A 115,343-nucleotide genomic window follows, 5' to 3' on the forward strand; every position below is an offset into this window, starting at 1 on the left:
TACATCTTTATAAAACAGAGCGCAGATCTGCACACCTCGTCATTTTCCCAGAGAATTATTTCAAAAATGCTTGAAAATTACGATTTTGACGAAAGAGTGTCAAAATTAAAAGAATTGTATAAGGGAAGAAGAGATTTAATGATTAAAACAATTTCAGAAGAATTTCCAGAGGGGCTTAAATATACAAATCCTGAAGGCGGACTTTTTACATGGGTTGAACTTCCTGAAAAATATAATGCGCGCGAATTTTTAGATGAATGCCTGAAAAATAACGTTGCAATCGTTCCAGGAGGATCGTTCTTCCCAAACGGCGGTCATGAAAATTCTTTCAGGTTAAATTACTCAAATATGCCTGACGAAAAAATAGTTGAAGGAATTAAAAGGCTTTCAAAAGTTTTAAAAGAATATTTAAATTAAATTTTAATTTCTACTTTTTTATTATTTTACCCATGAATCGAGGGTTAATTTTGGTTTGAACCACTTAACACTTACTGGAACCTTTGAAATATGGCCGTATTCTCCGCCCCCTCCAGGATAAATGTATATTTTACCGGTTCTGAAAAGGTCTATGATATGTCCTACTTTTTCATTTATTTTTTTGAGTTCAGATATATCTTCATTTATCAAAACATCAATTTCATTTCCATACTTTTCAATATACTGCTCCCAAATCGTATCTACAGACTTAGTTCCAATATTTTTTCCGATTGCAAGTGAAATTATTTCTGCAAGAGGGATTATTTTGTGATATTCTGGCCTGAAATCTGGGTGAACTACTTTTTTATCCTTTGAAAGTTCCAGAGTTTTATCATGAACTCCTTTTTTTATTGTTCCCTTACATTCGGGACATTTAAAATTGTTTTCTGTGGCGTCTTCTAATGTAAATCTAGTGTAGCATCTCGTACATGCAGTTAAGTGATATTTTCCAAGATTTGGATCAAGTCCATAGTTTGCAGTTATTTTATTGTGTTTTAAAACTTTTCTTACTTCTTCAAAGTTTGTTTCAAGTCCGCCAAGTTCATCTACATCCATCTGGTTAAATTCCCTTCCAAGCCGATGAGAATAAAATGAGTGGGCATCAGAATTACTTAAAAAAGGCAGATCTCGAAGTTCTTCAACCATGTCTGCCATATCAGTATCAGCAGAAAGTCCTAACTCGATAAAATCTGGTTTTCTCGCATAACAATTATAAATTGAAGTAAATGATTTGTAAATACTTGTCCAGGGGGTAAATGCATGAGCTGGGCCGATAAGTCCGCCAATATCCCTTACTGCATCGATAATTTCCATTCCATTTAATGAAACTCTTGGTCTTCCATCAGCATCGATATTTTTTGAATATTTTGAAAATTTATCTCTTAAATCATGAGCCTGGGAAGTATGCGGCAGATATATTAGGTGATGGACCCGATTTCTATCCTCGACCTCTGTTGAAAGAAGAAGCGGTTTATTGACATTTTTTTCGATTTCTTCGAGCCATTTTGAGTGTAAACAGTCTCCTGTCGCAATTAAATCGAGACCTTTTACTGGACCATATTTTAATATATGCTCGATATCCATATACTTAGAAGTTCCCATAGAATATTTTGAGTGAATATGTAGATCCGCATTTATTATCATGAAATCACCTGGTGAGATTATATGAATATAGATTATTCTGTTTTAAAAAAATACCCATTGTGCGACAGATGTTTTGGAAGACTTTACGGAAAACTTATTAGGTCGAGTAATTTTGAGAGAGGGCATGCTTTAAAACTTGCAAAAGCAATCGAACTTGAAGAAGATTTAAGAACCGCTCTTGAAAAAATGAACGAAACTTCTGAAAATCCAGAATTAAAACCAATAGAACCTGAAAAATTAGAAGAAATTAAAGAATTGATGTATTGCATTTATAAATCAGGAATTTCCGGAATAAAACTTGATTTAATTGACAATATTGAAAAATACGAAACAAAATTTAAAAATGAAGCCGAATACGAAAAAAACGAAGATTGTGACGAACTCTGCCCCTGGTGTAAAGGAATTTTTGAACCTGAAAATATTGAAACAGTTGCTGAAAATGTAGTTAATGCACTTTCTGAATACGAGTTTGACAGTTTTTTAATCGGTACAAAACTTCCAAAAAGGTTTAAAGAACTTGAAAAAGAGATTGAAACCCCATTCATAGAAAGTATAAGACAGGAATTTGGAAGAGAACTTGGAAAAGTTGTAGTACCATTAGTTAAAAGACGGGTTGACAAGGAAAATCCGGACATCGTTGTAATGGTGAACCCATACAATCAAAAAGTTACGCTTCAGGTAAACCCCGTATTTATCAAAGGACGGTATAAAAAGCTCGTTAGAGGAATTCCCCAAAGCCACTGGCACTGTAGATCGTGTAAAGGAAAAGGCTGTGAAAAATGCAACTTTACAGGAAAACAGTACATGACATCAGTTGAAGAAATTATTGCAGAACCATTCATGGAAGTTATGAAAGGAAGTTCAGAAGCACTTCACGGTGCGGGGCGAGAAGACATCGACGTTAGAATGCTTGGAAATGGAAGGCCGTTTGTAATTGAAATAAAAGAGCCAAAGATTAGAAAAGTTAATTTAGAAGAGCTTGCTTCAAAAGTTAATGAATCTGGAAATGTTGAAATAATAAATGTTGAATACGGGGTTAAAAAGGACGTTCACTTCTTCAAAAACGAACCGCATAAAAAAACATACCTTGCTCACGTTGAGTGCGAAGAAAAAGTATCAAATGAAGAAGTAGCCGAATTAGTAAAAAAACTCGAAGATTTGACGATTGATCAAAGAACGCCCGATAGAGTCTCGCATCGAAGGGCAGACCTCGTGCGTGTACGGAAAGTATATAAAGCTTGGCCCCATATGATTGATGATCATAACTTTGAACTTAAAATATTCTGCGATGGCGGATTATACATCAAAGAGCTTATTAACAGTGATGAAGGAAGAACAACCCCTTCCGTTTCGGAATTGTTAAATAAAAAATGTATCTGTAAATTTTTAGATGTTCTGGATGTTCACGACTATGAAGATGCAGAAAATATCTAAAATAGAAATGGTTATATATTGGTAGTGAAAAAAAGGATAGACACTATGCCAATTATGTTCATGAAACACATTAGGAGGAATAACTATGCAAAAAAGTGAAGGATTTAGAAGCAAAACAAGATATAAACTTCAGAAACACCCAAGACAGAAAGGAATGGCTCCTTTAACAAGAGCTTTAAAATGCTACACTGAAGGAGACCTTGTTCACGTAGTACTCGACCCTTCAGTACAGAAAGGAATGCCTCACCCAAAATTCCACGGTAAAACGGGAGTTGTTGTTGCTCAAAGAGGAAGTTCATTCTTAGTTAGAGTAAAAGATGGCGGAAAATACAAAGATATTATTGCTAGACCGCAACACTTAAGAGAATCTAAATTATAATTATTTTAGATATCTTTTTTTTAGACTAATCTGTTTTTGAGGGAGATTATGATTGGAAAAGAAATTATTTCCGAAAAATACACAACAATTGCTCATGCAACCGAAATTATGGATGAAAGAGCAGATTTTGACGAATTATCGTATGAACACGGTTGTTCACTTGATTATTTAAGAAAATTTTCAACAATAAGTAAAGAAGATGCTGACGCTATGTTTGAACAGCTCGTAAATTTAGGTTTAACTGAAAAAATGGCAGTTAAAATTATTGACTTACTTCCTGAAACAGAAGAAGACTTAAAAATCATATTCTATAGAGTTGACGTCCCTGAAAACAAGGACGAAATTTTAGAAGTAGTTAGTAAATTCAAATAACGCTTTTCTACCATTTTATTATTGAACCAATTAGTTTTTTATTGAATTAACTCGATATTAAGTAATGTTATTTTAATTTTCAACATTGATAGGTGTAAGTATGAGAGAGGGGCATGAACAAAATAAACGAGAGTTTGAAGATTACGCATACGTTTTAGACTTCTTAGAATATGGTTACCCTGAAGATACTAGGCCACTTCATCAAAAAAAACCAATTGCACAAGCTTTTGGCGAAAAACAGTTTGTAATGATGGAATTAACTTTTAAGGATAATCAGGTTGCAGATCTTGCAGAAAAACTCTACATAGGGAAAGGTAAACGGGAAAAAGTAGAATTCGTATCAAAAATGCTAAAATACGAACAATTAACACCTACTGCAAAAACAGAACTTCTTCACGTTATAAAAGAAGCTGTTAAAGCACAGGAAGAAAGATTTATCGAATTTTTAAACAATTGCGGGCCAATTACAAACAGGATGCATACATTACAACTGCTTCCGGGAATTGGTAAAACTTCAATGTGGAAAGTAATTGAAGAAAGGGAAATAAAAAAATTTGAAAGCTTTAAGGATTTTGAAGACAGGGTTAGAAAAAATATAGTTGATCCGTTAGCAAAAAGAATAGAAGAGGAATTAAAAGAGCCTCAAAAACACTATGTCCTTGTAAAGTGGAAAACTACCCACTAATCTCTTTTTTTTTGGTGTTATTTTGAAAATATTACTTCCCTCCATATATTATCCATTTATTGGAGGAGTTTCAATACATGTTGAAAATTTAATAAAAAATTTAAACAAACTAGACGATTTTGAATTCCATATTTTAAACTACAATTTTGATGAAACCATTAATAATTCTTTTGAAAACGTTACAATCCATAAAGTTCCGTACTTTTCAAAATTAAGGGGCCCTAGCTACATTTTAAATGGGTATAAAATCGGGAAAAAAATAATTAAAGACGAAAAAATAGATTTAATTCACAGCCACTATGCAGCACCCCAAGGATTTTTAGGGGCAACTTTAGGAAAAAAATGCAGTATTCCAACAGTTTTAACACTTCATGGAAGCGATGTATTGAATTTATCAAAAAATACTTTTGGAAAATACTTTTTTAATTATGCAGTTTATAATTCTGAAAAAATAATCTGCGTTAGCGAATTTTTAAAAAATAATTTAAAAACAAATTTTAATCTTGATTCAGACGTCATATACAACGGATTTGATGAAGAATTGTTTAATCCATCGGATAACGATAAAAATTATGGATTATTTGTCGGATCATTGGTTGAACAAAAAGGAATCTTTTATTTTTTAGAAAGTATCAAAAATATTGATTTTAATTTTAAAATCATTGGTAATGGCCCACTTTATACTAAAATAATGGATTTTATAAAAGTAAACGACATTAAAAACGTTGAATTGCTTGGTACAAAAACGCAAAGCCAAGTTTCAGAATATTTAAAAAATTGCAGTTTTTTGGTGCTTCCTTCGATTTCAGAAGGTCTTGGAATGACCATCATAGAAGCTTTTGCATGCAAAAAAGCAGTTATTGGATCTAATGTTGGCGGAATTCCTGAATTGATTAAAGATGAAATAAATGGGTACATTGTTCCTCCAAAAAATACAAAAATCCTCGAAGATAAAATAAATATGCTTGTTAATGATAAAAATTTAAGAAAATCTCTTGGAAATGAAGGTTTGAATTATTCAAAAAACTTTTCCTGGAGATTATCTTCAAAAAAAACTTATGATATATATGATTCACTATTGAATAGATAAATTGCTTGTGAAAATATGATTCCTGTTTTTTTAGATTTGAGCGGATTTAATGTTTTGATTTTTGGATTTGGAAGCGTTGGAAAAAGAAGATTTGAAAAATTCCTAAATAGCAATGCAAAAATTACCATTTATTCCAAAAATATTGATAAACTTGATATTTCAAAATACGAAAATGCGAGATTTTTTGAATCCGATGTAACTAATTTAAGTGATGAAGAACTATATTCAATAATAAAAAGTCACGATATTATAATAACCGCGATCGACGAAAAAAACAATAAACGGATTGTTTCGATTGCAAAAAGTATAAAAAAATTCATAAATTCTTCAACTTTTGAAAAAGAATCTAATTTGATAGTTCCTGCATGCTGTGAGGTTGATGGTGTCTCATTTGCAGTATATACTGGCGGAAAAAGTCCGATTATTGCAAGGGAAATTCGAAAGAATGTTGAAGGATATTTAAAAAATTCTGAATTTGAACTTGATTTCCAAAATAAACTTCGTGATTTTTTAAAAAGTGAAATTGAAGATCAGAACGAAAGAAAAAAAGTTCTTGAAACCGTATTTAATGATGAAAAATTTAAAAAAGAACTTTTAGAACTTATTGAAAAACATAGGTGAATCTATGTTGGTTGTTAGAGCAGATTACAAAAAATATCCGATACCAGTTCTTGAAAAAATGAGAATTGACGAGGATGAATTTTATAAAAAATATGATGCATGTGTTGTAGTTCAAACTTGTAACAGGATTGAAGCTTACTTTGATACTGAAGTAAATTCTGATGTAGATTGTATTTTGAGCGATTTTTCAGGATTTGACATTTTAAAAGGAAAAAATGCAACTTTTCATTTTTTAAAAGTGTCTTGTGGAATGGACTCGATGATACTTGGGGAAAACCAGATTTTGGGCCAGATTAAAACAAGTTTTCAAAAAGCGCGAGAACTTAAAAAAACAAGCCGTTATTTGGACAGCGTTTTTTTAAAAGCAATACACGTTGGACAGCGTGCAAGAACTGAAACCAAAATTAACGAAGGCAGTGTTTCAATTGGAAGTGCAGCAGTCGAACTTGCGGAAAAAAACTTCGGACTTGCAAACAAAAATGTATTACTAATCGGTGCAGGAGAAATTGGAACTTTGGTTGCAAAAGCACTCATGGAAAAACATATAAAAGCTGTAATTGTTGCAAATAGAACTTACGAACGTGCGGAAACACTCGCAAAAGAATTAAAAGGAATGGCAGTTCATTTTGACAAATTAAAAGAAGCAATTAACTTTAGTGATGTTATAATCTGTGCTACATCTTCACCCCACTACATTTTAAAAAAAGAAGATTTAATTGACGTTGGAAACAAGATTATAATTGATATAGCAAACCCTAGAGACGTTGACGATGCGGTAAGGGAATTTGAAAATATAAATCTATATACTATTGACGATTTAAGAAATATATCTGATAAAAATCTTCAAAAACGAATTGGAGAAGTTCCCACCGTTGAAAAAATTATTAATGAAGAATACAATGTTCTTATGAAACAGATTGAAAAAATCAATGTTGAAGAAGTTTTAAAAGATTTTAATAATTATATTGAAGAAATTCGAGTAAAAGAGCTTGAAAAAGCAATTAAACTTTCTAAAACCAAAAATCCCGAAGAAATTATGGAAAACTTCTCTAAAGCGTTTGCAAAAAGAATAACCCATGATTTTGTATCCTACTCAATTAATACTTCAAAAGAAGACCTTATGAACTCGGCATGGTGGAAAAATGGAAAATAACGTTAATATCGATGAAATCGTTGAAAAACTACTTAAAAAAGAAATAAAAGTTTACCAGCTTGATTCAGAATTTGGAGAAAGAAATGCAGTTATTGCAAGGCGAAAATACGTTGAAAAACTATCAAACGTTGAAACAAGGCATATTCAGGAATACACGCTTGACGAAAAACTTGCAATGCAAAAAAACATTGAAAACATGATTGGTGCAGTCCAGATTCCACTCGGGTTTGCAGGCCCAATTTCAATCAATGGAAAATATGCACAAGGTGAGTTTAACGTGCCTCTCGCAACTACAGAGGGTGCTCTCGTTGCATCAATTAATCGAGGGTGCAGTATTATTACAAAATGTGGTGGTGCAACAGTACGCGTGATCGACGACAAGATGACGCGTGCGCCAATAATTAAAACGAACTCTGTAGTTGATGCTTTAAAATTAAAAGAGTGGATATTAGACAACTTCGCAAAGATAAAAGAAATTGCGGAATCCACAACAAGACATGGTAAGCTAATTCAGATAAGTCCGATTTTGATAGTTGGAAAAAACGTGTACCCGAGGTTTACTTTTAAAACAGGGGATGCAATGGGAATGAACATGGTAACAATTGCAACCGAAAAAGCCTGCTCATTTATCGAATCAGAACTTAAAAAAGAAGGAATAATTATAGATACGGTTGCATTAAGCGGTAATGTCTGTGTTGATAAAAAACCTGCTGCAATAAACCTGATCGAAGGACGGGGAAAAAGTGTTGTTGCAGAAGTATTTTTAAAAGAAGAATACGTTGAAAAATATCTAAAAACCACTTCAAAAGCAATTGAACAGGTAAACACTTACAAAAATTTAATTGGTTCAGCAATAAGTTCATCATTAGGGTTTAACGCACAGTACGCAAATATTGTTGGTGCATTATTCTTAGCAACCGGGCAGGACGAAGCACATATTGTTGAAGGAAGTATGGGAATTACAACTGCAGAATGTACTGGTGATGGCCTTTATTTCTCAGTTACACTTCCAGATTTGCCTGTTGCAACAATTGGCGGTGGAACAAGAGTTGAAACTCAGAGGGAATGTCTCGAAATACTCGGATGTGCAGGTGCTGAAAAAGCAGTTAAATTTGCAGAAATTGCAGGTGCCGCTGTTTTAGCAGGTGAATTATCACTTATTGGCGCCCTTGCTGCAGGACATCTTGCAAAAGCGCATTCTGAACTTGGAAGATAATTTTTCATTTCTAAAAACTTTTTTTGAATTTTTAAAGAATAAATCATTTCACAAACTAAAAAAACATTTAAATCATTTATTTTATATACCAATTTTAAGATAATATATGATAATTACTTATGAAAAGTGGAACTATGGAATCGTTTTTGACAGAAATTCAGATAAATGTGCTAAACCTCAGGAAAAGAGGCCACACTCAAGATGAAATTGCCAATATTATGGGGACAAGTAGGGCAAACATCAGCATGATCGAGAAAAGAGCTCGCGAAAACATTGAAAAAGCGCGGAATACATTGAGTATCTATAACGATATAATCGCACCTTCTAAGATTAAAATAGATAAGGGAACTGACGTATTTAGTATCCCAAAAATTATTTTTTCAAAGTCCGATCAGGAAGAAATACATGTAAACTACTCTTCACTTCAAATCATGGAGTTTGTAAACCAGAATGCTCAAAGGTACATCAAAAACAGAATGGTAGTAGAACCATTTGTTGTGACCATACTTCAAAACGGAGATATATTCGTTCACGATTACGAAGAAAGTGAAGAAAACGAGAAAATGCCTAAAAAAGAGATATAATGAAGATCATTCAAGAGATACCTGAAAAAAACATAATAAAATTAATTCCAGAAAATTTAGATGATTTATGGCATTTGTCACATATAATACAGCCATACAATGCAATTTACGCGGTAACCGAGCGAAGAACGGAAGATAAAGGTGACAAACTACGTGCCGACAGAGGGACTAAAAGAAGAGTTTTTTTAGGAATAAAAGCTGAAAAAATTAATTTTCACGAAGATTTCAACAGGCTTAGAGTCAGTGGAAAAATTATCCATGCACCTGACGACATTCCAATTGGATCATACCATACAATTGATATTGAACCACTTTTACAGGTTTCAGTTCAAAAAAATTGGAAAAAATGGGATATTGAAAGATTAAAAGAGGCAGAAGACTCTTCTAAAAAGCCAAAAGTAGTAGTCGTTATTATGGATGATAGCGAAGCTGACATCTTTTTAGTTCGTGAATTTGGAATTAAGGAACTTGCAAGCATTAAATCGGGCGTTTCTAAAAAATTGGATTACAAACAAAATGAACAGGCTAAATTTAGCTATTATTCGGATATTATCAATTCGATTTCGGAATTTGAAGGAAAAATACTCTTTGCAGGCCCAGGATTTGGAAAAAACAATATTCAAAATTACATTTCTGAAAAATATAAAAGTTTGGCTCCAAATGTAGTTGTAGAATCTGCAAACCATACTGGAAAATCAGGGCTTTCTGAAATTTTAAAATCAGGAATTATTGATAAAATTTACGGCGAAGCAAGAATCAGCAAAGAAACGCAAGTAGTGGAAAAATTACTCGAAGAAATATCTAAAAAAGGTCTTGCGGCGTATGGAATTGAAAGTGTTAACAATGCAATGAACTTCTCTGCAATTGATACACTTTTATTAACTGACGAATATTTAAGAAGAAACAGGCGAAGTGTTGAAAATTTAATGAACAGTGTTGAAAATATTAATGGAAATATAATTATTGTTTCAACGGAACACGATGCAGGAAAACAGTTAAAAGCACTCGGTGGAATTTCAGCATTATTAAGGTTTCCAATAGAATAGGTGATATTTTGAGCGATACTAAATGGGAAATAGGAATTGCAGTGACTTTGGTTGCACTATCAACTGTGTTATACTACATTCATTTTTTAATATTCCACGATATTCACCATATTTCAATATATCTCTTAGGAGACATCGCATTTACACCAATAGAAGTTTTACTTGTAACTTTGATTCTTCACAGGTTGCTTGAACACAGGGATAAAAAACAGACTCTTGAAAAATTAAATATGGTTATTGGTTCATTTTTTTCAGAAGTTGGAGAAGAGCTTTTAACTTACTTTTCTGATAATGACCCGGATTTAAAAGAAATTCGAAAAAATTTAATAGTAAACAATAACTGGGATGACAGGGAATTTAAAAATGCCCATAAAATTTTAAAAAATTATAATTACCATGTAAAAATAAATTCAGACAATATTAAAGAATTAAAAGAGTTTTTAAACAGTGAATCACCATTTATACTTAGATTAATGGAAAATCCGGCACTTTTAGAACATGAAAAATTTACGGGACTCTTAAGAGCAATTTCACACCTTTCTGAAGAACTCATGAAAAGAAAAGATATCGATAATTTACCGCAATCAGATATTGACCATATTTCTGGAGACATTGTAAGAGTGTACGAAAGACTCGTATCAGAATGGTTAGACTACATGATGTATTTAAAAAATAACTATCCATATTTATTTTCACTTGCAATGCGGTCAAATCCTTTCGATTTAACGTCAGAAATAATTGTAAAATAAATCTTTTAAAGGTACATGGGGTTTATCCCATGTACTTAAAGAGTGCCAATTTATTTTTGAGTAAACTATTTTTACGAGAGTGTCTTTGTGCCAAGTTACGAAGTACGGCAACTATGGACAAATATTTCAAACACCGTTAACACGATATTTAACAGTATATTTCGCTTATCATACGATAAGCAACAAATATACCTTTTTTTAATATATATTGTTTTTGGCAGGACTTTTTATGTAAATCGTCTTTTTAACATTTTATAAGGTTAAATTTTAGTTAATCAAATTTATTTCTAAAAAAGTAAGTTTATTAAAAATTAAAAGGAATTAAAATTCAATATCTTCTCTTTCCATTTTCTTTTTTGAAAGTGATATTACTGGGTTTATTGATGCTTCTCCTTCAACTGAAACGTATCCGTTGATTACAGTTCTATCGAAGAATCCTTTACCCCATTTGTTTCTTACTAAAACTGTGGAGTATCCTTCAGGAGTTCCAACGTTTCCAACTGAAATATCCGAAGAAATTCCTGTAAAGTCCCTACAGACTTTGCATCCTTTTCTGACATATTCATCCATTTCATCAATTTTAAAATTGAATACGTTGCCATGTATTGTTGAAACTATGAGTTTTCCCTTGTCAATTTCCATTTTTTTAATATCCCAAGGGTTTACTTCAACTTCTTTTAGCTTTTTGAGCATTTTATCATAGTCAAAGGTTTCAAAACAGAACAGTGATATTTTTAACCTTATTGCCTTTTTGAAAGGTTCAACTAAATCGTTGTTTGTTGCCATCATCTGGTAAACTGCATTAATAACACAAGGTGTTCCAACAACTGCAATTTTGTTTAATTTTTTTACCATTACAGCTTCTTTTAAAACTTCGAGTATTGGGACGTTCCAGTTGTATCTACTTCCAGCAGTTTTTAAAACGTCTTCTTTCGATGTTGCAAGGTATGATTTTGGATCCATTGTCCATTTATCTTCCATCATAACAATTGCGCCGTCAATTAAGTCTTCATCGAAGGCATTTGCTAAAATTGCGGTTACAACACCACCACTTTGAATATTTTTAGTTTCGAGTGTTGATTTTGCTTTATAATTTTCAATAACTCTTCCTGGAACTTTTTCTAAATTAAAGATGTGTCTTTCTTTTGTTCTTGGACATGCATTGTAACATGCACCGCAATTTACATCGTAGAGAGTTACTTTACAGAATTCCGCTGAAATTGGAGACTCCCCATTTTCAGTTGGCACAATAATACATGCGCATTCGTCACAGTCAAACTGCACGGGACTTTGCTGTTTAAAGTATATATTTTCAGTAGGACATACAGAAACGCACGCTCCGCAACCAGAGCATGTTTCTCTATCCCATACTTCTTCTTTTAAGTTCAAGTATGACTTCATAATTTCCACCTAAATCTCTTAAAGTATTTTAATTATCTCAAATCAGGTGTGTACAGTTTCTGGAATGGCCTGCTTGAAATTGGAGCGATTTTTGTATATTTTGAATTGATAAGTTTTTCTTTGATTTCGTTAGAATAACCAAATTCTGCACAGAATTCTTCGATGTATGGAGTAATTTTTTCAATGTCTTCTTCAGTAAAGTCCTTGATGTCTGCTGCAATTCCAAGTTGGGAACTTTCGACAATTCCCCTGATGTAAATTACACCGCCGTGAATTCCTGTTGCAATCATTCTTCCTTCGATATTTTCAGTATCTTCTTTATCCATGTTGAAGTTTAAAATAATTCCTCCAGCCATGTATTCCCCAAGGAAGTCTTTTGCAGCTCCACCGATAACTAAAACAGGGAATTTGTATTTGTATTCTTTCATGTGGATTCCGCTTCTGTATCCAACATTTCCTTGAACGTAAACTTTTCCGCCTCTCATCGAGTGGCCGGTTACATCCCCACTACTTCCGTGAATTACGACAAATCCTTCATCCATTGTATTTCCCGGAGCATGGTCCGCATTTCCATTTACAACTACTTTAGGGCCTTTCATAAACATTCCGAGGTCTCCACCAGGAACTCCGTTTACGATTATCGTTAAATCTTTTCTTGAAACTCCGTTTCCAATAAATCTCTGGCCTAAAACATTTTCAAGTACTAATTTTTCCAAGTCTTTGTTTTCGTCCAAAACTTCGTGGATTTTCTCGTTTAATTCCCTGTAGTCCATGTCCTTGGCGTCAATTTTAAGTTCTTTCATTCTTTCACCTAGACTGGCCATTACATTCCTGCCTGTTTTATTCCTAATGTATTTAATTCAATCTCGCTGAGTCCTACGCCCCTCAATCTGTCTCTGTTTCCTCTGAGACTTTCTATAGAGTTAATTCCTGCAGCTCCGAGTAATTCTTGGATTTCGTGAGTCCATGCGTGTATTAAATTAGCGACTCTTCTTGCAGCGTCATCTACTTCCAATCTTTTTACGAGTTCAGGTTTTTGAGTTGCAATACCCCATGCACACTGTCCCGTGTAGCATCTTCCACATACTGTACAGCCCATTGCAACCATTGCAGCGGTTCCAATGTACACTGCATCAGCACCAAGTGCAATTGACTTGAATACATCAGCGGAGTTTCTAATACCTCCACTTGCAATGATGCTTATTTTATGCCTGTTTCCTTGCTCTCTTAATCTATCATCTACTGCTGCGATTGCAACTTCGATTGGAATACCAACGTTATCCCTAAATACTTTAGGTGCAGCACCAGTTCCACCCTTAAATCCATCGATAACAACTGCATCTGCATCTGATGTTGCAATACCGTTTGCAATTGCTGATACATTGTGCACTGCAGAAATTTTAACAAATACTGGCATTTTCCATCTTGTAGCTTCTTTCAAACTTCTGATGAGTTGTGCAAGATCTTCAATTGAGTAGATATCGTGGTGAGGTGCTGGCGAAATTGCATCTGAACCTTGAGGAATCATTCTCGTCATTGAAACTTCTGCTGACACTTTTTCTCCAGGTAAGTGCCCTCCGATTCCAGGTTTTGCACCTTGACCGATTTTGATTTCAATTGCAGCCCCTTTGTTTAAATATTCACTGTTTACACCAAATCTACCACTTGCAACTTGTGTGATGATGTTATCTGAATATCCATACAAATCCCTGTGAAGTCCGCCTTCACCTGTTCCCATGAACGTTCCACATTCTTTTACAGCTTTTGCCATTGCTTTGTGGGAATTTAATGAAAGTGCACCGTATGACATGTGTCCGATCATTATTGGAGTATCTAACTTAAGATTTGGAGCAATTTTTGTTTTTAATTTTGCTTTTTTGACTTTTTTACCGTCGATTTCTTCTTCAACGTAGTCAAATTCTAATTTTTCTGGTTTTTTACCAACGTATGTTCTAAGTTCCATAGGTTCTCTTAATGGATCTATTGAAGGGTTCGTTACCTGACATGCATCAAGAACAATTTTATCGAAGTATATCGGGTACTCTTTTGCATTGCCCATACCGCTTAATAGAATACATCCTGATTTCGCCTGTGTTACAACATCCTGTTTTACTTCAGGTGTCCATACGGGGTGTTCCCTACCGCATGATTGATTTAATGTAACGGTAATAGCATCTCTAGGGCACAGTGAAGCACATCTTAAACATGCCCCACATCTGTTAGGGTACGTTAAAATTTTATTTCCCTGTCTTCTGTAAACGCCCCATGAACACTCAGTAGTACATCGTTCACAAAGCATGCATCTTTCCGGATCCACAAAAACTTTGTATTTTGGCGGAACTGTTGAAGGTATCATCTTTTCTCACCTAATTATTAACTTAAATTAAATTTTTTTCTCTAATTTTGCAATAACCATTCTTCCTGCGTCTGGCATCCATACTCGATCCAATTCAGGGCATATTTTCCTAATTGCTGATTCTTCACTTGATACAAATAACAAGTCATCTTTTTCTGCAGCAACTAATGGTCTTAATTTAATTCTGTCAGTTAAACCAACCATTGTATTTCCTTCTTCGACTTCACCATTCATGAAAGCCATTCCTTCTTGTGTTCCAACAACAATTCCGAAAGGACCGTTCATTGTTGCACCGCCATAGGTCATACGGATTGCTTCGTGTATTTTTTTATCTTCTTTGGACATACTCTCGATTTCATCCCAGAATCTTGGAGCTAATGCACTCATTGCATATTCTACAGGGATTTTGTGTTTCCTGATGAGTAAATCGAAGAGATATGCAACAACTTCTGTGTCGGTTAAAAGTTTACATTTGTATCCAAAACTTTCAACGTATCTTTTGTTTGCACCGTAGCTTGTAATTTCTCCGTTGTGAACTACAGACCATCCTAACAGGTTGAATGGGTGCGCACCTCCCCACCATCCTTTCGTGTTTGTAGGGTATCTTGCATGTGAAAGCCATTGGAAACCTTTGTACTGGTCAATTTTAAAGTATTCTGCAACTTCTAAAGGCCATGCAGCGGCTTTAAATACGCCCATATTTTTACCGCTTGAAAATACAAATGCTCCGTCGATTTTAGCGTTGATATCCATTACGATATCCACCATCATGTCTTCTTCGACTGATTTGTATTTTTCATCAAACCTGTAGAAAAATCTCCACGAAACCTGTTCTTTTTTGATAATTCCTTCTTCTGTTGGAATTTCTTCATCTTTTAAGATGTATCCGTATTTTACAAGAACTTCTTCGACTTCGTGTCTAATTTTATCGTAATCTTTGGTTGCATCTAAAAAAACGTGTATTGCATAGTCATCTTTATAGTCTGGGTAGATTCCATATCCTACATAACCTGAACCTTCACCATTTCCTCTTTCCTTTAAACAATTCAAGGCTGTAGCAATCCTGTCTCCACTGATAAGTCTTCCAGTTCTACTCATAAATCCGATAATTCCGCACATGATAAGCCTCCAACTTTAGGTTATCCTATTATGAAAAAAGTCATTTATATACATTATTGAATATAAAAGAGCCAATATACTCTGAAAAATTATTTTTTATAGGTTAATCCAAGTATTTATTCAATTATTTTAAAAAATATAAAAAATTATTTTTTAATATCAACAACACCAGTTCTAAACAAGTGTTCTATACTAACGCCTTCGATTTCATCGATTCCACTTTTATCCATTACCACGAATACTTTTTTAGGGTTAGCAATACCTTTTAAGTATTTTATTGTTTCTTTTACAGAATTTCCAGATGTCATTACATCATCAACAATAATAACGTCCTTTCCAACAATACTGGACATGTTTTGACCGATAAATCCTGTTGTTTTCTCTTTTTCAGTATGGATGTGTTTTTTTGGAACATATATAGAGAAATTTTTATCAAGTTCATCCGAAATCAGCGTTGCAAGAGGAACCCCGCCTGAAGAAATTCCGACAACACCGTCAAATTCAACATCTGAAAGCATGTCGCAGATTATTTTTGAAATATTTCTAAGCCTTCTTGATGAAGCCCGAACGTTGTCCCATTCTAAAAAGATATCCAACTTTTCAGAATCCTCTTTAGGACTTTCTTCAGCCTTTAAAAGTTCTTCACCATTTAGTGTAAGATATAATGCCGTTTTAACTGATATGTTTAGTTCTTCTGCAATATCCCCACTTGGAAAACCCATATCCCTTAATTTTAAAGCCTTAAGTATGAGTTCTTTTTTCATGATATCACCACGTTACCAGATAATACTCTTTTATATTATTTTTATATTTCGCTAGATTTTGATTGATGCCAAAGAATGACATATATTCTCAGAAATTCATGAAATATTTTTATCAGATAGATTTATAAAATGCCGTTTTAGATTATAAAACAATATTCAGTTTATTAAACCCAAATACTAATTTAGATGGTAATATGAACAAAAATGAAATAGCTAATCTGAAAATGCAAGGTTTTATCCTTCAAAACGATGGAAAACATTTTGCATTAAGAATAAAAACCGATGCAGGATGCATGGATTCAGAAAAAATTGACAAATTGTCAGAAATATCAAAAAAATACGGTAGAAATTATATTAGTTTCACCGTCAGGCTTTGTGTAGAAATTCCTTGGATAAACTACGAAGATATACCTAAAATAAAAGAAGAACTTAAAAATTCAAGCCTGATATCCGGTGGAACTGGAAACACTGTAAGGCCCCTTGTCGCTTGTAAGGGAACTGTTTGCACTCACGGACTTATTGACAGTCAAAAGATTTGTAACGAACTTGATTCATTATTTTTTGGAAAAAAATTACCGCATAAATTTAAGATAGGAATTTCAGGATGTCCAAATAACTGTGCAAAAGCGCAGTTAAACGATGTAGGAATTATTGGACAGAGAATACCAAAAATAAATGAAGAAAACTGTAATGGATGCACACTGTGCTTAAAATCCTGCAGTGTCGATGCAATCACAATCGTTGATAAAAAAGCAGTTATAGATTATGAAAAGTGCGTTAACTGCGGAAAATGCGGGGAATCGTGCAAAAGAAAATGTATTTCTTTAAAAGATGGTGTATTGATATCCGTTGGCGGAAAATTCGGTAAAAAATATAAAATTGGCGAAAATATAGGAATATACGATGCTCCAAATCTTGAAAAGATAGTTTCTGAGATTATGGATTATTTCGAGGAAAATGCAGATTCTCATGAAAGATTTGGCGATACAATCGATAGAACGGGAATTAGTTCTTTAAAAGAAAAATTAAAAGGTTATTAATAAATATTAACCAGTTATTATAACATTCCCATCCATTTGTGGATTTGTGGCGTGCACATTACATCCACATACTTGCCACAAATGGCCATTAATTCAAATATCTTTTTTTTCGAAGTAGTTGTTTTTATTTTATCAGTTGGTGATACCGGCTGAATACATAGCGTTATATTTCCAATTTTTGATAAATCTATTGCAATTCTTTCAATTAATTCTTCAGAAGTTTCTTCAAACACGACAATTTTTGCATAAACGTCAGTTCCTGCCAGATAGAGTCTTTCAATCGTTTCAAGTTCTTTTTTATACAATCCATACCAGAAATCGTCGTCTTTATTTTCAAAGTGTTCTGGCAACTTTATATCTATTGAAGCATAATCGTAGCTACCCAATCGTTCTGGAAACATTCCATTGCTCTCTAAAAACGTCTTATAACCTTTATGTTTTAAAATCTCAGAATATTCTTTTATTTTATTTGAATATACCAGAGGTTCTCCTCCAGTAAAAGAAACTGCAAAAAGGTCAGGAGTCCTCAATTTTTCAATAATTTCGATAAGTTCATGTTCAATTTCTAGATATTCCATAAATTCGCCTGATCCGGAAATTTCTTCGACTCTTGCAGTTCCCCCTGGAGCATTTGGCTCGTCACAATATATGCAGTCAAGGGGGCATTCTTTAAATCTCACAAAAATAAATCTTTTACCAATAAACTTCCCCTCCCCCATAATTGAGGAAAACACTTCTCTAATCATTTAACCACCGATAAATCGTTTTTAAAATTTAAAACGTATTTAATATTAAGTTCTCAAATAATGAACTCAGATACTTATATATACTATCAAAAGCAGTGTAATATTGCATCAATATAAGAGATGTATATAATACTAGGTGAATAAATATGGCTTTCGGTAAACCCGCAATGAAAAATGTTCCTGTTGAAGCAGGAAAAGAATATGAAGTAACAATTGAAGACATGGGTAAAGGTGGAGACGGAATCGCTAGAATCGATGGATTCGTTGTTTTCGTACCTAACGCAGAAAAAGGTAGCGTTATTAACGTTAAAGTTACCGCTGTAAAAGAAAAATTCGCTTTCGCAGAAAGAGTATAAGTGTTTCACGTCTTCCCTTAATACCTGTGGGCTTTTATCGGAAACCCCAGTAGTTAAGCAGTGATAAAGATGATCGAATCACTCATTCGATTCTTTTATTTTTTTATTAGTCTAGTTATATACTGGATCAATTTAATCCGTGCATTTAATCTGGAACTTATTGAAAAACGTACTCTTGACATTATTTTTGTTTTCAACTTATCAGTACTTTTCTTTTCGATATATTTTATGTCTGATGTAAATTATGTTTTTGGACTTTCTGTTTATGCTGCTTCTTTTTTGAGCGTTTTACTGATTAGAAATCAGGTCTTTTTTGAAAAATTTACAAAACTTTTAAAAATGGATCTTTCGTTTGACAATCCGATTCATAAGATTTCACTTTCGCTTTCTACATACATTTTATTAAATCCAATAATCGCTTTTGCATCGGGAGCAGGTCTTATAATCATCCTTTCTGACTTTTTAGAAATATTAGATATTGCCGCATTTCAGCTTATAATTTTAGTCTACGCATTTGTTGGAATAGGCTTTGGAACGAGAAAAAACTTAAAACAGTCTATTAAAAGGCTTGATATAAAACGTCCATCCTTAAAATACGCAATTTTTGGAGTAATCCTTCTATTAATGGTTGATAAATTTATATGGGGACTTTTTGACTTTTTTATATATGTCTTCCAGTCAATGGATCCGGCAATTTCAGAACATATTGCAGAACAGGCTGTTGTTGAAAATTCAAATGTCAATGAAGTTGTAAGTACAATAAAAACTTCAGCATCTACGCCATTAAAAATAGTATTTTTATCAATAATAGTTGGAATAAGCGAAGAAGTAATGTTTAGAGGGGCGTTACAGCCGAGATTTGGAAACATTTATACAAGCTTACTTTTTGCAAGTCTTCACGCCCAGTATCTATCATCAATGGTACTTTTAGATGTATTTATAATAAGCTATATCCTTGGAATGATAAAAGAGAGGAAATCTACATCCACTACAATATTAATTCATATATTTTACGATATTTTATCATTAATCTTTTGATTCTGACCTTAAACAGTCGTAAAACCACGGTTCTTCATAAGATTCATAATTTTTAACATAAGGGCAGTCTTTTGGAAGTGCAGAAACCATTATAGCTTCGAGCATTGAAAGGCACTTTTTTTCTTTTTTAAACCGGTTTTTATAAATTTTACAGCGTTTTGTTTCAGTATCAAGGTGGTTGCAGTATACAACTTCAGGTTCACTGCATTCGGTTGAATTAAAAACGTGGATTATACAGCACCTTCCGCACTGCTCGCAGAGATCGTCGGGAAACATTTCCGAACTTAATTTTATTATTTTTTCTTTTTCATACTTTATTGTACCTTTTGAAGTAAAAATGTTCATAATATCACGTGGAAATTTAAAATAAATTTTTAAAAGGGGAAATATTAAAAAAAATAATTAAAAAAGTAATTATTTTCTTGTTAATCCTTCATAGATTGCTGCTTGGAGACCGTGGAATTTAACCATTCCAACAATTTCTCTCTGGTCCATTTCTTTGTTTTCGAATGAAACCATTTCTTCGTTGTAGATTGCATCTTTGCTTTCTCTTCCAGCGATTCTCATTGAACCTTTGTAGAGTTTTAAAACTACTTTTCCGTTCATTCTTGTTTGTGTTTTATCAATAAAAGCATCCAAATCGAGTCTTAATGGTTCGTGCCAGAGTCCTTTGTATACCAAATCTGCGTATTTTGCGTCAACCATTTCTTTGAATACGAGTTCTTCTCTTGTTAAAACGAGCTGTTCAAGAGCTTTGTGTGCAGTTATTAAAAGCATTGCACCGGGGCATTCATAGTTTTCTCTTGATTTTAGACCTAAAACTCTATCCTCAACAATATCTACTCTTCCAACCCCATTTCTTCCTGCAATTTCGTTTGCTTTTCTTATTAATGAAACTGCTTCCAATGAATCCCCGTTGATTGCTACAGGAACTCCTTCTTCAAATTCGATTTCTACGTATTCTTCTTTGTCTTGCGCATCTGTTGGGTCAACAGTCCATGCAAAACATTCTTTTGGAGTTTCGGTCATAGGGTCTTCTAAAATTCCGCCCTCAATACTTCTTCCCCATAAGTTTTCATCGATACTGAATGGTTTTTCTAAGTCTACTGGAACTGGAATACCTTTTTCTTTTGCATATGCTATTTCTTCAGTTCTTGTAAGGTTTAAATCTCTGATTGGTGCTACAATTTCAATTTCAGGTGTTTTTGCCCTCATTACTGATTCAAATCTGAACTGGTCGTTTCCTTTTCCAGTGCATCCGTGTGAAATTGCGCTTGCTCCAACTTCTTGTGCAAGTTCTGCAATTTTTATAGCAATTAAAGGTCTTGCAAGAGCGGTTGATAATGGGTATCCTTCGTAAAGTGCATTTGCTTTAATAGCTCTGAAAATGTAATCTTTTGCAAATTCTTCTTTTGCATCGATTGTGTAGTGTTTTAATACGCCGAATTTTTTTGCTTTTTCTTCTGGTTCTTTTAAATCGTCTTCAGGCTGGCCTACATCAACTGCTACTGAAATTACTTTGTAGTCGTATTTGTCTTCGAGTAATTTTAAACAGCAGCTCGTGTCAAGCCCTCCAGAATATGCCAAAACTGCAATTTTTTCTTGCATGATTATCACCTGTGTTTTATTTTTCCGTTCTATTTTTGATGTAAATAAATTGTAATCTAAAATTTATTCAATATATTATCTAAATAGTTATAAACTTTATTGTAAAAAAATGTGAAAATAAAATTTGAGTTATTAAAGTTCATTTTTAAGAAGTTCTGCAACTGCAAAACTAGGTGTTGCAAGGGAAACGTCTTTTCCATACCTTTCTGCAACAGAAATTACTTCAAAATCCGCTAATGCATCTTTTAAAATATTTTCTCCAAGTCCTGTTATTACAACTTTTTTGGAACCGTATTTTTCTGCCACATTTTCCACGTTTTCTAAAATTAACTCTTTCCATAATTCATAATAATTTTTTGCGATATTTTCTGCATCAATTTCTGAAATCTGATTCAAATCTGAGCATAAAACTTTTGAAATTCTAACTAAACTGCTTCTTTTATCTGTTCCTTTGCCGTCAGGTGTATCGCATGTGTATTCTTCAGTTGTTACTTTTTCCAAAACTACCGAAATATCCGCAGTTATTGCAAAATATTCTGAAGAAACGTTTGTATCTACGCCTTTAAACGATATCGTGTTTCCAAGATGTGAAATTGGGGTTCTGAGCGTTCCAACATACAACAATTCATGATTCATGAGTCTTTCAAGGTCTGTTTTTTCTGCAACCACTTTTCCCTCCACGATAGGGATAATGTCAGTTGTTGTTGAACCCATATCTACTAAAATACAGTTTTCTTCGATATTTTTTGAAACCCATTTTGCAGTTCCGCACCAGTTTGATGCAGAAACTTTCATGTAATTTGTTTTTGCGCTCTCAAGAGAAATAAAATTTCCATTACTATCAAAAACGGATATATTACTACCAAAAGCAGATTCTGCGGCATTTAATATATTATCTACGCCTTCTTTTTTTGTTTCATAAGAATCTGCAAGTTCTGCGGTCGTAACAAGTGCTACATGCGATACATCGTTTGAATACGTCTTTAAAACTTCTGCTAATTTATCGTTATTCTTCCACATTGGAAAATAAAGGTGGTGAACCTTAAATTCACCGTTTTCGTGAAGTTCTGTTATTTTTGTATTTGCTCCGCCAATATCTATTCCCAAAATCATTTTCACACCATAGTTAAATAAAAATAAAAAATCATTTTTAAAAGATAAGTTTAATTATAGATAATCACAATATTATTTAAAGTTAATTTGGTTAATTAAGCGTTATGTGAAATTATGAACGACAATCCTGCCACAAATAAGGTTTTTAAAGAAGTTTCGAGCCTATATAAACAATACTTTGAATATGCCATACTTGTTCGAAAATGGCTTGAAATTCCTGATGATTTAAGTCATAGGGAAATTGGCTACGGGATGTTAAAAAAAGTAGACAATAGAAATATGTCTTTTAACACAGAAAGAGACTATTTAGCTTGGGTTTTAAAAGAATCCCCATTTCACTTGTATAAATCACTTTCTTACATGGAATACCCAGATATTGTTGGGGGCGCTGCAAAAAAAGGTCTGTTTAAAAGAGAAGTTGCATTTGATATTGATACGCATAAAACAGAAAAGTGTACTCATGACGATTCATGGATATGCGAAGAGTGTTTGGGTGAAGCTAGAAATCAGGTTTTAATTTTAATTGAAGATTTTTTATTTCCTGATTTTGGACTCGACAAAAAAGATTTAAAAATAGTATTTACTGGAAACCGAGGCTACCACATATATCTAAAACCCGAAGACCCCGAATTGCTTAAAAGAATAGAAAAATGGGGAAAAAACGAAAGAAGATACTTTATTGAATATATTTTGGGAAAAAATCTAAATTTAAGGAATATGGGAAGTCGGTGGAAAAATATACTGATAAGAGAATTTAATAAAAACAAGATTGCAACAAAAAAGTTTGAAAAAACTTCAGACTGGAAAACTGAAATCGATAATAGGAAAGACAATACAAGGCGGAAAATATACGAAACGATCGATAAAGTAAAAAGCAGGCTTGAACTCGACGAAAAAGTTATGGATGATGATATCCGGCTTCTTAGAACCATTGGATCACTTCACGGGTACACTGGACTTATGGTAAAAGAAATAACTTATAATTCATTGAAAAATAACCAGTTCGATCCATTAAATCATGGCGTATTTGCCAAATTCCATAAAAAAATGTACAATGTAAAAATAAAACAGGAACTTGATCCTTTAACACTAAAAGGAGATACTTTTGACCACAATTCAACAGAAATTCCTGCAAGCTATTTATTATTCCTCTTTGGACACGGTATCGACTTTGAAATCTTAGAATAATTTTTATTTTTTTAAAAAATTAAAATAGTATATCTAAATTTATAAATTAATTTGCCTAAAATAAAAATGGTAGCCCAGCGCGGATTCGAACCGCGGTCCCATGCTCCAAAGGCACGGATGATTGGCCACTACACTACTGGGCTTCTTTAATAGTTGCACTAATTAGATTGGAATTACGGTATATAAAGTTTTCGGTAAAATTCATTCTTTTAAAAGCGTTTGAAATATTGATTAAATAGAGATATTCGGATTAATTCTAAAAATAGACTTTATTAATGAGTTAAATAATTTCAAAAAATTGGATTTAATTTTATAAAAAAATTAATAAAAAATATGAACAATACCAAAAAGTTTATATATTGTTTTTGAGTTAGTTGATATGCAAATTGTAGGTTTAAGTGTGCTTCAGTGGCTCAGCCTGGTAGAGCGCCTGCTTGGTAAGCAGGAGGCCGCGGGTTCAAACCCCGCCTGAAGCTCGTTTTTTATTTTGGGAAAATATATTTATACATTCAAATATATTTTAAAATTTTACAAACTCCCCGAAAAATCCATTTTTAGAAAGTAGTTCTTTATCTTTTGAATTTAACGACTGTTTTTTTAAAGGAGGGATTGCCGAACCATCCTTCGCATAAATTACCCCTTTTTTCTTTTTTGAGCCTAAAAATTTACCTGCATTTCCATCAATAATTATTGTTCCAGATATCATGTCAGAAGCAGTGAAATCTCCTGTGTTTCCAGTTATAATTACAGTTCCACCTCTTAACACTGATCCAGTATTTTTTCCAGCATTTCCATTAACCAAAACAGTTCCATTCTTCATTAAAATTCCTGTGCTCAAATCCACATTTCCATTTACAGTGATTTTTGATCCATTTTCAAGTCTGGCACCAATCGTGTCTCTAATTACATTATCATTTAAAATTAATTCGTTGTTCTTAAAAACGTTTGGTTTTAAAACTTTTTCTTGTGAATTAGATTCCATTAATTCAGTGATTGAAATATATTTTTTATATCCTGAAATATCGCTTTCAACTTCAATTATATTTCCAATGGGCTCTTTTAAGCTAAATTTTTCGTTTAAATAAACAGTTCCAGAAACCATGCTTATCCCAAATCTCGTGTCAATGTTTCCATCAACAATAACAGTACCGGTTTGAATTTTACCTCCCGATCCTCCAAAATACTTTAAATCGGCACCCATCGAACTGCAAAACCGGTGTCCCACATCCCCCTTAATATAAACTACATTTTCAGGATTTTTTATGTGGTTTACTAATTTTTCGTAAGATATTCCACCAGATACATCACCTTTGATGTCAAAATTACTCTGCCATATAAAGTTGTAAGTAAAATCAAGAATACAATCTTTAGAATCATTTAATATAAGTTCCAGTACATTTTTATCGTTTAAATAGTCCTCGACTGCCTTTTTTTTCTTTTTAAATATTCCAAAGACCATGAAACCACCCTGGACAAAATTATACTTATAAATCTTTAATTAAAAGTATTAAAATTAGGCTTTTTTGATTTTAAAAAATAATATTTATTAAATTCCCCATTAAGCAACTTTATATATTATGAAAATATAGTAAACTGTGTGGACAATACCCCACAATGAATATTAAACCCCTCAAAAAAATATTTGCTGAAAACAGTTAAAATCATTATTGTCGACAGTTAAATGACCCAATAAAGATCCAACGATAATAGACCTAAAACACGAATAAATATTTCTTTAAATCGGTTATTTTACCCCCAGAAATAACCAACCCCTCGTTTTTTAAAATTTCTATCTTTTTTTCAACCCCGTTGACATATCCTCCAACGTAGCCGTTAGAATTTACAACCCTGTGGCACGGCACTGTTAAAATTTTTGGATTATTTTTCATCGCATTTCCTACAGCCCTATAAGCTTTAGTATTTAGAGCTTCTGCTATTATCTTGTACGTGGTGACTTTTCCTCTTGGAATCTGCATTATAAGGTCGTAGCACTGTTCATTGAATGTTTTCATGAAAAATACTCTGATTTTAACATATAAAAATAAATTTCTAAAAAAGTAAAAGTAAATATTTAGTTTTCTTTAGGGTATGCAGGAAGTTTGTGGATTGAAATATCAAGCCCTGCTTTTTCTTCAGATTCTTTAACTCTTAAACCGCCAGTAACTGCTCCAACAAGTTTTCCGAGAATAAATCCTGCACCAGTTCCATAAACTGCACAAATTAATGTTGCAATTATCTGTTCGGTAAGGCTGACCCCACCAACACCGCCAAATGCAGTCATTCCAAATATCCCTGCCAAAATTGCACCAAGTGCTCCAGATGTTGCGTGTACAGGAATTACACCACATACATCGTCCAATCCCAATTTTTCAACAATTTTAAATATTAATGGTACCTGGGATCCTGCGATAAATCCAATTATTAAAGCTCCAAGCGGGCTTACAATATCAGTTCCTGCACAAATTGCAACAGTTCCTGCTAAAAGACCGTTTGCAGTATATAACACATCGTTTTTAGAGAATAAACATCCTCCAAGACCCCCACCTGCCATTGCAAGCGTTGTTGTTGCACATACTAATCCTGAAATATCACTCAATGCAAGTGAACTTCCAACGTTAAATCCGTACCATCCAAATGCAAGAATGTATGCACCTAGAATCGACATTGGGATGTTGTGTCCCGGAATTGTTATTGCTTTTTTATTTACGAATCTACCAACTCTTGGACCGATTGCTGCAATTAAACCAAGTGCTAAAAATCCGCCAACACCGTGAACCATTAAACTTCCTGCATAGTCGTGGAATGGAATTACTCCTGCACCCCACGGCCCAAGATAACTAAAGAATGGGTACAACAAAGCCGTTATAACGATTGAAATTAAAATATATGATTTAAATTTAATTCTCTCTGCAATTCCTCCTGCAACAATAGTTGCCGCAGTTGCCGCAAATACGAGTCCTAAAAACCAGTTTGCAAGTTCCAGCCCATTGTTTGAAAGGAATGGAGTTGCACTTGCAATTTTTCCCCACCAAATAAAGAAATCTGCAGGGTTTAATGTTCTAGCAATTACTGAACCGACTAAAAGCCAAGAAATACATCCAATGATCCAGTCGCCCATGTTCTTCATCATTGCATTGTTTACGTTCTTTTCTCGAACCTGACCGCCTTCAAGCATTGCAAATCCAAGGTGCATTATGAAGATAAAAGCACCAGTAAAAATTAAAAACATTACATCGCTTGAGTTTGCAAGCGTATTTAACGCATCCATAATATTTGTAGGGTTATTGAATAAATCTGCCGTCACCATATTTACGCACCATTAAAATTTAATAATATTATATAGCTGCTGGACCCATTTCACCAGTTCTTACACGACATACGTCTTCGACCGGAATTACGAAGATTTTTCCGTCTCCAGGTTTTCCAGTATATGCATTTTCTGCAATTATTTTTATTACAGAGTCTACGTCTTTTTCATTGACTACGAGCTCTATTTTGACTTTTGGAAGTAGGTCTACCACATGTTCTGTTCCGCGATATCTTTCAACAATTCCGCCCTGAACTCCTCTTCCCTTTACTTCTGTTAACGTTAAACTAGCATGCCCGCGTTTGTAAAGGGCATTTTTAACGAGTCCTACTCTTTCCATTCTTATTATTGCTTCTAGTTTCTTCATTATTGCACCATTAACTAAACCAGCTAAAATGAAATTTAGGATTAAAATCGAAATTTAAGGAAAACCCATACCTTGAAAAATGTATGATATAGGAACCGGAATTCTTATTCTTACTTAAAAATAAAACTGATATAAATATTCCTATCAAAATAGATAAATTTGAATATTTGAAAAAAAGAATAAAAAATATTTTTAGAAGTTAAATAGCGTCTTTTCCTGTTTCGTTAGTTCTGATTCTAATTACATCCTCAACAGGGATTACGAAGATTTTTCCGTCTCCAGGTTTTCCAGTAACTGCGTTTTCAGAAATAAGTTTAACTATTTTTTCAACATCGCTGTCATTAGAAACAATCTCAATTTTAACTTTAGGAAGTAAATCTACCAAATACTCGTTTCCACGGTATCTTTCAACAATTCCGCCCTGAACTCCTCTTCCTTTTACTTCTGTAAGCGTTAAACTGATAAATCCTTCTTCAAAAAGAGCATTTTTAACTGCTAAAAGTCTTTCAGGTCTGAATATCGCTTCTATTTTTCTCATACTAACACCGCCAAAATAGTAAATATATTCAACATTTTGAAAAATATATTTTGAAAAATATATAATAGTATCTATTTTTCAATAAAAAAAAGTAAAAAATTAATTATTCGTCAGGGTAAGCTGGCAATTTGTGTTCTGCAAGATCGAGACCCATTTTTTCTTCTTCTTCAGTAACTCTGAGTCCACCTGTGAATCCACCAACTAATTTTCCAAGACCGAATCCTAATCCTGTACCGTATACTACTGTTAATCCTGCTGCAATAAGCTGGTTTACCAAACTTACTCCACCAGCACCACCAAGAGCAACCATTCCAAAGACACCTGTTAAGACACCTCCTAAAATACCTGCTGTACCGTGTACTGGAATTACACCACATACGTCATCCAATCCCATTTTTTCAACGATTTTGTAGACGATTGGTACCTGAATTCCTGCAACAAGCCCGATAATTAATGCTCCTATTGGGCTTACAACATCCGTTCCTGAACAGATTGCAACTAAACCTGCCACAATACCGTTTGCTGTGAATAATACATCATCTTTTGACGCTAGGAGTGCTCCAATACCTCCACCTGCCATTGCAAGTGTTGTTGTTGCACATACTAATCCAGAAATATCTGCAACTGCAAATGAACTTCCTACGTTAAATCCGTACCATCCGATTGCAAGAACAAATGCCCCGAATACTGACATTGGGATATTGTGTCCTGGAATTGAAATTGCTTTTTTGTTAACGAATTTTCCAATCCTAGGTCCAAGAGCCGCAATTGCTCCAAGTGCTAAGAAACCACCTAGACCGTGTACAACGAAACTTCCAGCGTAATCGTTGAATGGAATCATTCCTGAACCCCAAGGTCCAAGGTACACAAACAGCGGGTATAGTATCGCAGTTATGATTATTGACATTAATAAGTATGATTTAAATTTAATCCTTTCTGCAACACCACCTGATACAATTGTAGCTGCAGTTGCTGCGAATACCAGTCCAAAGAACCAGTTTGCTAAGTCTATTCCATTATTTGCAAAGTTTGTTGTAAATATTTGTCCCCACCAGCTGAAGAAGTCCGCAGGAACAAGTGAAACTGAAAGAACACCACCTATGAAAAGCCATGAAACTGCTCCAATTAACCAGTCTGCCATGTTTTTCATCATTACGTTGTTAACATTTTTCTTTCTGACCTGACCGCCTTCGAGAAGTGCAAATCCTAACTGCATTGCAAACACAAGTACTCCCATTAATACTAAGAACATTACATCTCCAGAAGTTGCCAATGTACTGAGCCCTGTTACGATGTTTGTGGGGTCAGCAAATAAATCTGCCGTTGCCATAATTTTCACCTGATTTTATTTTTAATTTAAATAGCTTTTATGCCTGATTCGCCTGTTCTAATTCTTACTGCGTCTTCTACTGGAATAATAAAGATTTTTCCATCTCCTGGTTTTCCAGTTTCTGCATTTTCACGAATTATTGTAATTACTTCGTCAATATCCTTATCATCAACGACCATTTCAAGTTTAACTTTCGGAAGAAGGTCAACTACGTATTCTGTTCCTCTGTATCGTTCAGTTATTCCACCCTGAACTCCTCTTCCTTTTACTTCAGAAATTGTCAAACTTAAAAAGCCATTCTCAGAAAGAATACCTTTTACGATATCCAATCTTTCTATTCTGATTATAGCTTCAATTTTTTTCATTTAAACACCCCTTCGTGTCTTTGATATTTTTTAAGATTGATAAAGTGGTAATCATGATTCACGCGTATGAAATTTCGATTTTTATAGGTCATTTAATATTTTGTAAATAGGGGTATATTACCTTATTTTTCAACAAGGTAATGTCGGTTATTTGGTTTTTTAATGGTTTTTGGCTATTTTAAGGTTAATGGTGCGATATAGTGATTTGGTTGGTGCGTCTCGGAAGGAACCGGAATTCCTTTTCCGATGATACTACATAGACATACATCCTATATAAAGATAATTTAAATCTAAAAATTTAAATCTTTTTTAATCCAAATAGACCAATAAATAGATATATTTTTCAGATAAAAGAAGAATTTAAAGAGTTTGAAAAATTAAAAAAAGAAAGTTATTCTCTTACGACCATTGTACCCACGCCATCTTCCGTGAAAATTTCAAGAAGAACTGCATGAGGTGTTTTTCCATTTACTATGTGCACACTTTGAACGCCTTTGTTTAATGCATTGATACATGCTTCAATTTTTGGAATCATACCGCCAGTAATAAGTCCTTTTTCAATCATGTCTTCAATTTGAGGAATGGTTAATCTTCTGTGAAGTGTAGACGGATCATTTATATCATCCATTATTCCATCGACATCGGTAACCATTATAAGTTTTTCTGCATCCATTGCACCCGCAATGTCTCCTGCAGCAATGTCTGCGTTTAGATTCAAGTCATTTCCCTGGTGATCGACACCTATTGGTGAAATTACCGGAATGTACCTTTTTTCAACCAGTATGTCTATTAATTTTGTATCGACGTGTTCGACTTCCCCGACCATTCCAAGATCTACTTCGATTTTTTGACTGTCTTTCATTAAATACTGGATTTTTTTCTTTGCTTTAATTAATTGACCTGATTTTCCAGAAAGACCGACAGATTTTCCGCCGTATCGTTCTAATTTTGAAACAATGTCGCCATTTATTTTACCAATAAGAACCATTTTAACAATATCAAGTGTTTCTTCATCAGTTACACGAAGCCCGTGAATAAATTCAGGGGTTTTTCCCATTTTTTCCATCGCACGATTGATTTCAGGGCCGCCACCGTGTACTACTATCGGGTTTATGCCAACATATTTCAAAAGCACGAGGTCTTTTGCAATCCAGTTCTTTGCCTGCTCGTTTACCATAGCGTGGCCGCCGTACTTAATTAAAATCTTCTGATCGTGAAATTTACAGATGTAAGGCAGGGCTTCGATTAAAATTTCTGCTTTTGTGTAGTCTTCCATGTTACCCGCTCACCAAAATATTTAAATATTGTTTTTTCATATTCTATATGATTTAATATTTATACATTTTTTAATCCATGCGGAGGTGCATACTATGGAAGAAGAAAGAATCTATACAATCCCTTTGAGAGACGTAACAAACAAAAGCCCTACAACAAAAAGAGCTCCAAGAGCTATAAGGGCAATTAGGGAGTTCTTGAAGAAACACATGAAATCAGATATTGTAAAACTTGACAATACAATAAACGAAAAAGTATGGGAAAGAAGCTTAAACAAAATCCCTGCTAAAGTTAGAGTTAAAGTTGTAAAAGAAGGAGATGTTGTTAAAGCAACATTAGTAGAATAATCTACCTGCTTCTTTCTTTAGAAACACTGTGGTACTATGATAATGAAAACATATTTTTCTGGAGTGTCCACACCAGGAGTACATTCACTCGCAACTGAAGATTATGGGTTTTTTCCTCTTTCAGTTGATCAAAAAACGATGGAACGTATGAAAAACGTACTCGACATTCCTGCAACCCAATTAAACATTTCAAACAGCTCTTTAATAGGCTCCTTATGTGTTGGAAACTCCAACGGACTTTTAGTACCTAACATAACGACTGAAAAAGAACTTGAATTAATTAAAATGTTTTTAAAAGAAAACAGTCTGGACGTTAATTTAGAAAGACTTAAAGCTAAAAACACGGCATTTGGTAACTTAATATTAACTAACAATAAAGGATGCATAATTTCGGAAGAATTATCCAGATTTAGAAAAACTATTGAGGATGTACTAGACGTAGAATCCGGAGTAGGAAACTACGCTGAACTCCCAACAGTTGGTTCAAATGGAGTTGCAACCGATAAAGGATGCCTGGTTCACCCACTAACTGATGAATTAGAATTAGAATGGATTCAAGACATTTTAAGAGTGGACTATGTTGAAAGAGGCACTGCAAATAGGGGCGTAACTTCAGTTGGCGCGTGCATTCTCGCAAACACCAAAGGAGCTGTTGTCGGAGGCGACACGTCAGGTCCTGAAATCTTAAAAATTGAAGAAGCTCTAGATTTAATAGATTAATATTATTTTGGTGATAATATGGCAAAAATCGTAAGAATAAAAGGAGAAATCGTTGGAAAAGATGAACCAATGGTATTTACAAAAGAATACAACGTTTTAAAAGAAAATGATGCTTTAGAAACCATGTATTCAGAAATTGGCAGCAAACATGCTGTAAAAAGAGCAAATATCAAAGTTGTAGAAATTTCAGAAATTTCTGTAGAAGAAATTCAAAGCCCGATTTTGAAAAAAACTCTTGAAATGAACTAATTATTTTACTCTTTTTAAATTGTTTTGATTTCAATTGAAACTATTTTATATAATTTAAACAGAATATAATTTTACGATTATATTAACTTGTTTTATTCAGGTGATTTTATGTCTGAAGAACGGATACAGTTTAACGCTAAAAAAGGAAAATGGTACGTTTCTAAAAAAATCAAAATTGATGAAAATACATCCAACGAAGAAATTGCTAGAGTTTTAGCTTCGATCGAAGAAACACTCTCTATAAAAATAAAAGATTTTTTGCCGTTTGACATGGAAAAACTCAGGGCAATTGCTGATGAAATATACGAAAAGAAAAAGGGAAGAGTTAAAGAAGAAGATATTTCAGGAGCATTAACAAAATTAAAGTCTCCAGGAACTACAAAAAAATTGGGAACAATTGATGATACAAAAGAAGGAAAAGAAATTTTAAAAAGACTTCTTACAGAAATTGTTTTAGAAAGACTAGGAATAACTTCAAAAATCGAAGCTAAAATGATTGAAAAATACATTGAAAAATCAAAGGCCAAATAAACCTTTAAAACTAAAATAAAACTCTTTTTTTGAAATTTAAAAAATTTAAAAAAGTTATTTAATTATTGGAATTCTTTAATGATTTTTCCAATTAATTTGATGCTGCTGTCTTTATTTGGTCCGATTGGGGATCCAGCAACAACTTGGGTTACACCCATTTTTTCTAATGCTTTTACTTTTTCTACAACTTCTTCAGGTGTACCGTATAAAGCAAATCCTTCTAACATGTTTTCATCAACATTTCCGAATGCTGCACCGAAGTTTCCTTCTTTCAATCCTGCTCTGATTGCATCAACTTTAGCAGGGTCGATTCCGTGTCTTTCTAAGATCATAGGAGGTGAACCAGCTGCAATGAATGCTACAACTGGGATTGCTGCTTGTTTAGCTTTTTCTGCTTTTTTGTCTACTGACATGCATGCGTATGCTGCAACGTCAATTTCTGACATGCTTCTTCCTGCTGCTTCTGCTCCTTTTTTAATTAAAGGAACTGCTGCTTCGAAGTCTTTTGGGTTTGAAGCGTTGATTAAAACACCGTCAGCAATTTCTCCTGCGGTTTCTAACATTTTAGGGCCTTGTGCTCCCATGTAAATTGGAATTTTTGCTGAAGGTTTAACTGCAAGTTGTGCACCTTCTGCCATTCTTTTTCCAGCGGTTAATTCTTTAAAGTCTGCGATTGCTTTTTTGATGGTTCCGACAGGTTTTGTCCATTCAATACCTAATGCATCAAATGTTGCTTTGTCACCAGGGCCGATACCAAATGTAGCTCTACCACCTGATAATTCATCTACTGTAGCCATTGCGGATGCTGCGATTGCAGGGCTTCTTACGTATGGGTTTGTAACACCAGGACCTAATTTGATTTTGTTTGTTGCTGCTGCAAGGTTTCCTAAGGTCATGTATACGTTTCTGTTGTTGTAGTGGTCTGTAATCCAGCAGAATTCAAATCCGTTGTCTTCTGCTAATTTAACGTAGTATGCTAGTTTGGTTATTGGTTCGTTTGGAACAAATTCGATACCAAATTTCATTCTGCCACCTTCCTATTTCTAGAGTTTTAATATAACAAGTATAATTACTAATCAGCAATATAATGTACTTTCTATTCTCAATAAATAGAAAATTATATATATTAAAGGAGCTACAGCGAAATTTTGACCGATTAATAAACGTATTACCCCAATTAACGTATTAATTAGCTATACTCAATTTTATATACGAAAAAGCCCAATTGGAACTTAGAAATTATCCGGTGATTTGATGGATTTAATGTCCTTTAAAGAAAGAGAAATCTCAAAAAAAGACTGCGTTGAATTATTTGAAGATACAGAAAACTTTTTTGATATCTTAAAACTTGCAGATTCCATTAGAAAAGATATTGTCGGGGATACGGTTACTTTTGTAAAAAACACAAATATCGAAACCACAAACGTCTGTACCATGGGATGTAAATTCTGTGCATTCAGCGTTTCAAAAAACAGCCCCGAAGCTTTCAAATTGGATGCGGATGAGATTGCTAAAAAAGCAGTTATTGCTAAAAAATCAGGACTTACAGAAGTTACAATCCACGGCGGAATTCACCCTGATGTCGATACACACTTCCAAGTTGAAACAATAAATAAAGTAAACAGCGCAACTTCGAAACTCGGTGGAATATATACCCACGCATACTCCCCACAGGAAATATTAAATGGCGCCGAAAATGCAGGACTTAGTATAAACGAAGCCTTAAAAATGTTAAATGAAGCAGGTTTAAGAACAATTCCTGGAACTGCTGCTGAAATACTCGATGATGAAGTAAGATCTGACATCTGTCCTTTGAAAATGTCTACTAAAAAATGGATAGATATCATGAAAACTGCGCATAAAACCGGAATTAAAACAACTTCTACAATAATCTACGGTCATGTTGAAGAATACAAACATATTGTAGATCATTTATCAATCTTAAAAGAAATCCAGAAAGAAACCGGCGGTATTACAGAATTTATTCCAATGTCATTTTTACATGAAAATACGCCCCTTTACAAATCCGGAAGAGTTACAGACGGTGCATCTGGACTTTATGAGTTAAAACTCTATGCAATTGCTAGAATTTTATTTAAGGAAACTATCAAAAATATTCAGGCACCAAGAGTAAAAATTGGAACGAAATTGAGTCAGTTAATTTTAAAATCCGGTGCAAACGATCTTGGTGGAACTTTAGTAGAAGATAAAGTTTCAAAAGCTGCAGGAAGTATCTATGAAGATGCAAGCGTAGATTTAATGAGAAATGCAATTACAAGCATTGGAAGAATTCCAAAAGAAAGAACAACACTTTATGAAATAATTGAATAAAATCCCTATTTTCCGTTTTTTAATGATTTAGTCCTGAATTAGCAGTTAATATCATCGAAATATTTAAATATTAAAAAATAGTCTTGAAGATATTTATAGATCGATTGGTGATTTGATGGATTTGATGTCTTTTAAAGAAAAAGAAATCTCAAAAAAAGACTGCGTTGAATTATTTGAAGATACTGAAAACTTTTTTGATATATTGAAACTTGCAGATTCTCTTAGAAAGGATATTGCAGGTGACACGGTTACTTACGTTGTTAATGCAAATATTAACTTTACAAATGTCTGTAGTGGAACATGCAAATTCTGTGCATTTAAAGCAGAACACGGCGATCCAAACGCGTTTTTTTTAAGTCCTGAACAAGTTGCTAAAAAAGCACTCGAAGCTAGAAAAACGGGTGCTACTGAAGTTTGTATTCAAGGCGGCCTTTTAAAAGAAATTGATACCTATTTTCAAGCTGAAATCCTAAAAAAAGTCAAAGAAATCACCAAAACCTATGGGGGAATTGATGTGCATGCATTTTCCCCAATGGAAGTTAAATCCGCTGCAGAAAATGCGGGATTAAGTGTAAAAGAAGCTTTAAAAATTTTAAAAGAAAATGGTTTAAACAGCATGCCTGGAACTGCTGCTGAGATTCTGGATGATGAAGTAAGGTCTGAAATCTGCCCTACAAAATTAAAAACTTCTGAATGGATTGATGTTGTATCAACTGCACATAAAACTGGAATTAATACAACTTGCACAATGATGTACGGCCATATCGAAGAAAATAAGCATCTTGCAGAACATTTATCAATTTTAAGAAAAATCCAAAAAGAAACTGGCGGTTTTACAGAATTTGTGCCATTAACCTTTTTACATGAAAATGCGCCACTTCACCACATGGACCGAGTAAAAAGTGGAGCTTCTGGAATGCTTGATTTAAAAGTTTACGCAATTTCAAGAATTTTCTTTAAAGATTATATCAAAAACATACAAACCTCCTGGGTAAAACTTGGAACAAAATTAAGCCAGATTTCATTGAATTGTGGTGCAAACGATATCGGTGGAACTTTAATGGAAGAAAGCATTTCAAAAGCTGCTGGCGGAAGCTACGGAACGTACATGAGCGAAGAAAAATTAAAAGACATGGTTTTAGCAGTTGGAAGAATTCCAAAACAGAGAAACACATGTTACGAAATTATAGAATAAATAAAATAGATTTCCCCAATTTACTTTTCTTAACCTAAACTTACTTATTCTTTAAAACACTATTTTAAACTGTTTTTAAATCTTAAAAAATATTTAACTGTGAAAATATGGAAATAAAAAGAAGATACATGTTAAAAAAGAAAGAATTAAAGGAATTAAAAGAAGAACTTGGAAATATTTTTGACGTTGAAAAAATAATTCCAAAAAAAGCAGTTGTTGAAAAAGCTGTAACCGAAGAAGGCGAAATAATCCTTTTAGACGGAACTCCTCTTGCAATGGTAAACAGCGGGAGAATATTTCCAACACTCAAATTCCTTTTAGAAATGGATATTGAAAACAACAGGGTTATTGTAGACATGGGTGCTGTAAAATTCATCGCAAACGGTGCAGACATTATGGCCCCTGGAATCGTCGGAGCTGACGAAGATATAAAAGAAGGGGACATTGTTTTTGTAGTTGACGTAACTCACAAAAAGCCATTATCTGTTGGAGAAGCTTTAATGGATGGAAAAACAATGGTTGAAGAAAAAAAAGGAAAAGCGATCAAAACCATTCATTTTATTGGCGATGAAATCTGGAAAATGTAAAAAATAGATTATTATGATAGAAATAATTGAAATAAATGGGATAAAGATAAAAACACACCCTAAAGTATACGTTCCTGCGGAAGACAGCGAACTTTTAATAGAAAATTTAGTCGATGTACAAAATAAAACAGTCCTTGACGTGGGAACTGGAAGCGGAATTCAGGCAATAAATGCCGTAAAACAGGGTGCTTTAAAAGTTATTGGGATCGATATAAATCCATATGCAGTAGAGTGTGCAAAAATCAATTCAGAATTAAACGAAATTGATTCCAAAAAACTTTCCTTTAAAACAGGCGACCTCTTCAAAAATATTGATGAAAAATTTGACGTAATTTTATTCAATGCACCATACCTTCCAACTTCTGACGAGGAAAAATTAGAAAAATATTTAAATTACGCTTTTGATGGCGGAAAAGACGGAAGAGAAGTTTTGGATAAGTTTTTAGATGAAGTAGCCAACTATTTAAAAAAAGATGGAATTATTCAGATTCTTCAATCATCACTTACCGATGGAAATAAAACCATTGAAAAAATGGAAAAATTAGGATTTGTTGCGAAACAAACCGGGTCTTTAAAATTTTCATTTGAAGAATTACAGGTGATTACAGGGTGGAAAAAATGAAAGCTTTTGAAATCATAGAACTAATTGAAAAGTTTGCTCCAAAAGAACTTGCCGTACCCAGGGACAATATCGGCCTTCAGGTTGGATTAAACCTTGAAAAGGAAGTTGAAACATTAGGAATTGCACTTGACCCGTCCTTAGAAGTTATAAAAAAAGCAGAATCTGAAAACGTGGACTTTTTGTTTACCCACCACCCGATTTTAAAAGATCCAATAAGAAATTTTACAGGGCCAATTTACAAAAAACTCAAAATATTAACTAAAAAAGATATTCCACTTTACAGTGCACATACAAACCTGGATATTTGTAAAAACGGACTTAATGACTGTTTAGCTGAATTATATAATTTAAAAGATGTTAAAAATTTATATGAAGATGGTCTTGGAAGAGTTGGAACATTTGATGGAACTTTTGAAGATATTTTAAAAATTACGAAAGAAAATATATTCGCAGTTCCACAAACTGTCGTTCCTAAAAGCATATATGATAAAAAACAGTTAAAAGTGGCAGTTCTTTCAGGATACGGGCTTTCGCAAGATTCTATTAAATATGTATCAAATTTTGCAGATGTTTACATTTCTGGAGATTTAACTCACCACTCAAAAATCATTGCAGAAGAACTAGGGATAACAGTTATCGATGGAACTCACTACGGAACCGAAGTTTACGGCTTAAAATCATTTTTAAAATATTTAGAAAAGAACATTCCTTGTAAAACAGTATCATTAGATTTTTAAATATATTTAAGCTCTTTTTTGCAGATTTTCTACTTAAATTAAATCATAAATTTATTATACCAATTAAAAACCATAATATATATGTCACTATTTATAATCACCATTTATAATCATTTTTAACGGTGTAACTATGGAACTTACAATAGTTCAGAAAGAAATACTTCAAGAATTAATTTCAATTTATAGGGAAAAAAATAAAGCTGTAAAGGGAACAGAAATTGCAGTTAAATTAAGTAGAAACCCAGGAACGATTAGAAACCAGATGCAGGCTTTAAGAGCACTAAATCTTGTTGATGGGGTTCCAGGTCCAAAAGGAGGATACATTCCAACGAGTTTAACCTACCGTTCACTCGGACTTGAAACAGAAGAAGAAATTACAGTTCCAATTTACAAAAGAGACGACCTCGTTGAAGGAGTTAGTGTCATAAAAATCGTATTTGACACAGTTACAAGAGAAAAATCATGCTCTTCAAAAATTTACGTTAATGGGGACACTAGGAAATTTTCAGAAGGAGATGTTGTAAAAGTTGGGCCAACGCACCACAACAAAATTGTGATTTTGGGTAGGGTCGTTGGAAGAGATGATATAAACCATATCCTTTTAATGGATGTAATAAGTGTTGCAAGCGTTCCAGGAATCACTGTTGGGGATGTTGGAATAAAAGAAGAATTGATATACATAACTCCTGAAAAAACGATTCGAGATGCCGCAAAACTACTTTCAGATGCAAATATCAGTGGAATTCCTGTAATGGATGGAAAAAAACTTCTTGGAGTATTGAGTCTTCATGATGTCGCAGATGCAGTTTCAAGAGGCCTTGAAAATGAAAATGTGACAAAATTAATGGCTGAAACGATACACACAATCTCAAAAAACGAGAAAATATATGATGCATTAATTTTAATGGAAAAACATAATGTAGGACGGTTAATTGTACTGGATAATGAAGAAATCGCAATTGGAATTCTTACAAGAACAGATATTCTGAATTTAATCGAAGGTACAATCTTTCCAAAAATTCTAAAAAAGTATTTAAAATAAGTTATTTCATTCTTTTCTTGAATTCTTCACTTAATTCTTCATAGGTAATTCCTGATTTTGCAAGAAGGACCATTGTATGAAAAATTAAATCCGCGCTTTCGTAAATTATTTCTGCTTTATCGTTGTCTTTTGCTGCAATAATAACTTCTGCAGCTTCTTCACCGACTTTTTCACAGATTTTATTTACTGCAGTTTTTTTGCCATCCGTTGTTAATTTAGCAACGTAAGAGCCTTCGGGTTTTTCTTCGATTCTTTTTTCGATCGTAGCATATACTTCTTTTAAAACATTCATAAAATCACTAAAAAAGATTTATAAATTTAATTTTAAATTATTGAATTTCTTTAAGTCTTTTTACCATTTTAACAGCAGCTTCTACTGCGTTTTTACCGTAATCAATTCTATCTTCAGCCTGCATTCTTGTCATTCCAGGTCCCGCAATTCCAAGTGCAACTGGTTTTCCAAAGTCTAAAGATAAATCTGCAATTTTTCTTGCCGCGTTTTGAACTACAATTTCATCGTGTTCAGTATCTCCTTCGATAACGCATCCAATTGTAACAACTGCATCGATGTCGTCTTTTTGAAGAAGTGTTTTGATTGCAAGAGGCATGTCAAATGATCCTGGAACCATTATTTTGTGGGAAACATTTGCACCTAAAAATTCAGCATGTTCTTCTGCCATTTTTTCCATCATGAATGTTAAATCCCTGTTGAATTCTGCGATAACAAATCCTAAGTTGACCATTTTTTCACCCTATTGATTTACAATAATAGTCTCATTGATTTTTAAACATTATAAGTTTTTTGATAGTTCAAGATAGTTTTTTGCATTCTCTTTTATAGAATTTATTTCTTCATCAGTTAAAGTTCTTACAACTTTTCCAGGAACCCCTAAAACCATGCTATTTGGTGGAATTTCTTTATTTTGTGATACAAGTGCATTTGCGCCAATTATTGAGTTTTTACCGATTTTTGCGCCGTTTAGTACAGTTGAATTCATTCCAACGAGTACATTGTCTTCAATGGTACACCCGTGAATTACTGCACCATGCCCTACTGAAACGCCTTTTCCAATAAAAACAGGATAATCTTTTGAACAGTGCACAGTACAGTTATCCTGCACGTTTGAATCATCATCTATTTTTATTTTATTAATATCTGCCCGTAATACTGCTCCATACCAGATATTTACGTTTTTACCGAGTTCAACATCCCCAATAACAACCGCATTTTTCGCAATCTTCGCCATTATATCACCAATACATCCAATCAATATAAAAATTAAAATTACCTTGTTTTATAAACTTTATCCCATTCTCGCTCAAATTCGTCCATGAACATCAGGGTTTTATCGACTTCTATTGCACAAACTTGTTGAAAATTAACCACTGCAAAGTTTTTCTTGTCTTCGTTGAATAACAGCGTGCCAGTTCCTTTTCCAGTTTCTAAATATTTAATATACTTATTTTTAAGTTTTACTACCGCTTCGTAGTCGTATTCTCCTTCCAAGATACTTCCAGGGTAGTGTATCTTGATATATAGAGTTGGTCTTTTTTTCAAAAAAGCACCTCCAATTCTACTGTCAATTTTATATACCAATCATAATTATTTAAGGTTATGATCGGATTTAGAATGACTTCAAAAAACAAGTACAGTATTTCAAAATTATATCCTCTAGTAGGTGGGACACTATTCAAAGAATTTAGCGAAATAATTGAAAATCTGGATTCTTTAGATATTTTAATATATTCATTTATGAGTATGCAGGAAAAAGAAGTTTTAAACGAAATAAATGAATTAAAAAAACTAAAAAAAGATGTTATATTAATTGCGGGAGGAGCTCACCCATCAGGATGTCCAGAAGATACATTAAACATGGGATTTGACCACGTAATAATTGGTGAAGGGGAAATTTCACTACCAAATCTTATAAATTCTATAAAATCTGGAAAAACTTCTGAAAAAATAATTAAAGGAATAATAATTGAGAATTTTGACAATTATGAAAAAATATGGCCCCTTGCACCAATAGAAATTACAAGAGGGTGTCCCTACAACTGTAGATTCTGCCAGACTCCCCAAATATTTGGAAAAAATATAAGGCATAGAAGTATTGAAAGTATCGTAAAAATTGTAAAAACTATGGGCGATATCCGGTTTGTAACCCCAAACGCGTTTTCATATGGGTCCAAAACAGGAACAAAACCAGATATTGAAAAACTTGAAAAATTGATGAAAAGTCTCTTTGAAATTAAAAAAAGGCTCTTTTTTGGAACTTTTCCATCAGAAGTAAGGCCGGAATTTGTAAAATTTGAAACACTTGATTTAGTAAATAAGTATTGCGACAATAGATACATTCATTTTGGAGCGCAGAGCGGAAGCGATGAAGTTTTAAAACATATAAGACGCGGTCACACAGTTTCAGATGTTATAAATGCTGTTGAAACGTCTAAAGAATGTGATTTAATTCCAAAAGTTGATTTTATATTTGGTTTTCCAGACGAAACAAAAGATCAAAGAAAAGAAAGCATTGATCTGATGAAATACATTATAAAAAAGAATGGAAAAGTCCATGCACACTATTTTATGCCCCTTTGTGGAACTTACTTTGAAAACAGCACCCCAGAATTACTTGAAAAAGAAACCTTAGATATTTTAGGAAAAATGGCAAAAAAAGGACAGATTACTGGTTCGTGGGGATACCAGTACTCCAAAAATTTAGAATGAAAATTTATTCTTCGAGCATATAAAATACATAATTTGCTCTTTCTGATGGGATTTCGTTCATAAATATGACCGTTCCGCTTACTGGAGAATTAACGTACCTTAAATCTCCCTTTTTACTTTCAAGTGTTGCAAGCCTGTATCCTTTTAAAACCCTGAAACCAAAATCCATTATCGGATAGACTTTGTAGCCCTCAGCAGGTACCGAAATAAGTTTAGTTCCTGCTTTAAGATATGTAAGTGTATGTTTATCAGGATACTGTATTAAAACATCTTTTTTTAAAGTGTCTAAACTCATGTATTTTGCTAAATCATCATATATTACTTGATAAAGAAGCTTGCCGTTTCCAGAATATTCTTCATCTTTTTCTAAAAAAATTATTGCATTTCCATCTTTTTCAATTGCGACACGATCGCCGTCGTTTAATTCTCCTTCAACGTAAATTTTAGGAATTTTCATTAAAACACCTTTAAATTTTAAAAAAAGTTAAAATAGCTAATTAAATGTAATTAGTGAATTCTTTCGATGATAAAATCTGCAATGTTTTCGAGATTTTTTCTTTTTTCTGCATCGAATATTTTTAAGTAATCTTTAGCTTCTTCTGTTGCGTTTTTCATTGTATCTTTTGCATAATTAATAGAATCGGCTAAAAGTTCAATTGCTTCTGCAACTTCTTGTTGATTTGCATCTTGATTTCCTAAAATCTGCAATAATCTTTCTTTTTTATCTTCAGAAAGGTTTTCCATTGCGTGAATTACCATCATTGTCTTTTTACCTTCAACAATGTCACTACCCACAGGCTTTCCGATTGTTTTTTGATCCCCAATTAAATCTAAAACATCGTCTTGAATCTGGAAAGTCATTCCAATTCTTTTTGCATAATTACAGAGTGCTTCTCTTTCTTCAGGAGTGCAGTCTGCCATAACTGCTCCAATTTCTACAGGGGCTACAATTAAAGCACCTGTTTTTTTGGAAATCATTTCAAGGTATTCATCTAAAGTCGGGAATCTTTCTTCAAATTCCATGTCTTCAGTCTGTCCTTCGCAGACTTCAACACATGCCTTAGATAAAACCTTTAAAACTTCGTGAGCCTTTTTACTATCTTCAATATTTGAAAGAGCTTCAAAAGCCTTTGCATATAACAAATCTCCAGCCAAAATTGCGATTGGTTCACCATAAACCGTGTGAACTGTAGGGATTCCCCTTCTTTGGTCATCATTATCCATTATATCGTCATGAACTAATGTATAATTATGAATCAATTCAACAGAAAGTGCTGGTGCCATTATTTCAGTAAGGTCATCTTTCTTCAAGAGATATGTTAAAATTGAAAGATAAGGTCTTACTCTTTTACCGCCTGCAAGTAATAGGTGTTTTGATGCACCGTAAAGTTTAGTATCTTTTTCCATATATTTTTTGAGTTCAGAATCGATTTTTGACAATATTTCCCTATCAAACACCATTTTAGCACCTCAATTAAATTACTCTTTCAAATTTCAAGCTTTGACCGTTTCTGAGTAAGTGTACATCTTCACCGAGTCTGAATCCTTCTTCTTCTGCTAATTTAGCATATGCTGAAGTTAAATTAAAATCACCGTGGGCAGGTATCAAATGTTCTGGTTGTAACCATCTTAATATGTCCCTGTGATCTTCTTTTGCTGCGTGTCCAGATACGTGAGCTCCTTTAAATAGCCTAACTCCTGCTAAATTTAATCTTGCTTCCAATAAATATCTTTGTGCCGCATTCATTGGGTTTGGAATAACATCTGCTGAAAATACAACCTGATCGTATTTTTCAAACCTGAATGGAGTTTTATTTGTTGCCATCCTGGATAAAACCGCACCTTCTTCTCCCTGGTGTCCTGTAACAACCATAAGGTAGTTTTCTTTACCGTCTTTCATTATCTGGTGGAAGGTTTTATCGATTGATGAAGGGTCCCAGCAAATTTTTGTTTCTTTTGGGAATTTTACTAAACCGATATCTTGTGCAATTCCACAGTATTTTGACATTGATCTTCCAACAAGTACTGGAATTCTGCCCATTTTTGAAGCAATATCGGTAATGGATTTAATTCTTGCAATGTGTGATGAAAATGTAGTTACCACAACTGCATTGTCTTCATTGTCAGTTCCTAAAAGGTCGTTTTTCAAAAGGTTTGCAGCAACTCCTTCTGATGCTGTTTTTCCTTCAAAATCAACTCTTGTACTTTCGGAAACCATTGCAATTACGCCCTGTTTTCCAATTCTTTTTAACGCTTTGTAATCTGGTTTTTCGCCAACTACAGGGAAATTATCAAATTTAAAGTCGTTTCCATAAACTACTGCACCATAAGGTGTGTGAAGTACTGCCATTGCAGCATCAGGAATACTGTGTGTAATTTTTACAAATTCTAAAGTAATATTTGCTGTTAAATCTAATTTATTTCCGTTTTCTAAAGTAATTAATGGATTTCTAACATCAAATTTCTTTTCGCTTAAAATTTCTCTTTTTACGAGTTCTAAAGTATATGGAGTTCCGATAATTGGAGCGTTGTACCTGTGTGCAAGTTTTGTAATTGCTCCGATGTGGTCGAGGTGCCCGTGTGTTAAAACAATCGCCTTAACCTCTCCTTCGATATTTTTCATTACCGTATCATCTGGAATTACGCCCATCTCAATTAAATTTAAACTGTGCATTTTTGAGATGTCCGTATCCTCGTGAATCATTATCCTGTCGAGTCTTACACCCATATCGAAAATTATGATCTCGCCGTCGATATTTACGGCAGTCATGTTCCTTCCGACTTCTTCGTATCCACCTATTGCGACTACTTCTAACTGCAAATTATCACATCCTTTGCTTTGAATACATGAATAAATAAATTGAAAAAATTCCGATGGATAATATTTAAATTATTAAATCTGATCCTTCCAATTCTTTAAATCGCCTTTTAAAATATATCTGGCAGATTTTAGTTCGTTTATGTTATTACATCCTGTCAAAAACATTGTAGTTTTTAACTCTTTAATCATTCTCTCTAGAACAGTTGTAACAGCTTCTGAAGACTTTAATGCTGCTTTTAAAATTGGTAAAGCAGTTCCACAGCAGTTTGCACCAATTGAAATTGATTTTGCAATATCGATTCCAGTCCTGATTCCGCCTGTTGCAATTATCGGTCCTGAAAAGGCTGAATTTACTTCCAGAATTGATGCGGCAGTTGGAATTCCCCAGTTAAAATACTGGTTTGAAAAATTCTTCTGCTCTTCATCTTTTATCCTGTAAAGCTCTACAGCAGCCCATGAAGTTCCGCCGCTTCCGCCGACATCTATCGCATCAAAGCCAATTTCTTTTAAAAAAATGGCATCTTTTTTTGAAAATCCTTCGCCAACCTGCTTTGCGATAAATGGAATTTTTCCGTGAATTTTATTGTAATTTGAAATTATTTCTTTTAAAATATTAAGTCCTTTGAAGTTTACATCGCCTTCAGGCTGTATAGCTTCCTGTAGTGGATTGAAATGAATCGCCATGGCATCTGCATCAATCATTTCTACAGACTTTGAAATAATTTCTTCATCCCATGAATCTTCCACAAAGTTAACTGCTCCAAGGTTTCCGATAATTAATGAGGAAGTGTGATCCCTTACAACAGAATAGGTATCTTCAAGGTAGCTTTTTGATATAGCCGCCCTTTGTGAACCTACACCCATACCTAAATTCAGTTCCTCAACAGCAATAGCAATATTTTTATTGACTTCCTTTGCTTTAGGGTGTCCACCAGTTATTGCTGCTACAATTAACGGAGAATTTAATTTTTTTCCAAAAATTTCGATAGATGTATCGATATCGTCTAAATCGCAGTTTGATATACCGCTGTGAATTAATTCAACGTCCTCAAGAAGGGTCCCTTTTTTATACTCCACGTCACAGTGGTCGCACACAATAAGGTGTTCCAACTTTCTATATTCAATGCTATTATTATTCACGAATAACCACCTATATATTATTATCTAAAGTCCGAAAAATTACAGTTATAAAAACAAGGGCTGGTAAATGATAAAAAGCTTTTCCAGATGAAAGAATAAAAAAATGGCCATAGTAATTTAAATTTAAGCTTAATTTTTAGATTTTTAATAAATTTAAATTCTACCTGTTTTTTTAATTTAGGCAGTAATTAAGATGTAAAAAACAGATTTTATTCCCAACTAAATTAATTTTATTTCTTAAATACTTTTGGGTGGTTTATGATTCCCATTACTAAAACGCTAAGGTTTTTGCACACAGTATATAAAACTATCGATGATTTAATTACATACACTGTTTTTAGTTCCGTTTTGTTCTTAGAATTGCGATTCTATTTAGTAAATCATATATATACTTTTCGAAATATATAAATACTATCGTGCGAAAACTATATATGAATCGATTTTATTGTTAAATATTCATAACTCTCGATATACCATAATCATTCGATATGGGGGAATCTCGTTGGAAAAAATAAAAATACTGCATAGAACTCCAAAAGGAAAAATAATTGGGCGTGTTAAAAAACAGCCTCGTTTTAATTCGCCTGTTGGAATAAAACTTAAAGATAGAGTTAAAAAGATTGGAAAAATCTACGATGTATTTGGACCTGTTGAAGAACCGTATGTAAAAATAATTCCTTATAGTGAAGACGACGCTGAAAAAACCTTGGAATCGGATAATGTTTTCGTTATGAATGAACAATCAAAAAAACAATCAAAACCCCGTAAAAAAGGAAGAAGATAACTTTAAGACGGTGTTATCATGAAAATCGAATCTGTTACAAAAGAAGATACTAAAAAGCCTGAAAGAAAGATTAAAATTGCTATCGCAAAGCCTGAAGACTACTCAAATAAGAATGTTATTTTAGAAAAGGAAGAAGAATTAATCTGTCCTGTCTGTGGTAGTAAAAGTATTATTAAAGATTATGAACGGGCTGAAATCGTTTGTGAAATGTGTGGATGTGTTTTACAGCAGAATTTATTTGACGTGGGTCCTGAATGGAGAGCCTTTGATCACGAACAGCGTGTAAAAAGAAGTAGGGTTGGAGCTCCAATGACTTATACAATCCACGATAAAGGTTTATCAACAGTTATCGACTGGAGAAATAAAGACAGCTACGGAAAAGATATTTCTGCAGATAAAAGAGCTCAACTTTATAGATTAAGAAAATGGCAGAGAAGAATCAGGGTTTCTGATGCATCTGAAAGAAACTTAGCTTTTGCACTTTCCGAACTTGACAGGATAGCTTCAAAATTGGGTCTTCCAAGAAACGTTAGGGAAAACGCTGCAGTTCTTTACAGGGGTGCTGTTGAAAAAGGGCTCATTAGGGGAAGAAGTATTGAAGGTGTTGCCGCTGCTGCACTCTACGCTGCATGCAGACGATGTAAAGTTCCAAGAACTCTTGATGAAATTGCAGAAGTTTCAAGAGTGGATAGAAAAGAAATTGGAAGAACATATAGATTTATTTCACGAGAATTAAACATCAGGCTTGCTCCAACAAATCCTGTGGATTATGTTCCAAGATTCGCTTCAGAATTAAAACTTCCAGGAGAAGTTGAATCAAAAGCAATATCAATCTTGCAAAAAGCAGGAGAACGTGGTCTTACTAGTGGTAGAGGACCTACGGGAGTTGCCGCTGCTGCAATTTATATTGCAAGTGTTTTACAGGGAACTAGAAGAACTCAGAGAGAAGTTGCAGATGTTGCAGGAGTTACTGAAGTTACAATAAGAAATAGGTACAAAGAGCTAACAGAACACTTAGATATCGATGTAACATTATAAGGTGATAATATGGGGCTTTTTGACAGAATCCAAAGCAGAGATTCCAATCCATCTGTCGCTAAAAAAAATAATGTATCTGAAAAAGTATCTGAAACCCCGAGCATACTTGATAATTCTGAAAAGGTCAAAAAACCCGAAATAAAAGTGGGTTTTTCAGTGAATGAACGGGCAAAACAGCCAGTAGAAGAATTTGAAAGAGATTCTACAAGCTCAATACTTGATAAATACTTTGTAAAAGTTGATGACATTGATTTTGATGTAATTATTGAAAAAGAAAATGGTGTCACACTATACAAGATTCCAGAAATCACTCTTATGAATACAGCTCTTGCAAAATTTTCAGATATGGATATTAAAACAATAAAAGCGGAACTTTCAGAATCTACCCTTCAAAAATTAGGGCAGATTCAAGGATACCTTAAAAATTATTCGGAAAAAAATAATTTACATTTAAGAGACATAGAAATACTCCATTTATCACACTATTTTTACTTAATAATTGGAAAATTAGGGCTTTTAGAAATTCCATTAAATGATAGCAAATTAGAAGAAGTAATGGTAAATGGTGTTGAATCACCTTCTTTTGTATTTCATAGAAAATACCAGATGTGTGAGACAAATATTAGACTTGATAGACACGAAGCAACGCGGGTTGTTGAAAGCATTGCTTATCTTGCAGGCAGGACTATTGATTCAAGAACTCCAATGCTTGATGCATTTTTACCAGATGGAAGCAGGGTTAACGCTACAATGAGTGATGTTACATTGGGTGGAAATACAATTACCATTCGTAAGTTTAGTGAAGATCCATTAACTATTGTTGATTTGATTAATTTTGGAACTTTTGATTTAGAACTTGCGGCATTCCTCTGGCAGGCTGTTGAAGGGTACTTTGGTGCAAAACCTGCAAACACACTTATTGTAGGTGGAACTGGTTCGGGTAAAACTACAACTTTAAACGTTGTTTCAATGTTTTCGATGTATACCGATAGACTTGTAACTATTGAAGATACTCCAGAGTTACAGGTTCCACTAACGCACCTGATAAAAATGATTACAAGACCTGGAAGACCGGGTATTCAAGGTTATGAAATCACGATGGATGACCTGATTAAAAATTCCTTAAGGATGAGGCCTGACAGGATATTTGTAGGGGAAGTTAGGGGTAGTGAAGCCCACTCATTGCTTGTTGCTATGAACACCGGGCACGATGGATGTTCCGGAACTCTGCACGCAAACAGCGCAGATGAAGCACTCATTAGGTTAATAAACCCTCCTATGAACGTTCCAAAAGTTATGATGTCTTCAGTTGATTTTATCATAAACCAGCAGCGTATTAAACGTAATAAAAAAACTGTTAGAAGGATCCTTGGTGTTGTTGAAATCGGAGGAAGTGGGGAAAATATTACAAAAACTGAGCTCTTTAAATACGATGGAATAAGCGACAGTGTTGTAAAAACAGGAATTTGTATGTGGGAAGAAGACGTGTGCCAGATTGCAGGTATTACGAGAGATGAATTAATGGACGATAGAATCAATAGAAAGAAAGTACTAAAATATATGGTGAACAACAATATTAATGATATTAGAAAAGTAGGGGATGTACTTAAGCAATATCAGGAAAATCCAGAAAATGTCTTGAAAAACATTTTGGAATAATTGGGGTTTAGATGAAAAGAAAAACTGAAAAAAAACAGGGTACTTTTGATAAACTCGCCAATACATTAAAAGGAGTTAAAACTCCGAAAAAAAGAAAAATATCTAGGGTTGGAAGATCGGAATATTTAAAAAAAATCTTCGAAAGAAAAACTGAAGATATACATAAAGATGAGATTTTAGAGTTTTACGAACCATATATCGATGAAACTCCCGAAGTAAGTATTGACTTAGATGATTTACTTTTTGAAAAAAAAGAATTTGGAGCACTTGGCGGATACTCCAGATCTTTTTCATACTGGGTTACAAACACCTCATTTTTACCTTCTAAGAGGGATTACCAGTATGCAGGTATTGTAGATGAGCGAGTTTATTTCTTAAAGATGATGATTGCAGCAATCACCACGGTTGTTTTATTCATAATTTACGGTGTTTTGACCGGCGATGTATTTTCTGGCGTTTCTAATGGGGTACTTTTAGCAGTTATTATAGTTGTTGGTAGTATATTTTATCCAAAACTAAAATTAACATTGTTTAGAGGGGAAATTAAAATTCAGGTGTTAATGAGTATATTACACCTTATTTCAATGTTAAACTCTGGTGCTTCTGTTCAGGAATCCTTGAAAAATATTGCAAACAATCCAGAATATGGAATTACCTCTTTTGAATTTAGAAGTATTATAAAAGATATTAATCAGGGTGGGTATAACTTCGTAGAAGCTCTCGAAAGAGCTAAAATGAGGACTAAAATACATATAATGAGACAGCTTTACGACCAGTTGATTCTTGCAGCAAATAAGGGTGGAACACAGCTTTTACTTGAAAATTTGTATAATGAAATTGTAAGAGAATCTATGTCAAAAATAGACAGTTCAAAATTCCAAATATCAAATTTGGGAAATCTTATATTTGGTATTGGTTTGATTATCCCATTTTCAGGAATGATACAGTCAGCATTGGGTGCTCAGCAAGGATTTGACGGAATTATCAATGCTATTGACCTCGTGATGGGCAAAATAGGGTTAATGTCAACAATTATATTTACCATCTTTATTAAAATGAAGATTGAGTGAAATTATGGATGCCAAAAAATACCTAGATCATGTATATCATGTTTTAATTGTACGAAATATTAAGATATTAAAAAAAACAGGTAGAAAACTTGATGAACGAGTTTTTATCGGAATATTATTGGTTATAACGATTTTACCAATATTGTTAAAAATATTTTTAGGTTTCACCTTAAAAACTACCTTGATTTTAACTTTTGTATATTTAGGATCCGTTCTTTCACTCCCGACGATTATGTATGAATCTAAAATGGATAAATTCGACAAAAATATACCTAAAGCACTATACGTCATGGTTTTATCACTTGATTCCGGACGTTCTGTTGTTGAAGCAATTAATGAAGTTATAAGAAGTGGAATTCCTGAAGTGGACGTAGTTTTTTCAAAAATTGTTACATTAATGACTGAAAGAAAATTGAGTTTTGAAGATGCAATGATACTTGTTTCAAATTCTCTTGATTCAAAGATATTTAGACAGGTTGGAAGGTTAATCATTGAAAATAGAAAATATGGTGGAGAGCTTGCAGACACTCTGAAAAAACTTGCAAAAACACTTGACGACCTTCAAAATTTAAAATCCCAACTTCTAAGTGTCACTGCAAACGGTCTTGCAGTGGGCCTTATAATTCTCTGTGGTGTGATTCCTGCAACTGCTGGTTTGATTGGGGGTTATTTAACAGTAATATCTCAGTTAGCACCAACAATGCCGTCAGTTGAAGCTTCACAAATATCAAAAGCGATTGAAACGATACAGATGGGTTCTGGATTATTCGGGCTGTTTTTTGCAGTTCCATTATTTGGTTTAAAAGTAAATAGAATGATAATTACGTGTGCGGTATGTATGACTTTTGCGATCGGCACATTTTATGCAGTATTGAGACTTACCGGACTGTTGTTTGCATAAAAATCATTTGTTTTAATTAATTTTAGTTAATTATCAATTAACTTATTTACTTCTAAATAAAGTGCATAAACATTATTTGAAACTTCATCATTTGTTCTTTTTTTAAATTTATCAATTACAAAATCAATATCAACCCTCAAATCCCCGGAAATTAAGTTATCCGCATTTGCTATTACTTTTTCTTCCAATGTTTTTGGAATATAATCTTTTTTAGGCAAATTCAAATCTTCTGCTTCTTTTCTAGAAATTCCTGCACCAATATGCCGTTCTGCAATTTTAGCGTATTTTTCATTAAAATTATTTTTCAATAATATTTCAGAACCAATTATCCCGTGATCTATATTGTGGCTTTTACTTCGCCCAATGTCGTGCAAAATAGCACCCAAAACAGCCGTATCTAAATCAAAATCATGTTTGTTATTTAATAATTTGATTCCAAACTCATAAACATAATCAGCTACCGCAATGCTGTGTAGAACCACGTTTTTTTCACAACGTTCTGTTAAAAAAGTTAAATATTCATTAAAATTAGGTATTTCTTGCATTTTTTTAAAATTAGAAAATTTTTCATATAAAGTAGCGTCGTTTAGAAGATCATTTAAAACAATATTCATAGATGCAACCTTAATAAGTAGAAAAAAGAGGGTTTTTATTAAATTCGTCCTCTAAATATTTAATTTGTTCTTTTAATAGTGAAATGTCCTTTTTATTATCGTATTCATACATCATCTCGCCACATTGGGGGCATCTAAATCCACTATCCATCGCATCTTCAAATGTAAATTTAATTTCACAGTCAGAACAGAAAAAAAACATGTTTGTTTCTTCCACATTTAGCTGTTCTTTTAAACCATTTAATACATTTTTCATTTTTTTAGCAACCAGTGCTGGCACTTTTTCAAGAGATGGTTTCCAGGTGTAAGTGTACCAGTTTGTTTCTTCGTCCTTTTCTCGATTATAATCTACAAGCCTTGCTTCGTATAATTTGTAGAGTATCCTTCTAATATTGTTTAATTTTACATCCAACTGTCTTGAAATCTCGTCATCTGTTACTTCATTAGTATTGATAAGTACTGACAAAACATCAAAGCCAACAACGTCCTCATCCATTATTTCAAAAAGTACTTGTTGAATCAGGGGGTTTTCGAGCATTGTAAATATCTCATCTTTTGATAAATTCATGTTTCATACACCTCTTAAAATACCGCACTCCATTTCTCTTACATCAGCCATGTTTCTTCCGATTATTGTAACGACTGGTTCTCCCTCTTCGATATAGGTTCCTTTTTGTGGGATATCCCTTAAAAATGGATTTTTATCGATGGAATATGATGAACCTTTGTCTGAAAAAACTATTTTTTTAAAAAAACAGTCTTTTGGTTTTACGGGTTTATTTTCGAGAATTGCCTTTGAAAGATTGTATTTTGAAGATAATTCTATTGTTTCATAAGTTCCTAAAATCCTAGGATTTACTTCGATAATATATGGAATTCCATCTTTTAGCATGAAATCAATTCCATTCATCCCTAAAAGATCCAGCGAAGCTATTATTTCTTCAAATTCCTGAATTGTTTCGTTTTTCAAGTTTAAAACATACGGGGATATGTTTCCTACATAAATATTGTTATTTATCAATTGCTTGTTAAAACATAAAAAATTTGAACCGATAAATGAAGCACTGTATGATTCAGATTTGATACATTCCTGAACCAGTACAGGATAGTTTATATCCAAATTATCCGTATTTTGAAAATCAATATTAGTTACACCAATTCCGCCGCTACCTGAAATAGGTTTTACTACTACAGACTTTAACTCCGATAAGCATTTTTCAAACTGGTATTTATTATTTACTAGGTATGTTACCGGCACATTAAAGCCTAAATTTTCCAATTTCTTTACAGTTTTATATTTATCACTTATATTTTTAATTCTTTTTGGTGAGTTTCCAACAACGTCCCAGTTTGGAGTTTTTGAAGTTTTACTCTCAAATATTCCAGAACATACAAAAATATAATCAACCAAATCCACATATTCTTTTGAAAGATTTAATAATTCTTTTTCAGAATATTTATCTACCAAATGTCCGTGAAATTTGTCATTGATAGTATATTTTTTATGATCTGCATTTAAATCCACAGGGTTATAGTGAGAAACTGAATAGACCTCAAAATTTAATTTTTTTAAAGAATTTACAACAGGGCGCGTACATGCCCCAACAACGAGAGCTTTCATAAAACCACTAAAAAATAAATTAAAGTTAATTTGTTAAAGTTTTAAGTTCGTCCCTTAGTTCCCTTATTGTAGAATTTCTTTCTGCAAAAGCATCGTGTCTGTGAATACTCTCTTTATTTACCTGCCTTACAAGAACTTGTGTGTCTTCAGGAAGATAATCAAAAACATCCACAACTCTTTTTATCATCTCTCTTGCACAGTCTTCAACAAATTTTGGATTTTTGTGAGCTGCCTCTACAACAAAAGCTTCGTCACTTCTCTTCAAAAGTTCGTAAACTTCCCCACTCATTGAATCTTTAATTATTTTGATTATTTTTGAAATTCCAACAGTATATCCATTTGGAACTTCTATCATAACCGTTCCAATTCCTCTTTGGTTGTGTGTTGCAATAGTAACTGAATCAAGAATTTTTTTAATGTCTTCATTTGAAAATCCTTTTTCAGTTAAACTAGCAACTGCATTTTCTTTTAACATGTTTTGTGCACAGGGGCATGCCGTAATTCCAACGACTTCTGCACCAACCATCTTTTTTACATCTATTTTTCCATTGCTGTCTTTTACACCATATGCTCTTGCGATTATCTTTCCAATTTCCTGAGAATCTTTTTTTGTTACAGGGGATTTTTCTTCCATCATGTAATCGCTGTAAAGCATTACTTCGGCTCTTGTCGCATATTCGTGTTTTTCGAAGAGTTTCATAACTATTTCAACAGATAAATCTTCAACACCATAAATTTCCTTTTCTAAAAGTATGTTTTCAACTACTTCTTCGATTACTTCGGGGCTTCTTGACATATGAATTCCTTTTTGTGAACTTGGAAGATCCACAAAAACTTCGAAGGTGGGGAGAAGAACGATGTCTCTTTTATTTTTTCTTTTTAATTTTACAAGTTTTTTTAGGTTTGTTACGCCAACCCGGGTTAATGAAACCTTAATATCAGGTTCTGTTGCCTGAACGTCATTGCATTGCATCAAAAAACACCTGAAATAATTTACGAAATATCTTCTTTTGTTATCAAAACGTCCTTTAATTCCTTGGATAAAGTGTAGTATACATTATATCCATCTCTTTCTTTATAAATATACCCCATTTCATAAATATCTGAAAGGTGTGTTCCAATCGTTCCTGTTGAATTGTTTAAAATTCCTGAAAGTTCAGTTACAGTGGAGCTTCCACCAAGTTCAGCCATTGCTTTTATTATTTTAGACTGGGCGGGTGTTAAGTGGTTTAAAATCTGGTGTCCTACACTTATCCCGAGATTTTTCATTGCGTTTCTTGCAATTTCGTCATCTATTTCATCTACACCATTTTTAAGTCCGAGAGAAACTGCTTCAGAACATGTCATTATAATTCTTCTTGGAATTCCGTCACATTCCTCAATTATTTTCTCGATGCTCTGTTCTGAAAAAGGTTGATATCCTTTCGCACCAGTTATTTGTGAATCTTCGAGTCTTCTTTTTATAAGATCATATGCTTCTTCTTTTGTAAGAGGAGGCATATTTATGATTTTTGGAATTCTATCTCTTATTGCAGGGGATATTTTTGTCAAATCTTCAACCATTGTTGGAGGGCCTGCTAAAAACGTTAAAATATCATCCTCATATAAGAATGAGTGGAAAAACTGTAAAAGTCCAAGACAGCTTCTTTTTGCAAACTGGTCTGCTTCATCAATTAATATAACGCAGAGTTTGTTTTCTTCTTTTACTTCGTTTAACAGATATTTTAAATCTCTTTCAATTTTTTCACGAGGGTAGTGAACAGGCGTTTTATCACTGTAATTGCTGAGTCTTTTATAAATCTCAATTATTTTTTGAGAATGTTTCATATAGTCAGATGAAAGAGTTCCATCTACTGAAAACAGATTATCTTTGATGATTCCATACATTAATTGTATTAAAAACTGTCTTGCAGTGATTTGTGAGGCTTCTAATTCAACAACCCAATGATTGTGTCTTTTTGAAGCGTAATACAATATATTTAGTATCGAACTTTTTCCAATTCCTTTTGTACCAACTATTGCAGCATTTGCAACACTACCATACTGTGCCGCACCCAAAATGTCCGCAATTTCAGAAAGTTCAGAAGTTCTTCCAACAAAAAATTTGGTGTTACCCCTAATTGGTTTTTCTGAAAATGGGTTCGTTTTTAATTTTAACCTGTTCATTGATTTTTTCGATATCGATGATGCATTATGAATAAATTCAATTGGGTCTAACATAAGCCATATCCCTCCAGTATGAAAATAGTCCGAAAAGTGTCTTAAAATATATAATGAATTATCTTTTTTATAAGTTTCGAAAAACCGAAAGTTTAAAACATCTAAAATAATAATATTGTGAATATAAGTTTAAAAATAAAATAAATTGTGAATATATTATTTTTTTGTGTATCTAATTAATATAAATCCTTATTTTTAATTAAAAATCATTTTAATAAAATCAGTATATTATATAAATATATCACAATAAATATAAAATTAATTTGAATTATGAAAAATAAGGTATTTTTGTAAATATTAATTGTGAATATAACTTTAAAAATAAAATAAATTGTGAATATAACAAGTAATATATATTAAAACAGATTATTATTAATAAAATTACAAATTAAATATAAAAAATCAAGATACTTAAAAAAAAGAGTTTAAATCATGATTAAACTGGTAAAATATAGTAATAAGATTAATTTTTTAAATAATATAATATATGAACTGAAATAAGATTATAAAATATTGTGAATATAAAAGTATTATAAAATTTAAACCATATTTAATTAATAAATTAGTATAATAAAAATAAATTTATAAGTTATTTAAAATTGGGGATTTTATGGAAGCTATTTTAAAAAAACTAGTAAATACTAAAGAAAGAAAATTAATACTAACTAAACTTTTGAAAGAACCAATGTGTTGTGAAGATCTTTCAAATGAATTGAATATATCAAAAGGACTTCCTGCACAATTTTTAAAATTATGCACTTCATTAAATCTTGTTAAAAGGGAAAGGACCAGCCATAGAGTGTATTATTCGATAAATCCGGAAAATTATTTGAAAATATATAACGCAGTAGTAATTGAAGACCGGAAAATTGAAGAAAAAAAGAATTTAAAACACAGTTTAAAAAAAGACGAATTCCAAACCACCCTTTCTGTTGAAAATACTTCAAAAGATTATGATATTAAAAAAATAGACAATGGTTTTGGAGGAACTACATTTATTTTAAATGATAAAGATAGTTCTTTTGAAATATTCAAAACAAATGAAAATAACTACTGGTGTGTGGCTTGCCAGAGTGATAATTGTGAACATGTTTTGTACTTAAAAAAAGCGTATTCTAAAAAACGTAATTAATATTTTTCATTTTTTATACTGTTTATGTATTATTTTATAGATTTAGAAAAGTATATTTTTTAGATTATCTTTTCGGGTTTTCGAGTTTCATGTATATAACATGGTTTTGTTTTGAATTTGTTTTTTGAGATTTCTGGTTTTTTTATATATTTAACCATGCTTTTAATGGTTATATTATATATAATAATTATATAATGCTTTTTTATAATATATATCTATTAAAACCATTCTTTTTAGTATTTATTATATTATTTAACTTTATTTTTATAAAATAACTTTTTTTATTTATTATTATATTATTATATTAATTATATTTTATTATTATACATATATAGGTTAAAAAAGTAAAATAAATGTATAATTAATTTTTTATAAACAAAAAAATCAAAAAGAGACACACCATATATACATCATACTCGAAACACCGAAAAACAAAAAAAATCAAAAAACAAGTAAAAACCGAATTTAAAATATATGATAATCAAAAAATCAATAAAATAAAAGATATACAAAAATAGTCAAGTAATATTGTGGAAAATTAAAATAGACACATCTGTTTAATAATAAAAAACAAACAACAAGGTTTTGAAATATTATTAAAAAATATTAATTAAAACTCGGATCCAAACCTATCCAAAAATTAAAAATCCATTGAAAATTTCCGTACGCTTTTTCAAGTTTATATCTTTAAAATTATTAATTTCAAAAAATATATCTTTAAAACTAACATTTGATTGAACTATGTCTAAAGCTGTTTTTTTATCAATATCTAGTTTAAAAAGGATATTTTTATTAACCTTTCTTTTTTTAATAATATTCAATCCAACAAGTTCATTTAAGTAATTATAAACTGTTGAAGAACTGTATTCTAACATGCCAGCTATTTCCTTGATATTGAATTTTTTTAACAGGAATATTTTTTGGACAATATTTTTGTATTTTTTAGGCAGAACTTCTGGAATTATTTTTTTCCAGTTTATTTTTAAATCTCGCATATTTTTAAGGTCTCTTTTTGAATTAGCAAGTATCAAATCAATTATTTTTAAATTTCCACAACTTATTTTCAAAAGTTCTTCTGAAACTTTTTCTGATATCAAATGGCCTTTATTTTTTGCATAATATATTACTGCAGCAACACTGTTTGTTTTATGGTTATCAAAATTATTTTTTAAATACGAATAAGCTTCAAAAGGACACCTTAAAACAATACTTATTCCTTCATTTTTCAAAAATTGAATAAACCTATTATATGTTTTCAAGTGATTCCATTTTGAAACATCGTGAAGGTCAAATACCAAAATCGGGTTTAAAACTTTCAAAATAGTTATTAATTTACCCATTACTTTTTTAAAGTTCCAGTTATTAACATCCTCAAATAAATCTCCAATTACCCTATACCATGCTTTTTTGGCCCTGTAATAATTATTAACGGATTTATCAAAATAGACATCGTTTAAATACTTAAAAATATTATCCATCCCTTTAATTTCGAAATTATTTTTAAAAAGGGTCATTTTATCTTTTAAAACGTGCAAAATGTTCAAAACAGTCTTTTTTAATGACGGACTTCCTAAAACCCTTAAAATTGGAATATCATTGATTATTTTACAATTTCCAACAACATCTGATTCCAAAACAGAGCTCCTGCTAACAGGCTGAATCCAGATATCATTTGTTGCATAAATTTCGGGTTTATTGTAAATAATTTCCATGATTTTCACGAATTTTTAAATTATCCTGAATTTTCCAGTCTTAGGTTCATCAATGTCCCCATTACTTTTAAGCTTTTTAATCGAAAGTAGGATATGTTCTTCATCAATTCCTTTTGATTTTCCAGCTTCTACGATTTCATCAATTATTACAAGATCGTTATCACTTTTTTCAGCAAGTGCTTTTATTAAATCATATACGCCCATCATCTTACTTCTATCTTTTTTTCCAACTCCTGAAATTTTATCGACATCAAATTGTCCGGTTTCAGGATCATATGCAGTTTCTTTTAAAGATTCAGTAATTATTGAAATGGCTTCATTTGCGTCTTCTTCGTCAACAACATCTTTTAATTTTGCTTTTGCATGCGCTTCTGCAATACGGATTGCCGCTTCAAGCTGTCTTGCAGTAATTTGAACAGAACCTTTTCTCATGTTTAAATAAAATTCAGTGAGAAGCTTTTCAGCACTTTCTGAAATTATTGGCGATTTAGTTTTTGCATATTCTATATATTTTATTACAAAATCCCTGTCAATCAAGACATCATCGACTATAATATGGTCGAGTTTCATATTTTTCGAAACTTCTTTACTTAAATATGCTCTATGAACATTGATAATGTGCTGTGCAATGTCTTTATCTTTTGATCGATCTGCTTCATCTTTTATCGGGAATATTAAATCAAACCTGCTCAGCATAGGTGCAGGAATATTTATCTGTTCAGGAATCGAGACATTTGGGTCAAATCTACCCCATCTCGGGTTACATGCTGCAATAATTGCACATTCTGATGGCAATTTTGCATTAATTCCACCTTTACTGACATGTATTGTCTGAGATTCCATAGCTTCAAGAACAAATGTTTGAAGGTCCCGATTAACTGTAAGCTCATCAATACATGCAGTTCCTTTATTTGCTTTAACTAAAAGCCCAGGTTTAATAACCCAGGTATCGTCTCCAATTTCTGTTTTTTCACGAATAACTGCAGCAGTTAAACCAACACCTGATGCAGTAGTGGCTGACCCGTACAAATTTCCAGGAATTTCAGCAATTTTTCTAAGCATAACTGATTTTCCAATACCTGGATCAGTAATTAAAAGCAAGTGGCTGTCAGCTCTTTTGTTTCCTTTTTTAACTCCTTTAACTTGCTGTAAAAATATCGCTTTTTTGATAATTTCATAACCTTTAATTTCAGGAATCAGCCTTTCAGATAATATATCTATTACTTTTGGATTTTTTCCAACTTTTTCGATATTTTTGATATCTTCTTCATTTAAATCTGCTTCAATTTTATCTTCTAAAACTTCACAATTAATTCCTTTAACATAAATATCATAAATCGGGATATTTTTGTTTTTCTGGTTTTTTATTGGAATTCCTGTAACTTTTACACGCCCACAATAAATTCCAGGGCTGTGTTCTAAAAATACAGTAATATATTTGGGTGGCTCTTCAGGGTCGCCCATAGAATCAAGGGGCTGTTGAACTTTAATTTCCTGAAAATCAATATATTCAGATTCGTCCTCAATTAAAGTCATATTTTGTGCACATTTTGGACATATTGGTTCAAAATAAGCTTCAAATGGATTTTCAACTTCCTGTATTTTTTTTTCGCCACATTGTGTGCATACGTAAGTTGCCTTTTTTAAGGCTGATTTTATTTTTGTCGCGATAACAATTATTCCTTCAAATTCAATCAATTTTCCAAGAGTGCCACTTTTAATATCTTCAATAGTATAATTTTGCTTTTTTTCTGATTTATTAAATTCTTCAGGTATGTTTTTTACAGTAATTACAATATCGGGCTTTTCCGTTTTTATTGAATAATATGCATCCCTGTAACACTCTTCAAGGAGTTCTATTCCTTCTTTTGGAAATTCTTCTAAAAACTCTATAAAGTCAATTACACCATGTTTATAGATATTATCTATATCAATGGCTACTTTCTTTTTTTCCGAGATAATATCTTGAAAATTTAGCGTTTTTAAGCATTCTGTAAGTCTTGGCCGAATATTTTGAATCTGTTTATCATCCATTATTTTCACAAATTTTCTGGTACCTTTCACATATGTTACCAGTACTATATAAATTTTTGAAGTTATTTTCAAAAGTTAAAATTTACTAATTTAATATTGAACAATTCCTTAAAAATGCATTAATTATCTAAAAAATGGTTTTTAAAAGTTTTTAACAAAAAGTAAGAATTATATATTCGAAAATTCAATATTATAACATATGGGGTGATACAATGGATTTTGAACGGGCATTTAAGTTCCCGACGGACGATCCAGATTGGATCAAAAAAGTTGTTATTGGTGCGATATTATCTATAATTCCAATAGTAAACTTTATTTCATTTGGCTATGCGCTAGAACTTCTTAAAAATATAATTGATTCAAAAGAAGAACTTCCAGAATGGTCTGAATTTGGCGGTAAATTTGTAAAAGGGCTAGTTGCCGTTATAATCTATATAATATATATGATAATTCCAGCAATAATTATGTTTGTATTTGGCGGAACTTCAATAATGGCAATGGCTAATGGTCACGATGCAGCAATTGCAGGCGGTATTGTTGGCTTTGGTATTACAATGCTTTTAGTAATATTGCTTGCATTTGTAATTGGATTTATTATTCCAATGGCAATTGCAAATTACATCGCATACGATGAATTTGGAGCAGCATTTAGATTTTCACAAATATTTGATAAAATAAAAGATAATTTTTCAGATTATATAATAATGTATTTAATAATAATTGTTGTAGGTGCAGTTTCTGGCTTTTTAGCAGGATTAATTCCATTTATTGGAATGCTAATTGCAGTATTCATCAATTTTTACATTAGTTTAGTATATGCATTTATTTTAGGTAAGATTTATATTAAATAACCTAAAATAACATTTTAATTAAAAAAATAACATATTTTCTTTTTTTAAAATTTTAAAAATCGAGTTTTAGTTTATATTTATTAGTTTTTCAGACCAAATTTTCAAATATTTTTCGAAAGTTTTAGAATCTTCATTAATTTTTTCAGGCTTAATTTCTGGAATATCTATATCAAAATCAAGTTTCATCGTGGCGTTACAAAATTCTTCGTAATCGATTTCAACTTCTGGAATGAGCCCTCTTTTATTATCAACATTTACATTTAGTTTATTTACGCCGATTAAATCAATATTTAAATCATCCGCAATTTTTTTAACTTTATCAAGTAATTCTGCATTATAAACCCTGTTCAATATAATTCCAGCGACATTAACGCCCATTTCTTTTAATAACGAGTAGTAAGCCATACATTCAACAAAAGATCCTTCAATTCCTGTTTTACTACATGATGATATAATATATACTGGAAAACCTAAAATTTTCGAAACTTCTGATCCGCTATAGTTTTTCTTATTTAGGGCTCCAGTAAATGCACCCATGACACCTTCTATAATATAATTATTAAATTCGGAATTTTTGACAAATTCTAAAAATTCGGACGGTTCAGACCAGCCTCGATCTGAGATTTTAATACTGCTAAATTTAGTCATGGGTTCTCTTAAAAGATATAATGAAGGCACAATATCCCTTACATCAGGACCTATTTTTGAAACAAAAGTTTTTCCTTTTAATTTTGAGCAGATACTCGTTGAAAGAAATGTTTTTCCACTTTCAGAACCCGTTGCAAGTAATATTATTCCTTTTTTATCTTCTGATTCAGTTTTGAAGTTTTCAGAGATTTTGGATCTGTTTTTTAGTTTTTCCTTTAAAATTGAATTTTTCTTAAAAATATTTTGTTTTTCATCTTCAGTAATTTTCATGTTTTTTAAAAAATTTTTAACAACGAAATTATTATCGAGTAAATTATGAACCATCGTTCCATAAACTTTATTTTTAAAAACACCGGACAAAATATTCTGTTTTCCAACCATTTTGTAGTTTAATTTTTCAATTTTTGAAGTTGTCCATTTTTCAGTTGAATTATTGGTAATTTCAATGTTTCCATAGGTGTGGCAGTGAAAACCGTGTCCTAATTGATTTTTTTTACCAAATAAATTATCATTTTCAAAGTTAAATTTTACTAAATCTGTACAAATTAATGGCGAAAATTCAACGTTCAAAAGGCCGAGTCCTTCTTTTACAATTGGAACGGGGCTTTTTCTTCCAATATCAATTTTTTCAGAGAGTATTTGAAATCCACTGCATATTCCAACAATATAATTATCAAAATCTAAAATCTGTTTTTTAAATTCCTCAGTAAAAGATCCGCTTTCAACAATACTTCCCCCAGGTATTATCAGCATTTCAAGGTTTTTTATCTCTGAAATGTTGTTTTCATCAATAATTTTTGTCGGGAGGTTTCCAAAATTTTCAAAACAAGGTAGTGTTCCTTTAATATCAATTAATCCAATTTCCATAACGTTCCCCTTTAGAATGAAATATATATTTTATAAGATATATATGGGATTATAACTAGTTTCGGGTATGTTATGGAATCAATGGAAAAAATTAAGATCGGAATTTTTGTATTATTTGTTGTTATAATTTCGTTTTCATTAATGTTTATGTATATCGAGGGCTGGACCCTTTTACAGGCAATTTATTTTTCAGTGGCTACAATTTCAACAGTTGGTTATGGTGATTTTTACCCAACTTCAGAATTTGGCCAACTTTTGACAATTTTGTTTATTGTTTTTGGAGTAAGTACTGGACTTTATACGCTGGGTGCGTTTGCGGAGTCGTTTATTGGCGGTTATTTTAAAAGATACAACAGGCGGATCAAAATGAAAAAAAGAATAGAAATGCTCGAAAACCACTACATTGTCTGCGGTTATGGTAGAATTGGCAGGGTTGTAATAGATCGATTAAGGGAAAGTGGTCTTGATTATGTTGCAATTGATAGTAATTCAGAAATTTTAGAAGCAGAATTTGAAAAAGATCCAAATTTTAATTATATTGTTGGGGATGCCACACACGATGAATATTTAATAGATGCGCAGATAGACCGTGCAAAAGCACTTATTTCAACAGTTTCAACAGATTCAGATAATGTATATATTACACTTTCTTCAAAAAGACTGAATCCGAAATTATATGTCGTTTCAAAAGCAGATGAGCAGGTTGCAATGGATAAATTATTAATTGCAGGCGCTGACAAGGTTGTTTCACCTTATATGATTGGAGGTCTCAGGGTTGCGGAACTTGCAATGAAACCTGGGATTTTAGATTTTGTTTCAACTTTCATGTCTATTGCAAAATATGAATATGATGAAGATTTGGAAATTAGAAAAATACTAATTGGGAAAAATTCAAAAATTCGCGGAAAAACACTAACTGAATCGCAAATACGATATAATAGTAGGGTAACAATTATCGGAATTAAAAAAGAGAATGATTTACTTGTAAATCCAGGTCCTGAGATTATTTTGGAATACAATGATCAAATATATGCTTTTGGGACTGGCGAACAATTAGATGTTCTTGAAAGTATGGTTTAATTATTTTTAAATTAATTTTTTTTATATACTATCGTTTCAAACCTAAAAACATTACACTATCCGAATCATTGACATATTATGCAATTGAAGTGAACATCTGATTGAAATACTCAGGTGCGATGTAAGCCTACAATCTAGGTGAAACCTAGATAGCAACCAAATGTCATTTCCTTTAATGTAAAATGACGTACTCCACGAGAGGGTGGCGTAAAATTCTTTTACGCTACTAATTCCGGTTGATCCCGCCGGAGGCCACTGCTATTGGGATTCGACTAAGCCATGCGAGTCTATGGTTTCGGCCATGGCGGACGGCTCATTAACACGTGGTTAACATACCCTCAGGTGGGGGATAACCTTGGGAAACTGAGGATAATACCCCATAGAAAAAGCAGTCTGGAACGATTCTTTTTCGAAAGCATATGCGCCTGAGGATTGGACTGCGCTCGATTAGGTAGTTGGTGGGGTAATGGCCCACCAAGCCTACGATCGGTACGGGCCTTGAGAGAGGAAGCCCGGAGATGGGGACTGAGACACGGCCCCAGGCCCTACGGGGCGCAGCAGGCGCGAAACCTCCGCAATGCACGAAAGTGCGACGGGGGGATCCCAAGTGCTCATGCACAGCATGGGCTTTTATCAAGTGTAAACAGCTTGAGGAATAAGGGCTGGGCAAGTTCGGTGCCAGCAGCCGCGGTAACACCGACGGCCCGAGTGGTGGCCACTTTTATTGGGCCTAAAGCGTCCGTAGCCGGTCCAGTAAGTCCTTGTTTAAATCCTGCGGCTTAACCGCAGGACTGGCAGGGATACTGCTGGACTTGGGACCGGGAGAGGACAAGGGTACTTCAGGGGTAGCGGTGAAATGTGTTGATCCTTGAAGGACCACCTATGGCGAAGGCACTTGTCTGGAACGGGTCCGACGGTGAGGGACGAAAGCCAGGGGCGCGAACCGGATTAGATACCCGGGTAGTCCTGGCCGTAAACTTTGCGAACTAGGTGTTAGGTGGGCCCCGTGCCCATCTAGTGCCGAAGGGAAGCCGTTAAGTTCGCCGCCTGGGGAGTACGGTCGCAAGACTGAAACTTAAAGGAATTGGCGGGGGAGCACCACAACGGGTGGAGCCTGCGGTTTAATTGGATTCAACGCCGGGCATCTCACCAGGAGCGACAGCATGATGACGGCCAGGTTGACGACCTTGCCTGAAGCGCTGAGAGGTGGTGCATGGCCATCGTCAGCTCGTACCGCGAGGCGTCCTGTTAAGTCAGGTAACGAGCGAGACCCGTGCCCTATGTTGCTACTTTTTCCTCAGGGAGAAAGGCACTCATAGGGGACCGCTGGCGCTAAGTCAGAGGAAGGAGCGGGCAACGATAGGTCCGCATGCCCCGAATCTCCTGGGCTACACGCGGGCTACAATGGCTAGGACAATGGGCCGCAACCCTGAAAAGGGACGCAAATCTCCTAAACCTAGTCGTAGTTCGGATCGTGGGCTGTAACTCGCCCACGTGAAGCTGGAATCCGTAGTAATCGCAGTTCATAATACTGCGGTGAATGTGTCCCTGCTCCTTGCACACACCGCCCGTCACACCACCCGAGTTGGGTTGAAGTGAGGCCTTGGCCTTTGGCTAGGGTCGAACTTGGGCTCAGCGAGGGGGGTGAAGTCGTAACAAGGTAGCCGTAGGGGAACCTGCGGCTGGATCACCTCCTAAAAAAAGAACAATGGTTGCTACTAGGCACTAAAAGATTGTAGGCTTAACGAATGGGCCCGTAGCTCAGTTGGGAGAGCGCCGCCCTTGCAAGGCGGAGGCCGTGGGTTCAAATCCCGCCGGGTCCACTTTTACTAGCAGTCCACAATACCGAGTATTATGGACCGAGGACCGGATTTTTAGTGAAGGTCGTGCATAAGCCTCCGTATCTGGTGTTATCCAGATGCCTAGATTTATCTATTACCCTATCTGGGGAATGGCTTGGCTTGGAACGCCGATGAAGGACGTGGTAAGCTGCGATAAGCTCAGGCGAGACGCATACAGTCATTGAACCTGAGATTTCCGAATGGGACTTCCTACTTTGTAATCCGTTAAGGATTGGGAACGCGGGGGATTGAAGCATCTTAGTACCCGCAGGAAGAGAAATCAATAGAGATTCCGTTATTAGAGGCGATTGAACGCGGATCAGAGCAAACTGAATCCCTTCGGGGAGATGTGGTGTTATAGGGCCTTCTTTTCGCCTGTTGAGAAAAGCTGAAGTTGACTGGAACGTCACACTATAGAGGGTGAAAGTCCCGTAAGCGTAATCGATTCAGGTTTGAAGTGTCCCTGAGTACCGTGCGTTGGATATCGCGCGGGAATTTGGGAGGCATCAACTTCCAACTCTAAATACGTTCCAAGACCGATAGTGTACTAGTACCGCGAGGGAAAGCTGAAAAGCACCTTTAATCGGGTGTGAAAAGAGCCTGAAACCAGATAGGTATGGTATGACACGGCCCCAAAGGCAACTATACTGAAGGAAACCGTCGCAAGACGGCTGTACGAAGTATAGAGCCAGGGTTGTGTCGTCCGTTTCGAAAAACGGGCCGGGGAGTATATTGTTGTGGCGAGCTTAAGATCTTCACGATCGTAGGCGTAGGGAAACCAACAAGTCCGCAAAATCTTGAGGGACGGGGTCTTAAGGGCCCGGAGTCACAGCAATATGACCCGAAACCGGGCGATCTAGGCCGGGGCAAGGTGAAGTCCCTCAACTGAGGGATGGAGGCCTGCAGAGTTGTTGCCGTTCGAAGCACTCTTCTGACCTCGGTCTAGGGGTGAAAGGCCAATCGAGCCCGGAGATAGCTGGTTCCCTCCGAAGTGACTCTCAGGTCAGCCGGAGTTTAGATAGTCGGCAAGGTAGAGCACTGATAAGGTGGTTAGGGGAAGAAATTCCTCGCTGTTTTGTCAAACTCCGAACTTGTCGTCGTCGCATGCTCCGAGTGAGGGCATACGGGTAAGCTGTATGTCCGAGACGGGAATAACCGAGACTTGGGTTAAGGCCCCTAAGTGCCGATTAAGTGTGAACACGAAGGGCGTCCTTGGTCTAAGACAGCAGGGAGGTTGGCTTAGAAGCAGCCATCCTTTAACGAGTGCGTAACAGCTCACCTGTCGAGATCAAGGGCCCCGAAAATGGACGGGGCTAAATCGGCCGCCGAGACCCAAGGGCACCGAAAGGTGATCCTGTAGGGGGGCGTTCTGCGAGGGCAGAAGTTCGGCTGTGAAGTCGAGTGGACCTCGTAGAAATGAAGATCCCGGTAGTAGTAACAGCATAAGTGGGGTGAGAATCCCCACCGCCGAAGGGGCAAGGGTTCCACAGCAATGTTTTTCAGCTGTGGGTAAGCCGGTCCTAACTCTCGAGTTAACTTCTTTGAGAGGAAAGGGAAACAGGTTAATATTCCTGTGCCATCTAAATACGCGTGGCAACACTAGGTTAGTTTCCGACGCTTCTGGGTAGGCTGAGTGTTCTTGTCTGGGCATTCAAGCTTATAAGTCCGGGGAGAGTTGTAATAACGAGAACCGGATGAAAGAGTGATGAGCTCTCCGTTAGGAGGGTTCGGCCGATCTCTGGAGCCCGTGAAAAGGGAACTAACAAGGATTTTAGATGTCCGTACCCAGAACCGACACTGGTGCCCCTAGGTGAGTATCCTAAGGCGTAGCGGATGAATCTAGTCGAGGGAAGTCGGCAAATTGGCTCCGTAACTTCGGGAGAAGGAGTGCCAGTGATCTTGTTTATATATGGGATCGCTGGTCGCAGTGACCAGGGAGGTCCGACTGTTTAATACAAACATAGGTCTTAGCGAGCCTGAAAAGGTGTGTACTAAGGCCGACGCCTGCCCAGTGCTGGTACGTGAACCCCGGTTTCAACCGGGCGAAGCGCCAGTAAACGGCGGGGGTAACTATAACCCTCTTAAGGTAGCGAAATTCCTTGTCGGGCAAGTTCCGACCTGCATGAATGGCGTAACGAGACCTCCACTGTCCCCGACTAGAATCCGGTGAACCTACCATTCCGGCGCAAAGGCCGGAGACTTCCAGTGGGAAGCGAAGACCCCGTGGAGCTTTACTGCAGCCTGTCGTTGGGGCATGGTTGTGAGTGTACAGTGTAGGTGGGAGCCATCGAAACCTTTTCGCCAGGAAAGGTGGAGGCGACCCTGGGACACCACCCTCTCATGACCATGTTCCTTACCCTTTTAGGGGACACCGGTAGGTGGGCAGTTTGGCTGGGGCGGTACCCTCCTAAAAATGCATCAGGAGGGCCCAAAGGTTGGCTCAAGCGGGTCAGGACTCCGCTGTTGAGTGTAAGGGCAAAAGCCAGCCTGACTTTGTTGCCAACAAAACGCAACGAAGAGGCGAAAGCCGGGCCTAACGAACCCCTGTGCCTCACTGATGGGGGCCAGGGATGACAAAAAAGCTACCCCGGGGATAACAGAGTTGTCGCGGGCAAGAGCCCATATCGACCCCGCGGCTTGCTACCTCGATGTCGGTTTTTCCCATCCTGGGTCTGCAGCAGGACCCAAGGGTGGGGCTGTTCGCCCATTAAAGGGGATCATGAGCTGGGTTTAGACCGTCGTGAGACAGGTTGGTTGCTATCTGCTGGATGTGTTGGCTGTCTGAGGGAAAGGTGGCTCTAGTACGAGAGGAACGGGCCGTCGGCGCCTCTAGTCGATCGGTTGTCTGACAAGGCATTGCCGAGCAGCCACGCGCCAAGAGATAAGAGCTGAAAGCATCTAAGCTCGAAATTCATCCTGAAAATAGACAGCCGTTTCCTTCGGGAACGAGAACATCTGTAGAAGACAGGTTTGATAGGCTAGGGGTGTACGCATCAAGGTTTTCCGAGATGTTCAGCCCGCTAGTACTAATAGTTCAAGAGATAAATTGGCATCTGGACACTTAAAGATACGGGGGCAATAGATGCACTTTTAATTTAAACTTTGACATAACGGTCATAGCGGAGGAGTTACATCCGATCCCATCCCGATCTCGGAAATTAAGCCCTCCTGCGATTCATTAAGTACTGCCATCTGGTGGGAACAATGTGACGCTGTTAGTCACTTTTTTTTATTCATTTCATTTTTCGAGTTTTCGGGTAGCATATACTCAAACTCATGGCAAGGGGGCTGGTGACTATCCACTGGGAGGAAGCTCTGCCCACCCAATTGTGTAGATTTCCTGAGAAGGAATGAATAGGGTATAGAAACGACACGGTTCTAAGAAATATGACTATGATATTTTCAAAATTGAGGATTCTTAGAAAATCGATGAAACGACCTTATTTTACACGGGTGCAAGCATATGTGCTAAGCTGAATGTCACCGAAATTACAGAAGGCAGGCTATAGCCCCGATGCCATTTCAAAAAAATTTACAAAATTTTAAACATTTTCAAAATAATTTTTTAACCTGTGCTATACAAACAATTATTTTATAATTGGTACCCCCATAACCAAGTTAAAACTATATATTCTTTTAAGACATAACTCTTTAACCTACGTTTAATCCAACTTTAATCGTGATAATCATGCTCCATGTTTCAGCTTCAAAAGGAATGACTGAATATTTTAAAAATATTTTAGACGATGTATCCAACCTTTATAATCTTGCAGAAGAGTGTAGGAAGAACGGGTACGACGTAACGGATCATGTTGAAATCCCGCTTGCAAAAGATATGGCAGATAGGGTTGAAGGTATCGTTGGACCAAAAAATGTTGCAGAGCGTATTAGGGAACTAGTATCTGAATTTGGAAAAGAACCTGCAGCGCTTGAAATTGCAAAAGAGATAGTTGAAGGAAAATTTGGCGAGTTTGGGCGAGAAGTTGGAGCTGAACAGGCTGTAAGAACAGCTCTGGCGGTTATTACTGAAGGTATTGTTGCAGCACCTCTAGAAGGAATTGCGTATGTTAAAATTAAGAAAAACAGCGATAACAGTGAGTATCTTGCAATTTATTTTGCAGGGCCGATTAGAAGTGCAGGGGGAACTGCACAGGCACTTGCAGTACTTGTTGGGGATTATGTTAGAAAAAACATGGGATTAGATAGATTTAAGCCAACAGAAGATGAAGTTGAACGTTACGGTGAAGAAGTTGATTTGTATCAATCTGAGGTTACTACATTTCAATACCAGCCAAAAGCTGAAGAGATACGGGTTGCAGTTAGAAATATCTCTGTAGAAATTACTGGGGAAGCCACTGACGATGTTGAAGTTAGTGGACACCGGGATTTACCAAGAGTGGAAACAAACCAGATTCGAGGGGGTGCTCTTTTAGCACTGGTTGAAGGTGTTCTTTTAAAAGCTCCTAAAATTTTAAGACACGTTGATAAATTAAATATCGAAGGATGGAACTGGTTGAAAGAATTAAAAAGCAAAAAAGAAGAAGTAATCGAAGAACTAGAAGAAGAAAACGATGAATATAACTACGAAGATGAAGAAGACTTATCCCAGTATGAAGATTATGAAGTAGAAGCTGTAACTAAGTTTATTGGGGAGGTTATTGCAGGAAGGCCTGTATTTTCCCACCCTTCCAAAAAAGGCGGTTTCAGACTTAGGTATGGAAGAAGCAGAAATACTGGTTTTGCAACAGATGGTTTTCATCCTGCAATAATGTATTTAGTCGATGACTTCATGGCAGTGGGTACCCAACTTAAAACCGAAAGACCTGGAAAGGCAACCTGTGTAGTTCCTGTTGACAGTATCGAAGGTCCGATAGTTAAATTAAATGATGGAAGCGTACTTAAAATAGACACTGTTGAAAAAGCAAAACAATATACTGATGAAGTTCAAGAAATTCTATTTTTAGGCGATATTTTAGTTAATTACGGGGATTTCTTAGAAAACAACCATACGGTACTTCCAAGCAGTTGGTGTATTGAATGGTATGAAAAAATCTTAAAATCACAAAATTTGGAATACACGGAAGAATTTATTAAAAATCCAGGGCAAAAGGAAGCGGTAAATTATGCTAAAATTACAAAAACGCCATTGCATCCAAAATACACATATTTCTGGCACGATATTTCTAAAGAGAATATTTCTACCCTTCGAAGTTGGGTTATTGGTGGAAAATACAATCCAAGCAATGATTCATGGGAACTAAATTACGATCCTGAAGATGAGGAAATTTCAAATGCGAAAAGATATCTTGAACTTATTGGATGTCCACATACTGTAATGGAAGAAAAAGTAGAAATTTTTGAATATTATCCATTTTTATACTCTTTAGGTTATGATTTCGATGAAAAAAGGGATATGATTGATAATATCGATGAAAAACTTCAAAATACAAAAAATAACATGCACTTTATAAATACAATCGCACCTTTTGAAATTCGAAGAAACGCCTATATTTACGTTGGCGCAAGAATGGGTAGGCCTGAAAAAGCAGCTGCTAGAAAGATGAAACCGCCAGTAAATGGACTTTTTCCTATTGGAAATGCGGGAGCTCTTGTAAGACTTATTAATAAGGCCGTAGAAGAAGGAAAAACTGACGAAATCGAAATTGCAAATGTAAAATGTAGTTGTGGAAAGGTAAGTTTATACAGGACATGTCCGTTCTGTGGAAATTCTGTTGAACCAACAGGCCCTTCAAGAATAAAGCTTCCAATAAAGGATTACTGGTATAAAACTCTTGAAAATTTAAAAATAAACAAGCCCGGCGACGTAAAATGTATTAAAGGTATGACCTCAAAGGATAAAATAATTGAACCTTTGGAAAAAGCAATATTACGGGCAAAAAATAACATATATGTATTTAAAGACGGAACTACCAGGTTTGACTGTACAGATGTTCCTGTAACGCATTTTAAACCTGTAGAAATACACGTACCTATTGAAAAATTAAAATCGTTAGGATATTTAAAAGATATTCATGGAACTCCACTTGAAAATGAAGATCAGGTATTAGAATTAAAAGTTCAGGATGTAATAGTTCCTGAATCCTGTATGGATTACTTTTTAAATGTTTCAGGATTTATAGACGATCTTTTGGAAAAATACTACAAAAAAGATAGATTTTACAACGTGAATACAAGAGAAGACCTTGTAGGCCATTTAATAATCGGAATGGCGCCACACACTTCTGCAGGAATGGTTGGAAGGATTATTGGATACAGCAATGCAAACGTAGGCTATGCACATCCTTATTTCCACGCTTCAAAAAGGAGAAATTGTGATGGGGATGAAGATGCATTTTTCCTCCTTTTGGATGCATTTATGAACTTTTCAAAAAGGTTTTTGCCTGATAAAAGAGGTGGCCAGATGGATGCACCACTGGTTCTTACAACTATTTTGGACCCTAAGGAAGTAGATGGTGAGGTTCATAACATGGATTCGATGTGGGAATACCCGCTTGAATTTTATGAAAAATCTCTGGAAGGAATCGCTCCAAAAGAAATTAAGAAAATGATGGAAACTATTGAAGATCGACTTGATAAAGACAGCCAGTACGAAGGAATTGGCTATACTCATGAAACATCAAAAATTGATGAAGGGCCACCAATTTGTGCGTATAAAACATTAGGTTCGATGATGGAAAAAACTTCAGCACAGTTAGCCGTAGCAAAAAAAATCAGGGCAACTGATGAAAGAGACGTAGCTGAAAAGGTTATTCAATCACACTTTGTGCCCGATTTAATCGGAAATTTAAGAGCTTTTTCAAGGCAGGGTGTAAGATGCAAATGCGGTGCAAAATACCGAAGGATGCCGTTAAAAGGAGTTTGCAGAAAATGTGGAAGCAGACTGATTCTAACGGTTTCAAAAGGGGCTGTTGAAAAGTATATGAATGTTTCCCAGACAATGGCTGAAAAATATGATGCAAGCGACTATATTAAACAAAGACTTGAAATTATAAAGTCAGGAATTGACAGTTTATTTGTAAACGACAAGAGAAAGCAGGTTAAAATTGAAGATTTCTTTAAATAATGAAATTATTTAGAAATTAATATATATCTTCTTTCTATAGTTATTTTAAAAAAACATGGTGGTTTTTATGATCGTAACAACAAGCGATAAAATTGAAGGAAAAGAAATTGAAAGTTATACTGGATTTATCATGGGGTCCTTAGCTGCTAAAGCAGGTACAAAAGATCAAGTGGAAGCTAAAAAGAAAGCTTTATACGGATTATTTAGAAAAGGAAAAGAAGATGGTGCAGACGGAATAATAAGTGTGAAATTAGATTCAGTTTCCTACAAATCAGAAGAAACTGGAGAAGAAATGGTAGAATACACTTACTACGGAACAGCAGTTAAATTTAAAAATTAAATATATATTCTCTATTTTTTTTAATCATTATTTTTTTAAAAATTTAAAAAAGAATTTATCCATATAAATTTAATGGGGTAGAATTTTTAACGATTTTTTTGATTATTTCATCGAGATCTTTTTGAGTAATCGATTCTCTATCTTCTAAAATTGCTTTATGGAGTGCAGGTTTTAGGAATTTTTCTTTAATCGTTCTTCCATTCATGCCTTTTGTTTTTTCAACATATTTTTTCAGGTCTGCATTTACTGCTATTGGCATTTTTTCTACATAGAGTTCGATAATTTTCAATCTTTCGTTATCATCAGGCATTTTAAATTCAATTTCTTCTTCAAATCTGCTTCTAATGGCATTATCGAGCATTTCTGGGTTGTTTGTCGCCGCAATTGTCACAACTCCCAGATTATTTTTTATTCCATCGAGTTCTGTAAGAAGAGCATTTACTACTTCAGATACATCCCCCCTCAATGACTGAAACTGCCTGCTGAGTGCAATTGCATCCAGTTCATCAATAAATATTATTGAGGGCGTATTTTCTGATGCATTTTCGTAAAGACTTTCAATCTGTTTTGAGCCATCTCCAACATGGTCCCCAATAAGTTCAGTAGCCTTTATTAAATAAAGCGGTACATCCGTCTCTGTTGCAAGTGCTCTTGCTAACATTGTTTTTCCAGTTCCTGGTGGCCCATAAAATAAGATGTTTTTTGGAGCCCATTCTCCGAATAATTCAGGATTTTCAAGATATTTTATTACAATTTTACACTTTTTCTTTGCATCAAGCTGTCCGACAACTTCTTCAAAAGTGGTTTCTTTGAATTTTGGAGAATTTTGCGGTTTACTGTTATTTTCCAATTTAAATAACGTGTCTTTTGTTATAATTCCCCCTTCTTTGGGGTAGAGGGAAACAACCTTAAATGCGTATTCCGGGATAATCGTGCTGTCAAATAAATATGTGCCTTCCTTTACAATCTCGTTTTCCCACTGTTCTCGAGCGTATGAGTTAAATAGTGCGTGGTCTTCTACACTAACCTTTAAAGTCTCGCCATTAACATTTATCGGAAAACCAACCGGTTCCAAAATCACGTATTTTAAACACATGGCTTCTTCTGGAACTACGGGTGGTTTTTGAAGAGTTTTTTTGAGTTTCAGGTTACTGATATTGATATTGCTCATCAGTGCACCTCTTGATTATATGAATAATTTGATAGGAATAATCTGATTAGACTAAGATATTATTTAAGGTTAAGTAAGTATGTTAATCTAATATAAAAGGAATATATATATGATAAGATATTTAGGTTATCTAAGGACTTTACTGGATCAAAAAGACAATTTTCACGGGGGTTATCAAAATGGATCCTTCATCAATTATCTGGATATTTTTTGCGTTTTTATTTTTCTATCCACAGGTGCTTTTTAGATATAGGCTTTTACAACGGTACAAATTTATAAAGCAGTTCGAAGCGGTTAGAAAAACCCGTGCAATTGTCATGATACACAGGCAGGAACAGCTGGCACTTTTTGGAATTCCTCTTTATAAATATATTACAATAGAGGATAGTGAAGAAATTTTAAGGGCAATTAGAATGACTCCTGAAGATATGCCGATAGATTTAATACTTCATACTCCAGGAGGACTTGTACTTGCAAGTGAACAGATTGCAATCGCTCTAAAGGAACACAAGGCAAAAACGACAGTTATAATTCCCCACTATGCAATGAGTGGTGGAAGTTTGATAGCTCTTGCAGCAGATGAAATTATAATTGATAAAAATGCAGTAATGGGGCCTGTAGACCCTCAGATTGGACAGTACCCGGCAGCTTCAATTATAAATGCAATAAATACAAAATATACTGATGAATTGGACGATGAAACTTTAATATTGGGAGATATTGCAAGAAAAGCAATAGTTCAGGTTAAAGAATTTGTCTATGATATATTGAAAGACAAAATGGGGGAAGAAAAAGCAAAATACCTTTCAGAAACTCTTTCTACGGGAAAATGGACGCACGACTATCCTTTAACAATTAATAAATTAAAAGATCTCGGAATTGAAGTAAATACAAACCTGCCAAATATCGTTTATGAATTATTTGACCTTTACCGACAGCCTGTAAATCAGAGACCATCTGTACAGTATGTTCCAGTGCCATACAAAAGAGGAACTAAAAAATGAATCCAAAAACCCTTGAAATAAACGGTAAAACTTATTCTGTAAATATTGCAGATAATTTTATAAAACGGGCATTTGGGCTCATGTTTAGGGATATTTCAGAAAATGAAGGATTATTCTTTAAATATGGGAATAGAAGACTTCATATTCATACATTTTTTATGAAATATCCTATAGATGTGATTTTTTTAAAAGATGATAAAATTGTTGATGTTGCAACAAACTTAATTCCTTGGAAAACTTACAATTCAAAAGTAAAATCAAATAGAATGTTTGAAGTGAAAGCTTCGGGAATAACTGCTGAATTAATCGGAAAAAAAATTAAATTCAATTAATTTATTATTTTTTACAGATTATTTTTTGAACTACCACGGGATTACCCGTTCTTTTTACTTTTAAAGATTCATTATCAATTGTTATAACATCTCCTTCAATAAATTCGCCCTTGATTTCAATTTCTGAGTAAATTTCTGGTTCAGGACATATTTTATTAATTGCAAGGAATTCGTCATATAATACCAAAGTTCCATTTTTAATTATTCCGACATCCCCTATTTTTACTATTTTTTCAGCAATCATTGTTAATATCTGCATTTCAGCCATTTTTATGGATAAATCATGTCTGTAATTAAATAAGTCATCCAAATCATCATTGACTGCTTTTTCAAATTCAGGTTCTCCTGCTTCAACAAAATAATATTCAAAAGTATCACTTAATGTTGCATTTTCAATTTTTTTCAGGATTTTTTCAAATAAATCTCTGATTTCGCGTGCATTCATCTTCAAAAGTTTTTGAATGTGTTTTTTTATTTCTGATTCAACAAAGTGTTTTATATGTCTGTTACCAAATACAACAATTCCAGAACCGGTTTTTACTGATTTATTGGTTATTTGATCATTTTCAATATCTATTATTGCGCATTTTTCCTTTGTTAAATACATCCGCCTTCTTTTGGAGTCTTTTCCGATTGATAATACTTCTCCAGATAATAAATTTCCTAAACTCTTAACTTTTTCTCGCGTATCATTAATATGGACCGTAACATCAAATTCAGATGCTTTTTTAAACAATTCTTCATCAGATTTAATTTCTCCAGAATAAAGAACTTCTTCAAGCTTTTCCCTGTTACTTTCAATGCCGTTGAAAAGTAAATTTCTTTTATCGCCTGCAATAACAGCTCCATTTTTTCCGTAGTATCCGATAACAACACTCAAATTTTTCACCTTATTATTACATAATATTTAAATAGGACTCTTAAGATATTATTAAATATTACGAAGTTACTATCTATTACATGTAGATTTCAGTTATTAACTCTGGGAGGCATACAATGGTGGATATGGACAGGATAAGTATATCATTACCTACAAATTTACTTGCAGAATTCGACGAAATTATCGAAGAAAGGGGCTATGCAAGCAGAAGTGAGGCTATACGGGACTCTATTAGGGATTATTTAATAAAACATAAGTGGATTCACAGTCTTGAAGGGGAACGGGCTGGAACAATCAGTATTATTTATGACCACCACTCCACTGACGTAATGGAGAAGTTAACAAACATACAGCACGATTATGAAAAGTTAATTGTCGCAACAATCCACATGCACCTCGATCACGACCACTGTATGGAAGTAGTTCTTGTTAAAGGGGATGCGGGAGAAATTAAAGAATTAACTGATAAACTTACGTCACAAAAAGGCGTAAAACAGGTAAAATTAACTGTAATGGTTCCTGGCGGAAATATTCCCCAGTAAATCCGATTTTATTTTAACTTTTTATACTTTGAATCTTTATTGTTTTTATTATTTTTTAATTGTTACTTTAATTTAAAATTAGGTGAATACATGATCATCCCCAAAAAATACGAAAGAATAACCTTTGCATTACTGATGTCTGGTTCAATGGCATTTGTAATGTCTTTAGTAATGACAATGGTAAACCGCGGAATTAGTTTAGATGTTTTAGCATTTTGGCCAAAAGTATTTTTAATCGGCTACTGTATAGCGTTCCCTACCGCATACTTTGTTTCGCCACTTGTTGGAAAAATAAATTCAAAAATAATTATTAAATAAGTTTAAAAAATAATATTGGATAAATACATATTTACAAAATCGGATCAAAACCAGCCAATTTTATTTCTTTTTCTTTTTTATATAACACTTCTTCAAATTCATCTTCAGGAATGGATTTATTTAAAATAAAGTTTATTGTATGCTTTGTTTTATCGTAATAATCTGGAATTTCGATTAAATAATCTTTTTTAACGTATCTTAACAGGCACGTATTTAAAAACATACTATAGCCCTCTTCTAAAAGATCTATCGCATAAAATGGATTTTTTACAACTTTTGATACTTTAAAATCTATTTTTTCATTTTTAAGAGTTTTCCAAACAATCCTGTGTGCAGAGTAGTTAACTCCCAGCAGATTTTTAAAGTTAAAATCGCCTTTCGAAACCATTACAAAATGGTCGAATGCAACAGGAACAGGATCTCCAAGCCTGTAGCTCCAGTAGGGATCGTCAATTCCAACTACACTGGTTAAATTTGACCTGTAAAGCCTCAAAACATTAGAAAATGATGAAACGAGCACGTCATCAAAAAGAATCCGCCCAACTTCTCCACTTATAAATCCGCATGCAATAAATTTTTCTTTTGACGTTCTTTCAAGATATGCATTATAATATGATACAATACGTTCTGCATCGGGGGATAACATGGTTCCGGCAGGAGAAGAATATGTTAATTTTAAATCTAGCTTATTTTCAAGCCTTTTTATCTGAATATTGACTGTTGATGGGGGAATGCCCAGAATTTCAGCGGTTCTGTTCTGGGATCTGGTTTCAGAAACTGATTTTAAAATTTCGACTTGAGTTTTCGTGATCTGTTTACCTCTATAGTTTATATTCAAGGTCACACTTAAATCAGATTCAGATAATTTGTTCACGAAAACAACCCCTAACAATTGTGGTATAATATTATCTTTTACTCAAGTATTTTAAATTTATCAGGAGATATTATGAATTCTGCGGAGATTTTGGAAAATTCAATTAAGGCATTTAAATTAACGGAAAAACACCACGGAAATATTACTACTTTAGAAAGAGCTCTTTTTTTAGGCTGGTATTGTAATTTGGATGACCCGTGTAAGTTCTGTTTCATGTCTACACAAAAAGAAAAAATAAAAGATCCATTAAAAGCAAGAAGAAAGCCTGAATCGATTCTTGCAGAAAGTATACTAATGAAAAGAATAGGTTGGAAGCTTGAATTTATTTCTGGAGGATACGGGTACAAAACTGAAGAATTAAACGATACTATCGAGATGGTTTCCTACATCCAGCAGGCAAAACAGTATTTAAATGTTGGAATAATTGATTTTGAAAATTTAAATTTAAACAATATTGAAGGAGTTGTTGGCGCAGTAGAAACTGTAAATCCAAAATTGCACGAAGAATTGTGTCCTGGAAAGCCTTTATCAAATACAAAAGAAATGTTAAAGAAAGCAAAAGACATGGGCCTTAAAACTGGAATTACTATAATTTTAGGAATGGGCGAAACTGAAAAAGATATAGATTTACTCTTAAACTTAATCGAAGAACTAAATCTTGATAGGATTACATTTTATTCCCTAAATCCTCAAGATGAAACCGTTTTTCAGGGAAAAACTTCGGTAACGACCCTCGAATATATGAACTGGGTTTCAACTGTGAGGTTAAATTTCCCAAAAATGAAGATAATAACCGGAACATGGGTTGATAAACTTACAAATATCGGGCCGCTCGTAATGGCAGGTTCAAACGTAATTACAAAGTTCCCACTTTTTTCAATTTATGGTAAAAAAGAAGGAAAAACTGTTGAAAACGAGATCTCGTCAACAGGAAGGGAATTATACAGTACTTTTTCTGACCTGAATGTCCTAAAGGGTGAAAAAACCCTAAAAAATACTAAATATGTACCAGAAAAAATAGATATCTCTGAAAAAAACCTCGAACTTATAAACAGTCTTTCAAAACAGCTGGATAAAAAAATAGAAAGCTACGTTAAAACCACAATTAGGAAATCTCAAAAATAATATACTATATTCATAATTTAACTTAATTTAACACAACTAATTTAATCCGACTTTTTTATAATTTGATATATATAGTTACACGATCTAAATAGAAACAATGATCTAATCTACGCGGGATATTATGAAACACAGAAAGCTCGAAGAATCAGAAATTAGCGCTATAAAAGCGGCCATTTCAAGGTATATTGGTAAAAAAGCTGAAGAACTTGACTTTAATAATTTTTTAGTATTAAGGGGCAAGTCAAAAAACGTAGTCCATGTAAGTTCACAAGTGATGAAATCCCTAAAAAATCACAAGGATATTTACAGTGCCGGAATACATATTGGGGATTTAGAAGAAATCTCGGGAAAAGAAAAGTTTTTACCATCCCTTGAAGGTATAACGCGGGTTTCAAAGGATATTGAAAAAAATTATGCAGTTATTAATGAAAAAGGAGAAGGATTATTTCTTTATTCAAGAGATGTGTTTGATTCCTCAATTATTGAATTAAAAGGTGATGGAAAAGTTGCAGTATTTAACGAAAACAAAGAATTACTCGGTATTGGAAAATACAATGGAAAATTAATTAAAAATATAATGGATCGCGGATGGTATTTAAGATATGGCGGATAAATTTGGTGACTAAAATGGAGTCTAAACAACTTATAAATAAGATATTACGAGATATCGTAAAAAATATTGACGAATATTCAAGAGACCTTTTATTGGCGGAAAGTCTTGATGTGGAATTAAAAGGACTTAACCTCTGGGATTTAGATGGCAAAAGGTATTCTATAAAAGATTTAATGGATTGCGATGAATTACCTACGTTTGAAGCAATGGATAGAAAATATGTCCTTAGAAAAGTAAATTTAAAGCATGTTGATGATGGTGTAATGATAATACACCTTTCTTCGAGAAAAGCGGATGGATACAGTTTTTCAGTAGACAATACTTTTGAAGTTATTTTAAAGACATTTTCAGCGGCTTCATACGAACACCGGGAAAGAATACTGCTTTGGAATGAATTAAGCGACGAAGAATTGGATATTAAGATTTCTGAGTTTGATGTGAAAGTGGAATCAATAGTTCAGAAAATTTCAGAAAATTCAAAAATTTCTTCTGAAGTTCTGGTTTACATTGACGTATTCATGGATTTAGAAAAAATTGAAAATGTAATGGAAAAAGAGGAAGAAAAACTGGTTCTATGGCTTCACCCAGTATTTTTATTCTCAAAAGAATCCACTTTAAAAGGACTTATCGCATATGAATTATCAAAATATGATAAAAGTTTGATCGAAGGACATTATCAAGATATTTTAGAATACTGTAAGGAATATCGGGAATTATGCGGTAAAAATTTAAAAATAATCGAAAAAATTCGAGAAATCGCTGTAAAAAGAAATGATTATGATGTTTTAAAAGAAATAGATCAGATGAACACGATTTAATTAGGTGTATCATGAAATTTAGACAAAAACACGAAGATTTCATTGTAACTGAGATTTTAGACTATGAATTGAATGATTACGGAAACTATTTTCTGTATAAACTTCAAAAAAACGGAATAGAAAATTTAAAGGCAATTTCATATCTTTCAAAAAATTTTGAAGTTCCTACAAAAGAAATTGGCTACTGTGGTTTGAAGGACAGGCACGCAATCACAACTCAATATGTTTCAATTCCAAAAGAATATGGTAAATTATCCCTTGACGAAGATAATTTAAAGCTTGAATATGTTGGAACCATTGAAAAACCCTTAAAAATTGGAAGATTATATGGAAACAGGTTTGAAATCATAGCAAGGGCTATCGATAAAGACGAATTTTTAAAAATTGCAGATAATATACGAACTTTAAGTTCTGGTGCGCCAAATTACTACGATGATCAGAGATTTGGAAGTGTATTTAACGGTAAATTTATAGCAAAGGAGATTTTGAAAGGCAATTATGAAGAAGTCGTTAAAATACTTTTAACAAGCTATACAAAAAGTGAAAAAAAGCAATTAAAGGATTTAAAACGATTTATTGCCAAAAATTGGGGCAACTGGGATGAATGCTTAAAATATATCGATAAGAAGCAGATAAGAAGTAAAATGTTTAGAAATATGGTAAAGTCTTTAACATACGAAAATGATTTTAAAAAAGCGTTTAAATATGTTGATAATCGGTTAAAAGAGCTATTTATCTCCGCATATCAAAGTTACCTTTGGAACGAATGCTTAAAAGAGTTTTTAAAAGAAGTTATTCCAAAAGAAAATAGAATATATGTTGATTATTCCTGCGGAACATTTTTGTTTTACGAAAATATTGACGAAGAATTGTTTGTTAAATTAAAAGAAATGGATTTTCCAACGATAGTTTCAGACGTAGAGTACACTGATTCAGAAAAAAGAATAATAAAGGCAATTTTGAAAAAAGAACGGATTAAAATTTCAGATTTTGAGAAATTGGATTTTGGAAAATTAAAATACACAAAAAGACTGATTATTTCAATTCCTGAAGATGTCAATACTGGAAAGTTCAAATCTGACGAATTAAACTCAAAAAAGTACAAAATAGATTTAGAATTTAGTTTAAAGAAGGGAAGCTATGCAACTATAATTTTAAAAAGGGTTTTTAATATTTTATAATTTTTTTAATTTTTATTCTAAGAGATTTTTTTCAGCTGTTTTAATTTCAGAAATTTTTTCATCTAATTTTACTTTATGTGTTGAAATTTTTTCATTAAATGAAGATATTGCCCTTTCTACTTCTTCAGGGGCCGGTCCACCGATTACATTTCTTAATTTCACGTTTTCAAAAGGATCGAGTGCAGTATCAATTTTTTCCTGGCTTAATGAAAGGTTATTCTTTTCAAGAACCTCTGAAATTATTTCTTTAATTTCGACTTTTTCTTCAATAGACCTTTTCACGAGCTCTCCAACAATCCCATGAGCCATTCTAAATGCAATTCCGCATTCTCTTACAAGCGTATCTGCAAGTTCTGTCGCAGTTGAGTAGTTTTTCTCTGCATTTTCTTTCATTCTTTCTTTATTTACTTTAACAGTTGATATCATTCCGTCAACCATTTGAATACTATCAATAAGGGTGTAGACACTTTTCCAAAGGTGCGGACTGATTTCCTGTAAATCCCTATTGTATGTATTTGGAAGCGCTTTCATAATTGTTAAAACCGTTACAAGTTCCCCATTTAACGTTGAAAGTTTTGCTCTTGTAATTTCTGCAACATCGGGGTTTTTTTTCTGAGGCATAATTGAAGAGGTGGAGGTGTATTCGTTTGCAATTTCAATGGTGTTAAATTCTGCACTTGAAAACACGACGAGTTCTTCACATATTTTTGAGAGGTTTGTTCCAAGCATCGATATGTTTGCCATTGTTTCAACGATGAAATCTCTTGAAGACACACCATCCATTGAATTTTCAATTATTCCGTAAAATCCAAGAAGATCTTTTGTTCTTTTTCTGTTCAGGTTAAATCCTGTTGTGGCCATTGCACCGCATCCTAGTGGGGAGATATTTATTCTATTGTATGTGTCAAAAAACCTTGAAATATCTCTTTCAATCGCTGAAACATGGCTCAAAATTTGATGTCCAAAAGTTACAGGTTGCGCCTGCTGCAAATGCGTGTATCCAACAGTTAACGTGTCTTTATGTGCATTTGAAACCGCGAGCATATTTTTTTCCATTGTAATCAAATGGCCAATTATTTCAAGAACTTTTTTCCTCAAAGAAAGCCTTAAATCAGTTGCAACTTCGTCATTTCGGCTCCTTCCAGTATGCATTCTTCCAGCAACATCTTCACCAAGTTCCTTTATTAATTCACTTTCAATTACCATGTGAATGTCATCGAGTGATGGGTCAAGATCAAGATTTTCCATGCCTTTTTTCGCTATTTTTTTAAGTTCTGCAATTATTTTTTTACCGTTTTCTTCTGAAATCACGTTCTGTTCAACAAGCATCGTTGTATGCGCAATGTCGCATAAAATATCACTTTCAAAGATTTCTTTATCAAATTCAAGGCTTGTAGTGAATTTCATCACGTCTTCCTTGACGTTGCTTCCAAGTCTTCCCCTTCTTAAAATGTTCATCAAAGTCACCTTTTTTAAATTAAACTAACTATTTCCTTAAACTATAAAAATTTTTGATTTTTAGTCATGATGCACTTTTCCAAAACAACATCAAAACCGTTTTTCAAAACATAATTCACTGTTTCTTTATTCGAAGTTTCAAGCTGAAACCAAAATGTTTTAAATCCTACCTTAACAGCATCTTTGGCAATAGCAATGGTCCTTGACGGGTTTACAAATATCGATACGATGTCTATTCTTTCTTTTATTTCAGAAATATTTGAATATACAACATGATTTAGTATTTTTTCTCCCGAATAGTTTGGATTTACAAAATAAACATTAAATCCCGATTCTATCAAATATTTTGAAACGAAGTAACTCGGTTTTTCGCTATTTTTTGAAATTCCAATAACCGCAATATTTTTTGAAGAGTCAAGGAGTTTTTTAATTTCCAACCCTTCTAAAATTTTTCCAAGTTCTGAATTTTTTGTATGATTTGAACGATTCATTTAAGCACCATGTATTTTTATAGGTAATCACAATTATATGGTTATCAACACTTATTTTTACGTGGGAAAATGAATTTTATAGATTTATTCTGTGGATGCGGCGGTTTTTCGAGAGGATTTGTCGAAATGGGATTTAAACCACTTTTGGCAATTGAATTGGATGAAAACGCGGCAAATTCGTATGCTTTAAATTATAATGGAATGGTTTTTGAAAAAAAATTAAACGATATTTTAGAAAAAGATGTCTATTTTAAACTCGAAGATTTTTTAGTTCAAGATGATATTGAAGAATTTAAAAAATCAAATAATTATGAAAATTTAAATCCTGTTGTAATTAATGAGGATATACGGGAAATAAATTCAAAATACATAACGAATAAAATTAAAGATACGTCTTATTCAAAAATCGATGTGGTTATAGGCGGACCGCCTTGTGAAGGATACACCGGTGCAAATCCAAATCGTGAAAGGAGTCCATTTAACAGGCTTTATCGAGATCCTGTTGGAAGGCTGGTTTTAGATTATATTAGAATTGTTGGAGATATTTCTCCAGAAGTTTTTGTAATGGAAAATGTTCCGGGGATTTTAAACTACGAAACTAGGGAAAATATCGAAAAAGAGTTTTCAAGAGCAGGATACGACGAATTGTACTTTCATGTTTTTGATTCTGAAAATTACGGAAATCCTTCCTTTAGAAAACGGGTAATTATTTCAAATATTCCCCTAAATCTCGAAAAAACTGATAATGTGGATGTAAAAACTGCTTTATCAAATATCGATAGAAATGCATTGAATAATGAAAAATATCCCCTTCCAGAAAAGATTGCGAAAGGCATTCATAAAATTAAAATTGGAGGTTCCGCAGTTAAGTTTAAGGCCTGTGGCGGAGTTTTAGACAATTACATAAGGCTTTCAATGGAAGGAAACTCTGAAACCGTGATGGGAAAAAGGAGATTTATTCATCCTGATGAGGATAGACTTTTAACAGTTCGGGAACAGGCAAGGCTCATGAGTTATCCGGACACCCATATTTTTGCAGGAGGAATTACTGCCCAGTACAATCAAGTTGGAGAAAGCGTTCCACCATCCTTATCATTAGCAATTGCAAAAGAAGTTAAAAAATATTTTAATAGGTAAAAATTTTCAAAATTAAAAATAAAGAATAAAAAAGGTGATTTCATGTTTATCGCACTTCACAACACTTTTAGTTCAAAACAGATAGAAGAATTTACAAAAACGGTTTTTGGAATGGGGATCGACTCCGTAATATTTACAAGGGCAACGGGTTCAGCAGCTCAGAATGGAATTCCTATCGCTCAAAAAATGGCTATAAAACTGAATAAAAATCTAATGTTTCTCGAAGACATCGATGATGCAGTCGAGATTTTAAACCCTGAACGAGTAATATTAATATCCGACAGTAAAATTGCAGAAGAAAAAATTGACTTTAAATCTATTGGAAAGAGGGATTTGGTAATTTTTTCAGGAAATTCATCAGGCTTTTCAAAAAAGGAACTGGAAAAAGGAACTGGAATGCATATTTTAGAAAATAATATTGGTGCAATTGGCGAAGTTGCAGTTTTTCTCTACAAAATGAACGAATAACTTATAAAATATTATCTTGTGATTTTAGTGTTTTTAGACAATATGGATAGTATCAAAGATTTGAATTTGATTGACGAAATAAATGATAGTTCAAACCTTATTCTGATTAAAAATAGATTGGAACTATTATTTTGGAATAAAAACCCTGAAGTTTCAGAAAAAAATGGCGAAGAAGCTGTGGATGAAAGGGACGAAAAAAAATATTTAGATTATTTAAGGGATTATCAGGAAAGATTGAGGGTATATGGTGTTGGAGATACCGAGTTATTCCCTGATAAAATAGATTATTTAACACTTATACTTGCAGCAAACTCTAAAAATCACAATATTTACATTAAAAAACTTGCAGAAGAATATGCAGAAAAAGTACCGCTTGAAGAAGGCGATTCACGGGTAAATATTTGGGAGTTCATCGATGTTGCAGCAAATTCGAGAAATAACGACTTACACCTTGAAAGAATGATTCTCGAAGGAAATGTAGTTTTATTGAATAAAAAAAGGCAGTCAATTTATAATTTCGAAAAAATAAGGTTAAAAATTAAAAATTACGTAGATATGGTTCGAAATGCACAAATGCACAAAGAAATAAAGGATTTACTCGTGAAAAAATCAGAAGAAGCATTTGACGGAATTAAGATAGACTACAACATCGAAAGCGGAATTAAAGTAATTACTAAAGAATACTCTGGAGAAATTCCTGAAGACTGGCATCCGCCATGCATGAGAGAAATTTTAAACGATATTTTGTCAGGGGGATCTCCATCGCACTATGCAAGGCGTAGTTTTGTTGTTTATAGATTTGTATCCCAATTTGATCCTAATTTAAGGCCGATCGAAGAAGGAACGATTACAAATAGAAGTGCACAGGATATCGCAACAGAAGAGCAAATTGAACGTTTTTTAGATGAAATAATAAATATTTTTAAATCTGTTGGGGATTTTGATGTTGAAAAAACTAAATACTACATAAGTCATAATATTGGGTACAAAGTTGCAAACCACATAACGCACTGCGAGTACTGCAAAAACTGGCGTGATGATGGTGGAAAAGGTCTTGGATATTACTGCAGGCCTGATTCAACCTGTTCAAGGAAAGATATAATTCATCCTCTCGATTACTTATGCCACAACATTAACAGACATGTAAAAAAATCAGAATAACCGTGAAATTATGATAAACGACTTTTTAAACATTCAGGTACTTTTAGCTCCTGAAAGCTATTCGAGACTTCAAAATCTTGACAGCAATGATTTTTCAGATTTATTTAATAAAATAAAAGAATTTAAAAGCAAAAAAGACGATTTTATTCTTCTTGATTCGCATTTTTTAAACATATTTTTGGGAACTAATTTAAAAAATATTTTTGAAGAATACGGAAAATTCGATTTTTTAGCATACTACACATCAAACGAAGTGGCATCTGAAGAAAAAATTTTAGAAAAAGATGATTTTGAGCCAATTGGTGAAGTTAAACTTGAAAATGAAGAAATTTTTAAGCCTAAAATGGAAAATAAGGCTTACGATTTAGATTTTGAGGATATTGAAGAAGAGGAGCCGGAACTTGATGAAATACATAAAAAATTAGAAGAAGAGCGAAAAGAAAGACTTTTAGAAATAAGATCTATTCGAGAAAGCGTTAATAACAAGATAAACTACTACGCAAAAGATATCGAAGCACAAATACACGTTTACGATGAATATGATGTTACAGGAAAATCAACATGTGAAGGAACACTAGATGACTTTGTAAAATATTTTAAGGATAGGTGTAGTACTCTAAGAAAAATAATTGAATTGAAAAATCAAAAGAAAGCATACCCTTTAAACCAGCTTTTTAGGCGAAAAAAAGAAAATGAAGTGTTTATTGCAGGGATCGTTTCAGATGTGAATTCCACCAAAAACGGACACAAAATGGTTGAATTAGAAGATGAAAACGGAACTTTTAGGGTACTTTTGATGAAAGATAAAATGGAAAAAGGAGACCTTCCCTCAGACGTTCTTTTAGATGAAGTTATCGGTTTTGAAGGAACTATAAACGATAAGGGAGACTTGATGTTTGTAGATCGGGCATTTAGGCCAGATATTACTCCAAAACCCACAAAAACAACCGACGAAAAGATATACACTGCATTTTTGTCAGATGTTCACGTAGGAAGCCGTGAATTTTTAAATAAGGTCTTCGCAAAATTTATCCGGTTTTTAAATGGCGAAGTAAATAACGGTTTAGAAGAAAAAATAGTAAGCAGATTAAAATACATTTCAATTGCAGGGGATTTAGTAGATGGTGTTGGAATTTACCCTGGTCAAGAGTACGATCTTTATGATGTAGATATAATTTCACAGTATGCTGAAGTTGCAGCTTATTTAGAGCAGGTTCCAGAACATATAAAATTTATAATCTGTCCTGGTAACCACGATGCGTTAAGACCTGCGGAACCGCAGCCTACATTTGATGAATCGATAACGAGCCTATTTCCAAAAGAAAATGTTACATTTGTTGGAAACCCTGGTGTAGTAAATATGCATGGCCTTGATTTGTTGATGTATCACGGCAGAAGTTTTGATGACATTATCGGCCAGATTTCATCAGCCCAGTATACAAATCCTCCTTCAATCATGACTGAACTTTTAAAAAGAAGGCATTTATGCCCGACTTATGGTGGAAGATGTCCGATAGCTCCAGAACACGTTGATTATCTTGCAATACATACCGAACCTGATATTTTCCACACTGGACACATCCACATCAACGGGTATGATAATTATCATGGGGTAAGGATGATAAACAGTGGTACATTTCAGGAACAGACTGATTTCCAGAAAAGAATGGGTATCAAGCCTACACCTGGAATTATTCCGATACAGGATTTATCAAAAAGAGAACAACACATGATTGAATGGAATCAGGGAAAAATCGAAATAAATTAATTTTTATTTTATTTTATTTTATTTTATTTTATTTTATTTTATTTTTTAGACAGCATTTTTAATTTATCAAGTCCTGCCTTTTTAATTGCTTTTTTCATTTCTACAACAGCTTGCGGGTCTTTTTCAGTCAGGGTTCCAGTTACAATTACGTCTGCACCGCTCATGACTTTTTCATAAGCTACTTCGGGAGTTCTTATTCCTCCGCCGACAATAATGTTTATTCCACTTAATTTTTTGGAAATTCCAACCATTTCATTGCTTACAGGGTATTCTGCACCGCTTCCTGCTTCAAGATATGCCCATCTCATTCCAAAGTATGATGCTGAAAGACTGTAAAGTCCTGCAATTTCTGGTTTTTTCTGCGGAATTTCATTTACTTCCCCGACAAATCCAACAGCAGTCCTGCTTATTGGTTCAATTCCAAGATATGCCATAGGAAGTGTTTCAAGTCCGTATTTTTTAATTGTAAGGGCGCCCAGAGTTGGTGCGGTCATGTTCCAGTACGTGTTTTTCGAGTTCATGAGGCTCATAAAAAATACCGCATCTGCTTCTTTTGTGACGCCATCAACATTTCCAGGGAATAATATTATTGGAAGTCCTGTGATTTCCTTAATGTCTTTTGTAACTTCATCGAGGTTTATTATTCCGATACTTCCCCCGATAATTATCGCATCAGCATAATCTTTGACGTGATTTGCAATTTCCCGATAGTTCTTTTCATCAGGGTCTATAAGTACGAAGTAAGCTGCACCTTCTTCTTCGATAATTTTATTCAGTTTAGACTCAATTTCTCCAAGTTTTATCTGCATCATGGGCCCTCTATAACTCTTAATTATAATCATATCGGTTATGATTTTTCATTTATTTAATAATTTAGGTAATTTTGGGCTTTTTTGTTCAAGTTAATTGGGCAGATTTTTCCAATAATATTATAAAAAACGAAAATTATCACAAATAGGTTTATATCTGCAAAAGAAGTACCTAAATAGTCCTCAAATGGACAGTTAGATACGGTGAAAATATGGAACAAATAATAATGGTAACTTTGGGAGCTTATGCGGCATTTTTGGCTATAATGTCACACGTGGCTTACAAAATTTACCTTAAAAGATTTATAAAACTTTAAAAATCGATAACAATCATTTTCTTGTTTATTATTTTTTTTAAATTAAAAAATTAAAAATAAAAATTATTTTTCTATAATTGTTTCTTTAATTGCCATTCCAAAGTGCCGCGCATTTTCATCGGGTTTTATCAATACTTTGGTTCCAACTTTTAAATCAACAACTGAAACTGGTTTTCCATCTTCTCCAACTAAACGGATAGTTTCTGCGTTTTGGAGGATTGTTCTTAAATTTTCCCCGTTGTATTCTGCTTCAACAAGGAATAACGGTCTTTTTTCGATTTTTACGCGTCCGATAATGGCTTCTCTCGTTTCACCGTTTTTACTAACGACTAAAACTTTATCGCCTGCTTTTAAATCGCTTAAATATTTAGTTTTGTTTTCAGGGCACAAGATATAGGCATGAACAGGTCCGGCATTTACCCTAAATGGTCGTGTAGCGACATACGGGTTTTCAACAGTTTCTGAATGAACTAAAAACATCCCTCGGGAGTAGGATCCAATTAACATTCCTTCTCCCATTTCCATCATGGAACATGTGTCAATACAGACTCGGTCCCCACTTCCAACAGGTTCAATTTTTGTAACTGTTGCGTATTCGAGTTTTACGCTTTCAGAGTTCATTCTTTCAATTAATTTTGAGAAGTCTTTTACTTCGTTAATACCTTTTGGAATTAAAACTACGCCGTCAACTCCTTTTTCTAAAATTTCGTATGCAGCTTCCGCGTCTTTTACGTTTGTTACAACTGAAACGATTTTTATTTCTTCGCTGAATAAATCTGCAATGATGTTTTCAAGAGGAATAATTGTCCAGTCGCTTCCTTCTAAAACAATGTAATCGACAAAATCGAGTTTGCTTACGTCTGTAGCGTAGACTTCATCTTCTTTGGTGTTTATTACAACGTAAACACCGGTTTCTTTTCCGGAGAGTTTTGCAGATTTTAAAATCTCTAAATCTTCCCCTTTATTAATTAAAACGATATCTGCATCGAGATTATCAGAAACAATTTTTATATTTCCAAGTTCTCTTACAGAACTTATTTCTTCCTTTTCTGCAATGATTCCTGGAATTGAACTCTCAAGAGCATCTTTTACCGATTCCATTCTCTCTTCAAGGTCATTTCCTGTTGTTTTTATCCATCCAAATTTCATATATTCACCATGCCTATATTTTGAACCAAATATGCCGAATTGATTCTTGAATTGATATGTATTTAATCTATATATTTTTATTTATAATTAATTAACATATTTACTTAAAAGAAACTGTGTGGTCACGATGCTCTCGAAGATTTGTAAAAACTGCGCTTATGTTATGGATTATTTTTTATCAAAAGAATGGTTCCAAGTACTGATAATTGCAGCAATTTCTGCATTACTCGCTTATTATTCCCTATTTTATTTTGCATGGGGTACTGGTTTTGATGAAAATTTAAGGTATATTTTAAGCACGCTGCCACAAACACAAGGGGCGATTGTTGGAATTGTTGCATCGATTTCAATTGTTGCAATCCAGATGGTAAGCCAGCAGTATTCAACGAGAATTACGCATCTTTTACTTAACAAGACGTTTTGGGGATTTATAATAGCTTATATCGTTTCTATGAGTTACGAAGTTTTGATACTCGGGTTTATGCCAACAGCAAGAATTCCGGTATTTATTGGAGGATACGAGATATCATATCATATTTTAATTGGTATTTTGTTCTTTTTTGTCTATTTTGACTTTTTGATACTTTTACCCTACATGAAGAACACGATTAATGGGTTAAAGCCCGAAAATGTTATAGATGCTTTAATAAATTCCATTTCAAAAGACGAAATAAAAAATTACCGTTCACTGGATTCAGAAAACAAAGATTACAAATCTGCAAGGAATATTCCAAAAAACACACTGAGAACAGTTTACTATATAATTGGAAAAAGTTTAAAATCTGATCACTACATGACTGCAAGAAACGGGATAATCCTTCTTGGTGCAAATTACTCAGTTTTAGCGAAAAAAGGTAAATTTAAAAATAAAAAATTTTTTGAAAGCTACATAGACAACCTTAAAAATTTGGGACTGACTGCATACGGGACTTCATTTTCAATCTCAAGGGAAGCAATAATTTCACTTGAAAAAATTTCGAAATTTGAACTAAATAGAAATTATGACTTATCTTTAAGGGCGCTAAACGGAATTAAAAAAATCGGACTTTTGTATGCTCAAGAATACGAATTAAAGATAGACAAATCAGACGAAAAAGAGTTAATCCATATTGTGTTTGAAAAACTTGGAAATATCATAAAATTCATACTTTCAAAGCCTAAACACAACGAAAAAATAATATCAAAACAGGTAACGTTCAAAATTATGATGTTTTCCGAAATTTTAAAAATTTTTGAACTAATTTTGGATAAATTAAATTCAAGGGACATATTAAAAAATGAAGCTGCTGGAACTTTAATTTTGGATGCACTGAATAATTTTTCAAAACCCGTTATTGAATTTATAAAAACAAATGAAAATACAGAATTTGTATCTGAAATTGTCTGCAATCTTTCAAAAACACTGAAAAATTTCGTAAAATTAATTTCCAAAGCAAATGAAGAAAATGAAAGTTTAAACGAGTATTTAATAGAAATAGTGAAAATATACGGAATAATTTTAGATTTGATATGCGAAAAAACGATTGAAAAAACAATAGATACGATTTTATTAGATATTTCAGAAATTTGGAAGATTTCAAACGGGAAATTTGAACAAATCTTTGGAATTGGCGATATTGTTGAAAATATAGATAATTCTGAAAAAATAAAATGTGCAGACAGTTTAAGAGAACAACTAATAGAAAAAATTTCAAAACAAGACAATAATTAAAATTTTATAGCACCATAGAAAAATACTATTAAAAAATAAAAGCGTGAAAAAATCGAAAAAGTTTTAAATTCAATAGCGGAAATGGAAGATAACGACTGGAAATTGTTAAAAATAATTGAAATTTCAATGAAAAATCACGAATGGGTACCTATTCAAGATTTAAGGCGAAAAACGGGATTTCATGAAAAAGAAATAGTTTTCAGGCTTGGAAGATTGAATAAATTTAAGTTTACCAACAAGTCTAATTACGGATACAGGCTTTCCCACTGGGGGTATGATGCATTAGCGATGAATGCATTTATAAAAAAGGAATTAATTGCAGGAATTGGTGGAAAAGTTGGGGTTGGAAAAGAAGGCGATGTTTATCACGTTCTGCTCACGAATCACCGTGAAGCTGTTTTGAAATTCCACCAGCTTGGAAGAACATGTTTCTCAATGGGAAAAAGATACCGAGAGTACCTTGCAAATAAAAGGCATATCAGCTGGCTTTACGCTTCAAGGCTCACCGCTGCAAGAGAATTTGAAGTTTTAAACATGCTTTTTCCAGTTGTAAAAGTTCCTGAACCAATTGAACAGAACCGGCACGCAATAATAATGGGAAAACTACACGGGGAAGAATTAAAGCGTGTTAATCTTCCTGAAATAAATGTGGATCCCGAAGAATTTTTCTGGAAGTTAATGGCAGAAGTTAAAAAAACATACGATTTAGGAATTATTCACGGGGATTTAAGTGAATTTAATATATTGATTGATTCGGAAGGCGATTTTGTAATTATCGACTGGCCTCAAGCAATCGAAGTCGGAAAAAAAGGAAAATTGGATAAATTACCATTTGAAGAAGTAGAATACGATGAAGAATTTTATCTAAAAAGGGATATTGAAAATCTGCTCCGGTACTTTAAAAAGTACGGAATCGATAAAGACATGGATAAGTTATATAATTATGTTATTGGAGATATAAATAGCGAAAATATTTAATGGATTTTTCAATAATTTACGGATTTTTCGGTGATTTCATGACAAAAGTTAACTTCATGCAGGGAAACATGGCATGCGTTGAAGGTGCAATAAAAGCAGGATGTAAATTTTTTGGAGGGTATCCAATTACCCCTTCAACTGAGATTGCAGAAGGAATGGCAAAAAGACTTCCAAAGATTGGCGGGTTTTATTCACAAATGGAGGATGAAATTGCAAGTATCGCATCAATAATCGGTGCAAGCTGGGCAGGTACAAAGTCAATGACAGCAACAAGTGGCCCGGGAATGAGTTTAATGCTTGAAAATATCGGCTACGCTTACATGACTGAAACACCTTGCGTTTTAGTAAATGTCCAAAGAGGTGGCCCTTCAACAGGACAGCCAACTGCAGCAGCTCAAGGAGACATGATGCAGGTAAGGTGGGGAAGTCACGGGGACTATGAACCGATAGCACTCTGTCCTTCATCAGTTCAGGAAATGTATGATTTTACAATACTTGCTTTTAATTATGCAGAAAAATACAGAATACCTGTTTTTGTTATGGCAGATGAGATTTTAGGACACATGAGAGAAAAAGTAGTTTTACACGATGATATTGAAATATTAAACCGTGAAAAACCGGAAGAAAAACCATGTACCAAACCATATCCGTTTGGCAAAGAAGTTCCACCAATGCCCACATTTGGTGAAGGATATAATATCCACGTAACAGGATTAACTCATGGGGAAAATGGGTACCCTGACGTTTCAGCAGAAACACACGATAAACTGGTTAGAAGAATCTGCAACAAAATTTTGGAAAATAAAGATGACATTGTATTATACGAAGGAAAGTATATGGACAGTGAAACAATGTTTATCTGCTACGGAACTCCTTCAAGAACTGTAAAACACACGGTTGAAACTCTAAGGGAACAAGGACAAGATGTTGGATACATCAGGTTAAAAACTGTATTTCCATTTCCTGATAAATTGATAGCAGGATTAAAAGCCTCAAAAATTATCGTTCCAGAAATGAATTTAGGGCAGATTTCTGGAGAAGTTATGAAATATGCAAAATGCGAAGTAGTTGGTTGTGGAAAAATCGGTGGAGAACTACACAGGCCCGAAGACTTAAAAGAATTAATTTAAAAATTTTAAAAAAGTTATTTTATTTTTTTAGTACTTTATTTTAAAGAATTTAAAACCGCATTTATTACGTATTCATCAGAAATTCGTTCTGCATCTTTTGAACAGAAATCTATTCTTATGTTTTTACTTGCACCAGGCATACCTGCCGCAGTGATTGTAACTATTCCGTAATTTTCAAGCAATTTTAGTGCAGTTTCAATTAATTTTTCTTCTGATGGATTTTTTATTATAAATCCGGTTGGAGTTTTTTTATACTCAACTTTTTCAGTTTCAAGTACTGATAAATCAACTTTTTCTGCACGTTCAAATGCATTTTTTAAATTATTTAGATCAAAACTTTCAAGAGCAGTTACAACTGCGGCCATTATTGGGGCCTGCGCTTCAAGTCCAAATTTTAAACCTTCAGAATATATCTGGTCAACTAAGTTTTTATTCCCTGCAAGAAGGCCTGCTCTTGGGCCTTCCATTAATTTGTCCATGCTGGTTACAACTAAATCTGCACCCATTTCAAGAGCTGGTGATTCTCCGTACAATTGTCTCAAGCGTGCTCCTGAAGCATCATCAAAAAATACTGGAGAATTTTTAGATTTTGCGTAAGCTATTATTTTTCCTGCAATTTCTTCAGAAACTACTTTGTGATCCATGGTAGCTCCAGTTATTACCGTAAATGAATTTTCATCAATTTTTGAGAGAATTTCTTCTAAAGAATCACTTTCAAAGTATTCCATTCCAAATATTTTGCAACTCCGTGGAATTGAGGGGTGTGCAGGTTTTTCAGGAACATAATGCACCAGTTTTTCGAAAGACTTTGAAATGGTCATTATTGTGGACAATATTGCCGAAGAAGTCCTGTTAAAACATACTGCATTATGAATTTTGGAATTTCCTGATAAATGGCTTAAACCAGCATTATTTAGTTTTTCTGAAAATATTGCTGGCCCAACATATGTTTCTATTAATTTTAGGTTTTCTTCACAGATTTCAAATCCGCCACAAAGACCCGTTAAATCATAAATACTGTTTCTTCCAGTATTTTGTATTTTTTTTCTTATTATTTCTCTTGCTGTATTTACCCGGTTTAATTCCAAAAGACTATCCATAACTGCACCTTGATACGTAAATTATACTAATTAACCTGCCCCTGAACATCCGCATCCGTTTTCAGCGGCTTCAAGATCAATATCTTCATTAGTTATTCTTTCGATTAATTCTTCTTCCGATTCTTTTTTTTCGATTTTTCTTCTTTCAACAAGTTCAAGAAGTTCGGGTCTGTAATATATGTCATTTTCTAAAAGAACCCATTCTTCATCATTTTTTGGTTCAATTGCTTTGACGGTTCCATGAGTTCCTGTGTTAATATATCTTACATAGGAACCGATTTCTATGAGTTTACCATTGCGGTCAAGAGTCATAGAATCACCTCAATTCTAATATCTCATAGTGTACAATATATACTATCGTTTCAAACCTAAAAACATTACACTATCCATATCACTTGCATATTATGCAATTGAAGTGAACATCTGATTGAAATACTCAGGTGCGATGTAAGCCTACAATCTAGGTGAAACCTAGATAGCAACCAAATGTCATTTCCTTTAATGTAAAATGACGTACTCCACGAGAGGGTGGCGTAAAATTCTTTTACGCTACTAATTCCGGTTGATCCCGCCGGAGGCCACTGCTATTGGGATTCGACTAAGCCATGCGAGTCTATGGTTTCGGCCATGGCGGACGGCTCATTAACACGTGGTTAACATACCCTCAGGTGGGGGATAACCTTGGGAAACTGAGGATAATACCCCATAGAAAAAGCAGTCTGGAACGATTCTTTTTCGAAAGCATATGCGCCTGAGGATTGGACTGCGCTCGATTAGGTAGTTGGTGGGGTAATGGCCCACCAAGCCTACGATCGGTACGGGCCTTGAGAGAGGAAGCCCGGAGATGGGGACTGAGACACGGCCCCAGGCCCTACGGGGCGCAGCAGGCGCGAAACCTCCGCAATGCACGAAAGTGCGACGGGGGGATCCCAAGTGCTCATGCACAGCATGGGCTTTTATCAAGTGTAAACAGCTTGAGGAATAAGGGCTGGGCAAGTTCGGTGCCAGCAGCCGCGGTAACACCGACGGCCCGAGTGGTGGCCACTTTTATTGGGCCTAAAGCGTCCGTAGCCGGTCCAGTAAGTCCTTGTTTAAATCCTGCGGCTTAACCGCAGGACTGGCAGGGATACTGCTGGACTTGGGACCGGGAGAGGACAAGGGTACTTCAGGGGTAGCGGTGAAATGTGTTGATCCTTGAAGGACCACCTATGGCGAAGGCACTTGTCTGGAACGGGTCCGACGGTGAGGGACGAAAGCCAGGGGCGCGAACCGGATTAGATACCCGGGTAGTCCTGGCCGTAAACTTTGCGAACTAGGTGTTAGGTGGGCCCCGTGCCCATCTAGTGCCGAAGGGAAGCCGTTAAGTTCGCCGCCTGGGGAGTACGGTCGCAAGACTGAAACTTAAAGGAATTGGCGGGGGAGCACCACAACGGGTGGAGCCTGCGGTTTAATTGGATTCAACGCCGGGCATCTCACCAGGAGCGACAGCATGATGACGGCCAGGTTGACGACCTTGCCTGAAGCGCTGAGAGGTGGTGCATGGCCATCGTCAGCTCGTACCGCGAGGCGTCCTGTTAAGTCAGGTAACGAGCGAGACCCGTGCCCTATGTTGCTACTTTTTCCTCAGGGAGAAAGGCACTCATAGGGGACCGCTGGCGCTAAGTCAGAGGAAGGAGCGGGCAACGATAGGTCCGCATGCCCCGAATCTCCTGGGCTACACGCGGGCTACAATGGCTAGGACAATGGGCCGCAACCCTGAAAAGGGACGCAAATCTCCTAAACCTAGTCGTAGTTCGGATCGTGGGCTGTAACTCGCCCACGTGAAGCTGGAATCCGTAGTAATCGCAGTTCATAATACTGCGGTGAATGTGTCCCTGCTCCTTGCACACACCGCCCGTCACACCACCCGAGTTGGGTTGAAGTGAGGCCTTGGCCTTTGGCTAGGGTCGAACTTGGGCTCAGCGAGGGGGGTGAAGTCGTAACAAGGTAGCCGTAGGGGAACCTGCGGCTGGATCACCTCCTAAAAAAAGAACAATGGTTGCTACTAGGCACTAAAAGATTGTAGGCTATTAGTTGCTCAGTCCACAATACCGAGTATTATGGACCGAGGACCGGATTTTTAGTGAAGGTCGTGCATAAGCCTCCGTATCTGGTGTTATCCAGATGCCTAGATTTATCTATTACCCTATCTGGGGAATGGCTTGGCTTGGAACGCCGATGAAGGACGTGGTAAGCTGCGATAAGCTCAGGCGAGACGCATACAGTCATTGAACCTGAGATTTCCGAATGGGACTTCCTACTTTGTAATCCGTTAAGGATTGGGAACGCGGGGGATTGAAGCATCTTAGTACCCGCAGGAAGAGAAATCAATAGAGATTCCGTTATTAGAGGCGATTGAACGCGGATCAGAGCAAACTGAATCCCTTCGGGGAGATGTGGTGTTATAGGGCCTTCTTTTCGCCTGTTGAGAAAAGCTGAAGTTGACTGGAACGTCACACTATAGAGGGTGAAAGTCCCGTAAGCGTAATCGATTCAGGTTTGAAGTGTCCCTGAGTACCGTGCGTTGGATATCGCGCGGGAATTTGGGAGGCATCAACTTCCAACTCTAAATACGTTCCAAGACCGATAGTGTACTAGTACCGCGAGGGAAAGCTGAAAAGCACCTTTAATCGGGTGTGAAAAGAGCCTGAAACCAGATAGGTATGGTATGACACGGCCCCAAAGGCAACTATACTGAAGGAAACCGTCGCAAGACGGCTGTACGAAGTATAGAGCCAGGGTTGTGTCGTCCGTTTCGAAAAACGGGCCGGGGAGTATATTGTTGTGGCGAGCTTAAGATCTTCACGATCGTAGGCGTAGGGAAACCAACAAGTCCGCAAAATCTTGAGGGACGGGGTCTTAAGGGCCCGGAGTCACAGCAATATGACCCGAAACCGGGCGATCTAGGCCGGGGCAAGGTGAAGTCCCTCAACTGAGGGATGGAGGCCTGCAGAGTTGTTGCCGTTCGAAGCACTCTTCTGACCTCGGTCTAGGGGTGAAAGGCCAATCGAGCCCGGAGATAGCTGGTTCCCTCCGAAGTGACTCTCAGGTCAGCCGGAGTTTAGATAGTCGGCAAGGTAGAGCACTGATAAGGTGGTTAGGGGAAGAAATTCCTCGCTGTTTTGTCAAACTCCGAACTTGTCGTCGTCGCATGCTCCGAGTGAGGGCATACGGGTAAGCTGTATGTCCGAGACGGGAATAACCGAGACTTGGGTTAAGGCCCCTAAGTGCCGATTAAGTGTGAACACGAAGGGCGTCCTTGGTCTAAGACAGCAGGGAGGTTGGCTTAGAAGCAGCCATCCTTTAACGAGTGCGTAACAGCTCACCTGTCGAGATCAAGGGCCCCGAAAATGGACGGGGCTAAATCGGCCGCCGAGACCCAAGGGCACCGAAAGGTGATCCTGTAGGGGGGCGTTCTGCGAGGGCAGAAGTTCGGCTGTGAAGTCGAGTGGACCTCGTAGAAATGAAGATCCCGGTAGTAGTAACAGCATAAGTGGGGTGAGAATCCCCACCGCCGAAGGGGCAAGGGTTCCACAGCAATGTTTTTCAGCTGTGGGTAAGCCGGTCCTAACTCTCGAGTTAACTTCTTTGAGAGGAAAGGGAAACAGGTTAATATTCCTGTGCCATCTAAATACGCGTGGCAACACTAGGTTAGTTTCCGACGCTTCTGGGTAGGCTGAGTGTTCTTGTCTGGGCATTCAAGCTTATAAGTCCGGGGAGAGTTGTAATAACGAGAACCGGATGAAAGAGTGATGAGCTCTCCGTTAGGAGGGTTCGGCCGATCTCTGGAGCCCGTGAAAAGGGAACTAACAAGGATTTTAGATGTCCGTACCCAGAACCGACACTGGTGCCCCTAGGTGAGTATCCTAAGGCGTAGCGGATGAATCTAGTCGAGGGAAGTCGGCAAATTGGCTCCGTAACTTCGGGAGAAGGAGTGCCAGTGATCTTGTTTATATATGGGATCGCTGGTCGCAGTGACCAGGGAGGTCCGACTGTTTAATACAAACATAGGTCTTAGCGAGCCTGAAAAGGTGTGTACTAAGGCCGACGCCTGCCCAGTGCTGGTACGTGAACCCCGGTTTCAACCGGGCGAAGCGCCAGTAAACGGCGGGGGTAACTATAACCCTCTTAAGGTAGCGAAATTCCTTGTCGGGCAAGTTCCGACCTGCATGAATGGCGTAACGAGACCTCCACTGTCCCCGACTAGAATCCGGTGAACCTACCATTCCGGCGCAAAGGCCGGAGACTTCCAGTGGGAAGCGAAGACCCCGTGGAGCTTTACTGCAGCCTGTCGTTGGGGCATGGTTGTGAGTGTACAGTGTAGGTGGGAGCCATCGAAACCTTTTCGCCAGGAAAGGTGGAGGCGACCCTGGGACACCACCCTCTCATGACCATGTTCCTTACCCTTTTAGGGGACACCGGTAGGTGGGCAGTTTGGCTGGGGCGGTACCCTCCTAAAAATGCATCAGGAGGGCCCAAAGGTTGGCTCAAGCGGGTCAGGACTCCGCTGTTGAGTGTAAGGGCAAAAGCCAGCCTGACTTTGTTGCCAACAAAACGCAACGAAGAGGCGAAAGCCGGGCCTAACGAACCCCTGTGCCTCACTGATGGGGGCCAGGGATGACAAAAAAGCTACCCCGGGGATAACAGAGTTGTCGCGGGCAAGAGCCCATATCGACCCCGCGGCTTGCTACCTCGATGTCGGTTTTTCCCATCCTGGGTCTGCAGCAGGACCCAAGGGTGGGGCTGTTCGCCCATTAAAGGGGATCATGAGCTGGGTTTAGACCGTCGTGAGACAGGTTGGTTGCTATCTGCTGGATGTGTTGGCTGTCTGAGGGAAAGGTGGCTCTAGTACGAGAGGAACGGGCCGTCGGCGCCTCTAGTCGATCGGTTGTCTGACAAGGCATTGCCGAGCAGCCACGCGCCAAGAGATAAGAGCTGAAAGCATCTAAGCTCGAAATTCATCCTGAAAATAGACAGCCGTTTCCTTCGGGAACGAGAACATCTGTAGAAGACAGGTTTGATAGGCTAGGGGTGTACGCATCAAGGTTTTCCGAGATGTTCAGCCCGCTAGTACTAATAGTTCAAGAGATAAATTGGCATCTGGACACTTAAAGATACGGGGGCAATAGATGCACTTTTAATTTAAACTTTGATATAACGGTCATAGCGGAGGAGTTACATCCGATCCCATCCCGATCTCGGAAATTAAGCCCTCCTGCGATTCATTAAGTACTGCCATCTGGTGGGAACAATGTGACGCTGTTAGTCACTTTTTATTTTAGGCATATTAATTTGTATATTTAGATTAAAGGATATTTTATTGGATTTCCCTTTTTAAATTAATTTTTTTTATATACTATCGTTTCAAACCTAAAAACATTACACTATCCATATCACTTGCATATTATGCAATTGAAGTGAACATCTGATTGAAATACTCAGGTGCGATGTAAGCCTACAATCTAGGTGAAACCTAGATAGCAACCAAATGTCATTTCCTTTAATGTAAAATGACGTACTCCACGAGAGGGTGGCGTAAAATTCTTTTACGCTACTAATTCCGGTTGATCCCGCCGGAGGCCACTGCTATTGGGATTCGACTAAGCCATGCGAGTCTATGGTTTCGGCCATGGCGGACGGCTCATTAACACGTGGTTAACATACCCTCAGGTGGGGGATAACCTTGGGAAACTGAGGATAATACCCCATAGAAAAAGCAGTCTGGAACGATTCTTTTTCGAAAGCATATGCGCCTGAGGATTGGACTGCGCTCGATTAGGTAGTTGGTGGGGTAATGGCCCACCAAGCCTACGATCGGTACGGGCCTTGAGAGAGGAAGCCCGGAGATGGGGACTGAGACACGGCCCCAGGCCCTACGGGGCGCAGCAGGCGCGAAACCTCCGCAATGCACGAAAGTGCGACGGGGGGATCCCAAGTGCTCATGCACAGCATGGGCTTTTATCAAGTGTAAACAGCTTGAGGAATAAGGGCTGGGCAAGTTCGGTGCCAGCAGCCGCGGTAACACCGACGGCCCGAGTGGTGGCCACTTTTATTGGGCCTAAAGCGTCCGTAGCCGGTCCAGTAAGTCCTTGTTTAAATCCTGCGGCTTAACCGCAGGACTGGCAGGGATACTGCTGGACTTGGGACCGGGAGAGGACAAGGGTACTTCAGGGGTAGCGGTGAAATGTGTTGATCCTTGAAGGACCACCTATGGCGAAGGCACTTGTCTGGAACGGGTCCGACGGTGAGGGACGAAAGCCAGGGGCGCGAACCGGATTAGATACCCGGGTAGTCCTGGCCGTAAACTTTGCGAACTAGGTGTTAGGTGGGCCCCGTGCCCATCTAGTGCCGAAGGGAAGCCGTTAAGTTCGCCGCCTGGGGAGTACGGTCGCAAGACTGAAACTTAAAGGAATTGGCGGGGGAGCACCACAACGGGTGGAGCCTGCGGTTTAATTGGATTCAACGCCGGGCATCTCACCAGGAGCGACAGCATGATGACGGCCAGGTTGACGACCTTGCCTGAAGCGCTGAGAGGTGGTGCATGGCCATCGTCAGCTCGTACCGCGAGGCGTCCTGTTAAGTCAGGTAACGAGCGAGACCCGTGCCCTATGTTGCTACTTTTTCCTCAGGGAGAAAGGCACTCATAGGGGACCGCTGGCGCTAAGTCAGAGGAAGGAGCGGGCAACGATAGGTCCGCATGCCCCGAATCTCCTGGGCTACACGCGGGCTACAATGGCTAGGACAATGGGCCGCAACCCTGAAAAGGGACGCAAATCTCCTAAACCTAGTCGTAGTTCGGATCGTGGGCTGTAACTCGCCCACGTGAAGCTGGAATCCGTAGTAATCGCAGTTCATAATACTGCGGTGAATGTGTCCCTGCTCCTTGCACACACCGCCCGTCACACCACCCGAGTTGGGTTGAAGTGAGGCCTTGGCCTTTGGCTAGGGTCGAACTTGGGCTCAGCGAGGGGGGTGAAGTCGTAACAAGGTAGCCGTAGGGGAACCTGCGGCTGGATCACCTCCTAAAAAAAGAACAATGGTTGCTACTAGGCACTAAAAGATTGTAGGCTATTAGTTGCTCAGTCCACAATACCGAGTATTATGGACCGAGGACCGGATTTTTAGTGAAGGTCGTGCATAAGCCTCCGTATCTGGTGTTATCCAGATGCCTAGATTTATCTATTACCCTATCTGGGGAATGGCTTGGCTTGGAACGCCGATGAAGGACGTGGTAAGCTGCGATAAGCTCAGGCGAGACGCATACAGTCATTGAACCTGAGATTTCCGAATGGGACTTCCTACTTTGTAATCCGTTAAGGATTGGGAACGCGGGGGATTGAAGCATCTTAGTACCCGCAGGAAGAGAAATCAATAGAGATTCCGTTATTAGAGGCGATTGAACGCGGATCAGAGCAAACTGAATCCCTTCGGGGAGATGTGGTGTTATAGGGCCTTCTTTTCGCCTGTTGAGAAAAGCTGAAGTTGACTGGAACGTCACACTATAGAGGGTGAAAGTCCCGTAAGCGTAATCGATTCAGGTTTGAAGTGTCCCTGAGTACCGTGCGTTGGATATCGCGCGGGAATTTGGGAGGCATCAACTTCCAACTCTAAATACGTTCCAAGACCGATAGTGTACTAGTACCGCGAGGGAAAGCTGAAAAGCACCTTTAATCGGGTGTGAAAAGAGCCTGAAACCAGATAGGTATGGTATGACACGGCCCCAAAGGCAACTATACTGAAGGAAACCGTCGCAAGACGGCTGTACGAAGTATAGAGCCAGGGTTGTGTCGTCCGTTTCGAAAAACGGGCCGGGGAGTATATTGTTGTGGCGAGCTTAAGATCTTCACGATCGTAGGCGTAGGGAAACCAACAAGTCCGCAAAATCTTGAGGGACGGGGTCTTAAGGGCCCGGAGTCACAGCAATATGACCCGAAACCGGGCGATCTAGGCCGGGGCAAGGTGAAGTCCCTCAACTGAGGGATGGAGGCCTGCAGAGTTGTTGCCGTTCGAAGCACTCTTCTGACCTCGGTCTAGGGGTGAAAGGCCAATCGAGCCCGGAGATAGCTGGTTCCCTCCGAAGTGACTCTCAGGTCAGCCGGAGTTTAGATAGTCGGCAAGGTAGAGCACTGATAAGGTGGTTAGGGGAAGAAATTCCTCGCTGTTTTGTCAAACTCCGAACTTGTCGTCGTCGCATGCTCCGAGTGAGGGCATACGGGTAAGCTGTATGTCCGAGACGGGAATAACCGAGACTTGGGTTAAGGCCCCTAAGTGCCGATTAAGTGTGAACACGAAGGGCGTCCTTGGTCTAAGACAGCAGGGAGGTTGGCTTAGAAGCAGCCATCCTTTAACGAGTGCGTAACAGCTCACCTGTCGAGATCAAGGGCCCCGAAAATGGACGGGGCTAAATCGGCCGCCGAGACCCAAGGGCACCGAAAGGTGATCCTGTAGGGGGGCGTTCTGCGAGGGCAGAAGTTCGGCTGTGAAGTCGAGTGGACCTCGTAGAAATGAAGATCCCGGTAGTAGTAACAGCATAAGTGGGGTGAGAATCCCCACCGCCGAAGGGGCAAGGGTTCCACAGCAATGTTTTTCAGCTGTGGGTAAGCCGGTCCTAACTCTCGAGTTAACTTCTTTGAGAGGAAAGGGAAACAGGTTAATATTCCTGTGCCATCTAAATACGCGTGGCAACACTAGGTTAGTTTCCGACGCTTCTGGGTAGGCTGAGTGTTCTTGTCTGGGCATTCAAGCTTATAAGTCCGGGGAGAGTTGTAATAACGAGAACCGGATGAAAGAGTGATGAGCTCTCCGTTAGGAGGGTTCGGCCGATCTCTGGAGCCCGTGAAAAGGGAACTAACAAGGATTTTAGATGTCCGTACCCAGAACCGACACTGGTGCCCCTAGGTGAGTATCCTAAGGCGTAGCGGATGAATCTAGTCGAGGGAAGTCGGCAAATTGGCTCCGTAACTTCGGGAGAAGGAGTGCCAGTGATCTTGTTTATATATGGGATCGCTGGTCGCAGTGACCAGGGAGGTCCGACTGTTTAATACAAACATAGGTCTTAGCGAGCCTGAAAAGGTGTGTACTAAGGCCGACGCCTGCCCAGTGCTGGTACGTGAACCCCGGTTTCAACCGGGCGAAGCGCCAGTAAACGGCGGGGGTAACTATAACCCTCTTAAGGTAGCGAAATTCCTTGTCGGGCAAGTTCCGACCTGCATGAATGGCGTAACGAGACCTCCACTGTCCCCGACTAGAATCCGGTGAACCTACCATTCCGGCGCAAAGGCCGGAGACTTCCAGTGGGAAGCGAAGACCCCGTGGAGCTTTACTGCAGCCTGTCGTTGGGGCATGGTTGTGAGTGTACAGTGTAGGTGGGAGCCATCGAAACCTTTTCGCCAGGAAAGGTGGAGGCGACCCTGGGACACCACCCTCTCATGACCATGTTCCTTACCCTTTTAGGGGACACCGGTAGGTGGGCAGTTTGGCTGGGGCGGTACCCTCCTAAAAATGCATCAGGAGGGCCCAAAGGTTGGCTCAAGCGGGTCAGGACTCCGCTGTTGAGTGTAAGGGCAAAAGCCAGCCTGACTTTGTTGCCAACAAAACGCAACGAAGAGGCGAAAGCCGGGCCTAACGAACCCCTGTGCCTCACTGATGGGGGCCAGGGATGACAAAAAAGCTACCCCGGGGATAACAGAGTTGTCGCGGGCAAGAGCCCATATCGACCCCGCGGCTTGCTACCTCGATGTCGGTTTTTCCCATCCTGGGTCTGCAGCAGGACCCAAGGGTGGGGCTGTTCGCCCATTAAAGGGGATCATGAGCTGGGTTTAGACCGTCGTGAGACAGGTTGGTTGCTATCTGCTGGATGTGTTGGCTGTCTGAGGGAAAGGTGGCTCTAGTACGAGAGGAACGGGCCGTCGGCGCCTCTAGTCGATCGGTTGTCTGACAAGGCATTGCCGAGCAGCCACGCGCCAAGAGATAAGAGCTGAAAGCATCTAAGCTCGAAATTCATCCTGAAAATAGACAGCCGTTTCCTTCGGGAACGAGAACATCTGTAGAAGACAGGTTTGATAGGCTAGGGGTGTACGCATCAAGGTTTTCCGAGATGTTCAGCCCGCTAGTACTAATAGTTCAAGAGATAAATTGGCATCTGGACACTTAAAGATACGGGGGCAATAGATGCACTTTTAATTTAAACTTTGATATAACGGTCATAGCGGAGGAGTTACATCCGATCCCATCCCGATCTCGGAAATTAAGCCCTCCTGCGATTCATTAAGTACTGCCATCTGGTGGGAACAATGTGACGCTGTTAGTCACTTTTTATTTTAGGCATATTAATTTGTATATTTAGATTAAAGGATATTTTAAACTATCAAAAAAATTTAAAATTAAAATCTTACAGGAATATTATTTTTTTCAACTTCTTTTTTTAAGTCATTAACAGTACATTCTCTATAGTGTAAAATGCTTGCCATTAATGCAGCATCAGCTTTTCCTTCAGTAAATGCATCGACAACGTGGTTTGCATTTCCACAACCTCCGCTTGCAATTATTGGAAGTTTTGTATTTTCAGAAATTGCTTTCGTCAATACTAAATCGTACCCATCTTTTGTACCATCTGCATCCATACTAGTTAAAAGAATTTCTCCAGCACCTAAATATTCAACCTTTTTAGCCCATTCTATTGCATCAATACCCGTTCCTTCTCTTCCACCATAGATATAGACTTCAAACCAGCAGGACCCAAGTTTTGTTTCAAAGATGTTCTTATCCTTCAAATTTGCATCCTGAGAATCTGTTATATACTTTCTTTTTACATCCATTGCAACAACAACACACTGCGTCCCAAAAATTTCAGAAGCTTCTTTTATCAATTCTGGAGTTTTTACTGCTGATGTATTTATTGAAATTTTATCAGCGCCAGCTCTCAATATTTTTCTAAAGTCATCAACTGTTTTTATGCCTCCACCAACAGTTAATGGAATGAATACTTGTTCAGCAGTTCTTTTTACAACGTCAATAATAATGTCTCTTTTTTCAAAAGATGCGGTAATATCCAAAAATACAAGTTCGTCAGCACCCTGCTCGTTGTAAATTTTAGATAGCTCAACCGGATCTCCTGCATCTCTTAACTCTACAAAATTTGTTCCCTTAACAACTCTACCTTCTTTGATATCAAGGCAGGGAATGATTCTTTTAGTAAGCATAAATTCACCAAAAAAGTAATAAATTGATTTTTTAAAATTCGTCTTCTTCAACATCCTGTCTTTTAGATGTCATATCTTTTAATTCTTTTGCTACTTTTAAAGCCCTAACTGCGGCAAGGTCTTTTTTGATGTAGACTTCAGCAAGATCTTCTGCTAAATAACTTAATTCCTTACTGAATTTTGATTTCATCTGAACTGCAGGAACGTTTTCCATCCACTGGTTTTCCACTTTTTTATCGTATGGCAATATTGCAATAATGTCATCAAGTGCTTCGTCGAAATCAACAGTATCTTTGAATTTGTTTACAATAACACCAATACAATCGATATCTATTGCGTAAAGAAGCTCTTTTGTTTTCATGGTATTTGCAATTCCAGGGATACTGTCTTCTGCAACAACAATCATCTTATTTACTACTTTTTCTTCTAAATTCAAAGAAGAAAATAAAAGATTTCCTTCAGTAATGTTTGGAGGAAGGTCTAATAACACGATATCATAGTTATCATTTAAAACCCTGATTAATTCGAGCATTCTTTTTTGATTAATTTCTGTATTGAATGAATTGGGTGTTGAATCTGCAACAATCACAGAAAGATCGTCAAACTGATGTATTATATCTGTTAAAGCGCTTGCTCCAGAAAGGTAAGAATTTAACGTATGGGGGCTATCTTCAAATCCAAATAACAGGGCCCCACAACCAGCGTAAATATCGCAATCCACGTAAACAGTTTTGGTTTTATCACTCAGGTAATACCCAATATTTGCAGCAATGGTCGTTTTTCCAGTTCCGCCTTGTATGTTGTAAAATCCCAATCTCATACTACCACTTCCTAGTTACTAAGTGAAATTGTATCTGGTGCTTTTGCTATAATCAACTTTCCAGTTGCATCGTATAACTCGGTTGAGGTACCTGTTACACGAGTTATATTTTCTTTATAAATCGTTATTTTTGCGTTTTCGTCTGCATTTACGTATACAGTATCATTTTTAATATATATTCTGCTGGTTTTATAGTTTTCAGCCCATTTTGCGTATTCTTCAAATGAACAAATCCAAGTATTATTGTCATTCAAATCATATAGTGTATTAGTACTGTATTCATAAACGTCTGCAACGTAAATTCCGTATTCTTCATTTTGTGGTTCGATGTAGATTTCATCAATAAAATGCATTCCATTTATTTCGTTGTTATTTAATCCAGGAATTTTAATAACCGCAATTCCGTCGATCTTATCGTATCCGATATAATCAGGAATAACCACGTAGTCGATTCCTTCAAGGTTCAATTTCCAAGTAATATTCTTATTGTATTTATTGAATACCGCATCCAATAAATCGTCATCACTCGAGAATAATAAAAGGCCGTTTGCACCACCAGTCATTGCATAAGCGTAATTTTTAACGTACCAATGTTCAAAGTATTCGTATCTATCGTTAAAGTCTATTTCTTCGCTCATACTTGCAAAATCGCCACTGACTGACCAGTAATCGCGGGTAACTGTTTCATCGTCGTTCCAGTAGTCTTCACCATCGTAGTGGTAATAACTGTTTTCAGAACCTGCACCTTCATTCCAGTATCCGAGGCTTTCAGAACCCGTATATGAAATTGTATCTGGATAGTATCCTCCGGTTGGGTCATCTTGGAATGTTTCGGGAGCTTTATCCATATATATTAATGGATAATAACTCATTGCAAGTAAATCTTGAGTATTTGGGTAATTTTCGTAATTATTATATTTTATGTGGGAATAATAATCAGAATAGTGTTTTTTAAACCAATAGCTGTTTAAAAGGCTTTCTTTTTCATCGTCCGTTATGGAACTGTCTTTTATTATATCAATATTTTCAGAACCTGTTGTAATATAGGTGGTTCCAATTCCAAGAATTTCAGAAGCAGCCTTAACACCTGCTAGCTTTCTATTAATTGTATCTTCATCCCGCACTTCAACGGTTATTTTTCGATCTGCAACAGAAATTGAACTTTCCCCGTTATCATCAGGAATAATATTTTGTACAACAATTCCATTAATCACAACAGAATCGTAATTTGAAGGAACTTTATTGATATATGCAAAAGTTTCACCCTGAAGTGCCACATATTTTCCAATAAAATCAACAATGTCCTGATTTTCAAGGTCGATATTGTATGGAATAAATAATTTTCCAGGTTTAATTTCGTAGTATCCATCATCAATGATTTTTGAACTGATTGATGCTTCATATACTATTGTTGTATCTTTTTCAGCCGCATCGTTTGAATTAATGTAAAGGTATGCACCATTTTCGTCTCTGTAAACATAACTTGCAGGAATAACTTCCGAATTTGAATTTACAAACGTAGAATTTCCAAAATCTGGAATACTACTAACGATATTTTTTGACTTAACAAGCCCCAGGTATTCTAAAAATGCCTCTGTTTTTGGAGTCATTGCAAAATCGTTTCCGGTATATATTACCACAATATTATCCGAATTCAAATAGTAATCAAGCTTTTCTGTATCTTGTATGTTTGAAATATCAACATAAGTAATTGGTACTGTCGAAGTCCACTTGTAAGGTATTGCGTTTACGACCCCCAATAACATAAATGACACAATAATCAAGCCAAAAAATTTCAGCTTCATCAAATCACCGCAGTATTGTTAATAACAATTACGTATTATGTTTCCCGTTATTAATATAATTTCACTACTCGAACCTACATAAACAAGTACACAAAAATTATTTTAAAACCCATTTACTAATTTTATCTAAAAATAATAGCTCCCTATACAAATTACTAATAAAAACCGAATAATTTATTCTTTTTAGGGGTATTATGCAAAAAAAACTAATTTTTGTCCTGATTTTATTATTTACTGTTTCTGTAAATTATGCAGAAGATGATGAAGGAATTTCAATTTACAAAATATGGAGTGTCGGGGACAATCCTGACTCTTCTGAAATATACATAGACCCGAGTACGCCTGTAATCTATGTGGGATTAGTAAATAATGATCCTTACCAAAGAAACGTAAGGGTAACGGCAAGCTATGAAGAAAACGATTTTGAATCAGCAATACTGCCACTTTCACCAAACACCCACTATGAAAAAATCGTTGAAATCAGGCTTGAATTTGACGAAGTCGGTGAACATGACGTGGATATTAGCTTAATCGATGAAAATGGAAAAGAAGTCGATTCTGAACAAATAACTGTAAACGTGGTAAGTCCAATAGATGTAAAAAACGTAACCTGTCAGGATAGTTATGTTTCCGATTCAAACAAAAATCTTGAAGTTGTAAACAGCAACTGGTTTACTGTAACTCTTGAAAGTAATTATCGAGCGCAGACTGACTACGAAGTTAAAACTTGGATAAGTGTAGTTTCTACAGATTATGATGGCGACACAAACGAAGATATTGAAAATGAAGATATCTACTACAATGGAAAAGATGATTTAAAAGTAGTTTATGTGTCCTACCGCTCAGAAAAAGAAGTCTCTTTTAATATTCCAGAAATAACTGCGGATAACGATGAATTTAAAATACAGGTTCACACCGAAATCATGGGTCTTCACGATTATACAAATGATCTAGAAGAAACTGAAATGGTAAAAGACACTGGAATTATTTCTTACAATTACAAAAAAACTGCCAAAACATACCAATTCCCGATTCATGTGGCAAGTTATTCGCTATTTAACAATATTAATGGAAGCAATTCTGAAATGGTAAATGATTACTACCAATCTTCAAAAATTTACGATAAAACTATTGAAAACGCTTTAAATGCTAAATTTGAAAGCAAAAACGTTCTTCCAAGGGCCTATGTTGAAGATGATCCATATCTCTCATTTTTAAAAGTTAATCTTGAAAATAGGTATGACGATGATCAAACTGCTACTGTAATAATTGAAAGCTCCAGTGGATGCCTATCCAAAAAAACAATCAAAATAGATGAAAATGATGTAGATACATTATATATTCCATTTATTTCAAGATTGGTCGATGACGGGGAATTTAACATAATTGTGTATTCAAATAAATATTACCTCTATAATTCTGAAGAAGATGTAGATATTGATCCAGAAATTGTTTCCCCAGTTCAGATTTACAATATTTCTTACCCGGTAGACAGCTCGGCAGCTTTAGCGTCAAGTAATTCGGGATGCGTTTTTGTTGGAAAAAACTATACAATGAATGTAACTTTGAAAAATAATTATAACCGGACTTTAACTGGAAAACTTTATGTTGGGGATCACTACGACGAAGATAATAGTTATGAAAGCGGAGTTTTTGAAACAACGGAACCAATAACTTTCAAACTTTCACCAAAAGAAAAAAATACGTATTCAATAGATTTAAAATTCAACCGGGAAGTAAATGGATTGATCGAAGTAGTTGTTGACACAAATGGAGCTGCAGTTGACGAAGATGATGATATTGCAGGATACAGTACAATGGTTCATTTTGATGCGTACAATATCTTGGATATAAGAAAAGTATGGTATAACAACACAATTCTTCCAAAAATTGCGACAATAAATGAAAACGGCGGTTTATTCTTAAACTATCCTCTTGCAGGTTTTAATAATTCATGCGCGGTTTCATTCGAAAGTATGGTTTCAGATGATATAACTTACAAAATGTGGGTCGAAGTTTACGATTCAAATGGAAATTTAAAAGCAACTTCTGATAAAAAGAATGTTTTGGTAAAAGCAAAAAGTACAAGCGGTAACTTAAAAACTGCAGATTTTGATATATTCTTTGAAGAAGGATTTATTGGATATACTCTCTTTCATGCAGTTCCATTAAATGACTTTGAAGATGTAGATATATTTTATACGGAAGGTTCTGGAACAGTTTCAAAGGATATAAATCCTTTAACACCTGTTGGAAGGTATTCAAGTATAGATCTATTAAGTTCAATACCAACGAGTACTAACAAAGTTACCGAAGTTGTAGCGCCAATAAAAATAGATGATATGGTATACACTGAAAATAACTTAAATGTGGTTATTTCTTCAGGCCTTTCAAGTATCTATCCTGTTAATCTAACGTATTTTTACAGAATTACTATTTCAAACGATAATAAAATTATATATAAAAGTCCAATATATAAGGACATAATTCATTCTACAGAATCAAAACCTCTTAAAATTAAGCTGGGTGATGTTGATGGGGAAACCTACGATATAGTCTTTGAAGTTGAAATTCCCGATTTTGCAATGGAATCTGGAACATATCATTCAATGATACTTAAAAAATATTTAACCATAGCCAATAATCAAGAAATTATTACACAAGAAGAAAATAGTGAACCTGAAACTTACGTGGAACCAAAAACCGAGGTAGAAAATACTGGGGAAAATTCAGATTTAGAAAATCAATCCGCTACTGAAGAAGAAAATAGGGGCATTATTGGAAATATTTTGGATACGGTAAGTTCCATCGCGTCTAATATTCCCATTATAAGAAACTTTGTATATTAAAAAAATTAATACTGGGTATAAAGATTATATTGGCTAATAGTATTAATATAATCAACGTTATCAATTAGGGTATTGTTCCTATAATCCCCATATGGCGAATAATATTGGTAAACGTTATGTAATTTTAATTAATTTTTAACTTTCGAGGTGTCTTTTTTGGGATCAGAAGACATGATATTTATAAATCCAACGATAATTAGGTCTCTGAACAAGAGCAAACTAAGAAAAAAAATTGTTTATTTCTTATATGATATACACCCTCACGGAACTTACCTTTCAGAACTTTCTCGTAGAGTAAAATCTGACCCTAGCAACGTTTTAGGATGTTTGAAAGGGATGGGAAATCGATATAATGGTAGTTCATCATTGATTGAACTTGGATTAGTCAACTGCGACGGGAAAGAAGGCATGAAGATATATCAAATGACAACTTATGGGAAGACCGTAGTAGAATATCTTAAAGACTACGATTCTGCCGATAACTGGTGAAATCATGGCTTTTAATATAGATGGTTCGGGCAATAAATCCGGGGTGAGGTCAAATATGCTTTCTGAGAATAATATTTTAAAATATGGTTCAAACTTTAGCAAAGCTAACGCAAGTAGTCTAAATAATAAAATAAATTCTTTAAATTACACTGTAGAATATATAAATAATGAATTAATGGGAATATTTTTTAGACAGGGTCTTAAATTTGGAATATTCAAAGCTGTTGAAGATTTCAGGCCGACGATTTCAGAATTAATAACAATTTTAGGATATCCAAATGAAGAATTCGTGGAAAAATACATAAAAACCGCTGTTAGTTTAAATTTACTCAACTTAAACGAAGAAGAACGATTGGAATTAAATTCTGATTTTATTTATTCCTCGATACACCCGGAATATGATAAAATTATTTCAGATCACGTTTCAAAGTACGATTTCATGTCAGGTCTGGTCCAGTATGCATTTATTGGCTATGATCACCCAGAAATTCTCTTAAACTTTAAAAAAGATGCAGATATCTGGGATATGATGTTAAATACAAAATACATGAAGATTTGCAGGGAAGTGATTTCTGAATACTTGGATATAAAAAATGGAGACACTATTCTTGAAGTTGGTTGCGGTTCACGTTCCCCTCTTTATTTTGCATCCAAGGTGGCCCCAAATGGCGAATATGTTGGTGTAGATATTTCAAAAAAACTCATAAGGGTTGCAAAAGGGCGATTGAAGAGAAGTGGAATCGAATGTGCAAAATTGAAAGCACTGGATTTTTCTGAAACAATTGCAAAAAACAAGCACGATTACGTGTTATGCATCCACACACTAAGTTACGCAGATTCTTTGAAATTATTCCTCAAAAAAATGACGGGCTCCTTACGAAAAGGAGGTAAACTCGTGATAATGGAGGAATTTTTTACTGAAAATATAAATACTAATGCAGAACTCTTTGAATTTTACAATCACCTAAATAAATACTTTAAAAATTACGTCTCCAAAACAGAAATTTTAAAAGAACTCGAGTTAATTGGAATTGATTACAAATATGAATTACTTGGAGATAACTGTATCGTAGTCGAAAGGATTTAATAATTAAACTGCCTTATTATTTTTCGTTTATTTTTTTAAAAAAAGGTGGTTAAATGAAGGTTACGGTATATGGTGCAGGAAACCAAAATCTGTACGTTAACCAGTTAAATTTACCTGGAACCTATGGTGGTGTTCCTCCATACGGTGGAAGCAGGATGGCTATTGAATTTGCCAAAGCTGGCCACGATGTTATTTTAGCGGAAGTTAACAAATCAAACTTAACTGACGAACAGTGGAAAGTCGTCGAAGAAGCTGGAGTTAAGGTAGTAACCGATGACGCAGAAGCTGCAAAAGAAGCGGAAATTGCAATATTTTTTACACCATTTGGTAAAAAAACTGTAGAAATTGCTAAAACTATTTTACCACACCTTCCACAAAACGCAATCATTGCAAATACGTGTACTGTTTCTCCGGTTATTTTATACACAATGTTGGAAGTTGAATTAAGAACTAAAAGAAAAGATATCGGTATTACATCAATGCACCCTGCAGCAGTTCCTGGAACTCCTCAGCACGGACATTATGTTATCAGTTCAAAAGCAACAAATGGAACAGAATACGCTTCAGATGAACAGATTGAAAAATGTGTTAAACTCACTGAAAGCATTGAAAAAACCCCGTACCTCGTTCCAGCAGACGTATCTGCAACAGTATCGGATATGGGTTCTCTTTTAACTGCAGTTACCCTTGCAGGAGTATTGGATTATTATTCCGTTGGAACAAAAGTAATCAAAGCTCCAAAGAAAATGGTGGAACAGCAGATTTTAATGACACTGCAGACAATGGCATCACTTGTTGAATCTTCCGGTGTAGATGGTCTTGTAAAAGCATTAAATCCAGAATTGCTCAGCAAAACCGCATCATCAATGCATTTACTCGATCAACAAAAAGATTTAGATGCAGCACTTGAAATATTGACTCATTTAGACGGGGAATTAGAAAAAGCTTCAACAGTTGCTGAAATAAAACCAACGACTCTTGTTGCAGCACAGTCTTTAGTAAAAGAGCTTGAAACATTAATCGGCGGTGCAGCTGCTAACGGAGCTATTAAAAGAAGTACTAAAAAACTCTTCCAATAATGGGATAATAATGGTAAAAGAACTTAAAATAGTGGT

General features: G+C 35.3%; 104 protein-coding genes, 3 tRNA genes, 9 rRNA genes and 1 other RNA gene (2 of these 117 cut by a window edge). 69 read left to right on the forward strand and 48 right to left on the reverse strand.

Annotated features, from left to right (window positions below; translation table 11 throughout):
- Positions 1-417 carry the 3' end of an aminotransferase-like domain-containing protein gene (locus MMJJ_RS04945; protein WP_104837929.1) on the forward strand. Its footprint begins 771 nt before the window's first position, so only the last 417 of its 1,188 coding nucleotides appear in the window; its start codon lies beyond the left edge, outside the window; the stop codon is at positions 415-417.
- A 21-nt stretch (positions 418-438) separates the two neighbouring features.
- Here MMJJ_RS04945 and MMJJ_RS04950 read toward each other — a convergent pair whose 3' ends face one another.
- A complete protein-coding gene (locus MMJJ_RS04950; protein ID WP_104837930.1) occupies positions 439-1,620 on the reverse strand; it encodes a TIGR00375 family protein in 1,182 nt (393 codons plus the stop codon).
- 21 nt (positions 1,621-1,641) lie between these two features.
- On the opposite strand from MMJJ_RS04950, the gene MMJJ_RS04955 reads away from it, so the two are divergent.
- The 11 genes from MMJJ_RS04955 (at position 1,642) to MMJJ_RS05005 (ending at position 10,949) form a co-directional block, all read left to right on the forward strand.
- On the forward strand, positions 1,642-3,054 hold the full coding sequence (locus MMJJ_RS04955; protein WP_104837931.1) for a tRNA pseudouridine(54/55) synthase Pus10: 1,413 nt from the start codon (positions 1,642-1,644) through the stop codon (positions 3,052-3,054).
- A gap of 85 nt (positions 3,055-3,139) precedes the next feature.
- A complete protein-coding gene (locus tag MMJJ_RS04960) occupies positions 3,140-3,433 on the forward strand; it encodes a 50S ribosomal protein L21e (RefSeq protein ID WP_011170037.1) in 294 nt (97 codons plus the stop codon).
- Between the two features lie 48 nt (positions 3,434-3,481).
- Positions 3,482-3,805 carry an RNA polymerase Rpb4 family protein gene (locus MMJJ_RS04965; protein WP_104837932.1) on the forward strand — a complete coding sequence of 108 codons (324 nt, stop codon included), beginning with the start codon at positions 3,482-3,484 and terminating at the stop codon, positions 3,803-3,805.
- A 100-nt stretch (positions 3,806-3,905) separates the two neighbouring features.
- The gene (locus MMJJ_RS04970; RefSeq protein WP_104837933.1) at positions 3,906-4,490 is read left to right on the forward strand and encodes a DUF655 domain-containing protein; all 585 of its coding nucleotides are present in this window, start codon (positions 3,906-3,908) and stop codon (positions 4,488-4,490) included.
- A gap of 22 nt (positions 4,491-4,512) precedes the next feature.
- A complete protein-coding gene (locus tag MMJJ_RS04975; protein WP_104837934.1) occupies positions 4,513-5,580 on the forward strand; it encodes a glycosyltransferase family 4 protein in 1,068 nt (355 codons plus the stop codon).
- Positions 5,581-5,595: 15 nt separating this feature from the next.
- Positions 5,596-6,201: a precorrin-2 dehydrogenase/sirohydrochlorin ferrochelatase family protein gene (locus MMJJ_RS04980; protein WP_104837935.1), complete on the forward strand. Its 606-nt coding sequence runs from the start codon at positions 5,596-5,598 to the stop codon at positions 6,199-6,201.
- Positions 6,202-6,205: 4 nt separating this feature from the next.
- Complete coding sequence (hemA, locus tag MMJJ_RS04985; protein WP_104837936.1) at positions 6,206-7,354, forward strand: glutamyl-tRNA reductase; 1,149 nt, start codon at positions 6,206-6,208, stop codon at positions 7,352-7,354.
- Positions 7,344-8,570, forward strand: coding sequence for a hydroxymethylglutaryl-CoA reductase (NADPH) (gene hmgA, locus MMJJ_RS04990; protein ID WP_104837937.1), 1,227 nt, complete (start codon positions 7,344-7,346; stop codon positions 8,568-8,570). The genes hemA and hmgA overlap by 11 nt, the downstream gene beginning before the upstream one ends.
- A gap of 134 nt (positions 8,571-8,704) precedes the next feature.
- Complete coding sequence (locus MMJJ_RS04995; RefSeq protein WP_013998563.1) at positions 8,705-9,154, forward strand: Tfx family DNA-binding protein; 450 nt, start codon at positions 8,705-8,707, stop codon at positions 9,152-9,154.
- Complete coding sequence (locus MMJJ_RS05000; protein ID WP_104837938.1) at positions 9,154-10,200, forward strand: mRNA surveillance protein pelota; 1,047 nt, start codon at positions 9,154-9,156, stop codon at positions 10,198-10,200. The genes MMJJ_RS04995 and MMJJ_RS05000 overlap by 1 nt, the downstream gene beginning before the upstream one ends.
- An 8-nt stretch (positions 10,201-10,208) precedes the next feature.
- A complete protein-coding gene (locus tag MMJJ_RS05005; protein ID WP_104837939.1) occupies positions 10,209-10,949 on the forward strand; it encodes a hypothetical protein in 741 nt (246 codons plus the stop codon).
- A gap of 321 nt (positions 10,950-11,270) precedes the next feature.
- On the opposite strand, the gene MMJJ_RS05010 is transcribed toward MMJJ_RS05005, so the two are convergent.
- From MMJJ_RS05010 to MMJJ_RS05030, 5 genes are all read right to left on the reverse strand, one after another.
- Complete coding sequence (locus MMJJ_RS05010; protein ID WP_104837940.1) at positions 11,271-12,350, reverse strand: Coenzyme F420 hydrogenase/dehydrogenase, beta subunit C-terminal domain; 1,080 nt, start codon at positions 12,348-12,350, stop codon at positions 11,271-11,273.
- A 32-nt stretch (positions 12,351-12,382) separates the two neighbouring features.
- A complete protein-coding gene (locus tag MMJJ_RS05015) occupies positions 12,383-13,153 on the reverse strand; it encodes a GltB/FmdC/FwdC-like GXGXG domain-containing protein (RefSeq protein WP_104837941.1) in 771 nt (256 codons plus the stop codon).
- Positions 13,154-13,173: 20 nt separating this feature from the next.
- Positions 13,174-14,706, reverse strand: a complete 1,533-nt coding sequence (locus tag MMJJ_RS05020; RefSeq protein ID WP_104837942.1) for a glutamate synthase-related protein — start codon at positions 14,704-14,706, stop codon at positions 13,174-13,176.
- 27 nt (positions 14,707-14,733) lie between these two features.
- On the reverse strand, positions 14,734-15,825 hold the full coding sequence (locus MMJJ_RS05025) for a class II glutamine amidotransferase (protein ID WP_104837943.1): 1,092 nt from the start codon (positions 15,823-15,825) through the stop codon (positions 14,734-14,736).
- Between the two features lie 146 nt (positions 15,826-15,971).
- Complete coding sequence (locus MMJJ_RS05030) at positions 15,972-16,589, reverse strand: orotate phosphoribosyltransferase-like protein (protein WP_011170023.1); 618 nt, start codon at positions 16,587-16,589, stop codon at positions 15,972-15,974.
- Positions 16,590-16,783: 194 nt separating this feature from the next.
- Between MMJJ_RS05030 and MMJJ_RS05035 the strand changes: the two genes are divergently transcribed.
- Positions 16,784-17,629, forward strand: coding sequence for a 4Fe-4S binding protein (locus MMJJ_RS05035; protein WP_104837944.1), 846 nt, complete (start codon positions 16,784-16,786; stop codon positions 17,627-17,629).
- A gap of 17 nt (positions 17,630-17,646) precedes the next feature.
- On the opposite strand, the gene MMJJ_RS05040 is transcribed toward MMJJ_RS05035, so the two are convergent.
- Positions 17,647-18,375, reverse strand: coding sequence for a 7-carboxy-7-deazaguanine synthase QueE (locus MMJJ_RS05040; RefSeq protein ID WP_013998555.1), 729 nt, complete (start codon positions 18,373-18,375; stop codon positions 17,647-17,649).
- Between the two features lie 146 nt (positions 18,376-18,521).
- Here MMJJ_RS05040 and MMJJ_RS05045 point away from each other — a divergent pair, with 146 nt between their 5' ends.
- Positions 18,522-18,731, forward strand: a complete 210-nt coding sequence (locus tag MMJJ_RS05045) for a TRAM domain-containing protein (RefSeq protein ID WP_011170020.1) — start codon at positions 18,522-18,524, stop codon at positions 18,729-18,731.
- Positions 18,732-18,959: 228 nt separating this feature from the next.
- Complete coding sequence (locus MMJJ_RS05050) at positions 18,960-19,769, forward strand: CPBP family intramembrane glutamic endopeptidase (RefSeq protein WP_244901524.1); 810 nt, start codon at positions 18,960-18,962, stop codon at positions 19,767-19,769.
- On the opposite strand, the gene MMJJ_RS05055 is transcribed toward MMJJ_RS05050, so the two are convergent.
- The 3 genes from MMJJ_RS05055 to mfnF form a co-directional block, all read right to left on the reverse strand.
- A complete protein-coding gene (locus tag MMJJ_RS05055; RefSeq protein WP_104837946.1) occupies positions 19,758-20,114 on the reverse strand; it encodes a CxxCxxCC domain-containing protein in 357 nt (118 codons plus the stop codon). The genes MMJJ_RS05050 and MMJJ_RS05055 overlap by 12 nt on opposite strands.
- A 69-nt stretch (positions 20,115-20,183) precedes the next feature.
- On the reverse strand, positions 20,184-21,377 hold the full coding sequence (locus MMJJ_RS05060) for an argininosuccinate synthase (RefSeq protein WP_104837947.1): 1,194 nt from the start codon (positions 21,375-21,377) through the stop codon (positions 20,184-20,186).
- Between the two features lie 132 nt (positions 21,378-21,509).
- Positions 21,510-22,490, reverse strand: a complete 981-nt coding sequence (mfnF, locus tag MMJJ_RS05065) for a (4-{4-[2-(gamma-L-glutamylamino)ethyl]phenoxymethyl}furan-2-yl)methanamine synthase (protein WP_104837948.1) — start codon at positions 22,488-22,490, stop codon at positions 21,510-21,512.
- A 114-nt stretch (positions 22,491-22,604) separates the two neighbouring features.
- Here mfnF and priS point away from each other — a divergent pair, with 114 nt between their 5' ends.
- Positions 22,605-23,678 carry a DNA primase catalytic subunit PriS gene (gene priS, locus MMJJ_RS05070; RefSeq protein ID WP_104837949.1) on the forward strand — a complete coding sequence of 358 codons (1,074 nt, stop codon included), beginning with the start codon at positions 22,605-22,607 and terminating at the stop codon, positions 23,676-23,678.
- Between the two features lie 67 nt (positions 23,679-23,745).
- Here priS and MMJJ_RS05075 read toward each other — a convergent pair.
- Positions 23,746-23,821: transfer RNA gene (locus tag MMJJ_RS05075), tRNA-Gln, on the reverse strand.
- A 259-nt stretch (positions 23,822-24,080) separates the two neighbouring features.
- Between MMJJ_RS05075 and MMJJ_RS05080 the strand changes: the two genes are divergently transcribed.
- Positions 24,081-24,154 (forward strand) — tRNA-Thr (locus tag MMJJ_RS05080).
- 44 nt (positions 24,155-24,198) lie between these two features.
- Here MMJJ_RS05080 and MMJJ_RS05085 read toward each other — a convergent pair.
- The 8 genes from MMJJ_RS05085 to argB form a co-directional block, all read right to left on the reverse strand.
- Entirely contained in the window at positions 24,199-25,137 is a 939-nt protein-coding gene (locus MMJJ_RS05085; RefSeq protein WP_104837950.1) for a hypothetical protein, read from the reverse strand.
- Positions 25,138-25,390: 253 nt separating this feature from the next.
- Complete coding sequence (locus tag MMJJ_RS05090; protein WP_104837951.1) at positions 25,391-25,690, reverse strand: MGMT family protein; 300 nt, start codon at positions 25,688-25,690, stop codon at positions 25,391-25,393.
- 59 nt (positions 25,691-25,749) lie between these two features.
- The gene (locus MMJJ_RS05095) at positions 25,750-26,985 is read right to left on the reverse strand and encodes an ammonium transporter (protein ID WP_104837952.1); all 1,236 of its coding nucleotides are present in this window, start codon (positions 26,983-26,985) and stop codon (positions 25,750-25,752) included.
- 28 nt (positions 26,986-27,013) lie between these two features.
- A complete protein-coding gene (locus MMJJ_RS05100) occupies positions 27,014-27,352 on the reverse strand; it encodes a P-II family nitrogen regulator (protein ID WP_104837953.1) in 339 nt (112 codons plus the stop codon).
- Positions 27,353-27,551: 199 nt separating this feature from the next.
- The gene (locus MMJJ_RS05105; RefSeq protein WP_104837954.1) at positions 27,552-27,890 is read right to left on the reverse strand and encodes a P-II family nitrogen regulator; all 339 of its coding nucleotides are present in this window, start codon (positions 27,888-27,890) and stop codon (positions 27,552-27,554) included.
- A gap of 103 nt (positions 27,891-27,993) precedes the next feature.
- Positions 27,994-29,220 carry an ammonium transporter gene (locus tag MMJJ_RS05110; protein ID WP_104837955.1) on the reverse strand — a complete coding sequence of 409 codons (1,227 nt, stop codon included), beginning with the start codon at positions 29,218-29,220 and terminating at the stop codon, positions 27,994-27,996.
- A gap of 26 nt (positions 29,221-29,246) precedes the next feature.
- On the reverse strand, positions 29,247-29,585 hold the full coding sequence (locus tag MMJJ_RS05115; protein WP_011170008.1) for a P-II family nitrogen regulator: 339 nt from the start codon (positions 29,583-29,585) through the stop codon (positions 29,247-29,249).
- A 391-nt stretch (positions 29,586-29,976) separates the two neighbouring features.
- Complete coding sequence (argB, locus tag MMJJ_RS05120; protein ID WP_104837956.1) at positions 29,977-30,861, reverse strand: acetylglutamate kinase; 885 nt, start codon at positions 30,859-30,861, stop codon at positions 29,977-29,979.
- A 94-nt stretch (positions 30,862-30,955) separates the two neighbouring features.
- Between argB and MMJJ_RS05125 the strand changes: the two genes are divergently transcribed.
- The 4 genes from MMJJ_RS05125 (at position 30,956) to MMJJ_RS05140 (ending at position 32,707) form a co-directional block, all read left to right on the forward strand.
- A complete protein-coding gene (locus MMJJ_RS05125) occupies positions 30,956-31,207 on the forward strand; it encodes a 50S ribosomal protein L31e (RefSeq protein ID WP_011170006.1) in 252 nt (83 codons plus the stop codon).
- Between the two features lie 36 nt (positions 31,208-31,243).
- Positions 31,244-31,927: a translation initiation factor IF-6 gene (locus MMJJ_RS05130; protein WP_104837957.1), complete on the forward strand. Its 684-nt coding sequence runs from the start codon at positions 31,244-31,246 to the stop codon at positions 31,925-31,927.
- An 18-nt stretch (positions 31,928-31,945) separates the two neighbouring features.
- A complete protein-coding gene (rpl18a, locus tag MMJJ_RS05135; RefSeq protein ID WP_011170004.1) occupies positions 31,946-32,176 on the forward strand; it encodes a 50S ribosomal protein L18Ae in 231 nt (76 codons plus the stop codon).
- A gap of 108 nt (positions 32,177-32,284) precedes the next feature.
- Positions 32,285-32,707, forward strand: a complete 423-nt coding sequence (locus tag MMJJ_RS05140; protein ID WP_011170003.1) for a DUF2666 domain-containing protein — start codon at positions 32,285-32,287, stop codon at positions 32,705-32,707.
- A 62-nt stretch (positions 32,708-32,769) separates the two neighbouring features.
- Here MMJJ_RS05140 and mer read toward each other — a convergent pair whose 3' ends face one another.
- A complete protein-coding gene (gene mer, locus MMJJ_RS05145) occupies positions 32,770-33,732 on the reverse strand; it encodes a 5,10-methylenetetrahydromethanopterin reductase (protein ID WP_104837958.1) in 963 nt (320 codons plus the stop codon).
- Positions 33,733-33,961: 229 nt separating this feature from the next.
- On the opposite strand from mer, the gene cofH (MMJJ_RS05150) reads away from it, so the two are divergent.
- From cofH (MMJJ_RS05150) to MMJJ_RS05175, 6 genes are all read left to right on the forward strand, one after another.
- Positions 33,962-35,038 carry a 5-amino-6-(D-ribitylamino)uracil--L-tyrosine 4-hydroxyphenyl transferase CofH gene (gene cofH / locus MMJJ_RS05150; protein ID WP_104837959.1) on the forward strand — a complete coding sequence of 359 codons (1,077 nt, stop codon included), beginning with the start codon at positions 33,962-33,964 and terminating at the stop codon, positions 35,036-35,038.
- A 115-nt stretch (positions 35,039-35,153) separates the two neighbouring features.
- Positions 35,154-36,233 carry a 5-amino-6-(D-ribitylamino)uracil--L-tyrosine 4-hydroxyphenyl transferase CofH gene (cofH, locus tag MMJJ_RS05155; RefSeq protein ID WP_104837960.1) on the forward strand — a complete coding sequence of 360 codons (1,080 nt, stop codon included), beginning with the start codon at positions 35,154-35,156 and terminating at the stop codon, positions 36,231-36,233.
- 107 nt (positions 36,234-36,340) lie between these two features.
- Positions 36,341-36,820 (forward strand): RNA-binding protein, encoded by a 480-nt coding sequence (locus MMJJ_RS05160; RefSeq protein ID WP_011169999.1) that lies wholly within the window; start codon positions 36,341-36,343, stop codon positions 36,818-36,820.
- Positions 36,821-36,833: 13 nt separating this feature from the next.
- Positions 36,834-37,442, forward strand: a complete 609-nt coding sequence (locus MMJJ_RS05165; RefSeq protein WP_104837961.1) for a HemK2/MTQ2 family protein methyltransferase — start codon at positions 36,834-36,836, stop codon at positions 37,440-37,442.
- Positions 37,439-38,179 carry a Nif3-like dinuclear metal center hexameric protein gene (locus MMJJ_RS05170; protein ID WP_104837962.1) on the forward strand — a complete coding sequence of 247 codons (741 nt, stop codon included), beginning with the start codon at positions 37,439-37,441 and terminating at the stop codon, positions 38,177-38,179. The genes MMJJ_RS05165 and MMJJ_RS05170 overlap by 4 nt, the downstream gene beginning before the upstream one ends.
- Positions 38,180-38,309: 130 nt before the next feature.
- A complete protein-coding gene (locus tag MMJJ_RS05175; RefSeq protein ID WP_104837963.1) occupies positions 38,310-39,221 on the forward strand; it encodes a CBS domain-containing protein in 912 nt (303 codons plus the stop codon).
- 1 nt (position 39,222) lies between these two features.
- On the opposite strand, the gene hisE is transcribed toward MMJJ_RS05175, so the two are convergent.
- From hisE to MMJJ_RS05195, 4 genes are read right to left on the reverse strand one after another with little or no spacing between them, the layout of a single operon-like run.
- Positions 39,223-39,513 (reverse strand): phosphoribosyl-ATP diphosphatase, encoded by a 291-nt coding sequence (gene hisE, locus MMJJ_RS05180; protein WP_104837964.1) that lies wholly within the window; start codon positions 39,511-39,513, stop codon positions 39,223-39,225.
- Between the two features lie 37 nt (positions 39,514-39,550).
- A complete protein-coding gene (ribH, locus tag MMJJ_RS05185; protein ID WP_104837965.1) occupies positions 39,551-39,964 on the reverse strand; it encodes a 6,7-dimethyl-8-ribityllumazine synthase in 414 nt (137 codons plus the stop codon).
- 48 nt (positions 39,965-40,012) lie between these two features.
- Positions 40,013-40,468: a gamma carbonic anhydrase family protein gene (locus MMJJ_RS05190; RefSeq protein WP_104837966.1), complete on the reverse strand. Its 456-nt coding sequence runs from the start codon at positions 40,466-40,468 to the stop codon at positions 40,013-40,015.
- 38 nt (positions 40,469-40,506) lie between these two features.
- Positions 40,507-40,779, reverse strand: a complete 273-nt coding sequence (locus MMJJ_RS05195) for a hypothetical protein (RefSeq protein ID WP_011169992.1) — start codon at positions 40,777-40,779, stop codon at positions 40,507-40,509.
- Positions 40,780-40,836: 57 nt separating this feature from the next.
- Between MMJJ_RS05195 and MMJJ_RS05200 the strand changes: the two genes are divergently transcribed.
- Positions 40,837-41,946 carry a TIGR04013 family B12-binding domain/radical SAM domain-containing protein gene (locus MMJJ_RS05200; protein ID WP_104837967.1) on the forward strand — a complete coding sequence of 370 codons (1,110 nt, stop codon included), beginning with the start codon at positions 40,837-40,839 and terminating at the stop codon, positions 41,944-41,946.
- A 4-nt stretch (positions 41,947-41,950) separates the two neighbouring features.
- Here MMJJ_RS05200 and MMJJ_RS05205 read toward each other — a convergent pair whose 3' ends face one another.
- The 4 genes from MMJJ_RS05205 to fni form a co-directional block, all read right to left on the reverse strand.
- Positions 41,951-42,403, reverse strand: a complete 453-nt coding sequence (locus MMJJ_RS05205; RefSeq protein ID WP_104837968.1) for a DUF2118 family protein — start codon at positions 42,401-42,403, stop codon at positions 41,951-41,953.
- A gap of 50 nt (positions 42,404-42,453) precedes the next feature.
- Complete coding sequence (locus tag MMJJ_RS05210; protein WP_104837969.1) at positions 42,454-43,407, reverse strand: polyprenyl synthetase family protein; 954 nt, start codon at positions 43,405-43,407, stop codon at positions 42,454-42,456.
- A 13-nt stretch (positions 43,408-43,420) separates the two neighbouring features.
- Complete coding sequence (locus MMJJ_RS05215) at positions 43,421-44,767, reverse strand: RNase J family beta-CASP ribonuclease (protein ID WP_011169988.1); 1,347 nt, start codon at positions 44,765-44,767, stop codon at positions 43,421-43,423.
- Positions 44,768-44,839: 72 nt separating this feature from the next.
- The gene (gene fni / locus MMJJ_RS05220; protein WP_104837970.1) at positions 44,840-45,907 is read right to left on the reverse strand and encodes a type 2 isopentenyl-diphosphate Delta-isomerase; all 1,068 of its coding nucleotides are present in this window, start codon (positions 45,905-45,907) and stop codon (positions 44,840-44,842) included.
- 502 nt (positions 45,908-46,409) lie between these two features.
- Between fni and MMJJ_RS05225 the strand changes: the two genes are divergently transcribed.
- The 5 genes from MMJJ_RS05225 to MMJJ_RS05245 are packed head-to-tail and all read left to right on the forward strand — an operon-like array spanning position 46,410 to position 51,359.
- Positions 46,410-46,691 carry a Gar1/Naf1 family protein gene (locus MMJJ_RS05225; protein ID WP_011169986.1) on the forward strand — a complete coding sequence of 94 codons (282 nt, stop codon included), beginning with the start codon at positions 46,410-46,412 and terminating at the stop codon, positions 46,689-46,691.
- A gap of 18 nt (positions 46,692-46,709) precedes the next feature.
- Positions 46,710-47,729 (forward strand): transcription initiation factor IIB, encoded by a 1,020-nt coding sequence (locus tag MMJJ_RS05230; protein WP_104837971.1) that lies wholly within the window; start codon positions 46,710-46,712, stop codon positions 47,727-47,729.
- Between the two features lie 9 nt (positions 47,730-47,738).
- A complete protein-coding gene (locus tag MMJJ_RS05235; protein ID WP_011169984.1) occupies positions 47,739-49,388 on the forward strand; it encodes a type II/IV secretion system ATPase subunit in 1,650 nt (549 codons plus the stop codon).
- 11 nt (positions 49,389-49,399) lie between these two features.
- The gene (locus tag MMJJ_RS05240; RefSeq protein ID WP_013998533.1) at positions 49,400-50,458 is read left to right on the forward strand and encodes a type II secretion system F family protein; all 1,059 of its coding nucleotides are present in this window, start codon (positions 49,400-49,402) and stop codon (positions 50,456-50,458) included.
- Between the two features lie 4 nt (positions 50,459-50,462).
- Positions 50,463-51,359, forward strand: a complete 897-nt coding sequence (locus MMJJ_RS05245) for a type II secretion system F family protein (RefSeq protein WP_104837972.1) — start codon at positions 50,463-50,465, stop codon at positions 51,357-51,359.
- A gap of 26 nt (positions 51,360-51,385) precedes the next feature.
- Here MMJJ_RS05245 and MMJJ_RS05250 read toward each other — a convergent pair whose 3' ends face one another.
- The 5 genes from MMJJ_RS05250 to MMJJ_RS05270 are packed head-to-tail and all read right to left on the reverse strand — an operon-like array spanning position 51,386 to position 55,814.
- Complete coding sequence (locus MMJJ_RS05250; RefSeq protein ID WP_104837973.1) at positions 51,386-51,973, reverse strand: HD domain-containing protein; 588 nt, start codon at positions 51,971-51,973, stop codon at positions 51,386-51,388.
- A 10-nt stretch (positions 51,974-51,983) separates the two neighbouring features.
- Entirely contained in the window at positions 51,984-52,541 is a 558-nt protein-coding gene (tfe, locus tag MMJJ_RS05255; protein WP_104837974.1) for a transcription factor E, read from the reverse strand.
- 3 nt (positions 52,542-52,544) lie between these two features.
- Positions 52,545-53,594, reverse strand: a complete 1,050-nt coding sequence (locus MMJJ_RS05260; protein ID WP_104837975.1) for an ATP-grasp domain-containing protein — start codon at positions 53,592-53,594, stop codon at positions 52,545-52,547.
- A 25-nt stretch (positions 53,595-53,619) separates the two neighbouring features.
- The gene (gene mptA / locus MMJJ_RS05265) at positions 53,620-54,567 is read right to left on the reverse strand and encodes a GTP cyclohydrolase MptA (RefSeq protein WP_104837976.1); all 948 of its coding nucleotides are present in this window, start codon (positions 54,565-54,567) and stop codon (positions 53,620-53,622) included.
- 20 nt (positions 54,568-54,587) lie between these two features.
- Positions 54,588-55,814, reverse strand: coding sequence for an AAA family ATPase (locus MMJJ_RS05270; RefSeq protein WP_011169977.1), 1,227 nt, complete (start codon positions 55,812-55,814; stop codon positions 54,588-54,590).
- A 610-nt stretch (positions 55,815-56,424) separates the two neighbouring features.
- On the opposite strand from MMJJ_RS05270, the gene MMJJ_RS05275 reads away from it, so the two are divergent.
- Positions 56,425-56,946, forward strand: a complete 522-nt coding sequence (locus MMJJ_RS05275) for a helix-turn-helix domain-containing protein (protein ID WP_104837977.1) — start codon at positions 56,425-56,427, stop codon at positions 56,944-56,946.
- A 629-nt stretch (positions 56,947-57,575) separates the two neighbouring features.
- Here the strand turns inward: MMJJ_RS05275 and MMJJ_RS05280 are convergent.
- Positions 57,576-58,658: a helix-turn-helix domain-containing protein gene (locus MMJJ_RS05280; protein WP_104837978.1), complete on the reverse strand. Its 1,083-nt coding sequence runs from the start codon at positions 58,656-58,658 to the stop codon at positions 57,576-57,578.
- Positions 58,659-58,673: 15 nt separating this feature from the next.
- On the reverse strand, positions 58,674-60,692 hold the full coding sequence (locus MMJJ_RS05285) for an ATP-binding protein (RefSeq protein ID WP_104837979.1): 2,019 nt from the start codon (positions 60,690-60,692) through the stop codon (positions 58,674-58,676).
- A gap of 212 nt (positions 60,693-60,904) precedes the next feature.
- Between MMJJ_RS05285 and MMJJ_RS05290 the strand changes: the two genes are divergently transcribed.
- Entirely contained in the window at positions 60,905-61,543 is a 639-nt protein-coding gene (locus MMJJ_RS05290) for a DUF4013 domain-containing protein (protein WP_104837980.1), read from the forward strand.
- Between the two features lie 66 nt (positions 61,544-61,609).
- Here MMJJ_RS05290 and MMJJ_RS05295 read toward each other — a convergent pair whose 3' ends face one another.
- The gene (locus tag MMJJ_RS05295; RefSeq protein WP_104837981.1) at positions 61,610-63,058 is read right to left on the reverse strand and encodes a cobyrinic acid a,c-diamide synthase; all 1,449 of its coding nucleotides are present in this window, start codon (positions 63,056-63,058) and stop codon (positions 61,610-61,612) included.
- A gap of 72 nt (positions 63,059-63,130) precedes the next feature.
- On the opposite strand from MMJJ_RS05295, the gene MMJJ_RS05300 reads away from it, so the two are divergent.
- The 8 genes from MMJJ_RS05300 to MMJJ_RS05335 all read left to right on the forward strand — a co-directional run bounded on the left by MMJJ_RS05300 (position 63,131) and on the right by MMJJ_RS05335 (position 73,403).
- Positions 63,131-64,138: a potassium channel family protein gene (locus MMJJ_RS05300; RefSeq protein ID WP_104837982.1), complete on the forward strand. Its 1,008-nt coding sequence runs from the start codon at positions 63,131-63,133 to the stop codon at positions 64,136-64,138.
- A gap of 229 nt (positions 64,139-64,367) precedes the next feature.
- Positions 64,368-65,834 (forward strand): 16S ribosomal RNA (locus MMJJ_RS05305).
- Positions 65,835-65,888: 54 nt separating this feature from the next.
- A tRNA-Ala gene (locus tag MMJJ_RS05310) sits at positions 65,889-65,961 on the forward strand.
- 100 nt (positions 65,962-66,061) lie between these two features.
- Positions 66,062-69,029: ribosomal RNA gene (locus tag MMJJ_RS05315) — 23S ribosomal RNA — on the forward strand.
- Between the two features lie 56 nt (positions 69,030-69,085).
- A 5S ribosomal RNA gene (rrf, locus tag MMJJ_RS05320) occupies positions 69,086-69,200 on the forward strand.
- The 16S, 23S and 5S rRNA genes sit together here with 1 tRNA gene alongside, the layout of an rRNA operon.
- Positions 69,201-69,258: 58 nt before the next feature.
- An RNA gene (gene rnpB / locus MMJJ_RS05325) (RNase P RNA component) lies at positions 69,259-69,497 on the forward strand.
- Positions 69,498-69,667: 170 nt separating this feature from the next.
- The gene (gene polC, locus MMJJ_RS05330) at positions 69,668-73,063 is read left to right on the forward strand and encodes a DNA polymerase II large subunit (RefSeq protein WP_104837983.1); all 3,396 of its coding nucleotides are present in this window, start codon (positions 69,668-69,670) and stop codon (positions 73,061-73,063) included.
- A gap of 67 nt (positions 73,064-73,130) precedes the next feature.
- A complete protein-coding gene (locus tag MMJJ_RS05335) occupies positions 73,131-73,403 on the forward strand; it encodes a heavy metal-binding domain-containing protein (protein WP_011169969.1) in 273 nt (90 codons plus the stop codon).
- 55 nt (positions 73,404-73,458) lie between these two features.
- Here MMJJ_RS05335 and MMJJ_RS05340 read toward each other — a convergent pair whose 3' ends face one another.
- Positions 73,459-74,574: an AAA family ATPase gene (locus MMJJ_RS05340; protein ID WP_104837984.1), complete on the reverse strand. Its 1,116-nt coding sequence runs from the start codon at positions 74,572-74,574 to the stop codon at positions 73,459-73,461.
- 179 nt (positions 74,575-74,753) lie between these two features.
- On the opposite strand from MMJJ_RS05340, the gene MMJJ_RS05345 reads away from it, so the two are divergent.
- Positions 74,754-75,578, forward strand: coding sequence for an SDH family Clp fold serine proteinase (locus MMJJ_RS05345; protein WP_104837985.1), 825 nt, complete (start codon positions 74,754-74,756; stop codon positions 75,576-75,578).
- Positions 75,575-75,910, forward strand: coding sequence for a DUF192 domain-containing protein (locus tag MMJJ_RS05350; protein ID WP_104837986.1), 336 nt, complete (start codon positions 75,575-75,577; stop codon positions 75,908-75,910). The genes MMJJ_RS05345 and MMJJ_RS05350 overlap by 4 nt, the downstream gene beginning before the upstream one ends.
- Before the next feature lie 4 nt (positions 75,911-75,914).
- Here the strand turns inward: MMJJ_RS05350 and MMJJ_RS05355 are convergent, their stop codons facing one another.
- Positions 75,915-76,790 carry an MJ0548 connectase family domain-containing protein gene (locus MMJJ_RS05355; RefSeq protein ID WP_104837987.1) on the reverse strand — a complete coding sequence of 292 codons (876 nt, stop codon included), beginning with the start codon at positions 76,788-76,790 and terminating at the stop codon, positions 75,915-75,917.
- 116 nt (positions 76,791-76,906) lie between these two features.
- Between MMJJ_RS05355 and nikR the strand changes: the two genes are divergently transcribed.
- Together nikR and MMJJ_RS05365 are read left to right on the forward strand one after the other, a co-directional pair.
- Entirely contained in the window at positions 76,907-77,332 is a 426-nt protein-coding gene (gene nikR, locus MMJJ_RS05360; protein ID WP_011169964.1) for a nickel-responsive transcriptional regulator NikR, read from the forward strand.
- A gap of 90 nt (positions 77,333-77,422) precedes the next feature.
- Positions 77,423-77,650 carry a DUF2798 domain-containing protein gene (locus tag MMJJ_RS05365; RefSeq protein WP_104837988.1) on the forward strand — a complete coding sequence of 76 codons (228 nt, stop codon included), beginning with the start codon at positions 77,423-77,425 and terminating at the stop codon, positions 77,648-77,650.
- A 31-nt stretch (positions 77,651-77,681) separates the two neighbouring features.
- Here the strand turns inward: MMJJ_RS05365 and MMJJ_RS05370 are convergent, their stop codons facing one another.
- Complete coding sequence (locus tag MMJJ_RS05370) at positions 77,682-78,524, reverse strand: helix-turn-helix domain-containing protein (RefSeq protein WP_104837989.1); 843 nt, start codon at positions 78,522-78,524, stop codon at positions 77,682-77,684.
- Positions 78,525-78,596: 72 nt separating this feature from the next.
- Here MMJJ_RS05370 and MMJJ_RS05375 point away from each other — a divergent pair, with 72 nt between their 5' ends.
- From MMJJ_RS05375 to truD, 4 genes are all read left to right on the forward strand, one after another.
- Entirely contained in the window at positions 78,597-79,649 is a 1,053-nt protein-coding gene (locus tag MMJJ_RS05375) for a radical SAM protein (RefSeq protein WP_104837990.1), read from the forward strand.
- 121 nt (positions 79,650-79,770) lie between these two features.
- Entirely contained in the window at positions 79,771-80,262 is a 492-nt protein-coding gene (locus MMJJ_RS05380; RefSeq protein WP_104837991.1) for a PUA domain-containing protein, read from the forward strand.
- A 14-nt stretch (positions 80,263-80,276) separates the two neighbouring features.
- Positions 80,277-81,080, forward strand: a complete 804-nt coding sequence (locus tag MMJJ_RS05385) for a hypothetical protein (protein ID WP_104837992.1) — start codon at positions 80,277-80,279, stop codon at positions 81,078-81,080.
- Positions 81,081-81,091: 11 nt separating this feature from the next.
- Positions 81,092-82,261, forward strand: coding sequence for a tRNA pseudouridine(13) synthase TruD (gene truD / locus MMJJ_RS05390; protein ID WP_104837993.1), 1,170 nt, complete (start codon positions 81,092-81,094; stop codon positions 82,259-82,261).
- 12 nt (positions 82,262-82,273) lie between these two features.
- Here the strand turns inward: truD and argH are convergent, their stop codons facing one another.
- Together argH and MMJJ_RS05400 are read right to left on the reverse strand one after the other, a co-directional pair.
- Positions 82,274-83,719 (reverse strand): argininosuccinate lyase, encoded by a 1,446-nt coding sequence (gene argH / locus MMJJ_RS05395; protein WP_104837994.1) that lies wholly within the window; start codon positions 83,717-83,719, stop codon positions 82,274-82,276.
- A 41-nt stretch (positions 83,720-83,760) separates the two neighbouring features.
- A complete protein-coding gene (locus tag MMJJ_RS05400; RefSeq protein WP_104837995.1) occupies positions 83,761-84,210 on the reverse strand; it encodes a CoA-binding protein in 450 nt (149 codons plus the stop codon).
- Positions 84,211-84,279: 69 nt separating this feature from the next.
- Here MMJJ_RS05400 and MMJJ_RS05405 point away from each other — a divergent pair, with 69 nt between their 5' ends.
- From MMJJ_RS05405 to MMJJ_RS05420, 4 genes are read left to right on the forward strand one after another with little or no spacing between them, the layout of a single operon-like run.
- Complete coding sequence (locus MMJJ_RS05405) at positions 84,280-85,347, forward strand: DNA cytosine methyltransferase (RefSeq protein ID WP_104837996.1); 1,068 nt, start codon at positions 84,280-84,282, stop codon at positions 85,345-85,347.
- 42 nt (positions 85,348-85,389) lie between these two features.
- Positions 85,390-85,815 carry a RecB-family nuclease gene (locus MMJJ_RS05410; protein WP_104837997.1) on the forward strand — a complete coding sequence of 142 codons (426 nt, stop codon included), beginning with the start codon at positions 85,390-85,392 and terminating at the stop codon, positions 85,813-85,815.
- A gap of 27 nt (positions 85,816-85,842) precedes the next feature.
- Complete coding sequence (locus MMJJ_RS05415; RefSeq protein ID WP_104837998.1) at positions 85,843-86,976, forward strand: hypothetical protein; 1,134 nt, start codon at positions 85,843-85,845, stop codon at positions 86,974-86,976.
- A gap of 10 nt (positions 86,977-86,986) precedes the next feature.
- Positions 86,987-88,744, forward strand: a complete 1,758-nt coding sequence (locus MMJJ_RS05420; RefSeq protein WP_104837999.1) for a DNA-directed DNA polymerase II small subunit — start codon at positions 86,987-86,989, stop codon at positions 88,742-88,744.
- 38 nt (positions 88,745-88,782) lie between these two features.
- Here the strand turns inward: MMJJ_RS05420 and MMJJ_RS05425 are convergent, their stop codons facing one another.
- A complete protein-coding gene (locus MMJJ_RS05425; protein ID WP_104838589.1) occupies positions 88,783-89,553 on the reverse strand; it encodes a phosphoglycerol geranylgeranyltransferase in 771 nt (256 codons plus the stop codon).
- A 380-nt stretch (positions 89,554-89,933) separates the two neighbouring features.
- A complete protein-coding gene (locus MMJJ_RS05430) occupies positions 89,934-91,019 on the reverse strand; it encodes a 3-dehydroquinate synthase II (protein ID WP_104838000.1) in 1,086 nt (361 codons plus the stop codon).
- Positions 91,020-91,146: 127 nt separating this feature from the next.
- On the opposite strand from MMJJ_RS05430, the gene MMJJ_RS05435 reads away from it, so the two are divergent.
- The 3 genes from MMJJ_RS05435 to MMJJ_RS05445 all read left to right on the forward strand — a co-directional run bounded on the left by MMJJ_RS05435 (position 91,147) and on the right by MMJJ_RS05445 (position 94,838).
- Complete coding sequence (locus MMJJ_RS05435; protein ID WP_104838001.1) at positions 91,147-92,730, forward strand: DUF2254 family protein; 1,584 nt, start codon at positions 91,147-91,149, stop codon at positions 92,728-92,730.
- A gap of 81 nt (positions 92,731-92,811) precedes the next feature.
- Entirely contained in the window at positions 92,812-93,708 is an 897-nt protein-coding gene (locus tag MMJJ_RS05440; RefSeq protein ID WP_104838002.1) for an RIO1 family regulatory kinase/ATPase domain-containing protein, read from the forward strand.
- 38 nt (positions 93,709-93,746) lie between these two features.
- The gene (locus MMJJ_RS05445; protein WP_104838590.1) at positions 93,747-94,838 is read left to right on the forward strand and encodes a 2-oxoacid:acceptor oxidoreductase subunit alpha; all 1,092 of its coding nucleotides are present in this window, start codon (positions 93,747-93,749) and stop codon (positions 94,836-94,838) included.
- Positions 94,839-94,873: 35 nt separating this feature from the next.
- Here the strand turns inward: MMJJ_RS05445 and MMJJ_RS05450 are convergent, their stop codons facing one another.
- Together MMJJ_RS05450 and MMJJ_RS05455 are read right to left on the reverse strand one after the other, a co-directional pair.
- On the reverse strand, positions 94,874-95,938 hold the full coding sequence (locus MMJJ_RS05450; protein WP_104838003.1) for a TIGR03576 family pyridoxal phosphate-dependent enzyme: 1,065 nt from the start codon (positions 95,936-95,938) through the stop codon (positions 94,874-94,876).
- Positions 95,939-95,968: 30 nt separating this feature from the next.
- Positions 95,969-96,250 carry a DUF2098 domain-containing protein gene (locus MMJJ_RS05455; RefSeq protein WP_011169945.1) on the reverse strand — a complete coding sequence of 94 codons (282 nt, stop codon included), beginning with the start codon at positions 96,248-96,250 and terminating at the stop codon, positions 95,969-95,971.
- 243 nt (positions 96,251-96,493) lie between these two features.
- Between MMJJ_RS05455 and MMJJ_RS05460 the strand changes: the two genes are divergently transcribed.
- The 6 genes from MMJJ_RS05460 (at position 96,494) to rrf (MMJJ_RS05485) (ending at position 106,286) form a co-directional block, all read left to right on the forward strand.
- Positions 96,494-97,960 (forward strand): 16S ribosomal RNA (locus tag MMJJ_RS05460).
- A gap of 146 nt (positions 97,961-98,106) precedes the next feature.
- Positions 98,107-101,074 (forward strand): 23S ribosomal RNA (locus tag MMJJ_RS05465).
- Between the two features lie 56 nt (positions 101,075-101,130).
- Positions 101,131-101,245 (forward strand): 5S ribosomal RNA (rrf, locus tag MMJJ_RS05470).
- Between the two features lie 289 nt (positions 101,246-101,534).
- Positions 101,535-103,001: ribosomal RNA gene (locus MMJJ_RS05475) — 16S ribosomal RNA — on the forward strand.
- A gap of 146 nt (positions 103,002-103,147) precedes the next feature.
- A 23S ribosomal RNA gene (locus tag MMJJ_RS05480) occupies positions 103,148-106,115 on the forward strand.
- A 56-nt stretch (positions 106,116-106,171) separates the two neighbouring features.
- Positions 106,172-106,286: ribosomal RNA gene (gene rrf, locus MMJJ_RS05485) — 5S ribosomal RNA — on the forward strand.
- A 73-nt stretch (positions 106,287-106,359) separates the two neighbouring features.
- Here the strand turns inward: rrf (MMJJ_RS05485) and hisF are convergent.
- The 3 genes from hisF to MMJJ_RS05500 are packed head-to-tail and all read right to left on the reverse strand — an operon-like array spanning position 106,360 to position 109,803.
- Positions 106,360-107,178 (reverse strand): imidazole glycerol phosphate synthase subunit HisF, encoded by an 819-nt coding sequence (gene hisF, locus MMJJ_RS05490; protein ID WP_104838004.1) that lies wholly within the window; start codon positions 107,176-107,178, stop codon positions 106,360-106,362.
- A 31-nt stretch (positions 107,179-107,209) separates the two neighbouring features.
- Positions 107,210-107,998, reverse strand: coding sequence for a MinD/ParA family ATP-binding protein (locus MMJJ_RS05495; RefSeq protein ID WP_011171665.1), 789 nt, complete (start codon positions 107,996-107,998; stop codon positions 107,210-107,212).
- Positions 107,999-108,009: 11 nt separating this feature from the next.
- The gene (locus MMJJ_RS05500) at positions 108,010-109,803 is read right to left on the reverse strand and encodes a hypothetical protein (protein WP_104838005.1); all 1,794 of its coding nucleotides are present in this window, start codon (positions 109,801-109,803) and stop codon (positions 108,010-108,012) included.
- A 194-nt stretch (positions 109,804-109,997) separates the two neighbouring features.
- Between MMJJ_RS05500 and MMJJ_RS05505 the strand changes: the two genes are divergently transcribed.
- From MMJJ_RS05505 to MMJJ_RS05525, 5 genes are all read left to right on the forward strand, one after another.
- Complete coding sequence (locus tag MMJJ_RS05505) at positions 109,998-112,652, forward strand: hypothetical protein (RefSeq protein ID WP_104838006.1); 2,655 nt, start codon at positions 109,998-110,000, stop codon at positions 112,650-112,652.
- A 171-nt stretch (positions 112,653-112,823) separates the two neighbouring features.
- Positions 112,824-113,141 carry a helix-turn-helix domain-containing protein gene (locus MMJJ_RS05510; RefSeq protein ID WP_048064150.1) on the forward strand — a complete coding sequence of 106 codons (318 nt, stop codon included), beginning with the start codon at positions 112,824-112,826 and terminating at the stop codon, positions 113,139-113,141.
- A 4-nt stretch (positions 113,142-113,145) separates the two neighbouring features.
- On the forward strand, positions 113,146-114,228 hold the full coding sequence (locus tag MMJJ_RS05515; RefSeq protein WP_104838007.1) for a class I SAM-dependent methyltransferase: 1,083 nt from the start codon (positions 113,146-113,148) through the stop codon (positions 114,226-114,228).
- A gap of 53 nt (positions 114,229-114,281) precedes the next feature.
- The gene (locus MMJJ_RS05520) at positions 114,282-115,307 is read left to right on the forward strand and encodes a H(2)-dependent methylenetetrahydromethanopterin dehydrogenase-related protein (protein WP_104838008.1); all 1,026 of its coding nucleotides are present in this window, start codon (positions 114,282-114,284) and stop codon (positions 115,305-115,307) included.
- Positions 115,308-115,317: 10 nt separating this feature from the next.
- Positions 115,318-115,343: the 5' end (the start) of a GTP-binding protein gene (locus tag MMJJ_RS05525; RefSeq protein WP_104838009.1), read on the forward strand. It continues 448 nt past the right edge of the window; 26 of the gene's 474 nt are visible here — the first part of the coding sequence; it begins with the start codon at positions 115,318-115,320; the stop codon falls past the right edge of the window.

The organism is Methanococcus maripaludis, assembly GCF_002945325.1.
Classification (GTDB): Archaea; AGJL01; Methanococci; order Methanococcales; family Methanococcaceae; genus Methanococcus; species Methanococcus maripaludis.

Coding starts and splice junctions, on each gene's coding strand:
- MMJJ_RS04950 (WP_104837930.1), bottom strand. CDS start 1,620: ATGATAATAAATGCGGATCTACATATTCACTCAAAATATTCTATGGGA.
- MMJJ_RS04955 (WP_104837931.1), top strand. CDS start 1,642: ATGAATATAGATTATTCTGTTTTAAAAAAATACCCATTGTGCGACAGA.
- MMJJ_RS04960 (WP_011170037.1), top strand. CDS start 3,140: ATGCAAAAAAGTGAAGGATTTAGAAGCAAAACAAGATATAAACTTCAG.
- MMJJ_RS04965 (WP_104837932.1), top strand. CDS start 3,482: ATGATTGGAAAAGAAATTATTTCCGAAAAATACACAACAATTGCTCAT.
- MMJJ_RS04970 (WP_104837933.1), top strand. CDS start 3,906: ATGAGAGAGGGGCATGAACAAAATAAACGAGAGTTTGAAGATTACGCA.
- MMJJ_RS04980 (WP_104837935.1), top strand. CDS start 5,596: ATGATTCCTGTTTTTTTAGATTTGAGCGGATTTAATGTTTTGATTTTT.
- hemA (WP_104837936.1), top strand. CDS start 6,206: ATGTTGGTTGTTAGAGCAGATTACAAAAAATATCCGATACCAGTTCTT.
- hmgA (WP_104837937.1), top strand. CDS start 7,344: ATGGAAAATAACGTTAATATCGATGAAATCGTTGAAAAACTACTTAAA.
- MMJJ_RS04995 (WP_013998563.1), top strand. CDS start 8,705: ATGGAATCGTTTTTGACAGAAATTCAGATAAATGTGCTAAACCTCAGG.
- MMJJ_RS05000 (WP_104837938.1), top strand. CDS start 9,154: ATGAAGATCATTCAAGAGATACCTGAAAAAAACATAATAAAATTAATT.
- MMJJ_RS05010 (WP_104837940.1), bottom strand. CDS start 12,350: ATGAAGTCATACTTGAACTTAAAAGAAGAAGTATGGGATAGAGAAACA.
- MMJJ_RS05015 (WP_104837941.1), bottom strand. CDS start 13,153: ATGAAAGAACTTAAAATTGACGCCAAGGACATGGACTACAGGGAATTA.
- MMJJ_RS05020 (WP_104837942.1), bottom strand. CDS start 14,706: ATGATACCTTCAACAGTTCCGCCAAAATACAAAGTTTTTGTGGATCCG.
- MMJJ_RS05025 (WP_104837943.1), bottom strand. CDS start 15,825: ATGTGCGGAATTATCGGATTTATGAGTAGAACTGGAAGACTTATCAGT.
- MMJJ_RS05030 (WP_011170023.1), bottom strand. CDS start 16,589: ATGAAAAAAGAACTCATACTTAAGGCTTTAAAATTAAGGGATATGGGT.
- MMJJ_RS05035 (WP_104837944.1), top strand. CDS start 16,784: ATGAACAAAAATGAAATAGCTAATCTGAAAATGCAAGGTTTTATCCTT.
- MMJJ_RS05040 (WP_013998555.1), bottom strand. CDS start 18,375: ATGATTAGAGAAGTGTTTTCCTCAATTATGGGGGAGGGGAAGTTTATT.
- MMJJ_RS05045 (WP_011170020.1), top strand. CDS start 18,522: ATGGCTTTCGGTAAACCCGCAATGAAAAATGTTCCTGTTGAAGCAGGA.
- MMJJ_RS05050 (WP_244901524.1), top strand. CDS start 18,960: ATGTCTGATGTAAATTATGTTTTTGGACTTTCTGTTTATGCTGCTTCT.
- MMJJ_RS05055 (WP_104837946.1), bottom strand. CDS start 20,114: ATGAACATTTTTACTTCAAAAGGTACAATAAAGTATGAAAAAGAAAAA.
- MMJJ_RS05060 (WP_104837947.1), bottom strand. CDS start 21,377: ATGCAAGAAAAAATTGCAGTTTTGGCATATTCTGGAGGGCTTGACACG.
- mfnF (WP_104837948.1), bottom strand. CDS start 22,490: ATGATTTTGGGAATAGATATTGGCGGAGCAAATACAAAAATAACAGAA.
- priS (WP_104837949.1), top strand. CDS start 22,605: ATGAACGACAATCCTGCCACAAATAAGGTTTTTAAAGAAGTTTCGAGC.
- MMJJ_RS05085 (WP_104837950.1), bottom strand. CDS start 25,137: ATGGTCTTTGGAATATTTAAAAAGAAAAAAAAGGCAGTCGAGGACTAT.
- MMJJ_RS05090 (WP_104837951.1), bottom strand. CDS start 25,690: ATGAAAACATTCAATGAACAGTGCTACGACCTTATAATGCAGATTCCA.
- MMJJ_RS05095 (WP_104837952.1), bottom strand. CDS start 26,985: ATGGTGACGGCAGATTTATTCAATAACCCTACAAATATTATGGATGCG.
- MMJJ_RS05100 (WP_104837953.1), bottom strand. CDS start 27,352: ATGAAGAAACTAGAAGCAATAATAAGAATGGAAAGAGTAGGACTCGTT.
- MMJJ_RS05105 (WP_104837954.1), bottom strand. CDS start 27,890: ATGAGAAAAATAGAAGCGATATTCAGACCTGAAAGACTTTTAGCAGTT.
- MMJJ_RS05110 (WP_104837955.1), bottom strand. CDS start 29,220: ATGGCAACGGCAGATTTATTTGCTGACCCCACAAACATCGTAACAGGG.
- MMJJ_RS05115 (WP_011170008.1), bottom strand. CDS start 29,585: ATGAAAAAAATTGAAGCTATAATCAGAATAGAAAGATTGGATATCGTA.
- argB (WP_104837956.1), bottom strand. CDS start 30,861: ATGGAAGACTACACAAAAGCAGAAATTTTAATCGAAGCCCTGCCTTAC.
- MMJJ_RS05125 (WP_011170006.1), top strand. CDS start 30,956: ATGGAAGAAGAAAGAATCTATACAATCCCTTTGAGAGACGTAACAAAC.
- MMJJ_RS05130 (WP_104837957.1), top strand. CDS start 31,244: ATGATAATGAAAACATATTTTTCTGGAGTGTCCACACCAGGAGTACAT.
- rpl18a (WP_011170004.1), top strand. CDS start 31,946: ATGGCAAAAATCGTAAGAATAAAAGGAGAAATCGTTGGAAAAGATGAA.
- MMJJ_RS05140 (WP_011170003.1), top strand. CDS start 32,285: ATGTCTGAAGAACGGATACAGTTTAACGCTAAAAAAGGAAAATGGTAC.
- mer (WP_104837958.1), bottom strand. CDS start 33,732: ATGAAATTTGGTATCGAATTTGTTCCAAACGAACCAATAACCAAACTA.
- cofH (WP_104837959.1), top strand. CDS start 33,962: ATGGATTTAATGTCCTTTAAAGAAAGAGAAATCTCAAAAAAAGACTGC.
- cofH (WP_104837960.1), top strand. CDS start 35,154: ATGGATTTGATGTCTTTTAAAGAAAAAGAAATCTCAAAAAAAGACTGC.
- MMJJ_RS05160 (WP_011169999.1), top strand. CDS start 36,341: ATGGAAATAAAAAGAAGATACATGTTAAAAAAGAAAGAATTAAAGGAA.
- MMJJ_RS05165 (WP_104837961.1), top strand. CDS start 36,834: ATGATAGAAATAATTGAAATAAATGGGATAAAGATAAAAACACACCCT.
- MMJJ_RS05170 (WP_104837962.1), top strand. CDS start 37,439: ATGAAAGCTTTTGAAATCATAGAACTAATTGAAAAGTTTGCTCCAAAA.
- MMJJ_RS05175 (WP_104837963.1), top strand. CDS start 38,310: ATGGAACTTACAATAGTTCAGAAAGAAATACTTCAAGAATTAATTTCA.
- hisE (WP_104837964.1), bottom strand. CDS start 39,513: ATGAATGTTTTAAAAGAAGTATATGCTACGATCGAAAAAAGAATCGAA.
- ribH (WP_104837965.1), bottom strand. CDS start 39,964: ATGGTCAACTTAGGATTTGTTATCGCAGAATTCAACAGGGATTTAACA.
- MMJJ_RS05190 (WP_104837966.1), bottom strand. CDS start 40,468: ATGGCGAAGATTGCGAAAAATGCGGTTGTTATTGGGGATGTTGAACTC.
- MMJJ_RS05200 (WP_104837967.1), top strand. CDS start 40,837: ATGATCGGATTTAGAATGACTTCAAAAAACAAGTACAGTATTTCAAAA.
- MMJJ_RS05205 (WP_104837968.1), bottom strand. CDS start 42,403: ATGAAAATTCCTAAAATTTACGTTGAAGGAGAATTAAACGACGGCGAT.
- MMJJ_RS05210 (WP_104837969.1), bottom strand. CDS start 43,407: ATGGTGTTTGATAGGGAAATATTGTCAAAAATCGATTCTGAACTCAAA.
- MMJJ_RS05230 (WP_104837971.1), top strand. CDS start 46,710: ATGAAAATCGAATCTGTTACAAAAGAAGATACTAAAAAGCCTGAAAGA.
- MMJJ_RS05235 (WP_011169984.1), top strand. CDS start 47,739: ATGGGGCTTTTTGACAGAATCCAAAGCAGAGATTCCAATCCATCTGTC.
- MMJJ_RS05240 (WP_013998533.1), top strand. CDS start 49,400: ATGAAAAGAAAAACTGAAAAAAAACAGGGTACTTTTGATAAACTCGCC.
- MMJJ_RS05245 (WP_104837972.1), top strand. CDS start 50,463: ATGGATGCCAAAAAATACCTAGATCATGTATATCATGTTTTAATTGTA.
- MMJJ_RS05250 (WP_104837973.1), bottom strand. CDS start 51,973: ATGAATATTGTTTTAAATGATCTTCTAAACGACGCTACTTTATATGAA.
- tfe (WP_104837974.1), bottom strand. CDS start 52,541: ATGAATTTATCAAAAGATGAGATATTTACAATGCTCGAAAACCCCCTG.
- MMJJ_RS05260 (WP_104837975.1), bottom strand. CDS start 53,594: ATGAAAGCTCTCGTTGTTGGGGCATGTACGCGCCCTGTTGTAAATTCT.
- mptA (WP_104837976.1), bottom strand. CDS start 54,567: ATGCAATGCAATGACGTTCAGGCAACAGAACCTGATATTAAGGTTTCA.
- MMJJ_RS05270 (WP_011169977.1), bottom strand. CDS start 55,814: ATGTTAGACCCAATTGAATTTATTCATAATGCATCATCGATATCGAAA.
- MMJJ_RS05275 (WP_104837977.1), top strand. CDS start 56,425: ATGGAAGCTATTTTAAAAAAACTAGTAAATACTAAAGAAAGAAAATTA.
- MMJJ_RS05280 (WP_104837978.1), bottom strand. CDS start 58,658: ATGGAAATTATTTACAATAAACCCGAAATTTATGCAACAAATGATATC.
- MMJJ_RS05285 (WP_104837979.1), bottom strand. CDS start 60,692: ATGGATGATAAACAGATTCAAAATATTCGGCCAAGACTTACAGAATGC.
- MMJJ_RS05290 (WP_104837980.1), top strand. CDS start 60,905: ATGGATTTTGAACGGGCATTTAAGTTCCCGACGGACGATCCAGATTGG.
- MMJJ_RS05295 (WP_104837981.1), bottom strand. CDS start 63,058: ATGGAAATTGGATTAATTGATATTAAAGGAACACTACCTTGTTTTGAA.
- MMJJ_RS05300 (WP_104837982.1), top strand. CDS start 63,131: ATGGAATCAATGGAAAAAATTAAGATCGGAATTTTTGTATTATTTGTT.
- polC (WP_104837983.1), top strand. CDS start 69,668: ATGCTCCATGTTTCAGCTTCAAAAGGAATGACTGAATATTTTAAAAAT.
- MMJJ_RS05335 (WP_011169969.1), top strand. CDS start 73,131: ATGATCGTAACAACAAGCGATAAAATTGAAGGAAAAGAAATTGAAAGT.
- MMJJ_RS05340 (WP_104837984.1), bottom strand. CDS start 74,574: ATGAGCAATATCAATATCAGTAACCTGAAACTCAAAAAAACTCTTCAA.
- MMJJ_RS05345 (WP_104837985.1), top strand. CDS start 74,754: ATGGATCCTTCATCAATTATCTGGATATTTTTTGCGTTTTTATTTTTC.
- MMJJ_RS05350 (WP_104837986.1), top strand. CDS start 75,575: ATGAATCCAAAAACCCTTGAAATAAACGGTAAAACTTATTCTGTAAAT.
- nikR (WP_011169964.1), top strand. CDS start 76,907: ATGGTGGATATGGACAGGATAAGTATATCATTACCTACAAATTTACTT.
- MMJJ_RS05365 (WP_104837988.1), top strand. CDS start 77,423: ATGATCATCCCCAAAAAATACGAAAGAATAACCTTTGCATTACTGATG.
- MMJJ_RS05375 (WP_104837990.1), top strand. CDS start 78,597: ATGAATTCTGCGGAGATTTTGGAAAATTCAATTAAGGCATTTAAATTA.
- MMJJ_RS05380 (WP_104837991.1), top strand. CDS start 79,771: ATGAAACACAGAAAGCTCGAAGAATCAGAAATTAGCGCTATAAAAGCG.
- MMJJ_RS05385 (WP_104837992.1), top strand. CDS start 80,277: ATGGAGTCTAAACAACTTATAAATAAGATATTACGAGATATCGTAAAA.
- truD (WP_104837993.1), top strand. CDS start 81,092: ATGAAATTTAGACAAAAACACGAAGATTTCATTGTAACTGAGATTTTA.
- argH (WP_104837994.1), bottom strand. CDS start 83,719: ATGAACATTTTAAGAAGGGGAAGACTTGGAAGCAACGTCAAGGAAGAC.
- MMJJ_RS05400 (WP_104837995.1), bottom strand. CDS start 84,210: ATGAATCGTTCAAATCATACAAAAAATTCAGAACTTGGAAAAATTTTA.
- MMJJ_RS05405 (WP_104837996.1), top strand. CDS start 84,280: ATGAATTTTATAGATTTATTCTGTGGATGCGGCGGTTTTTCGAGAGGA.
- MMJJ_RS05410 (WP_104837997.1), top strand. CDS start 85,390: ATGTTTATCGCACTTCACAACACTTTTAGTTCAAAACAGATAGAAGAA.
- MMJJ_RS05420 (WP_104837999.1), top strand. CDS start 86,987: ATGATAAACGACTTTTTAAACATTCAGGTACTTTTAGCTCCTGAAAGC.
- MMJJ_RS05425 (WP_104838589.1), bottom strand. CDS start 89,553: ATGCAGATAAAACTTGGAGAAATTGAGTCTAAACTGAATAAAATTATC.
- MMJJ_RS05430 (WP_104838000.1), bottom strand. CDS start 91,019: ATGAAATTTGGATGGATAAAAACAACAGGAAATGACCTTGAAGAGAGA.
- MMJJ_RS05435 (WP_104838001.1), top strand. CDS start 91,147: ATGCTCTCGAAGATTTGTAAAAACTGCGCTTATGTTATGGATTATTTT.
- MMJJ_RS05440 (WP_104838002.1), top strand. CDS start 92,812: ATGGAAGATAACGACTGGAAATTGTTAAAAATAATTGAAATTTCAATG.
- MMJJ_RS05445 (WP_104838590.1), top strand. CDS start 93,747: ATGACAAAAGTTAACTTCATGCAGGGAAACATGGCATGCGTTGAAGGT.
- MMJJ_RS05450 (WP_104838003.1), bottom strand. CDS start 95,938: ATGGATAGTCTTTTGGAATTAAACCGGGTAAATACAGCAAGAGAAATA.
- MMJJ_RS05455 (WP_011169945.1), bottom strand. CDS start 96,250: ATGACTCTTGACCGCAATGGTAAACTCATAGAAATCGGTTCCTATGTA.
- hisF (WP_104838004.1), bottom strand. CDS start 107,178: ATGCTTACTAAAAGAATCATTCCCTGCCTTGATATCAAAGAAGGTAGA.
- MMJJ_RS05495 (WP_011171665.1), bottom strand. CDS start 107,998: ATGAGATTGGGATTTTACAACATACAAGGCGGAACTGGAAAAACGACC.
- MMJJ_RS05500 (WP_104838005.1), bottom strand. CDS start 109,803: ATGAAGCTGAAATTTTTTGGCTTGATTATTGTGTCATTTATGTTATTG.
- MMJJ_RS05505 (WP_104838006.1), top strand. CDS start 109,998: ATGCAAAAAAAACTAATTTTTGTCCTGATTTTATTATTTACTGTTTCT.
- MMJJ_RS05510 (WP_048064150.1), top strand. CDS start 112,824: ATGATATTTATAAATCCAACGATAATTAGGTCTCTGAACAAGAGCAAA.
- MMJJ_RS05515 (WP_104838007.1), top strand. CDS start 113,146: ATGGCTTTTAATATAGATGGTTCGGGCAATAAATCCGGGGTGAGGTCA.
- MMJJ_RS05520 (WP_104838008.1), top strand. CDS start 114,282: ATGAAGGTTACGGTATATGGTGCAGGAAACCAAAATCTGTACGTTAAC.